Origin of the sequence: Streptomyces sp. NPDC053431 (assembly GCF_044544925.1) — a bacterium.
Taxonomy (GTDB): Bacteria; Actinomycetota; Actinomycetes; order Streptomycetales; family Streptomycetaceae; genus Streptomyces.
On sequence record NZ_JBITXX010000007.1, the window covers coordinates 139,444 to 252,709 of the forward strand.

Genomic DNA, 113,266 nt, shown 5'->3' on the forward strand with positions numbered 1-113,266 from the left:
CTGCGGGCGAAGAAGCAGCGCTCGGGGGGCTTGTGTTAGACCCCCCGGACGCTGTAGCCCCCGGACGCGCCGGGGCCGCGGGCCCCACGAGGTGGGCGCCCCGCGGCCCGTACGGCGACGTGCGCCGGTCAGCCCTCGCCGGTGAGGTCGATCGTCTTCGTGCGCTCGGCCACCGTCTTGCCGCGCAGCGCGTCGCGCATCACGAAGGCCACGTCGTCGGCCGACACCTGGTGCTTGCTGCCGTCCGCCTTGGTGATCATGATGCCGTCGAAGACGCCGTCGAGGAGCTCCTCGATCGCCTGCTTGTTGTAGACCTCGACCAGCCGGCCGTCGACGGCCTTCATGGAGAGGATCTTCGGCAGGGACTTCGCCGGGCCGAAGTCGATGGACTTCCCGCCGGCCTTGATCTTGATCTTCCCGGACATCGCCGGCCGCGCGAACTCCTCCATGGCCCGGTCCAGCTCCGCCTTGGTGATGGTCGGCTGGCGGGTGGTGACGGGGAGTTCGACCGTGTTCGGGCGGCCCGTCTCGACCTGGGCGCGGTACGCGTCCTTGACGGCGATCATCGAGCGCTGGACGTCCAGGCCCTTGCCCGGCTTGCCCTCGACCGCGGTGACCTTGCCCGGCGAGAAGACGATCGTCCCCTCGCTCGCCGAGCCGGAGCTGCCGGCCAGATCGGTGAGGGCGACGCCCAGCTTCTCCTCGTCGATCGGGAAGACCGGCTGGGCGACCCGCTCACCGCCGAAGAGGGAGCCGATGACGCTCACCGGGTTGTAGTCGCTGCCGGCCGCCGCCCGGACGGTCTCCTGCGCGTCCAGCGCGAGGCCCGCCTTCTCGGGGGCCAGCTCGGCCTTCTTGCCGCCGATGTCGAGCTGGAGCGGCGCGTGGGCACGCTTGCCGAGCGTCCCCTCCAGCTTGGCTACGGCCTCCTCCTTCGTACCGCCGCCGATGTCCACGCCGAGGACGGTGGTCCCCTTCGGCACGTCGGAGTGGTTGAGGAGCAGTCCGGCGCAGTAGGCGACACCGGCCAGGCCGATCACGCCGACGCCGGCCAGGACGAGCTTGGAACGCTGCTTCTTCGCGGGCTTGGCCGCGGGCGCCGGCCGCGGGGCCGGGGGCTCGTTCCGCTCGGGGATGCGCGGGGTCAGGTCCGGTCCGGCCGCCGGGACGACCGGGATGCCGCTGGTGAGCGTCGAGCCGGAGACGTGTCCCTGGTCGCCGCCGGCCGGGCCGGGGGCCGGGGTCTGGGGCGTGAGGACCGCGGTGTCGTCGGACAGGCGCGGCGTCTGCCGGCCGTGCTGCGGCAGCCCGTCGCGCCGGGCCCCGCCGCGCTGGTGGTCGGGGCCGACGACCGGGCTGCTGCCGGTGACCGGGCCGGTGGTCGGGCCGGCGGGGTGCAGGGCCGGGTCGACGACGGGCGTGCCGCCGGCCGGGGTGTGGCCGGGGCCGCTGTCGTAGAGGGGGTTGGCGGGGGCGCCCGGACCGGCGTAGCCGGGGAGACCGCCCGCGGGGGTGCCGGCGGGGCCGCCGTACACCGGGGTGCCGGCGGCCGGAGTGCCGCCGTCGTACATCGGGGTGCCGCCCGCGGGCGTGTGACCGGCGCCGCCGTACATCGGGGTGCCACCCGCGGGAGTCCCGCCGGGTCCCGCGTCGTACGTCGGGGTGCCGCCCGCCGGCGTGTGACCGGCGCCGCCGTACAGGGGGCCGCCACCGGCCGGAGTGCCGCCGAGGTCGTCGTAGGCCGGGGCGCCGCCGGCCGGGGACCCGCCGGTCAGCGGGGTGACGACCGGCATGCTCTGGGTGGTGCTGCCGACCGACGGCACGCCGTCGGACGCGGAGCCCGCGAAGCCGGAGCCGGGCGCGGCGGGAGCCGTGGGAGCGGCCGGGGCGGGGGCCGACGGGCCGGGGGCCGGGGCCGGGGCGGCCGCGGCGGGCTTCGGCGCGGACGGCTTGCGCGGAGCGAACCAGTCGCTGGTCTTCTCCTCCGCCTGCGGCGCGGCCTCGGGCGGGGCCACGGGCTCCGGCTGGGGCGCGGGCTCCGGCGCCTGCCGTACGGGCTCGGCGGCGGCCGGCGGCTCGGCCGCCGGGGCGGCGGCGTCCCGACCGGCGCCGGCGCCGCCCTGGGCGTCGCCGACCGGCTTGCGGACGACCACGGGCGGGATCGGCCGCGAGCCCGGGATGTTGATCCGGATACGGGTGGTCAGCGTGGTTTCGGTCTTGGGCTCCTCGGGCGGCGCGGAGGCCGCGGCCTCCTCCGCCGCCTCCTGGCCACCGCGGAGGCCGTACGGCGGGGTGCCCGAGGGGTACGCGGCCCCGCCGCGCGCCTGGGCGCCGGAGGACGAACTGTCAGTCTCTCGACCAGTTTCACGACTCAAAGCAGGATCTCCCGGTTGGCTCCGCCGCCCGCTCTTGCTGATGCTCGTGGTGATCCGGGCGGTCGGCGGCGCGCACCACCATACTGGCCGCCGCCGTTCCGTACCCGACCCGGCATGGATCCGCCACGGGCATTCCGGCCGAAGTCAGACAGCGGCCGGGTCAAGTCGGCGTGTTCACGGGGCCGGTCGGGAGAGCCGCGTCATCGTGGCGCACATCACAGCGACGGCCATGCCGCCGAGCAGGAACACCATCTCGCCGATCCCGCCGCCGAACAGGCCGTCGCCTTCCGGGCGTCCGAAGCTGAGCAGCACGATGGCGACGAGCCAGCCGGCGCCGGCCGCGGCGACGCCGAGCTGGTTGCCGGTGGCGCGCCGCCCGCCGTAGAAGACGGCGGCGGACCCGAGCAGGGCCAGGAGCAACCCGGCGGGGAACCACGCGGCTTGGACGAGCGAGCCGGCCACGCCGACGAGCGCCCCGAGGACCACGAGCACGGCATACCAGGCGTACCGGGCGCCGGGGGCGGGCTGTCCGGCGCCGTGCGTGGGGTGTTCGGCGCGTGCGGGCCGCGGGGGCCGCTGCTGCGCGGTCACTCGCCCGCCTCCTCTTCGGTGACGCCCGCGTCGGCGAGGCCCGCGTCGGCGAGGCCCGCGAACAGATCGGTCTCGCGTTCGCCGGTGGGCGCGCCGGACTCACCCTGGACCAGCTCGTAGTACTCGGTGGTGAAGAGGGGCTGGGCCAGGTTGTTGGAGAGGGCGAAGAAGGGGCCGTCGACGGCGACTTGGGTGACGTGGGCGGCCATGGCGGCGCTCTTGCGGGCCGCGTACGTCGGCCCGCCGGCGATCTCGGCGGTGATGCGCGCGTCGTCGACGACGCCGGGCACGTCGTCGATCGCGGCGTCGGCGGGGAAGACGGAGCCCTCGGCGGCCAGCCGCGCGAAGCCGGCCTCGGCGACCGGGCGTGGGACCCGGTTCCAGTAGATCTTGGCGATGGCGTGGGCCGGACCGAGCTCGGGCCGGTAGGCGGGGTCGGCGGCGAGCTCGGCGGCGCGCATGGCGACCCGGTGGGCCTGGATGTGGTCGGGGTGGCCGTAGCCGCCGTCGGGGTCGTAGGTGACGAGGACCTGCGGGCGGGTCTCGCGGATCACCTCGACGAGGTAGGGGGCGGCGGTGTCGACGTCGGTGTTCCAGAAGGCGTTGGCGCGCCGGTTCTGCTCGACGCCCATCATCCCGGAGTCGCGGAAGCGTCCGGGGCCGCCGAGGAAGCGGTGGTCGGTGACGCCCAGCTCCTTCATCGCGGCGGCGAGTTCGCCGACGCGGTGGTCGCCGAGCCGGTCCTCCCGGTCGGGCGCGAGGTGGGCGAGCTCGGGCGGGATGACCTCGCCCTCCTCGCCCAGGGTGCAGGTCACCAGGGTCACGAGGGCGCCCTCGGCCGCGTACCTGGCCATGGTGGCGCCGTTGTTGATCGACTCGTCGTCCGGGTGCGCGTGCACGAGGAGCAGACGACGGGCTGGGAGAACCGTCATGGCCCCACCCTACGAGGCGGGGCCGTGGAAAGACCGGCAGGTCAGAACTTCAGGCCGCCGATCATGCTCGCCACGTTCGTGGTGAACGTGCTGATCGACGGGGCGATGGACGAGCTCGCCAGGTAGAAGCCCAGGAGCGCGCAGACCGCCGCATGCCCAGCCTTGAGCCCGGATTTCCGGATCAGCAGGAAGACGACGATCGCCAGCAGCACCACCGCCGAAATCGAGAGTGCCACGGCGGTTCACCTCCACACTTCTTCGGTCGGACGTTCGGTTGGCATGTGCCTGGTGGATGCATACCCACCTAGCGCTACGGATCATAACTATCCGTGCCATCGCATCGATCGGTGTACGGGGGCATGAGGGGGCGCACGGACGCTAGTTTCGGTCACATGACTTCGCGACAAGAGCAGCCGTCTCCCCAAGAGCAGTCGTCTCCCGTCTCGTTCCCCCGTCAGTACGCCCGGACGCAGCGCTTCACCCTGGGCGCGCCGCGCGGCTTCACCGTCGCGCCGGACGGCGGGCGGGTGGTGTTCCTCCGCTCCGGTTCGGGGACGGACCGCTCGCACGGTTTGTGGGTGCTGGACCTGGAGGCCCGCGAGGGCGGTGCCGAGCGGCTCGCGGCCGATCCCGCGGCGCTGCTGGCGGGCGCCGCCGAGGAGTTGTCGCCGGAGGAGCGGGCCCGCCGGGAGCGCAGCCGGGAGGGCTCGGCCGGGATCGTGGGCTACGCGGTGGACGGGGCCGTGGAGTTGGCGGCCTTCGCGCTGTCGGGACGCCTCTTCACGGCGGAGCTGCGGGCGGGCACGACGCGCGAACTGCCGGTGCCGGGGCCCGTCGTCGACCCGCGGCCCTCGCCCGACGGGCGGCTCGTGGCCTACGCGGCGGGCGGGGCGCTGCGGGTGACCGGGGCGAACGGCTCCGGCGACCGGGCGCTCGCCGAGCCGGAGGCGGAGGGGGTCACGTACGGGCTCGCGGAGTTCGTGGCCTCGGAGGAGATGAGCCGCTCCCGGGGCTTCTGGTGGGCGCCGTCCTCGGACCGGCTCCTGGTCGAACGGGCGGACGCGCGGCCGGTGCGGCGCTGGTGGATCGCGGATCCGGCGCACCCGGACCGGGAGCCGCAGGCGGTGGCGTACCCGGCGGCGGGGACGCCCAACGCGGAGGTCGGCCTCTTCGTCGTGGACCTGTCCGGACGTCGCACGGAAGTGGTGTGGGACCGGGAGGCCTTCCCGTACCTGGCCAGGGTGCACTGGGCGGCCGGCGGTCCGCCGCTGCTCCTCGTCCAGGCGCGGGACCAGCGCACCCAGGCGTATCTGACGGTCGACCCGGAGTCGGGGGCCACCCGAACGGTGCGCGTGGACGAGGACCCGGTGTGGCTCGAGCTGTTCACCGGGGTGCCGGCGTGGACGCCGGACGGGCGGCTGGTCCGCGTCGAGGACCAGGCGGGCGAGGGCGGCGCGCGGGTGCTCGTGGTCGGGGACCGGGCGCTGACGGACGCGCGGCTGCAGGTGCGGGCGGTGCTGGACGTCGGTGCGGAAGATGTCCTGATCTCGGCGTCGGCCGGTGAGGCTGCCGAGGCCGGTGAGACGTCCGCGGTGGGCGAGATCCATGTGTACCGGGTCGGGTACGCGACCGCCGGCGAGCCCGTCGTGGAGCGGGTGTCCGACACCGCCGGCGTGCACGGGGCGGTGCGGTCGGGCGCGCTGACGGTGCTGTCCTCGGCCGGCACGGACACGCCGGGCAGCGTGACGCGGGTGCTGCGGGACGGGAAGCGGATCGCCGAGATCGCCTCGTACGCGCAGCGGCCGGTGCTCTCCGCCGGGGTGCGGCTGACCGAGGCGGGCGCATGGCGGATCCCGTGCGCCGTCCTGCTGCCCTCGGGCTGGACGGAGGGCGACGGGCCGCTGCCGGTCCTCATGGACCCGTACGGCGGTCCGCACGGGCAGCGGGTGCTCGCCGCGCACAACCCGCATCTGACGTCCCGGTGGTTCGCCGAGCAGGGCTTCGCGGTGGTCGTCGCCGACGGCCGGGGCATGCCGGGCCGCTCCCCCGCCTGGGAGAAGGCGATCAGCCGGGACCTCACGCTGTCCCTCGACGACCAGATCGAGGCGCTGCACGACCTGGCCGGGCGGTTCCCGCTGGACCTCGGGCGGGTGGCGATCCGCGGCTGGTCCTTCGGCGGCTACCTGGCCGCGCTCGCGGCGCTGCGCCGGCCCGACGTCTTCCACGCGGCCGTGGTGGGCGCGCCGGTGACGGACTGGCGGCTGTACGACACCCACTACACCGAGCGGTATCTCGGCCACCCGGACGAGGAGCCGGAGGTCTACGCGGCGAACTCGCTGCTGTCGGACGCCGGACTGACCGAGCCTCGGGAGCCGGCCCGGCCGATGATGGTCGTGCACGGTCTCGCCGACGACAACGTGGTGATGGCGCACACCCTGCGGCTCTCCTCCGCCCTGCTCGCGGCGGGCCGGCCGCACGAGGTGCTGCCGCTGTCGGGCGTCACGCACATGACGCCGCAGGAGCAGGTGGCGGAGAACCTGCTGCTGCTCCAGGTCGACTTCCTGCGCCGCTCGCTGGGGCTCGGCCGGTAGGGCAGGTCCGGCCCGGCCCGCTCCCCGGCCGGGCCGGGGTCTCACCAGCCGGGCGGGCGGCGGGTGGGCGGGGCCGGAGGCAGGGCGGCGGCGGGGCGGTACGGGAGGCGCCGCGGGCGTCCCGGCCGCCCGAGCAGCGCCATCACGACAAGGCCGGCGAGCAGCGCGTAGCCGGCCGTCAGGTCGTAGGCGACGGAGTAGAGGTCGTGTTCCGGTACGAAGGTGTGCCAGTTCGCCCGCAGGGCCGCCGCCACCCCGCTCGCCCCGACGCCGGCGAGCAGCAGCCCGGCGAGCAGGCCGAGCGGCCGGGCGTGGGCCGCACGGGCGAAGGCGCTGCCGGCGGCGGCGAGGAGCAGCAGGACGAGGACGGCGTTCAGCCAGCCGGGCGGCACGGCGAGGGCGGGGAGGAGCAGGGAGCGCCCGCCGGTGAAGCGGCTGACGGTGTAGTCGGCGGGCAGCAGCGTCGCCCAGCGCAGCTCCCAGGCGGCCCAGGCCGACCCGGCGAGTCCGCAGAGGATCCCGACGGTGACGGCGGGTCCGGTGCGGGGCCGGTCCGGTCCTTCGGCCGCTCCGCCCTCGTCGCGGCGGCCGGCGACGGCGGTGACGACGAGCGCGCCGGCGAGGGCGAGGCTCAGGAGGGTGGTGACCAGCTCCTCGACGCCGGAGGCCCAGAGTCCGGGGAGCCGCAGCGCGAGGGTGGCGAGGCCGGTGACGGCGAGCGCGGAGCCGGCGAGGGAGGAGCGCAGGGCGGTGAGGGCCGTGACGGCGTAGGCGACGAGCAGCAGCGGGTCGACGAGCGAGGTGGCGGCGGCCGCGTGCGGCCGGAAGCCGTGGTCCCCGGCCCAGTACCAGAGCAGTTCGGCGCTCGGCCCGAAGACCGCGAGGTCGCGCAGCAGCCAGACGACGATGACGAGCGCGAGCGCGGCGCACAGGGCGGCGCCGGTGAGACGTGCCGTTCGTGTCACAGTCACGGGGCCGATACTCACGGTCGCCGTCGGCCGAAACAAGCGGTTCCGCATATGCGGACGGCGTGTGCGTCAAGTCGGGCGGCGGGGGGCCGGTCGGAGCGACATGGCGCGCCCCGACCGGCCCGACGGCACCCGCACGGCCGTACGCTGTGCAGCTTGCCGCGTCCGTATATCGGATCCGATTCGGCGAAGTTGCCTGCGCGTTAAGGCGCTTCGAACCCGGGATCGGACCCGGGCGCGGTGCCGGGCTCGGATCCGGGGGTGGGCCCGGGGGCGGGGCCGGGCGCGGACCCGGGAGGCGGTCCAGCGGTGCCGGGCGGCGGTCCAGCGGTGCCGGGGGGCGGTCCAGGGGTGCCGGGGGGCGGTCCCGGGGTGGTGCCGGGCGTCGGCCCAGGAGTGGATCCAGGATCCGATTCGCTCTCCGGCGGCACCACCTGCTTCTCCTCCGCGAAGTGGCAGGCCGAGTCGTGCCTCGCCGGGGAGTCGGTGAGCCGGAAGGCGGCGGGGACGGCGAGCAGCGGCACCTCCAGGGCGCAGCGCTCCTGGGCCTTCCAGCAGCGCGTGCGGAAGCGGCAGCCGGAGGGGATGTTGGCCGGCGAGGGCACGTCGCCGGAGAGGATGATCCGCTCGCGGTGCTCGCGCGCCTCCGGGTCCGGCACGGGGACGGCCGAGAGCAGCGCCTGGGTGTAGGGGTGGGTGGGGTGGTCGTAGATCTCGGCGTCGGTGCCGATCTCCACGATCCGGCCGAGGTACATGACGCCGACCCGGTCGGAGATGTGCCGGACGATGGACAGGTCGTGCGCGATGAAGACGTACGACAGGCTGAACTCGTCCTGGAGGCGTTCCAGCAGGTTGACCACCTGGGCCTGCACGGAGACGTCGAGCGCCGAGACCGGCTCGTCGGCGACGATGATCTCGGGCCGCAGGGCGAGTCCGCGCGCGATGCCGATGCGCTGGCGCTGGCCGCCGGAGAACTGGTGCGGATAGCGGTTCACGTACTCGGGGTTGAGGCCGACGACGTCGAGCAGGTCCTGCACCTTGCGCCGCCGGTCGCCCTTGGGCGCGACCTCGGGGTGGATCTCGTACGGCTCGCCGATGATGTCGCCGACGGTCATGCGCGGGTTGAGCGAGGTGTACGGGTCCTGGAAGACCATCTGGATGTTGCGGCGGACCGCCCTGAGCGCCCGGGGCGAGAGCGTGGTGATGTCGTCGCCCTTGTAGGAGATGGAGCCGGACGTCGGCCGCTCCAGATTGACCAGCATCTTCGCCACGGTCGACTTGCCGCAGCCGGACTCGCCGACGATGCCGAGGGTCTCGCCCGCGGCGAGGTCGAAGTCGACGCCGTCCACCGCCTTGACCGCGCCGACCTGCTTCTTGAAGAGGATGCCCTGGGTCAGCGGATAGTGCTTGACCAGGTCGCGGACCTGGAGAATCGCCTCAGCCATGGAGGCACTCCTTCCAGTAGTGGCAGGCGCTGGTGCGCGGTACGGGCGATTCGGTGACGTCGTACAGCGGCGGCACGTCGACCCGGCAGCGCTCCCGGGCGAGCGGGCAGCGCGGGTTGAAGGAGCAGCCGGAGGGGATGGCCAGGAGGTTGGGCGGCAGGCCCTTGATGGCGTAGAGCTCCTGGCCCTTCTGGTCGAGGCGCGGGATGGACTCGAGCAGACCACGGGTGTACGGGTGGGCGGGCGCCTTGTAGATCTCGTGCACCGGGGCCTGTTCGACGATCTTGCCCGCGTACATCACGGCGATCTTGTCGGCGACGTCGGCGACCACGCCGAGGTCGTGGGTGATGAGGATGAGGCCCATGTTGAGCTCGCGCTGGAGCTCGGCGAGCAGGTCCATCACCTGGGCCTGGACGGTGACGTCGAGGGCGGTGGTGGGCTCGTCGGCGATGATCAGCTCGGGTTCGAGGGCGAGCGCCATCGCGATCATGATGCGCTGGCGCATGCCGCCGGAGAACTGGTGCGGGTACTGGCCGACGCGTTCCTTGGCGGCGGGGATGCGGACCCGGTCCATCAGCTCGACGGCCTGGGCCTTGGCGTCCTTCCGGGACATGCCCCGGTGCACCTGGAACATCTCGCCGAGCTGGTCGCCGACGCTGATGACGGGGTTGAGGGAGGACAGCGCGTCCTGGAAGATCATCGCCATCTTGGCGCCGCGGATCTTCCGCCGCTCCTCCTCCTTGAGGGTGAGCAGGTCCTGGCCCTGGAAGAGGATCTCGCCGCCGGTGATCTTCCCGGGCGGGATGTCGAGGATGCCCATCACGGCCTGGGCGGTGACGGACTTGCCGGAGCCGGACTCGCCGAGCACGGCCAGGGTCTCCCCCGCGTCGACGGAGTAGTTGACGCCGTTGACCGCCTTGGCCACGCCGTCGCGGGTGTGGAACTCCACGTGCAGGTCGCGCACTTCGAGCAGCATGGTCGGCTACCTCAGCTTGGGGTCGAGGGCGTCGCGCACCGCGTCGCCGAGCATGATGAAGGCGAGCACCGTGATCGCGAGCGCGCCGGCCGGCCAGAGCAGCATGTGCGGGGCGTTGCGGATGTACTGCGAGGCCGAGGAGATGTCGATGCCCCAGGACACGGTCGGCGGCTTCAGACCCACGCCGAGGTACGAGAGGGTCGCCTCCAGGGCGATGTACGTGCCGAGCGCGATGGTCGCGACGACGATCACCGGGGCGATCGCGTTGGGCGCGATGTGCCGCAGCAGCATCCGGGGGTTGGAGGCGCCGAGCGCCCGGGCCGCCTGGACGTAGTCGTTCTGCTTGGCGGTGATGACCGAGCCGCGGGCGATGCGGGAGATCTGCGGCCAGCCCAGCAGCACCATGAAGCCGATGACGGGCCAGACGGTGGAGCTGGTCACCACGGACAGCAGCACCAGGCCGCCGAGGACGACGGGGATGGCGAAGAAGACGTCGGTGAGCCGGGACAGGACACCGTCCCAGGCGCCGCCGAAGAAGCCGGCGAGCCCGCCGAGGACGCCGCCGAGGATCGCGACGCCGAGGGTGGCGAGGACGCCGACGGTGACGGAGGTCCGGGCGCCGTAGACGACCCGGGTGTAGACGTCGCAGCCCTGGCCGTTGAAGCCGAAGGGGTGACCGGGCTGCGAGCCCTCCTGGGCCTTGGACAGATCGCAGTCGAGGGGGTCTCCGGAGGCGATCAGCGAGGGCCAGATGGAGATCACGACCAGGAAGAGGATGACGAGCCCGGCGATGATGAAGACGGGGTTGCGGCGCAGGTCGTGCCAGGCGTCGGACCACAGGGACCGCGGCTTCCTGTCGGCGCCGGTGCCCTCGGGGCCGCCGGGGGTCTTCTCGAGGGTCTCGCCCTCGGCCATGGCGAGGTCGACCCCGCCGCCGGCGCCGGTCGGGGCGATGGCGCGGCCCTCGTCGTACGACTCGAGCGGTTCGGGCTCAGGCATAGCGAATCCTCGGGTCAAGGACGGCGTACAGGAGGTCGACGAGCAGGTTGGCCAGCAGGAACACCAGGACGAGGACGGTGACGAAGCCGACGACGGTCTGGGTGTTCTGGCGGACGATGCCCTGGTAGAGCTGGTAGCCGACGCCGTGGATGTTGAAGATCCGTTCGGTGACGATGGCGCCGCCCATGAGCGCGCCGATGTCGGCGCCGATGAAGGTCACCACGGGGATGAGGCTGTTGCGCAGCAGGTGCCGGACGACCACCCTGCGGCGCGGCAGGCCCTTGGCGACGGCCGTGCGGACGTAGTCGGCGCGCTTGTTCTCGGCGATGGAGGTGCGGGTGAGCCGGGTGACGTACGCGAGCGAGACGGACGCGAGGACGAGACCGGGGACGATCAGTTCGTTGAACGGCGCCTCCGGCGAGACGGCCGGTTTGATCCAGCCCCATTCGACGCCGAGGAGCAGCTGGAGCAGCAGGCCGGTGACGAAGGTCGGGACGGAGAGGACGACCAGGGTCAGCAGCAGCACCGAGGTGTCGAGGGGGTGGCCGCGCTTGAGGCCGGTGACGACGCCGAGGGTGATGCCGATGACGATCTCGAAGAGGATGGCGACGATGGTGAGCCGGATGGTGACGGGGAAGGCGCTGGCCATCAGCTCGGTGACGGGCTGGCCGTTGAAGGCGGTGCCGAAGTCGCCGGTGAAGACGTTGCCCATGTAGGTCAGGTATTGCTGCCAGACGGGCTTGTCGAGGCCGAACTCCTTCTCCAGCTGGGCGGCGGTGGCGGGATCGCAGGCGCGGTCGCCGCACAGGCCGGCGATGGGGTCGCCCATCACGTTCACCATCAGGAAGATCAGCAGCGTGGCACCGACGAAGACCGGGATCATCTGCAGCAGCCGCCGGATCACATAGCGACCCATGGAAGCCTCCAGGGAGGGTGGGGGAAACCGGGCTGGGCGGGGGGAGCGAAAGCCGCACGGCCCGGCGCGGGGGTCCGCGGGCCGGGCCGTACGCCGCCGACCGGTGCGGCCTGCTAAGGCGTCACTTGACCTTGATCTGGTCGTAGACGGGGACGCTGAACGGGTTGAGGAGCACGTTCTCGACCCGGTCCGAGTAGCCGGCGCTGCCGTTCTGGTACCAGAGCGGGATGGCGCCCATGTCGTCCTTGAGGACGCCCTCGGCCTGCTGGAAGATCCCGACGGCCTTCGTCGTGTCGGTCTCGGCGTTGGCCTGGTTGACCAGCTTGTCGAACTCGGGGTTCGAGTACTTGCCGTCGTTGCTCGGGGCGTTGGTGTAGTACAGCGGCTGGAGGAAGTTCTGGATGAGCGGGTAGTCCATCTGCCAGCCGGCCCGGAAGGGGCCCTTCATCTTCTGGGTGCTGACCTGGCTGCGGAAGTCGGCGAAGGTGCCGATCGGGTTGCCGACGCAGGCCTTGTTGTTGCCGAGCGCGCTGTTGATGGAGTTGCAGACGGCGTCCACCCACTCCTTGTGGGAGCCGGTGTCGGCGTTGTACGAGATCGTCATCGTGCCGCCGGGGATGCCGCCGCCCTCGGCCACCAGCTTCTTGGCCTCGGTGGGGTTGTACTCGCAGGCGGTGCCGCAGAGCTCCTTGTAGCCGCCGTCCGCGCCGAGGACCGGCGACGTCCAGTCCTTCGCGGGCGTGCGGGTCTTCTGGAAGATCGTCTGGGTGATCTGGTCACGGTTGATCGCCATGGACAGGCCCGTACGGAGCTTCTCCTGCCCGGGCTTGTTCCAGGCGGGGTCGTAGAACGGGAAGGAGAGCGTCTGGATGATGCCGGCGGGCGTGTTGATGTAGCGGTCGCCGAGGTCGGCGGAGACGTTCTTCAGCTGCGCGGCGGGCACGTCGTCGACGAGGTCGAGGTTGCCGGCCGTGAGGTCGGTGTAGGCGGTGTTGTTGTCGGTGTAGACCTTGAGGGTGATGCCGCCGTTCTGCGCCTTGTCCGGGCCCGGGTAGCCGTCCCACTTCTTGAGGACCATCTGCGAGCCCTTGGCGTAGGAGTCGACGGTGTAGGGCCCGTTGCCGATCGGCTTGCTCAGCCAGGCGGCGTGGTCGGAGTAGAACGCCTGGGGCAGCGGGGCGAAGGCCGCGTAGCCGAGAGTGTCGGGGAAGGTCGAGAACTTCTGCGTCAGCTTGACGGTGAAGGTCTGCCCGCCGGTGACCTTGAGCCCGGACATGGTCGTGGCCTTCGGGGCGCCCTGCTCCGGGTGCACCTGGTCGTAGCCCTCGATGTAGCCGAAGAAGGAGGCGCCCTTCTGGTTGTTCTTCAGGTTCGCGCCGTAGTTCCAGGCGTCGACGAAGGACTTGGCGGTGACCTTCTCGCCGTTGGAGAAGGTCCAGCCGTCCTTGACGGTGATGGTGAAGTTGATCGAGTCGGTGGTGTCGATCTTCTCGGCGAGCATGTTCTTGGCCTCGCCGGTCTTCGGGTCGTACTGCTTGAGCCCGCGGAAGATCATGGAGAGGACCTTGCCGCCCTGCACCTCGTTGGTGTTGGCCGGCTCCAGCGGGTTCTGCGGGTCGCCCCACGAGGAGGTCACGACGCCGTCCGCGCCTCCGCCGCCGCTGTCGCCGCCACCTCCGCAGGCGGTCGCCGCGAGGGCGACGGCGGTGGCCAGAGCGGCCCACCTGGCGTGCGTGGCTCCGCGCATGAAGTGCCTCCCGAATGTCCTCAGTGTGACTTAGGCCCCAATATCACCCGATATTGACGGGAGTGCACTTCTGCGGCGTCCGGATGAACCGCCCCGGCGCACGGCGGGAACGCCAAGGGCCCCCGGCACCCTCACGGGGTGCCGGGGGCCCTGGGGCTCCGGCCGGGATCAGACGGCGAGCACCGTCTTCTCCTCGGCGAAGTGGCACGCGGACTCGTGCGCGGCCGGGGTGTCCTGACCCTGGAAGCGCTCCGGGACCGCGAGCACCGGGATCTCGGTGGCGCAGATGTCCTGGGCCTTCCAGCAGCGGGTGCGGAAGCGGCAGCCCGACGGCGGGTTGGCCGGCGAGGGCACGTCACCGGTGAGGATGATCCGCTCGCGGTGCGCGCGGGCCTCCGGGTCCGGCACCGGCACCGCGGAGAGCAGCGCCTGGGTGTACGGGTGGGTCGGGTGGTCGTAGATCTGGGTGTCCGTACCGATCTCGGCCATCTTGCCCAGGTACATCACGCCGACGCGGTCCGAGATGTGCCGGACGATCGACAGGTCGTGCGCGATGAAGATGTAGGAGAGGTTGAACTCGTCCTGCAGCTTCTCCATCAGGTTGATGACCTGCGCCTGGACGGACACGTCCAGGGCGGAGACCGGCTCGTCGCAGATGATGATCTCCGGGTTGAGCGCGAGGCCGCGGGCGATGCCGATGCGCTGGCGCTGACCGCCGGAGAACTGGTGCGGGTAGCGGTTGATGTACTCGGGGTTCAGACCGACGACGTCGAGCAGCTCCTGCACCTTGCGGCGCCGGTCGCCCTTCGGGGCCACCTCGGGGTGGATGTCGAAGGGCTCGCCGATGATGTCGCCGACCGTCATGCGCGGGTTCAGCGAGGTGTACGGGTCCTGGAACACCATCTGGATGTTCCGGCGCACGGCCTTGAGGGCGCGGCCGGAGAGCCGGGTGATGTCCTGGCCCTTGTAGAAGACCTCGCCGGCGGTGGCCCGCTCCAGGTTCATCAGGAGCTTGGCGACCGTGGACTTGCCACAGCCGGACTCGCCCACGATGCCGAGGGTCTCGCCCTGGTAGAGGTCGAAGGAGACCCCGTCCACGGCCTTGACCGCGCCGACCTGCTTCTTGAAGAGGATGCCCTGGGTGAGCGGGAAGTGCTTCTTCAGGTCGCGGACCTGAAGGATGGGCTCACCGCGCCCGATCGGAGCCTCGATGGCGGCCACGGCCTCCGCCTCGGACACGCCCCCGGCCTCGTTCGTCTTGCTCAGCTCAGCCATGGATCGTCTCCTTCCAGAAGTGGCAGGCGCTCTTGCGGCCCGGCAGCTCGGCGCCGTTCTGCTCGGTGACCGACGTCAGGGCCGGGATCTCCGTACGGCAGATGTCGTCGGCCTTGGGGCAGCGCGGGTTGAAGGCGCAGCCGGTGGGCACGCGAAGCAGGTTGGGCGGCAGGCCCTTGATCGCGTAGAGCTCCTGGCCCTTCTGGTCCAGGCGCGGGATCGAGTCCAGCAGACCGCGGGTGTACGGGTGGGCCGGGCGCTTGTACAGCTCGTGCACCGGCGCCTGCTCCACGATGCGGCCGGCGTACATGACCGCGATCTTGTCCGCGACGTCGGCGACGACGCCGAGGTCGTGGGTGATCAGGATCAGGCCCATGTTGTATTCCTGCTGGAGCTCCGCGAGGAGGTCCATGACCTGGGCCTGGACGGTCACGTCGAGCGCCGTGGTGGGCTCGTCCGCGATGATCAGGTCCGGCTCCAGGGCCAGCGCCATGGCGATCATGATGCGCTGGCGCATACCGCCGGAGAACTGGTGGGGGTAGTCGGAGACCCGCGCCTTGGCGGCGGGGATCTTGACCTTGTCCATCAGCTCGATGGCCTTGGCCTTGGCGTCCTTCTTGGACAGGCCGTGGTGCACGCGGAACATCTCGCCGAGCTGGTAGCCGACGGAGAGGACCGGGTTCAGGGAGGACAGCGCGTCCTGGAAGATCATCGCGATCTTCCGGCCGCGGATCTTCCGGCGCTCCTCGTTGGACATCTTGAGCATGTCCTGGCCGCGGAAGAAGATCTCGCCCTGCGGGATCTTGCCGGGCGGCATGTCGAGGATGCCCATGATGGCCTGCGCGGTCACGGACTTGCCGGAGCCGGACTCGCCGAGCACGGCCAGCGTCTCACCGGCGTTGACCGAGTAGTTGACGCCGTTGACCGCCTTGGCCACACCGTCGCGGGTGTGGAACTCGACGTGCAGGTCGCGGACTTCGAGCAGCGGACCGGTGTGGTCGCCGTCGCGCGGCGCGGGGACCGTCGCGGTGTTGTCGATGATGGTCACTTACGCCCTCCTCAGCGCATCTTCGGGTCGAGGGCGTTGCGGACTGCTTCGCCGAGCATGATGAATGCCAGCACGGTGATGCTCAGCATGATCGAGGGCCACAGCAGGATGTGCGGGGCCACTCGGATCTGGTCGACGGCGGTCGAGATGTCGACGCCCCAGGAGACGGTCGGCGAGGCGAGACCCAGACCCAGGTAGGACAGGGTGGCCTCGGCCGAGATGTAGCCGCCGAGCGAGATGGTGGCGACGACGATCAGCGGGGCCATGGCGTTCGGCAGGATGTGCCGGAACAGGATCCGCGTGGTGCCGGCGCCGAGGGCCGTGGCGGCGTGGACGTAGTCGGCCTGCTTGACCGTGATGACGGCACCGCGCATCACGCGGGCCATCTGGGTCCAGCCGAGGAACGCCAGCGCGCCGACGACCACCCAGACGGTGCGGTCGGTGAAGGACTGGAGCACGACCATCGCGCCGAGCAGGAACGGGATGCCGAAGAAGATGTCGGTGATCCGGGAGAGCACCGCGTCGAGCACGCCGCCGAAGTAACCGGCGAGCATGCCGATGAGGCCACCGAAGATCGTGACGATCGCGGTGACGCAGACGCCGACGATGATCGAGGCACGGGTGCCGTGGATCAGGCGGGCGTACACGGAACGGCCCTGGCCGTCGTAACCGAGCCACTCGGGCGAGCCGATGTTGCCGAGCTCCGGCTTGCCGAGGAAGTGCTTCACCAGGTCACCGGCGGTCGGCGAGGCGCTGGTGAACAGGCTCGGAACGGCGGCGATGAGCACCAGGAAGACGATCATCACGGCGGAGACGAGGAAGTACGGGTTGCGGCGCAGGTCGGCCCAGGCGTCGCCCCAGAGGCTGCGGGCCTTCTCCTGCTTCGGCGCCGGCGCGGCCGCGTCGATCGACGGGGGAGCGATGGCGTCCTCGACGGCGTCGGCCGCGGTCTTGGTCACGTCAGGCATAACGGATCCTCGGGTCCAGGACCGCGTACAGCAGGTCGATGAGCAGGCTGGTGACGAGGTAGACGATCACCAGAATGGTGACGAGGCCGACCAGGGTGGTGCCCTCGCGACGGGAGATCGACTCGGCGATCAGGCCGCCGATGCCCTTGATGTTGAAGATCTTCTCGGTGACGACCGCACCACCCATGAGGGCGCCGATGTCGGTGCCGAGGAAGGTGATGACCGGGATCATCGAGTTGCGCATCAGGTGGACACCGATGATGCGGCGCTTCGGCAGACCCTTGGCGATGGCCGTGCGCATGTAGTCGGCGCGCAGGTTCTCCGCCATGGTGGTCCGGGTCAGTCGCGCCACGTAGGCGAGGGAGAGACCGCCGAGCACGATCGCCGGGGCGATGAGCTCGTCCCAGTTCTGGTCGGTCGAGACGTTCGGCGCGATCCAGCCCAGGTTGAACGCGAACTGCATCTTGATCAGGAAGCCGAGCACGAAGACCGGGATCGAGATGATCAGCAGCGTGAAGATCAGGATGGCGTTGTCGGCCAGACGGCCGGCGCGCAGACCGGCGATGATGCCGAGGCCGATGCCGAAGAGGAGCTCGAACGTGAAGGCCAGCAGGGCCAGTTGGAGCGTGACGGGGAACGCCTCGCCCAGCACCTCGGTGACCGGCCGCCCGTTGCGGATCTGGGTACCGAAGTCCAGGTGCAGGATCATGTCCCGCATGTAGACGAAGTACTGCTCCGGGAGCGACTTGTCGAGACCCAGCTCATGGCGCTTCGCGGCCAGGGTCGCAGGATCTGCCCCCTTGTCACCGAACATCGCCAGCACGGGGTCACCGGGCAGGCTGTGAACCATGAGGAAGATCAGCAGGGTTGTCCCGAGGAAGACCGGGATCATCTGGAGCAGTCGTCGTGCGACATAGCGCCCCATCATGCCTCCGTTGAGATGTGACGGCCGCAGCCGACGGGCCCTCCCTCGACGGTCTGCCCGGATCTGGGCATGACGATGTCGTGGAAGGGCCCCCCAGCCACTGCGTAAGGCGCCGCGGCGGGACTGACGATCCGTCAGCCCCGCTTCGGCGAGCGGACTACGCTTGGGTGATTACTTCTTGACCTCGACGCCGGTCAGGATCGGGTCACCGTCCTGGCCGTACGCCACGCCGGAAACCTTCTCCGAGAAGCCCGCGTTGACCTTGTAGTACCAGAGCGGGATCGACGGCATGTAGTTGACCAGGTCCTTCTCGATGGCCTGGTACGCCTTGACCGACTCGTCGAGCGTCTTGGCCGAGTCGGCGGCCGCGATCTTGGCGTCCAGCTCCTTGTTGGAGAAGTCGCCCTGGTTGCCGCCCGCACCCGTACGGAACAGGTCCGAGATGAAGTTGGCGTTCACCGGGTAGTCGAGCACCCAGCCGGAGCGGTACAGGGACTTGACCTGCTTCGTCTTACGAGCGGTCAGGTCGGCCTGGAAGTCCGGCTTGCCGTCACCGACACACTGGACACCGGTGGACTGCTGGATGGAGTTGCAGACAGCCTCCACCCACTCCTTGTGGCCACCGTCGGCGTTGTACTGGATGGAGATCTTGTTGCCGGGGACGCCGCCGCCGGCCTTGATGAGCTCCTTGGCCTTGGTCGGGTCGAACTTGGTGACCTCGACCGCGTTCGGCTGGTAGCCGAGCACGCCCTTGGCGACCCAGCCGGTCGCGGGCTCACGCGTGCCGTTCAGCACCGTCTTGGTGATGGTGGCACGGTCGATCGCCATGGACAGACCCTGGATGACCTTCGGGTCGATCTGCTTCGGCTTCTTCCACTGGTCGGCGTAGAAGGCGACGGCGATCGTCTGGATCGCGGAGTACGCCTGGTCGACGGCGCGGTCGCCGAGGTCCTGACGGTAGACCGGCAGGTCCTTCGGGGCGATCTGACGCAGGACGTCGACGTTGCCCGACTTCAGGTCCTCGTACGCGGCCTCGAGGGTGGTGTAGTTCTTGAAGACCACACCGCCGTTCTTCGCCTTGTTCGGGCCCTTGTAGCCGTCGAAGCGGGTGATCTCGATCTGCTTCTTGTGGTCCCAGCTCTTGAACTTGTAGGGACCGTTACCGACCGGCTTCTGGCCGCCGGCGACCGGGTCCTTGTAGAAGGACTCCGGGAGCGGGGCGAAGACGATGTAGGCGAGCTTGTGCGCGAAGTACGGAACCGCGGTGTTCAGCTCGATGGTGAAGGTGTTGTCGTCGACGATCTTCAGACCCTCGAGCTTGTCCGAGGTCGGCTTGGCGCCCTCGGCCTCGGGGTGGACCTTGTCGAAGCCCTTGATGTCGGCGAACCAGGACGCGAGGCCCTGGGCGTTCTTGACGTTGGCGTTCCAGTTCCACGCGTCCACGAAGGACTTGGACGTGACCGGCGTGCCGTCGTGGAAGGTCCAGCCCGGCTTGAGCTTGACGGTCCACGTCTTCGAGTCCGTCGTGGTGACCGACTCGGCGTTGATCATCTCCAGGGAGCCGTCGGCCTTGTAGTCGACCAGGGTCGAGAACAGACCGGCCATGACCGCGGAGCCGTTGGACTCCATCGTGTCACCGGTGAGCAGCGGCTTCTCCGGCTCGCCGAGCTCGATCGAGAAGATCCCGTTCGGGTCCACCTCGCCCTTCGCGTCGGAGCCGCTGCCGCCCTTACCCCCGCCACAGGCGGTCGCTGCCAGGGCGACAACGATCGCGCCCGCTACCCACTTGGCGCTCTTGGCACCGCGCATGGGGTTCCTCCTCATGAGTCCACTTGTCACTACAAGAGAGGCACTTCGAGTTCTGCCGACACCCCTGACGGCGTTGCACTCAAGTGCCCCGAGTGTGCTCGTGAGTCGGCACTCCCCACAGTGCGTGACCCATTGACCCGAGCTCAATGGAGCCAACTATTAAGTACGTCCGGGCTGTAAACCACACTTAAGTGGTCTCGTTTTGACAACATCGCCAGCCCCCCGAAGACCGAAATCCGGACAAAGCGAGCACAGACAGACAGCGACGAAACGGACCGTTAACACACGTTCCGGAGAGCGACGACCGATATCCGGACGGTCGGCCCGCTAAATGTGGTTGACGAAACGTTGACAACGGGGGCACCTTCGGGCCCCGCGGGAACGTCGAAAGGGCCCGGCCCCCCGCACAGTGTGCAGGGGGCCGGGCCCTTGATGTGAGCTTTCGCTCAAACCCCTCGGGGTCAGCCGTTCTTGGCGCGGGAGGCGGCGCGGGCGCGCTCGCGCTGGTCCAGGTTGACCTTGCGGATGCGGACGGCCTCCGGGGTCACCTCGACGCACTCGTCGTCGCGGCAGAACTCCAGGGACTGCTCCAGGGAGAGCTTGCGCGGCGGGACGATCGCCTCGAACGAGTCGGCCGACGAGGACCGCATGTTCGTGAGCTTCTTCTCCTTGGTGATGTTCACGTCCATGTCGTCGGAGCGGGAGTTCTCGCCGACGATCATGCCCTCGTACACCTCGGTGCCGGGGTCGGTGAACAGCACGCCGCGCTCCTGCAGGTTGGTCATCGCGAACGCGGTGACCGAGCCGGCGCGGTCGGCGACCAGGGAGCCGTTGTTACGGGTCTGCAGCGGACCGAACCAGGGCTCGTGGCCCTCGTGGATGGAGTGCGCGATGCCCGTACCGCGGGTCTGGGTCAGGAACTCCGTACGGAAGCCGATGAGGCCACGGGACGGAACGACGAACTCCATGCGGACCCAGCCGGAGCCGTGGTTCGACATGTTGTCCATGCGGCCCTTGCGGACACCCATGAGCTGGGTGACGGCGCCCATGTGCTCCTCGGGCACGTCGATCGTCATGCGCTCGACCGGCTCGTGGACCTTGCCGTCGACCTCCTTGGTGACGACCTGCGGCTTGCCGATGGTCAGCTCGAAGCCCTCACGGCGCATCTGCTCGACCAGGATGGCCAGCGCCAGCTCACCGCGGCCCTGCACCTCCCAGGCGTCCGGGCGCTCGGTGTCGAGGACGCGCAGCGAGACGTTACCGATCAGCTCGCGGTCCAGGCGGTCCTTCACCTGGCGGGCGGTGACCTTGCGGTCCTTGACCGCGGCCTTGGCGTCCGCGCCCTTGCCGGTGCCGCCACGGCCGACCAGCGGGGAGGTGTTGGTGCCGATGACCATGGAGATGGCCGGCTCGTCCACCGTGATCAGCGGCAGCGCGACCGGGTTCTCCGGGTCGGCCAGGGTCTCGCCGATCATGATCTCGGGGATGCCGGCGACGGCGCAGATGTCACCGGGGCCGGCGACCTCGGCCGGCTTGCGGGTGAGCGCCTCGGTCATCATCAGCTCGGTGATGCGGACGTTCTGGATCGAGCCGTCGCGCTTGATCCACGCGACCGTCTGGCCCTTGCGCAGCTCGCCCTGCTCGACGCGGAGCAGCGCGATGCGGCCGAGGAAGTTGTCGGCGTCGAGGTTGGTGACGTGGGCCTGGAGCGGCGCGTCCTCCTCGTACGTCGGGGCCGGGACGTGCTCCAGGATCGTGGAGAAGAACGGCTCCAGGTTGGTGCTGTCCGCCGGGACGGTGCCGTCCTCCGGCTTGGTCAGCGAGGCGATGCCGTCACGGCCGCAGGCGTAGACGATCGGGAACTCGATCTGGTCCTCGTCGGCGTCCAGGTCGAGGAAGAGGTCGTAGGTCTCGTTGACGACCTCGTCGATCCGGGAGTCCGGGCGGTCCGTCTTGTTGATGCAGAGGATGACGGGCTTGCGCTGCTGGAGGGCCTTGCGCAGCACGAAGCGGGTCTGCGGGAGCGGACCCTCGGAGGCGTCCACCAGGAGGACGACGGCGTCGACCATCGACAGACCGCGCTCGACCTCGCCACCGAAGTCGGCGTGGCCGGGGGTGTCGATGATGTTGATCGTGATCGGGGCCCCGCCGTCCTTGGGGTGGTACTTCACCGCCGTGTTCTTGGCGAGGATCGTGATGCCCTTCTCACGCTCCAGGTCGTTCGAGTCCATCATGCGGTCGTCGAGCTGCTGGTGGGCGGCGAAGGCACCGGCCTGCTTGAGCATGGCGTCGACGATGGTCGTCTTGCCGTGGTCGACGTGGGCGACGATGGCGACGTTACGGATGTCGTGGCGCGTGGGCATGGGTGGCTTGCGCTTCTCTCGGATCGTGGGAATCGGCGTCAGTTCCTCTTACGCCCGCCGGGCGGACGCGCCACGGCTATGTCCTATGGTACGGGGCTGCCGTGCAAGGGGCTTCCCCGGAGGGATCCGAGAGGGTCTACTGGGAGGTTTCAGGGTGTGGGGAAGATCATGCGACCGGGTCAAGGGGCCGACGTGATCCTGCCCGCCGGGGTCCCCGGCGGGCAAGGAACTTGAGCTGGTTCTGAGCTTGCGGCTTGGACTTTCGGCGGCTTTAGGGTATTGCGCTCACTTGCGGGTGTTGCTCTCCGCGCCCCGGGCGGACTCCGGCTTCTTGAAGCCGATGTCCTGGTAGCGCGGGGCGGCGAAGCCCCAGGCCCCCGCGTTCACGAGCTCGGGCCGGGCCGCCACCAGCTGGGGACGCTGGTAGAGCGGGATGGAGCCGGCCGCGGCCCAGATCCGGGCGTCGGCCTGGCGGACCAGGTCGCGGGCCTCCTCCTCGTCGAGGGTGGCGGCCGCCTGGTCGAAGAGCTGGTCGATGCGGTCGGTGCCGACCCGGGCGTAGTTCTGCTCCACCAGGAGCGAGCCGTCGGAGGCCGGCTCCGGCTTGGCGTAGATCGGCCGGGCGTCGGTCGCCGGGAAGGCGGTCGCGGGCCAGGAGTAGAGGGCCAGGTCGTAGTCGCCGGAGGCGATGTGGTCCTTGAAGAAGCTCTCGTCGGAGACCTTGGTGACCTCGGTGCGGATGCCGACGGCGTCGAGCATCCGCACGATCCGGTCGCCGACCGCGCGGAGCGACTCCGAGCCGGGGCCCGAGGGCAGGACGAAGCGGAGGCTGAGCGCCTTGCCGTCCTTGCCGAGGGCCTGCGCCGCGGCGGCGTCGGCGGCGGCCGGGGCCGCGGTGCCGCGCGGGGCGTAGGCGCCGGCCACGGGCTTGGCGGGGTGCGCCTGGAGCTGGGACCGCACCTCGGCCCCGGTGCCGCCGCCGGTGTCGAGGGCCGCGGCCTGGCGGAGCAGCGCCGCGCTCTGGAAGGCGGCCACGGGGGCGGGGGCGAGGACGTTGGTGCCGCTCTCGGGGCCGGCGGCGCCGATCAGCGGGCCGGTCGCCCGGCGCTCGCCGGGCTTGTCGTCGCCGACGATGTAGAGGCCCTCGTCGGAGGCCGTGTCGGGCTGCTTCTGGCCCGGCTTCTCGTCGGCTTTCTTCTCCGGCTTCGTCTCGGTCGTGCCGGTCTTCCCGGCGCCCTCCGCCGCCTTCGCCGCCTTCTCGGCGTCCGTGCCCGTTGCCTCGCTGCCCGCCTTCGTACCGGCGGCCGGCTTCTTCAGCGCCCCGCCCGGCACCCAGCCGGCGTCGGCGAGCAGCGCCCGCGCCTCCTTGGTGTCCTGGTCGCCGAGCGCGTCGCTGCTGTCGGCGTACGCGGCCTGTCCGGCGAGCGCGAGGTGGCTGCCCGGCGGCCTGGCCGGCAGCCCGAGCGGCTTGAGCACGGTCTCGGCCAGCTCCTGGCGGTCGATCGCACGGGCCACCGCCCGGCGCACCCGCTCGTCGGCGAGCGGACCGGACTCCCCGTTGAGGGAGAGCTGGGTGTAGGCGGGCTCCAGGGACTTGCGGACCACGAACCGGGCGAGGCCGTTCTGCTCGGTCGCGTACCGGGCGACGGCCAGCTGGTTCTTCTCCCGGGCGGCCCGTACCTCCTCGGCCTTCTCCTCGTCGGAGCCGTAGGCGAGCGCCCAGGACTTCAGCGCGGCGGCGGGGGTGACCCCGGCGCCGGGCCCGTGGGCGAGGGCCTGCCCGCCGCTCCGGCCGGTCCGGGCGTCGCGGGTCGCGAGGGCGATCCGCTCGGCGACGGCCCGGTCGATCTCGGCCAGGTCCAGCTTGCCGGCGGCGAGCGCGGCGGCCCGGTCGGCGCGGGGCACGGCGGTGAGGACGAGCGTGTCGAGCTTGGCGTTCTGGCCCCACCAGCGCGGGTTGCGGACGAGCGTGACGGTGCCCGCCTTGCGGTCGATCGTCTTCAGCAGGAACGGTCCTGCGGTGGCCTTGAGGGAGGCGCGGGCGCCGTCGTTGAAGGTGTTCGGCGAGCCCATCACCTCCTTCGGGTAGAGCGGGGTGAAGAGCGAGCGCCAGTCGGCGTACGGCTTGCCGAAGGTGACCCGCACCTCCAGGTCGTTCTTGCCGCGCTCGATCTTCTCGATCCGCTCGTAGCCGGCGTTGCGGGCGGTCCAGTAGGCGGTGTCCCGGCCGCTGAGCGCGCGCCACTGGGCGACGAAGTCCGCGGCGCCGATCTCGCGCCCGTCGCTCCACACTGCCTGCTGGTTGAGCTTGTAGAGCACGACCTGCTTCGGTTCGGTCTCGACGACCGCGGCGGATTCCAGGTAGTCGGGGTTGAGCCGGGGCCGGCCGCGCTCGTCGAGGGTGTGGAGGGCGGGCAGCACGGCGCCCGCGACGCGGGCGGTGGCGCCGTCGGCGTCGGCCTGGAAGGCGTTGAGGGTGGTGGGCAGCGCGTCGACCGCCCAGCGCAGGGTTCCTCCGTCGGCGACCTGGTCGCGTGCGGCCGGCGCGTTGTCCTGGGCGGCGGCGGGCGACTCCTCGCCGCCGTCGCCGGAGCTGCATCCGGCCAGGACGGCGAGGGCGAGGACCGCGCTGCCGAGGGTGGCGACGGAGCGGAGCGTGCGGGAGCGGGGGCTCCTGGAGCATGTCCTCCCGCGAGGGGCGCCGACCTGGGACATGACTTGTACCCCTTCGTCCAGTTTCATGCCATTTGGAGATGATCAGACCTATTGCTCATACACTGAAAAGGACGGAGCGGATCCGGTGACGGCGACACGGCGGCACGGCCGGCAAACCCCACTCGTGCGGCCCAATCGCCCGGACGCCGGGGCGCTCCGGACGAGTGGAATCACGTGCACACGGCTTCACAAGCGGGATGTGACGCGCGACACTCGCGTGTGACCCGCGCTCGCGGAAGTGAGGGCAACCATGTCCGATCAGGACGATCTCGCGGCCGTCAAGCGCCGCCTGCAAGACCTGGAACGCACGGTCGAAGAGCTGGAACGCCGCGTCGGGGCGGAGCGGAGCACGCCCAAGGTGCCCCGGGACGACCGCGCCGAGAGCATGGTGACGATCCCGGACGCCCCGTACGACTCCCAGAAGTGGACCGACATCGACGACGAGGGCCTGGGAGCACGCGACCGCCACGCGCCGTAGAGCCGAGGAGGCCCTGTTGGCCACAGGTACCCGACCCCCGACGAGGAACGGAACGGCGACGGGGGTGCGCTCCGCGGGGCGCGCCTCCCTCGCCGCTCGTCATCTGCGCACCGACCGCTGGTGGCTGGCGCCCGCCGTCACCGCCGCCGGACTGCTCGCCTTCGTCGCCTACTCGACCTGGCGGGCCTTCGCGAACGCCGACTACTACGCCGCCCCCTACGTCTCGCCGTTCTACTCGCCGTGCCTCGCGGAGAACTGCGTCCCCATGCACGGCGGCCCCAACTGGGCCCTGTTCGGCAGCTGGTGGGGCCTCTCCCCCGCCCTGCTCATCCTGGTCTTCCCGCTCGGCTTCCGGCTGACCTGCTACTACTACCGCAAGGCCTACTACCGGGGCTTCTGGGCCTCTCCCCCGGCCTGCGCGGTCGCCGAGCCCCACGCCGCCTACAGCGGGGAGACCCGCTTCCCGCTGATCCTGCAGAACGTCCACCGGTACTTCTTCTACCTGGCCCTCCCGGTCGCCGGCATCCTCACGTACGACACCGTCCTGACCTTCCGGGACGAGCACCACGCGTGGGGTCACATGGGGCTCGGGACGCTCGTCTTCCTCGTCAACATCGTGCTGATCTGGGCGTACACCCTGTCCTGCCACTCCTGCCGGCACATCGTCGGCGGCCGGCTGCGGCACTTCTCGAAGCATCCCGTCCGCTACCGGCTGTGGACCTGGGCGGGCCGGCTGAACAGCCGCCACATGCTGCTCGCCTGGGCCTCGCTGATCAGCGTCGCCGCCTGCGACCTCTACGTGTACCTCCTCGCCACCGGTGCCTTCGACGACCCGAGGTTCTTCTGACATGACTCCTGTGGAGCGGCAGCAGTGGGACGTGATCGTGGTCGGCGCCGGTGGCGCCGGGCTGCGGGCGGCGATCGAGGCGCGGCAGCGGGGCGCCCGTACGGCCGTCATCTGCAAGTCCCTGTTCGGCAAGGCGCACACCGTGATGGCGGAGGGCGGCATCGCCGCCTCCATGGCCAACGCCAATCCGCACGACACCTGGCAGACCCACTTCCGCGACACCATGCGCGGCGGCAAGTTCCTCAACCAGTGGCGGATGGCCGAACTGCACGCCCAGGAGGCCCCCGACCGGGTGTGGGAGCTGGAGACCTGGGGCGCGCTCTTCGACCGCACGCCCGACGGGCGCATCTCCCAGCGCAACTTCGGCGGCCACGAGTACCCACGGCTCGCGCACGTCGGCGACCGGACCGGCCTGGAGCTGATCCGCACCCTCCAGCAGAAGATCGTCTCCCTCCAGCAGGACGACTTCCGCGGGACCGGTGACTACGAGAGCGGACTGAAGGTCTTCCAGGAGTGCACGGTCACCCGCGTCCTCAAGGACGCCCTCGGGCGCGTCGCCGGGGTCTTCTGCTACGAGCGCGAGTCCGGCCGCTTCTTCGTCCTCCAGGCCCCCGCGGTCGTCCTCGCGACCGGCGGTATCGGCAAGTCCTTCAAGGTCACGTCCAACTCCTGGGAGTACACCGGCGACGGACACGCGCTCGCGCTGCTCGCGGGGGCACCGCTGGTGAACATGGAGTTCGTGCAGTTCCATCCGACCGGCATGGTCTGGCCTCCGTCGGTGAAGGGGATCCTCGTCACCGAGTCGGTGCGCGGCGACGGCGGGGTGCTGCGGAACTCCGAGGGCAAGCGGTTCATGTTCGACTACGTCCCCGAGGTCTTCAAGGAGAAGTACGCGCAGTCGGAGGAGGAGGGCGACCGCTGGTACGAGGACCCGGACAACAACCGCCGCCCGCCCGAGCTGCTGCCGCGCGACGAGGTGGCCCGGGCGATCAACGCGGAGGTCAAGGCGGGCCGCGGCTCCCCGCACGGCGGGGTCTTCCTCGACGTGTCGACCCGGATGCCGGCCGAGGTGATCCGGCGCCGGCTGCCGTCGATGTACCACCAGTTCAAGGAGCTCGCGGACGTCGACATCACGGCCGAGGCCATGGAGGTCGGCCCGACCTGCCACTATGTGATGGGCGGCGTCGCCGTCGACTCCGAGTCGGCCGCGACCCTCGGCGTTCCCGGCCTCTTCGCGGCCGGCGAGGTCGCGGGCGGCATGCACGGCTCGAACCGGCTCGGCGGGAACTCGCTCTCCGACCTCCTCGTGTTCGGACGGCGGGCCGGTCTGCACGCCGCCGCCTACGCGGCCTACGCGGCCGAGTCGGGCCGGGCCGAGGCCGACGAGCAGGCGGTGGCGGCCGCCCGGGCGGAGGCGCTGGCCCCGTTCGACGGCGACGGGGAGAACCCGTACACGCTCCACCAGGAGCTCCAGCAGACGATGAACGACCTCGTCGGGATCATCCGGCGGGAGAGCGAGATGGCCGAGGCGCTGGACCGGATCGCCGCGCTGCGCGAGCGCGCGCGGCGGGTCGCCGTCGAGGGCCACCGGCAGTTCAACCCCGGCTGGCACCTCGCGCTCGACCTGCGCAACATGCTGCTGGTCAGCGAGTGCGTGGCGCGGGCGGCCCTGGAGCGCACGGAGTCCCGGGGCGGCCACACCCGCGAGGACCATCCGTCCATGGACCGCGCCTGGCGCCCGGTGAACCTGCGCTGCCGGGCGGCCGACGGGGGCGGGGTGGACCTGGAGCGGGTACGCACCGAGCCGATCAGGGCCGATCTGCTCGCCCTCTTCGAGAAGGAGGAGCTGGCGAAGTACCTCGCCGAGGAGGAGCTGGACGCATGAGCACGTACGACGCGAGGTTCCGGATCTGGCGGGGCGACGCCGACGGCGGCGGACTCACCGACTACACGGTCGAGGTGCACGACGGCGAGGTGGTGCTCGACATCGTGCACCGCCTCCAGGCCACCCAGGCGCCCGACCTGGCCGTGCGCTGGAACTGCAAGGCCGGAAAGTGCGGCTCCTGCTCGGCCGAGATCAACGGGCGGCCGCGGCTGTTGTGCATGACCCGGATGTCGGTGTTCGGACGCGACGAGACGATCACGGTGACGCCGATGCGGGCCTTCCCGGTGATCCGCGACCTGGTCACGGACGTGTCCTTCAACTACGCGAAGGCGCGGGAGATCCCGGCCTTCGTGCCGCCCGCCGGTCTCGCCCCCGGCGAGTACCGGATGAAGCAGGAGGACGTCGACCGCTCGCAGGAGTTCCGGAAGTGCATCGAGTGCTTCCTGTGCCAGAACACCTGCCATGTGGTGCGCGACCACGAGGAGAACAAGGCCGTCTTCGCCGGTCCGCGCTTCCTCATGCGGATCGCCGAGCTCGACATGCACCCGCTCGACGCGGCGGAGGAGACCGGCCTCGACCGCCGTGCCACCGCGCAGGAGGAGCACGGCCTGGGCTACTGCAACATCACCAAGTGCTGCACCGAGGTGTGCCCGGAGGACATCCGGATCACGGACAACGCCCTGATCCCCATGAAGGAACGGGTCGTGGACCGGAAGTACGACCCGGTGGTGTGGCTGGGCCGGACGATCCGACGCCGGAGGGGCTGAGGCGCGTACGGGGTTGAGGCACGTACAGCTGAGGCACGTACAGGCTGAGGCACGTACGGGGCCGAGGCACGTACGGGGCCCGCGGGCCGGTCGGGACTTTCCGGGCCGGCCCTGGTGCGCCCGCGGGCCGGTCGGGACGTTCCTGACCCGCCCTAGTTCGCCCGCGGGCCGGTCGGCCGGTCGTGCCAGCCCTCCCGGTACGCCTGCCAGTCGCCGTCCCGCGCCGCGAAGTCCACGTACAGCGCCAGGCCGAAGCGCTCGCGGTCCGGGTCGGTGCGCCCGAGCCCGAGGCGGGCGCCGCGGACCGCGGCCTCGACGGTCTCGGCCGACTCGTGGTGCCCGAGGTCGTCCTCGTGGAAGAAGGGCAGGCCCATGAGCAGGTCCGTCCCCTCGGGCGTCACCTCCAGGGCCAGGCTGGTCTGCTGGGCGACGTAGCCGCCGTACATGCCCTCCAGCGGCATCCAGGTGTCGTACGACATGACCGCGATCTGGTCGACCCGCCGGGCGACCTGGCCGAAGAACTCCTGCGACCACCACTTCTCGCTGCCGGACAGCGCGCCGAGGACGGTGTGCGCCGCCGGCAGCGGGTCTATCTGGTGCGCGGCGACCGAGAGCGGCGCCTTGCGGGCCCGGGTCAGCGCGCCGAGATCGTCGAGCAGCGAGAGATAGTGGCGGTCGTCGGAGTGCAGCGGCTCCAGGTCGAAGTGGACGCCCTCGAAGCCGGCGTCGAGGACCTGCCGGGCCGAGGCCACCACGGCGGCCCGGGAGCGTGCGTCCTCCAGCCGCAGCCCGTCCGGGCCCTCGGTGGCGAGGATGTCGCCCAGCCACGCGTGCACCCGGATGCCCGGCATCGTGCGGTGGACGGCGTCGACGAGCCAACGTGCCCGCGGATGGCGGGCGGCGGGCAGGGTGCCGTCGTGTTCGAGGGGTCCGGCGTGGACGTACAGGTCACGGATGCCCGTGCCCTTGATCCGCTCCGCGAAGGCGGCGACGTCGGCCTCCTTCTTCCGGCCGTCGACCCAGGCGTGGCCGAGCCAGATGGCGTCCTTGCCGCGGGTCCGTGTCCCCTCGCGGAGCTCGCCCGTGTAGTTGAGGCGCAGCGCCGTGCCCGCGGCCAGCACCGGCACGACGAGCGCGAGGACGAGTCCGAGGACGCACCAGCGCCCCCGTCGCCACACGCTCTTCCACCGTCCGTTCACCCGGGCCCCCCGAGAATCGTCGTGTCACCGCTACCACCGTAGCGATGGCTACCGACAGTGACGCACGCCTGTGGAGAACGGTTTCCGCACGTCCGGCCCGGCCCGGTCGCGGCCCCACAAGCCCGGACATAACCTCCTTTTTGTGACACGAACAGCCACCCGAGCCCTGCTCTCGGTGCTGGTGGCGGCGTGGTGGCTGGCCGTGCCCGCCGTTCCCGGCGCCCGCGCCGACGACCCCGTCGTCCTGTCCCGGGACGGGCAGGTCACCGACCGGGTGGACGCTCTCGGCGACCGGCGCCCCGCGGTGGTCCGGGCCCTCGACGCGCTCTACGACGCCCGCCGCGTGCAGCTCTTCGTCGTGTACGTACGGGACTTCTCCGGCCACCCCGCCCAGGGCTGGGCCGACGCCACCGCCGAGCGCAACGGACTCGGTCGCGACGACGTGCTGCTCGCCGTCGCCACCCACGACCGCCGGTACGGCTACTCCGCCGACCCCGGCTCCCGGCTCACCCAGGCCCAGCTCGACGACGTCGCCCGGAACGCGATCGAACCGGCCCTCCGGCAGAACGACTGGGCGGGCGCGGCCGTCGGCGCCGCCGACGGCTACGCGGCCGTCCTCGCCGGCCGGCCCGTACCCGCCCCCGCGATCACCCCCGGCCCCGCCGACCCCGGCGGGAGCGCGGCCGGCGACTCCACCTCCGCGGCCGACCTGATCCTGCCGGTGGTCCTGGTCGGCGGCGCCGGCGCGATCGCCGCGTACGCGTACACCAAGCGCCGCCGCAGGACCGCCACCCGCACCACACCGGGCGGCGGGGGCTGGGGCTCCGCCGCCGGCGGCAGCGGCTGGGGCACGCCGAAGGGGTCGCCGCCACCGGACCTCGCCGAACTCGACGGGCGGGCCCGACAGGCGCTCGTCGCGACCGACGACGCCGTCCGTACCAGCAAGGAAGAACTGGGCTTCGCGACCGCCCAGTTCGGCGAGGAGGCGGTCACCCGGTTCACCGAGGCCGTGCGGTTCGCGGAGGACGAGCTCACCGCCGCCTTCCGGCTGCGGCAGCAGCTCGACGACGCCGTTCCCGAGGACGACGCGACCCGGCGGTCCCTGCTCGCCGAGATCGTCGAGCGCTGTGCCGACGTCAACGCCCGTCTCGACGCCGAGGCCGAGGACTTCGACCGGCTGCGCGCCCTGGAGCGCAACGCGCCCGAGGCCCTGGAGGCCGTCGAGGCGGCCTTCCGCGAGCAGACCGGCCGGGTGGCCACGGCGGAGGCCACTCTGACGGCGATGCGCGAGCGGTACGCCGAGTCCGCGGCGGCACCGGTCTCCGGCGACGTGGAACAGGCCAAGGACCGGCTGGTGTTCGCGACCACCACCGTCAACGAGGCGCGGCAGCTCCTGGACGGGGGCGACAACGGCGGCGCCGCCGTGCGGATCCGGGCCGCCGAGGGCGCCGTCGACCAGGCGGCCCGGCTGGCCGAGGCCGTGGACCGGCGGGCCCAGGAGCTCGCCGAGGCGGTGGGGAAGCTGTCGGGGGCGCTCACCGAGACCGAGGCGGACCTGGCCGATGCCCGCGGGCTGCTCGAAGGCACCTCGGAGGGGGTGTCGACGGCGGACCTGCGGGGCCGGATCGGCCGGGCCGCGTCGGTGCTCGCCGACGTCCGCGGCGCGGTCGACTCCGGCCGCTACGACCCGATCGACGCGCTGCGCCGGCTCGAGGAGGCGGACACGGCGCTCGACGAGGCCCTGGAGGGCGCGCGGGAGCGCGAGTCGGGCAGCCTGCGCGCCCGCACGCTCCTGGACCAGGCGGCGCTGACGGCCCGTTCGGCGATCGGCGCGGCCGGCGACTTCGTCACGACGCACCGCGGAGCCGTCGGCGCGGAGGCCCGCACCCGCCTGGCCGAGGCCCGGCGGCGGCTGGACCGGGCGGGCCGGCTGGCCGACGCCGACCCGCACGCGGCGCTGGCCGAGGCGCGGCAGGCCGACGCGCTCGCCCGGCGGGCTCAGGAGCTCGCCGAGCAGGACGTGCGGTCGTACGGGAACCCGAACGGCCTGGGCGGTGTAACAGGGGTGGGAGGTGCCGGCGGTGGCGGGCTCGGAGGGGCCGTGCTCGGCGGCATCATCCTCGGCGGACTGTTCGGAGGGGGACGTGGTGGGGGTGGACACGGTGGGGGTCGTGGCGGGGGTTTCGGGGGCGGCGGCTTCGGCGGCGGCCCCGGCAGCTTCGGCGGCGGGGGCACCCGCGGCCGCTTGGGCGGCGGCGGGCGTTTCTGACGCCGTCCTGTCGCTCGTCACCCGAGTCGTACGTCGTGTACGTCGCGCACGCAAGGAGACCGACCATGAGCAAGCAGACCGTCCTCGGGCGGGTCGCCCAGCTGGCGAAGGCCAACGTCCACGCGCTCCTCGACCAGGCGGAGGATCCGCAGAAGATGCTGGACCAGCTGATCCGCGACTACGCGAGCAACATCACGGAGGCGGAGGAGGCGGTCGCGGCGACCCTCGGCCATCTGCGCCTGATGGAGCAGGACCACCGGGAGGACGTGGCGGCGGCGAAGGAGTGGGGCGAGAAGGCCCTGGCCGCGAGCCGCAGGGCGGACACCTTGCGGGCCGGCGGGCAGACGGCGGAGGCGGACCGCTTCGACAACCTGGCGAAGGTCGCCCTCGGCCGCCAGCTCCAGTCGGAGAAGGAGGCGCGGACGGCGGAGCCGACGATCGCCGCGCAGACGGAGGTGGTCGCGCGGCTCAGGTCGGGCCTGGACCAGATGAAGGGCAAGCTGGGCGAGCTCCGGGCCAAGCGGGACGAGCTGGTCGCGCGGGCCAGGTCGGCGCACGCGCAGAACACGATGCTGGACGCGGTGAAGAGCGTCGACGTCCTGGACCCGACGAGCGAGCTGAGCCGCTTCGAGGACAAGGTGCGCCGGGAGGAGGCGAGGGCGCTGGGCAGGCAGGAGCTGGCCGCCTCCTCGCTGGACGCCCAGTTCGAGCAGTTGGACGCGCTCGGCGACCAGGCGGAGATCGAGGCTCGGCTGGCCGCGCTCAAGGCGTAGGCGGTGTCCGGCCGCTCAGGGCCGGACAGGCCCTGGGAGCGGCCGGCGGGACGGTGGCGGTCCGGTCCGGGCTGCGTACGGTCCGGTCCGGGCTGCGTACGGTCCGGTCCGGGCTGCGTCCGGTCCGGTCCAGGCTGCGTCCGGTCCGGTCCAGGGGCTCAGAACATGCTGAGCAGCTGGTCGACGGTCGGTTCGGTGAAGCCGTCGCCGTCCGGCAGCGGCAGCTCGAACCAGACGGTCTTGCCGCGCGGGGTGCGGCGCGAGCCCCAGGCGGCGCTGAGCAGCCCGACCAGCTGCAGTCCGCGCCCGCCCTCGTCGGTGTCCTTGGCCCGGCGGCGGCGGGGCTGGACGAGGCCCGCGTCCCACACCTCGCAGACCAGGGTGCGGTCGCGCAGCAGCCGCAGCCGGATCTCCCCCTCGCCGTAGCGCAGGGCGTTGGTGACCAGTTCGCTGACGAGCAGCTCGACGGTGTCGATCAGGGGCTCCAGCTCCCAGGCGGTGAGCTGGGCGCGGGCCAGTTCGCGGGCGCGGCCGACCGAGCGGGGCTCCCTGGGGAGCCGCCAGTCGCCCACGGCCTCGCTGGGCAGGCCCTGGATGCGGGCCATGAGCAGGGCGATGTCGTCCTCGCCGTGCCGGGTGTCGAGGGTGGTCAGGACGTGGTCGCAGACGTCCTCGAGGGGCCGGCCGTGGTTGGCGAGGGCGCTGCGGAAGGCGCTCAGTCCCTCGTCGAGGGCGTGGTCGCGGGATTCGACGAGCCCGTCGGTGTAGAGGGCGAGCAGGGCCCCCTCGGGCAGCTCGACCTCGACCTCCTCGAAGGGCTCACCGCCGACGCCGAGCGGCATCCCCGGGGGCACGTCGAGGAGCAGGGCCTCCTCGCCGGGTTCGACGAGCACCGGCGGCAGATGGCCCGCGTTGGCGAAGGTGCAGCGCCGGGTGACGGGGTCGTAGACGGCGTAGACGCAGGTGGCCAGATAGACCTCGGAGAGCTCGGGTCCGCGGGCCTTGTGGGCGCGGGCGGACTGCTGGGCGCCGGCCGGCGTGCCGAGGCCGCGGGCGATCTCGTCGAGGTGGGAGAGGACCTCGGCCGGTTCGAGGTCCAGCTGGGCGAGGGTGCGCACGGCGGTGCGCAGTTCGCCCATGGCGACGGCGGCGCGCAGGCCGCGGCCCATGACGTCGCCGATGACCAGCGCGGTGCGGTGGCCCGGGAGTTCGATGACGTCGAACCAGTCGCCGCCGACCTCGGAGCCGACGGTGCCGGGGAGGTAGCGACAGGCGATGTCGAGTCCGGCCGCCTCGGGGTCGCCGGGGGGCAGCAGGCTGCGCTGGAGGATGAGGGCCCGCTCGTGCTCGCGCCGGTAGAGGCGGGCGTTGTCGATGCAGACGGCGGCGCGCGCGGCGAGTTCGACGGCGAGGGCGCGGTCGCGTTCGCCGAAGGACTCGCTCCCCTTGGCCCGGGAGAACTGGACGAGGCCGACGACGGTGTCGTGGGCGACCATCGGGACCACGAGGGTGGACTGCACGAGGCTGCCCTCCGCGCCGGGCACGGTGCGGACGCGGCCGGTGCGCAGGGCTCCGGCGCAGGGCGAGTTGAACGGGTAGCGGTGCACGGAGCCGACCTCGATGGGGCCGGTGTCGCAGCACACCTCGCCGTCCGCCCCGGGGGTCCGGGCTGCCGTGTCGTCCTCGCTGGGGCGCGGCTTCCCGATCCGTACGGGGGTGTCGGAGACGGCGCTGGCGACGGCGACCCGGCGCAGTTCGGCGCTGCCCGCCCCGTAGCCGACGTCGTGGGAGCTGCCCCAGCGGCCGGGCGGGGCCTCGTCGCCGGTCAGCAGCCCCTGGTAGAGGTCGACGGCGGCGAGGTCGCAGAAACCGGGGACGGCGACGTCGAGGAGTTCCCGGGCGGTGGCCTCCAGGTCGAGGGAGTTGCCGATGCGCGCCCCGGCCTCGTTCAGCAGGGCGAGGTTGCGGCGGGCGCTGGCGGCCTCGCGGGCGGCGTTCTGCCGGCGGGTGACGTCGATGCCGAGGCCGGCGACGCCGATGGGGCGGCCGGAACCGCTGTGCACCCGGTAGAGGTTGACCGACCAGTGGCGCCGGTCGGTGGAGCCGGGCGCGGCGCCGACGATCTGGAGGTCCGCGACGGACTCTCCGGTCTCCAGGACCGTGCGGAGCGCGGCGGTCATCCGCTCGGCCTCGGGCCGGGCCAGGTAGTCGTACACGGTCCGGCCGCGGTGGTCGTCGGCGTTGCCGCCGAAGACGGTGGCGAAGCGGCGGTTGGCCCGCTTCACGGTGAGGTCGGTGCCGAAGAGCAGAAAGCCGAACGGGGATTGGCCGAAAATGGCCTGCGAGGCGGCGAGGTCGGTCTCGATCCGGCGCAGCGCCCGCACGTCGACGACGATGCACAGGGCCGCCTTCTCCCCGCGCCCGGTCTCGCTGGGCATGACGTACATCTCGGCGATGCCGTGGGGGCGGTCCTCGCCCGGCATCCGGAAGGGGACCAGGCCGGTCCATTCCCTGCCGTCGAGGATCTCCTTGACCCTGCGGTGTCCGCGCTCGCGCAGCTCGGCCGGCATGAAGGCCTCGACCGGGTCCTTGCCCATGGCCTCCTCGGCGGTCACCCCGAAGAGCTCCACGGCCCGCCTGCTCCATTGGTCGACGAGCCCGTCGGGACCTATCGAGAAGGAGGCGACCCGGATGTAGTCATAGATCGACCCGGGCGGGCTGCTCTGCCACACGACACCGCTCGCCGTCTCAGGTATCTCGCTCACGCGACCGTCCCCTCCAGCTCACCGCACCGGACCGGCCATGACCGAAGTATTCAGCACCACGGCCCCCGTCGGCACGACGTTCACGATCACAGGGTGGTCTCGTTCGTTTCCGGCCGAGTCCCGCTGATCGTCGTCCCACCCTCTTTACTCACCAGGCAGGGCCAGCTCGAACCACACGGTTTTCCCGGTGCGCCCGGCCCGGGTGCCCCAGCGGCGGGCGGAACAGGCCACGAGCTGCAGCCCTCGGCCCCCCTCGTCGTCCGGTCCCGCGGGGCGTTCGGTGGGCTCATCCGGAAGCGGATCGGAGACCTCCACGAGGAGGGCGGGGCCGTGTCCGGGCCCGGTACCGTCGGGCCGGCGGCGGACCAGGCGGACGCCGATGGGCCCGGAGGCGTACCGCAGCGAGTTGGTCACCAACTCGCTGACCAGCAGAACGGTCACATCTCCGATCACCGCGTCGAGCTGCCAGGCCCTCAAGGTGTCCCGCACCGCGTGACGAGCCGTGCGCACGGCGTCGGCCTCCGCCGGAAAATGCCATTCGGCGCAGTCGCCTTCGGTGTCGATCACGAGGCCCACGTCCTATTTCGGGGGGTTAATCAGGACATACCCGATATTCGGAGTGGGATATCGCGCGGGGCGCGCCCGTGGGCGCACGGTGGCACGAACGGCGTAGGGGGTCAGCCGCGTGCGCCGTCCGCCGGTGCGGCGGAGGTGTCCGGGGCGGCGGGCAGCAGTCGGCCGGCCTCGGCGACGGCGGGGCGGTCCTGGTCGAGCCAGTCGACGGAGTCCAGCTCGTGGCGGGCGAGCCAGCGCAGCTCGTCGTGGTCCTCCAGCGGCCGCGGCTCACCGGAGGCCAGACGGGCGGCCCACACCCGCAGGACGTAGCCGGGCTTGAGCGGCCATTCGCCGGGGATGCGCGGGCCGACCTCGGTCTCGATGCCGAGCTCCTCGCGCAGCTCGCGCACCAGGGCCTCTTCGGGACTCTCCCCGGGCTCCAGCTTGCCGCCGGGCAGCTCCCAGCGGCCGGCGAGCTCGACGGGGGCGCTGCGGCGGGCGGCGAGCAGCCGCCCCTGGTGGCAGAGGGCCCCGGCGACGACCACGACAGGGTCGGGCGTCCCGGGGTCCGTTCGGCGATCGGTCATGGTGCGGAGCGTAACCCGGGCGGCGAAGGCGGCCGCCCGGGCAGCGGGCCGAGGGTCAGAGGGCGGGCTGCCCGATACGCTCGACCCAGTAGAGCTGCTTGTGTCCGCGGTCGTCGAGGCTGTCGGCGACCTTCTGGGCCTCGTCCTGGGTCGCGTACCGGCCGACCCGGTAGCGGTTGCCGTTGTCGTCCTGGCGTATGACCAGCCAGGCAAGGTCGGGACCGCTCTCGGTCATCGGGCTTCTCCCTCCGCCGGTCCGGCCGTGTCTAACGATCTCCTGGAAACCGCACTGCGCATATGCCCGAGCTTACGCCTGACCTTTACACAGCGGATACGGGTTTTCACAAAGAGATACGTATCTGGCCAGTAACAACCGGCGGAGGGCCCACGACCGCTTGCGGAACGGGGCGCGCGGGGCCGCTGCGACCGGCGGCGCCGCACCGGAGAAGGGCCGTCGGCGGGCACGACGAAGAAGGTCCCCGCGGACACTCCGCGGAGACCGAATCCGACACCCCGTCATGAAGCCGCCGAAACGCGCCTCAGCGCACGGGCAGGTGGTACGCGATCCTGTAGCGGTCGGCGGGGACGACGACGTCGGCGGTCTCGACGGCCAGGCCCGACGCGTAATAGGTCCGCGCGACGACCATCACCACATGGCCGGGCACGCCCCCGAGGGTCAGCAGCTCCTCCGCGAGGCCGGGGCGGGCGCCGACCTCCTCCACCACGTTGTCCACGACCACGTCGATCGCGGCCATCCGCTCCACCACGCCGCAGCCGCCCAGCGGGCCCTCCTCGGGCAGCATCACCGGGGTCCGGCCGGTGACCGCCAGCGGCTCCCAGGAGGTGGACAGCATCATGGGCTCACCGCCGTCCCGGAAGACGTACCGCGTGCGCATCACCCGCTCCCCCGGCTCGATGCCGAGCCGGGCGGCGACCTCCGGGCTCGCGGGCTCCTGCTCGCTGCTCGACTCCCAGGTGCCGCGCACCCCTTCGGCCGCCTGCTCCTGACGGAAGGGGTTGGCCCCGGACGAGGGCCGGTACCCCGAGCGGGCGATCGGGCGCGGCACGGGACGCTCGCGCACATAGGTCCCCGAACCCGAGCGCCCCTCGACCAGGCCCTCCGCCATGAGGACCTTGCGCGCCTCCAGTGCGACGGTGTCCGAGACCCCGTACTCCTCGCGGATGCGCGCCTGCGAGGGGAGCCGGGTGTGCGGGGGAAGCGAGCCGTTGGCGATCTTCTCCCGAAGATCGCTCGCCACACGCAGATAGGCGGGCTGCTCACCGAACGTCACTGGACACTCCCCTCAGCTTGACTGTGAGCTACAGCCTGACAACCGAGGGTGTGCACCCGCAAGCATGGGCCAGAGTTTCACCCGAAGTGATGACTCACCTTTACGTAAACCCTTCTCGCAGGTATAGCCACCGAACTCCCGTCGGAATCCTTGACGTTAATGGTCCAGACCAATACGTTCCTGTCCGCACCGCTCCCTTCCGGCACCCGCACAGGAACGAGCCCCATGCGTCGCAGAACCCTTTCCCGGCTGTCCGTCGCCGCCGTCTCCCTCGGCCTCCTCGCCGCCCTCGCGCCCTCCGCCGGCGCGGCCCCCGGCACCGCGCCCGCCCCCGACCGCGGCCACGAACGCGGCCACGACCGCGCCCCCGACCACGGCCACGCGGCGAAGCCGGCGTACAAGCGCGTCGGCTACTTCACCCAATGGGGCGTCTACGGAAGGAACTTCCAGGTCAAGGACCTGGACACGAGCGGCACCGCGGCCAAGCTGAGCCACGTCAACTACGCCTTCGGCAACATCGGCGCGGACGGCAGGTGCTTCACGGGCAACGTCCCGGGCGAGGCCGACGCCTGGGCCGACTACGTCCGCCCGCTCGACGCGGCCGGCTCCGTCGACGGCGTCGCCGACACCCCGGACCAGCCGCTCGCCGGCAACTTCAACCAGCTGCGCGAGCTCAAGGCCAAGCACCCGGGGCTGAAGGTGATGATCTCGCTGGGCGGTTGGAGCTGGTCCACCCACTTCTCGGACGCGGCCCGCACCCCCGCCTCGCGCAAGGCCCTCGTGGCCTCCTGCATCGACCTCTACATCAAGGGCAACCTGCCGGCCGACGGGGCCCGCGGCGGCGCGGGAGCCGCCGCGGGCCTCTTCGACGGCATCGACATCGACTGGGAGTGGCCCGGCTCCGCGGGTGACACGGACACCGTCTTCCGCCCCGAGGACAAGCAGAACTTCACCGCGCTCGTGCGGGAGTTCCGTACGCAGCTCGACGCGTACGCGCGGTCGCAGAAGAAGCACGGACGCTACGAGCTGTCGGCCTTCGTGCCGACCGCGCCCGCCAAGATCGACGCCGGCTTCGAGGTCCGGAAGATCATGCGGGACCTCGACTTCGTCAATCTCCAGGGCTACGACTTCCACGGCAGCTGGGAGTCCACCACCGCCCAGCAGTCCGCGCTCTTCGCCCCCGAGGGCGACTTCAGCGTCGACCAGACCGTGAACGACTGGCTCCGGCGCGGGGCGCCCGCCCGCAAGCTGGTGGTCGGCATGCCGTTCTACGGCCAGGGCTGGACCGGGGTCACCGGCGGCGGCGACGGCCTCGGCCGGCCCGCCACCGGCGCCGCGCCCGGCACCTGGGCGGCCGGCTCGGAGGACTACAAGGCCCTCAAGAAGCTCGCGGAGGAAGGGAGGTTCACCGTCCACCGCGACCGGAGCAACGGGCACGCCTGGCTCTTCGACGGTACGACCCTGTGGACGTACGACGACCCGAAGGTGCTGCGCGCCAAGTCGGCGTACGTACGGGGCCGGGGGCTCGGCGGCGCCATGTTCTGGTCGCTCGACGGGGACACCCCGGACGGCGAACTGATCACGGCGGTGAACGGCGTCCTGGGCAACCGCGGCTGAGCCCCCACAGGCGCCGCCAAGGACAGCCCTGGCCCGCCACGAGGGCCCACCGCAGGGGCCCACCGCAAGGGCCCACCGCAGGATCCCTTCAACCGACGCCTCACCAGGCGTCCGGACGCCCCTTCAGGCGTCGTCGGCGCCCCTCCAGGCGTCACCCGACGCCCTTCCAGGCGTCACCCGGACCGCGGGCCGAACCCGCCGCCGACGGTCCGGCCGGGTCGGCGGTCGGTCACGGGCCGCCGTTCCCGGCCCCGTCCCCCGGCCCGCAGCCGACGGGGCCGGGTCTCCTTCCGAGACCCGGCCCCGTCGGCCCCCGCTTCGTGCGGCGCGGGCGCGCCCGCTCAGTTCGCGATCAGACCTTCTCGCCGCTGTCCTCCAGCGTCTCGGTGAGCCCGAGCGCCGAGCGCGGCGCGCGCTCGAACTGCGTGGAGAGGGCGTCGTAGGCATCGTCGTACGCGTCCCAGAACGCTTCCGCGTCCTTCGCCGTCGCCAGCTTGTGCCAGGTCAGCGCGGCGGCGTCCAGCTTCGTCGCCAGCTCGCCGACCGGCTTCGCGGAGGCGCCGGACCAGGTGTGCCCGCGCAGGCCCGCGCTCGCCGTGGTGACCGTGTGGTGCACCTTCTGCGCCCAGGCCTTGTTGGCCGCCAGGTCCGCGTCCGCGTCCTCGTCGGGCTCCTCGACCAGGACGTCGTCGATCGGGTTCATGGTCTTGAGGTAGTGCAGCTGGTGGGCGTCGAGCGTGCTCGCGTCGCTGCGCAGGGAGCCGGTGGTCGGCGCCTTCTCGGTGGCGAAGGCGCAGGTCACCGTCCGGTCGCCGGCCCGCCAGCTCTGCTTGCTCGGCAGGTAGTAGTAGGTCACCGCCGACTCCGGGACGGCCCAGGTGTCCAGCGCGTACGCGCTGTTCATCGCGTCGCAGCGCTTCTCGGCGATGCGGTCGATCGCGTCCTCACCGGGCCACGACGAGAAACCGGTGACCTTGAAGCTGCCGGTCGCCTCACCCTCGTGCGGCTTGGTGCACGGGACCGTTTTGACGTCCGTGGTGTACGTCTCCAGCTTGCCGTCGACGCGGAAGCACTCGCCCTTGCGCAGCGAGAACGGCGAGTCGGAGGCGGCCGCCTCGTCGAAGCCCTTCTTGAAGTCCCGCCAGGCGTCGCCGAATCCGCCGCTCACGAGGCCGAGGACGATCATCAGGCAGGCGAGGGAGGAGAGGACGATGCCGGCGATGGCCAGCCCCTGGCCCTTCTGCTGCCGCTTCTTGATCTGGCGCAGGCCGATCAGGCCGAAGACGAGACCGAGGGGCGGCAGGCAGCACACGATGCCGGAGACGAGGGAGGCGACGGCCAGCCCGTTGGTGGTCGGCCGGGGCGCCCCGTAGGGGCCGGGCCCGCCCGGACCGCCGGGTCCGTAGGGGCCGTAGGGCCCGGGCGGCGGCGAGGTGTACGGCCCCGGGGAGACGTACGGGCCGGGGACGGCGCCGTACGGCCCACCGGCCGCGGGCGCCTGGCCCCCCGCAGGTGCCTGGCCCGCCGCGGGCGCCTGACCCCCCGCGGGCGCCTGGCCGGGCGCGGGCCAGCCTGCCGGCGGCGGCTGCGGGGGCTGCTGCGGGGCCGGAGAATCCTGAGGCGGCTGGGACGGGTCCACGAGTACGGTGCTCCTGTTGGGGCGGGAGAGATCAGGAATCGAACGGGCGCGCGCATCGTACGTGGTCCGTGGGTGGGGGCGATATGCGGGTCTCGACGGTTCGGGCGGTCCATCGGCTCGCGGCTCGCTGGGCCGGTGCCCTGCCGTGGGACGGCCGGGACACGGTGCTGTCCGCGACCGGTGTCTGGCCGCTGCTCGCCTTCCTCGCCGACGGCGCGGCGGGCCCGGCCCGTGGCGAGCTGGAGGACGCCCTCGGGCTGCCGGCCGACCGGGCGGCGGAGGCGGCGCGCGAACTGCTCGCCGGGATCACGGCGGTCCGCGGGGTCGCCTCGGCCGTCGGCCTGTGGGCCCGGCAAGGCCTGGAGCTGCGCGCCCCGTGGGTCGCGGGCCTCCCGGACGCGACGCTCGGCCGCTTCACCGGCGACGAGGCGGCCGACCGGAAGGCGCTGGACGCCTGGGCGGCCGAGCGCACCCAGGGCCTGATCCCGTCGATGCCGGTCACCGTGGACGAGGGGACGGAGCTGGTCCTCGCCTCGGCCCAGTCCGTACGCACGACATGGCTGCGCCCCTTCCGGGCGTACGAGACGGAGCCGGAGCGCGGCCCCTGGGCGGGCCGGACGATCTCCTACCTGTACCGGACCACGTCCCTGCTCGACCGGGTCGGCGTGGCCGAGACGGCGGCGGGGCCGCTCACGGTCCTCAAGGTCCTCGGCGACACGGGCGTCGACGTGCACCTGCTCCTCGGCGGCGAGGCGGCGGACGGCGGCACCGTGCTGCGGGCCGGTCTCGACGTCCTCGGGGGCGGGACCCCGGTCGTCACGGGCGACCGGCTGCCGCTCGGCGAGCCGGGCCCGGGCCTGTCCGTCGACACCGTGCCCAGCACCGGCCGCGACCCGTTGCTCACGGTGTCGACGCCGGCCTTCTCGCTCGCCGCCGAGCACGACCTCCTGGCGCACCGCGCGGTCTTCGGTCTGACGTCCGCGAGCGACACCGGCCGGGGGCACTTCCCCGGTGTCGCCGAGGAGCCGCTGGCGATCGGCCAGGCCCGGCAGTCGGCGACCGCCCGTTTCGACGCGGAGGGCTTCGCGGCCGCCTCGGTGACGGGCTTCGCCGCGGCGGCCGGGTGCCCTCCGGTCCGGTACCGGGTGCGCCGGGTCGGTCTCACCGTCGACCGTCCCTTCGGCTTCCTCGCCGTGCACCGCACCTCGCGGCTGGTGCTGACGGCGGGCTGGGTGGCTCAGCCGTGACGGAAGGGGCGGCCGCCGGACCGGCGACCGCCCCTCTCTTACGAACTCACGAGCTCACGTGCTGACGTGCTCACGTGCCCACGTGCTGACGTGCCCACGTGCTGACGTGCCCACGTGCTGACGTGCTGACGTACTGACTCCCGCGCCGGCGAGCACTCACGAGCTCGCCGCCTCCGGGGCGTCAGAACTGCAGCGCCCAGGAGTCGATCTTGCCGGTGTCCAAGGCGGCGTTGTCCGTGACGCGGAGCTTCCAGGTGCCGTTCGCGACCTCCGAGGAGGCGTTGACGGTGTACGTGGTGTTGATGTTGTCCGCGCTGCCGCCGGTGCCGAAGGCCTTCAGCGTGTACGCCGAGCCGTCGGGGGCGATCAGCTGGACCTGGAGGTCACCGATGTAGGTGTGGACGATGTTCACCGGCACCTGGAGCGCGGAGGGGGCGTTGCCCGAGACGCCGCTGACGGTGACCGGGGACTCGACGGTCGCGTTGTCGTTGATCGCGTAGTCCGCGGTGTTCTCGAAGCGCGGGCCGGTGGGCGGGGTGGTGCCGCCGCCCACGTACAGCAGACGGTTCGGGGAGCCGGTGCCCGGGCTGGTGACCACGTTCGGGGTGGCGGCGTTCACGAGGGCCGTGGAGACCTGCGACGGGGTCGCCGTCGGGTTGGCGGCCAGGTAGAGGGCGGCGGCGCCGGCGACGTGCGGGGTGGCCATCGACGTACCGGAGATGGTGTTGGTGGCCGAGTCGCTGGTGTTCCACGACGAGGTGATGGAGGAGCCCGGCGCGAACAGGTCGAGGCCGCTGCCGTAGTTGGAGTAGCTGGCCTTGGCGTCGCTGGACGTCGTCGCGCCGACCGTGATGGCCTCGGCGACGCGGGCGGGCGAGTGGTTGGCCGCGTTGTCGGTCTCGTTGCCGGCGGCGACCGCGTACGTGACGCCGGAGGCGATCGAGCGGCGGACGGCGTCGTCGAGGACGCTGTCGACGCCGCCGCCGAGGCTCATGTTGGCGACGGCCGGCTTCACGGCGTTCTGGGTCACCCAGTCGATGCCGGCGACGACCTGCTCGGTGGTGCCCGAGCCGGAGTTGTCGAGCACGCGGACGCCGACGATCTTCGCCTTCTTGGCCACGCCGTACGAGTTGCCCGCGACGGTGCCGGCGACGTGCGTGCCGTGGCCGTGGCCGTCCTGGGCGGTGTTGTCGTTGTCGATCGCGTCGTAGCCGTACGAGGCCCGGCCGCCGAAGTCGCTGTGGGTGATGCGGACGCCGGTGTCGATGATGTAGGCCGTGACGCCCTGGCCCGCGGTGTCGGGGTAGGTGTAGCTCTGGTTGAGCGGAAGGGCCTTCTGGTCGATCCGGTCGAGGCCCCAGGACGGCGGGGAGGGCTGCGTGCCGTCGATGTGGAAGACGCGGTTCTGGCTGACGGACTCGACGGCCGGGTCGGCGGCGAGCTTCTTGGCCTGCGCCTCGGAGACCTCGACGGAGTAGCCGTTGAGGGCCGCGGTGTACGTGCGCTTGATCTTGGCGCCGAACTTCGTCGCGACGGCCCGCCCCTGGGCGGTCTCCGCCTGGGCGGCGGACTCGCGCAGGGTGACGATGTAGCTGTTGGCGACGGTCCCCTCCGCGCCGGCGTTCAGGATGACGCCTTCGGCGGTGGTCCCGGCGGCGGTGGCCGGGAGGGCGGAGAGGGTGCCGAGCGCGAGGGACGCGACGGCTATGGCACCGGCCGCGGCGAGTCTGCGCCGCGAGTCACGCATCACGGACATGTGAGGGGTCCTCCTCATAGGTGGTGCGCTGCTGTGGGGGTCGTGGAGCTGTGGAGCGGATGGAGCTGTCGAACCGGCAACCTCGATCAAGTCAGGTACATGACAAGACGACAGGGGAAAGCCCCGCCGCCCGCCGTGTCCGACGCCATGTCCGGCCGCCGAGCGAAAGATTGACCGATCCATAGGAATCCCACAAGGGTTCCGGGCGGCACGTAACGCGCCCGCCACACGCCTGCCATGCTGGGGATCATGACCGCCTACGTGTGCCCCCGTTGCCGGACGCACGCCCCCGCGTCCGCCCTCACCTGGCGTTGTCCGAACTGCCGAGGCCCGTGGGACCTCGATTTCACCGCCGCGCCGGTGCCCCTCGCGTCCCTCCCGTCACGTGTGAATTCCTTGTGGCGGTACGCGGAGGCCCTGCCGCTCGCCACCGGAACGCCCCGGGTGACCCTCGGCGAGGGCCGGACGCCGCTGGTCCCGCTCACCGACACGGTTTCGGCCAAACTCGACTTCCTCATGCCGACGCTGTCCTTCAAGGACCGTGGCGCCGTCATGCTCGCCGAGCTGGCGGACCGCCTGCGGCCGCGCACCGTGATCGCCGACAGCGGCGGCAACGCGGGCACGGCGGTCGCCGCGTACTGCGCCCGGGCCGGGCTCGACTGCGCCGTGTACGTACCGGAGGGGACCTCCCCCAAGAAGCTGGAACAGATCCGCGCCCACGGCGCCCGGGCGGTGGTGGTGGCCGGCGACCGGGAGGCGACGGCGCGGACGGCGTACGAGGCGGCGGACGAGCCGGACGTGTTCTACGCCTCGCACGTGTACAACCCGCACTTCCTGCACGGCACGAAGACCTACACGTACGAACTGTGGGAGGACCTCGGCGGCCGGCTCCCGGACACCCTCGTCGTCCCCGTCGGCAACGGAACGCTGCTGCTCGGCGCGGCCCTCGCCGTCGAGGAGCTGTACGCCCACGGGCTCGTCGACCGCCGCCCCGCGCTCGTCGCCGTCCAGGCCGAGGCCGTCTCCCCGCTGGCCGCCGCCTTCCACGCGGGCGCGGACGAGCTGCCGGGCCCGGCGGAGCCGCGCCCCACCCTCGCCGAGGGCATCGCGATCACCAACCCGCCGCGCGCTGCGCAGATCCTGCGGGCGGTGCGCGCGAGCGGCGGCACCTTCCTCACCGTGACGGAGGACCAGATCCGCGCCGCCCAGGTGGACCTGGCACGGCGCGGTCTGTACGTGGAGCCCACGGGCGTGGCCTGCTGGGCGGCCGTACGCGCCACGCCCCGCCCCGGGACGACCGTGGTCCCGCTGTGCGGCGCGGGCGCGAAGACGGGCCTCGCGCCGACACCGGGCCCGTAGGCCCGGTGATCAGAACTCGTCGGCGCCGTTGCGGAGTTCCGGCGTCCAGTAGCCCGTCTTGGCGGCGGCCTCGTCGACGGCAAGACCACCGGCGGGAGCCTTGACGACGACGCTGCCCTCGGCGGGGTCGCCACCGGCGAAGAGGTTCACGTTGAACGAGGTGACGACCTTGTTGTCCTCGTGCGCTCCACCGAGCGCGATCCGGACGTTGGCGTACGCCGGGGCGCCCGGCTCCAGGACGACCGGCGCGGCCGGCTTGCTCTTGGCCACGGCGGGGACGTCCTTGGCGGTCTGGATCTCGCCGAAGGCGATCAGCGGGTAGCCGTCGAGCCGGCAGGCGCGGCCGGAGGTGTTGGTCGCGGTGAGCACGATGTGCTCGGTGGGCGTCTCGTCCACCTTGGCGGCGGTGATCTTCACGTCCTTGTAGGTGCAGGACGCGGCCCGCGACGAGCTCCCCGAACCCTTGGTGCCCTGGGAGTTCTTGGAGGCGTTGGTGGCGGAGCCGCCCCCGGAGCCGCTGCCGCCACCGGCGGCGGCGGTGTCCCCGGCCACCACGGCGGAGGTGGACGCCGAGGCGGAGGCGCTCGGCGCGGAGGCGCTCGAGGAGGTGGGCGCCGCACCCTCGTCCCGGGTCCCGTCGCTCCCGCCGCAGGCGGTGAGGCCCAGCGAGAGGACGGCGATGCCGGCGACGGCCAGGACGGTGTGCTTGCGGTTCGTACGCATGGTGATTCTCCCCCGTTACAAGGTCGGACGGCCCCGAACCCGGTGCCGCCTACACCTTCCCGCCCGCCCTTACCGTCCCGCTTGCGTACGGCTAACGCCCCGCTGTCGCCCGGCGAGGAAGTCGCGTACGGACGACCTCATCACCCTGCCGACGTCACCCGAACGCCCCTGCCGCGTTGCCCCGGGCCCACCCCGGCCGTCGCATGGAGGGTGGGGAAGAACGGTCACTCACCGGGGGCACCGGAAGGCAGGAAGGCCGCTATGTACGTGCGCACCATTTACGCGACGGGGGATCCGGCTCGGCTCGACGAGGTCGCCGAGGTGGTCCGGACCGAAGGGCGCGAGCTCCTCGCGGGGCAGCCGGGCTACCGGGGCATGGGGCTGTTCGTCGACCGCGAGGTCGGCAAACTCCTGGTGGGGTCGTGGTGGGACGACGAGGCGTCCCGCCAGGCCAGCGACGAGAACCTGCGCGAACGGCGGGCCGAGATGATGGCGCCCTTCGCGGTCACCGCGGCGGTCGACAACTGGGAGGCGGCCGTCGCCCGCCGCCGCGAGGACCTCGCCACCGGCGGGGGCTTCCGGCTGGTCCGGCTGGACGTCGCGCCCGGCGACATCGACCTGCTCGTGACGACCTTCCGGGAGACGGTACTGCCCAGGGTCGAGGCGATGCCCGGCTTCAAGGGCATCTCGCTGCTCGTCGACCGCGAGCACGGCCGGGCGGCCGTAGGCGCCCTCTACGCCGACCGCGCGGCCCTCGCGGCCTCCCGCGGCCCGGTCGCGGCGGTCCGCGGCGAGGCCACGGCGAGGGCCCGGGTCACCACCCGCAGCCTGGAGGAGTTCGACACCCTCATCGCCACGGCCGTACCGCACCTCTGACCGCTCTGGGCACTCAGGGCATTCGAAGGCGACGAAGGGCCGGCTCCTGGAGGAGCCGGCCCTTCCGGCGTTGTGTACACATGGGACACTCGGTACGCTTGAGCGCATGACGCAGCCACTGCCCATAGAGTCCATCCGCGATGTCCGGGCGCATCTCGCCGAGGTCGTGGAGCGAGCCGACCGGGACGACGTACCCACCGTCATCACTCGGCGCGGCAAGCAGGTCGCCGCCGTGGTGTCCATCGAGGTGCTGCGCAAATACCAGGAATGGGAAGAGCGCGAGATCAATCGGATCATCGACGAGCGCATGGCCAACCCGGCATCCGGCATCCCGATCGAGGACGTCATGAGGGAGACGCTGGCGCGCAGTGAGTGAGTACCGCACCGTCTTCCGGCCCGAGGCTCAGGCCGAACTCCGCAAGATCCCGCGCGACACGGCTCTCCGCATTCTGGCCAAGCTGACCGAGCTGGAGAAGGATCCGCTGGGGTTCAACACCACCGCCCTCGTCTCCCAGCCCGACCGTCGGCGCCTACGGGTAGGCGACTATCGCGTGATCTACACGCTCGACAACGGCGAGCTGGTGGTGTGGGTGGTACACGTCGGGCATCGCTCCACCGTCCACGACGTCTGAACGTCGCTGACTCCAGGTCGGGACATCCAGCACCGGTCCAGCACGGGATCGCCGAAGGGGGCGGGCTCTCAAGAGCCCGCCCCCCTCGACCTGCATGTTCACCACGTCAGCGACGTGGTGGTTCTTACATCCGCTCAGACGTTGAAGCGGAACGTCTGCCGGCTGACCCTGACCTGCGACGGAACCCCATTCAGGGCTCTGACCTGTGGTTTCCTCGTTGGCGTGCGTGAGCTCCCGACGGCCGTCTACTGGTGTCCTGCGAACTGGCTGCGACTGGCCGGGGGCTCCTAGGCGTCGAAATCCCTGGCCCACAGGCGGGGCCTGCAAGGAGACTGCGCAGGTGAGCGACTCCTACCCTTGTCCCTGCTGCGGGCACCGCGTGCTGGACGCGATGCACGGCTCGTACGAGATCTGCCCCGTCTGCTTCTGGGAGGACGACGGCTTCCAGTTCCGCTGGCCGACCACGCCCGGCGTCGCGAACAAGGTCTCCCTGATCGAGGCCCAGCGGAACCACCAGGACTTCGGCGCCTGCGACGAGCACGGCCGCCGGTACGTCCGCCCGCCGGCCGAGGACGAGCCGCTCGACCCCGCCTGGCGCCCCATCGACCTGACACGGGACTCCTTCGAGGACTGGGCAGCCGAAAACCGCGCCCCGTGGCCCGACGACCACTCGGTGCTCTGCTGGTGGCTGCCCACCTTCTGGCGCCGGGAGCACTCCGCGTCATGACCTCCCACATCAAGACACTCGTCCAGCAGCTCGACGGCAAGGCCGACGAGTCCTACGACGCCCGCGCGGAGCTGATCTGGATCGGCGCCGACGCCATACCCGCCGTCATCAACGGCCTGCCTTCCCTCGGCGGCTTCGGTCAGTTGACCGCCATCGAGGTCTTCGAGGAGGTGGGCGATCCCCGTTGCGGCCCCGCTCTCATCGGCCTGCTGGACAGCGACAACCCGACCGTCCGCGAATGGGCGGCCATCGCCCTGGCGAGCCTTGAGATCGACGGCGCCATCGAGCCCCTGCGCCCCGCCTATCTCGCCTGCCTGGAACGGGCGACCCCACCGGACTGGACCGAGCCCGTCGGCATCCGCTGGGCCCTGACCGAACTCGGCGCCCGCACCCCTGTCGTCCCACCACTCACCGCGCATCTACGTGCCACCGCTGCGGGCGACGCCCCCGGCTGGCCCTCGGCCCACTTCACCGAGATCATCAACGACCTCGCCGACCATGCCCAGGTGATCCTCTACTCCCAGTTCTGGCGCGTGGCCGCCGGCCGCACGTACGGCGTCCCCGGCACCGGCCTGGACTGGGAACTCGACTGGACCGCGCCCTGGGAGCACCTGGTCGAGGAGTCCCGCACCTGGTCCCTACTAGAAGCCTCCGAAGCCCCCACCGGCGACGACATCTTCGTCGCCCCCACCTGGATCGACCGCACCGACCTGCACCCGGAGAGGTGACCGATGCCGTCCCAGCACCCCTCGGTATTCGGCTACAGGCATGGGATCGAGCGCTACGTGACGAGGAAGGACTCAGACCGCCGTGCTAGCGCGGCCAAAGAAATGGGCGGGGAACAACGGAGACCGAAAGAGGCAACAGGCAACGCCGCCGAACCCCGATTCTCCGGGCGTGCGTCGTGCCAGACTCACTCTCGAATGCGAAACGAAACGATGCCGTCACCGCAGGTGTTCACCGTCGGGTTTCGTGTCGCTCGGTGGTCGTCGGAGGACGGCTCCCCGTGAGGGCGGACAGCTCTCGCGGGCACTGTTCAAGGGGAGGTTGACGATGAGCACGACTTTACGTTTCGGCCCGGAACTTCGCCGATTACGAGTGGAGGCGGGGCTGACTCTGACCGAGTTCTCCGTGGCGCTCAACTACGACAAGGGACACCTCAGCAAGGTCGAGCGCGGGGAGCGTTCCGCTTCACCCGAACTGGCCCGGCGGTGCGACGCCTTCCTCGGCGCGGACGGCGAGTTACAGCGCCTGGTCACCCGTCCCGAGACGGACGCGGACTCGGGCCCCGCAGAATCCCCCACCAGTCCGAGCCGCTGGCTCGTCGGACGCCGGGCGGTCCTCTCGGCAGGTACGGGAGCGCTGATCGACCTCGGACTGAAACTCGGCGGTGAGGCACTGTCCTCCACCGACGACCCTCTCCTGCCCTCCTTCCGTATGCAGTTCGACCAGCTTCGGAAGCTCGGCCAGTCCACCCCACCCAGGGTCCTGCTGCCCCTGCTGGAAACGCAGACTCGCATGCTCGCCGGGCTGGCTGCCGACGCCCGGTCCGTTTCTCGGGCCCACGCGCTCCTGCTCGCCTCGCGGTTTGCGGAGTTCACCGGTTGGATGGCTCAGGAGGCCGGGGACAGCGACGCGGCACTCGGCTGGACGGCCGAGGCCGCCGAACTGGCGCGCGCCGGGGGTGACCCGTACCTCGGTTCCTACGCACTGGTGCGACGCGCCCTGGTCACGATGTACGGCGGGGACGCCACTGGCACCGTCGCCCTGGCCCGCCGCGCCCAGAGCAGCGAACTCCCGCTGCGTATCCGGGGACTCGCGGCCCAACGCGAGGCCCAGGGGCACGCGCTAGTCGGCGACGAAGTCGACTGCCTCAGCAGTCTCGACAGGGCCCGGGAACTGCTCGCCAGCGACGACGCCCGAAACGGCGCCGAGCCCGTGATCGGCACCTCCCATGTGAGCGATCCGGTGGCGATGTCGACCGGCTGGTGCCTGCACGACCTCGGCCGCCCCAAGGTCGCCGCCGAGGTACTCGACCGGGAGTACCGCCGCCTCCCGCCGCACGCGCTGCGCACCCGCGCCCGGTACGGCTTCCGCCGGTCCTTGGCCCATGCCGCTTCCGGGGAGGTCGAGCACGCGTGCGCGATCGCCGGGGATCTCCTGGGAATGATGCCGGCCGTTCCGTCGGCGACGGTGAACAGCGACGTTCGGCGTCTCGCACGGGAACTCTCCCGGTTCCGGAGCAGCCGCGCCGTACGTGATTTGCAGCCCGCGCTGGCACGCGTACTTGCCCCTGCGCACGACTGACAGGTTTCACGACCGCCACAGACGTGAGCTGCCCGGCCCGCCGGACTACCACGGACCGGTCTCTCCGGCGCTCCGGATCCGAGGATCCCCGGCGGACCCTCTGATGACCGCTCGATACGTCGCATCGCCCTCCGACTTCTTCTGGCTGCCCGCGACCGGTGACGGACCAGGTGGCGCAACTCCATCCGCACGCCCACCGCGGATGCGCCATGCCGTCACGCGGGCGGGACGTCACTGCACGGGCGAACCGGAGCCCCGGTGCACCGCCCGTGCCCGTTGACCTCGTCTTCCCCTCACGAAGGGAACTTTCATGCCCGAAGTCTTCGTCAACTACCGCACAGGCGATGAGGAGACCGCAGCGACCATGATCGCTCGGGAACTCGCCCGCCGGTTCGGCGACGAGCGAATCTTCTTCGCCAGCAACTCGATCGAGCCCGGACGCCGTTTCCCGGTGGAACTGGTCAGGGCGGTGGAGGAGTGCGAGGCTCTCCTCGCCGTGATCGGTCCGCGCTGGGCGGAGGTGCGGGGCGCCGACGGCCGCCCCGCCTTCGAAGCCGAGCAGGACTGGACCCGTCGCGAGATCCAGACCGCGCTCGACCGCGGGGTCCTGGTGATCCCCGTGCTCGTCGGAAAGGCCACGAGGATCGACCGCACCGTCCTTCCGGACGTTCTGCTGGAGCTGGCGGACTGCCAGTACAGGCGGTTCGACCACCGCAACGCCGAATCGGACCTGACGGCGCTCGGCGACACTCTCGCCCGGCTCCTGCCGGAGCTGGGTGCGGTGGACCGGGACGCTCGTGCGGTGCGGGACCGGACACCGGCGAAGTCCCGCGACAAGCTGGAACGGGACACCGGACACACCAGGATGCGGACGCGTGACGTCAAGCGTGTGCGCGGCGGCATCGGGAATCTCAACGGAGACCTGTCCGGCACCTTCGTCAACGAGCCGCAGGGGCCTGTGAACACCGGTCGGGGTCATCAGTACAACGCACCTCACTTCGAGGGCGACAACACCGGGGTCCAGTTCACGGCGGGCGACAACAGCGCGACGGTCCACCAGCGCTTCGAGCGCGAGCACCGGCACTCGGACGACGGACGATGACCGAGCAGGACCGCGTCACCGTCAATGATCCGCGCGGCCCGGTGAACAACGGTGCGGGGCACCAGTACGTCTTCTACGGCGTCGGCGCGGACTGGATGATCCGGAAAGGGGTCGAGTCCCTCCGGATCACCCGCGAGGACCGGGTGCGTCTCGCCGATCGGTTCGTTCCACCGGTGGGCTACCGCGTTGCCGCCGACCATCTGGAGAAGCCCGGATCGGTGGTAATGCTGGAAGGGCCACCCGGCAGCGGCCGCCGCGCCGCAGCGATCATGCTGCTGCACGGGTTCGGAGAGGACCGGGGCGCCGCGGAGGAGGGGGTCCGCTTCGAGGAGCTTCCCATCAAAGGCAAGGACGAGAGTCCCCTGGCCCCCGGCATGGGGGACCGTTTCCTCCTCGACCTCTCCGGAATCGCCGATGAGGAGATGTACGACGAGGCCCAGCGCCGCCTGGCCGTGCGCCGATCACAGGTTCAGGAGGCGGGGGCCCACATGGTCGTCATCCTGCCGTCGGGCATGGAGCACGCCCACCCACCGGACCTGGAATCGCACATGGTGAGGCTTGGACGCCCCAGGGGCATCGCCGTCATCACCCGGTACCTCCGCATGGACCGGATGCTCTTCCGCCCTGCGGACCTGGGGAGCACCGACCTCCAGCACCTGTGCGACCGCTCCCCCATGCGGGAACTGGCGCGGCTCGCGGGGCTGGCGAAGGCCGCTCGCGACAGCGGCCGGTTCGGCGCCGACTTCACGGGATGGCTCGACCAGGCGATGCACGCGGTGACCGACCGTGCCGGCGAGGTGGGTCGACAGGTGGCCGCGGTCCGCACCGCGCCCGAGCGGGCCCTGCTGCTTGCGACGGCGATGTTCGAGGAGGCCCACGCCGACATCGTTTACGAGGCGTGGCACAGTCTGATGGAGACGGTGAAGCACGAAGAGGAGGCGACGACCGAGCTCGCTCGGACGGATTTCGGAGAGCGGCTGGCTGAGCTCGGGATCGAGCGGGATCCGGACGGACGCCTCCGCTTCGAACGGCTGGCCTACGCCGACGCGGTTCGGACGTACTTCTGGGCGAACTTCCCCGGGATACGCGACGACCTCAGGAACTGGATCGACAGCGCCGCTGGGCTGCGCGGTCTGACCACCAACGACCGGGTGAACATCGTCATCCGCTTCGGTGAGCGAGCCCTGGCCGTCGGGCGGCCCGACCACCTCTTCGACCTCGTGGAGCGCTGGGCGGACCGCGCGACCGGAACGGCGCCCTGCGACCTGCGAGCAGTAGCGGCCCTCGAACTCGGTCTCGGCCACGAGAGGTTCGGGGCATGGTTCCGCAAGCGGATGTACGAGTGCGTCTCGAGACCCGGCTCCTTGCCGGACGGTCTCGCCCGGGTCCTGACCACAGCTTGCGTCCAGAGCCTCAGCACGACTCACCCGGATCAGGCAGTGGTACGGCTGCACTACCTCGCAGTAGGAAAGGGGGAGGCGGCGCGCGAGGCCCGGGAAGCGCTTCTCGACCTCGTCGGCCGCGACCGTCGGCTCTACCGACTGTTGATCGACCGCTTGCGGGACCGGGCGGGTCGGGAGCCGCACGAGGCAGAGCCCCATCTCCAGCTGCTTACAGTGCTGTTGAGAAGCGACCGGGCGCCTGACCCGCCGGCGTGGCCGGACCTGTTCCTCGGCTGGGAGGCGGTGTTCTCCCAGCCGCCGACGGAGCTCTGGAACCCGTTGGTGAGCAGCTGGCTGAACACTGTGGCGGGCGACAGCACACGGAAGATGGCGCTGGACGTGATGGTTGAGGCGACGCGCGGCCGCGCAGCCGCCCTCCACCGCCTCTACACCATCACCTGCGGCTGGGCTGGGTCCGCGCGCCACCCGTCCCGGGCAGCGGTCGCTGCCCTTTTCTGGCAGTACATCGACCACGTGCAGTACGGCCGCACGGAGCGTGCGGACGCCGGACCACGGACCACGGAAGAGGCACGATGAGACACCGTCTTCCCCGCTTGTTGTTCGTCGCTCTCTGCGGCCTAGCACCGGCTCTGCTCGGAAACCTCCTGCACTGGTCGGCGTGGCTGTGGGGCTTCATGTCCATGGTGACGGCCTCAGGCTCCCTGCTGCTCGTGATGACGGTTCTCAGCAGTGGCCGGGCGTCGGCCGACCCGTCCGAGTCTGGGGAACCCGAGCCGCCCTCAGTGCCGGTGGAGCAGCCGTACCAGGAAACACGGGTGATCGACGCGGTGCTGCCGAGCGCGACGGACGGCTACGACTTCCTCTTCTCCGCCACCGTGTGGTGGAAGCCTGTTCCCGACCACGCCGGCCGATCCCACGACGCCTCCCCGGCCCTCGCCGCCGCCTCGGTCGTGAGCCGGGCCCGGGAGGTCGTCCGCCACGAGGAACCCGGCCGGGCGAGCTTCGCGCAGTATCTTCTGGACGGGGAGTTGGGCGTCCCGCTCCCGGACCGGAACCAACGGGTGAAAGCTCTGGCGGCCGATGTGACCCTGACCCTCGCTCCCGCCGACCGCGAGCGCCTGCGGAAGCTGAACGATCTTCGCAAGGACGAGGAGATCTGGGAGTACGAGCGCCAGCGCGAGCGCAACAAGCGGCGCTACCTCAGCAACGACGTGCTCAAGAGTGCGGGCAGCGCGGTGGTGTGGTGGCTGGCTCGCCACGAGGACGAGATCGAGAAGGCGGTCCACATGATCGGCCCGCTCGCCCAGATCGCCGCGGCGGCCAACGACGAGGAGGTGCCCGAGCTCTTCCGCCACCTGCTCGTTCCGCCCGTGGGAGCGCGGAGCGAGGCGACCGTCGGAGGACCGCCGTGGGACGAGAGTGGCCTCGGAGGGGAGATGCTCGGCCGCGAGGAGGAAGTGGGGGTCCCGGATCGGCTGCGTCTGTTGCTGACCGCTGCGGGCCTCAAGCCGGACATGGACGGGTACACGGTGTTCGTACACCGTGTGATGCGATTCCTCAAGGCGGAGGGGCTGGACCAGGCCTCCGACGAGATCAGGCGGGCTTTTGGCCTGGCCCCCCACGAGGGGCCAGAGGGCGACCCTTCTGGCGAGGGGGACACCACGGCACCCTGGCCGCCCGGCTCCCCAACCCACGAAGGCCCGCCTTTCGCCGACACGCCTGCGCACCCGGATGCCGACCGGGGCGCGGACACGTTCACGCCCTGGACGGCGGAGAGCAGGGCAAACGACAGGAACAGAGCCCACTGGGAGACGGGCGAAGACGACCTGACGTCTCCACACCTGTGGGCCCCCTCCCACCGCCCGCACCGGCCCGCCGAACCCCGCACGCGAGACGAGGAGGGGAACTGATCCGATAGAGGGTCGGCGGCCATGATGCTGAACATCTACACCCGCCTGTGGCGCAGCGGCGTAGCCGCTCCCCCGCGTGCGGACAGCAAAGGCCGCCCAACCCGCTCCGCGCAGGTCAGACGGCCCTTCGCCGGACGTGTCACACGTTGAAGCGGAACTCCACCACGTCCCCGTCCTGCATCACGTACTCCTTGCCCTCCATGCGGGCCTTGCCCTTGGCGCGGGCGTCCGCGACCGAGCCCGTTTCGACGAGGTCGGCGAAGGAGATGACCTCGGCCTTGATGAAGCCCTTCTGGAAATCGGTGTGGATCACACCGGCCGCCTCGGGGGCCGTGGCGCCCTTCTTGATGGTCCAGGCGCGGGACTCCTTGGGGCCGGCCGTCAGGTAGGTCTGGAGGCCGAGGGTGTCGAAGCCGACGCGGGCGAGGGTCGCGAGGCCGGGCTCCTCGGCGCCGACGGACTGGAGGAGCTCCATGGCGTCCTCCTCGTCGAGCTCGGCGAGGTCGGCCTCCAGCTTGGCGTTGAGGAAGATCGCCTCGGCCGGGGCGACCAGGGCGCGCTGCTCGTCCTTGAAGGCGTCGTCCGTCAGCTCGTCCTCGTCCACGTTGAAGACGTAGAGGAACGGCTTGGTGGTGAGCAGGTGGAGGTCGTGGAGGAGCTCCGCCTTCTCCGAGCCCTGGACGATGCCCTGCGAGAAGAGGGTGTCGCCCTTCTCCAGGATCGCCTGGGCGGCCTCGACGGCGGCGACCTTGGGCGCCACGTCCTTCTTGATCCGGGACTCCTTCTGGAGCCGCGGCAGGACCTTCTCGATGGTCTGGAGGTCGGCGAGGATCAGCTCGGTGTTGATCGTCTCGATGTCGTCCTTGGGCGAGACCTTGCCGTCGACGTGCACGACGTTCTCGTCCTTGAAGGCACGGATGACCTGGCAGATCGCGTCCGACTCGCGGATGTTCGCCAGGAACTTGTTGCCGAGGCCCTCGCCCTCGCTCGCGCCGCGGACGATGCCGGCGATGTCGACGAAGTCGACCGTGGCCGGGAGGATGCGCTGCGAACCGAAGATCTCCGCCAGCTTGGTGAGGCGGGCGTCCGGGACGCCGACGACGCCGACGTTGGGCTCGATCGTGGCGAACGGGTAGTTGGCCGCCAGCACGTCGTTCTTGGTCAGGGCGTTGAACAGGGTCGACTTGCCGACGTTCGGCAGGCCGACGATTCCGATCGTGAGCGACACGGTGGCGACTTCCCTAGGAGGAGTGGAGGTGGGGCGATCCCCCAGTTTACGGGGGCACCCGACCGGCCCCGACCGGTCGAAGACACCCCTCTTCCCGCCAAGGTCACCCAAAGGGCGTGTCCCGCACCGGGTTCCCGGCCGGTTCCGACCTACGTTGGTGGTGTGGAGCAGCACAGGACACGCAAGCCGCAGCCCCGCCGTCCCGCCGCGGGCCGGCCGCAGGCCCCTCTGACGCCGCCCGGCGCCCTGGTGGAGGGCGCCGCGGTCTACCGCGTCGCCGCCCGGCCGCGCCCGGGCCGGCCCCGCGTCGAGCGCCCCGCGCCGCCCGTGGTGGTGGCGCTGCGCAGGCTGCCCAATCCCCGGCTGACCGGGCTGGGCGCCGGGCTGTTCGCCTCGGCCGTCATGCTGGCGATCGGCTTCCTCGACTGGCTGCTGTTCGACGGCTCCCCGGTGGTCTTCGGGCTGCTCTTCCTGCCGGTCAGCGCCCTGACCGCGCTCTGGGTGCGGACCGCCGACCTGGTCACGGCGCCCATCTCCGTGCCGATCGCCTTCGCCGTGGGCGTCTTCCCGATCTCCGGCGGTACGGGCGGGGTGGGCGGTCAGGCCATGGCCCTCGTCACCGCCCTCGCCGTCCACGCCGGCTGGCTGTACGGCGGCACCCTCGTCGCCGGTCTCATCGCCAGCGTCCGGAAGGTGCGCGACATGGGGCGGCGCCAGCGGGCCGCCGCCGGCGTCTCCGAGACGCCCGTACGGCCGGTCCGCCGCCCCGCCCCCGAACGCGGATAGCGCCGCCGGCTACCTCACCGCGCCGGTCCCGGCGGCGAGCCCGCGGCGGCCCTCGCCGCCATCGCAGCCCCCACGATCCCGGCGTTGTTCTGCAGCTGCGCCGGCACGATCTCGGCGCTGATGCCCTCGAGCAGCGGCAGGAACCTGTCCGCCTTGCGGCTGACGCCCCCGCCGATGATGAACAGCTCCGGCGAGAACAGCATCTCGACGTGCGCCAGGTACTTGCGCAGCCGCCGGGTCGCCCAGTGCTCCCAGCTCAGCCCCTCGTCCTCGCGCGCCTTCGACGAGGCGCGCTTCTCGGCGTCGTGGCCCTTGAGCTCCAGGTGCCCGAGCTCGGTGTTGGGCAGGAGCGTGCCGTCGACGAAGACGGCCGAGCCGATGCCGGTGCCGAGGGTCAGCAGGATGACCGTTCCCTTCCTGCCCTTGCCCGCGCCGAAGGACATCTCCGCGATGCCCGCCGCGTCGGCGTCGTTCAGGACGGTCACCGGCAGTCCGCCGAGCCGGTCGCCGAGCAGCCGGCCCGCGTCGACGCCGATCCAGCCCTTGTCGACGTTGGCCGCCGTGCGGATGGTGGAGCCGGTCACGACCCCGGGGAAGGTGACGCCGACCGGCCCCGTCCAGCCGAAGTGCTCCACGACCTCGACGACGCACCCCGCGACGTCGTCGGGCGTCGCGGGGTGCGGGGTGAGTACCTTGTGTCGCGGTTCGGCCAGGTCGCCACGGACCAGGTCCACGGGCGCGCCTTTGATGCCCGAGCCGCCGATGTCCACTCCGAAGACGTTCATGGAATCCACGTTACGGGCTGAGGCGCTTCGTCACTCCCCGTACGGCGGGTGGCGTCGCGCCGCGGCCGAGGGCCGGCGTCACTCCTTGCCGAGGGCCTCCGCCACCGCGCGGAGGTCCTTGTTGCGGAGCTCCTTCGGCAGCGAGAAGGTCAGCGACTCGTCGGCCGTCTTGACCAGCTCCACGTCGACGTAGCCGCGCTCGGACAGCCACTCCAGGACCTCCTGGACGAGCACGTCCGGGACCGAGGCGCCGGAGGAGAGGCCGACGCTGGTGACGCCCTCCAGCCAGCTCTCGTCGATCTCGCTGGCGAAGTCGACGAGGTACGCGGCGGGGGCGCCGGCCTGCTTGGCGACGTCGACCATGCGCTGCGAGTTCGAGGAGTTCTTGGAGCCGACGACGATGACCAGCTCGGCCTGCGTGGCGAGCTCCTTGATCGCGGTCTGGCGGTTCTGCGTGGCGTAGCAGATGTCGTCCGACGGCGGGGAGATCAGCTGCGGGAACTTCTCCTTGAGCGCGTCCACCGTCTCCATGGTCTCGTCGACCGAGAGCGTGGTCTGGGAGAGCCAGACGACCTTGGACGGGTCGCGGACCTCGACCTTGGCGACGTCCTCGGGGCCGTCGACGAGCTGGATGTGGTCGGGGGCCTCGCCGGAGGTGCCGATGACCTCCTCGTGGCCCTCGTGGCCGATGAGGAGGATGTCGAAGTCCTCGTTGGCGAAGCGCACGGCCTCCTTGTGGACCTTGGTGACCAGCGGGCACGTCGCGTCGATCGTCGCGAGCCGGCCCTGGCGGGCCTCCTCGTGGACGGTCGGGGCGACGCCGTGCGCGGAGAACATCACGATGTTGCCCGGCGGCACCTCGGTGGCCTGGTCGACGAAGATCGCGCCCTTCCGCTCCAGGGTCTGCACGACGTACTTGTTGTGCACGATCTCGTGGCGGACGTAGATGGGGGCCCCGTACTGCTCCAGGGCCTTCTCCACGGCGATCACGGCACGGTCCACGCCCGCGCAGTAGCCGCGGGGAGCGGCGAGCAGGACACGCTTCGGGCTGTTCGCGGGCGTTGCAGTCATGGTCACCATCGTAAGGCCGCGTCGGTGGGCGGTTTCGTCACCGTCGTGGCCGAGACTGACGCCATGGCTGAGGATGCGCGGGCGGCGGAGGCGGACCACGAGGGGCTGCGACGGAATCTCGGCTTCCGGGACCTGGTCGTCTACGGCCTCCTGTTCATCGCCCCCATGGCACCGGTCGGCGTGTACGGCACGCTCGACGCCAAGTCGCACGGCGCGGTCGCACTCGTGTACGTCGTGGCGACGGTGGCCATGGCGTTCACCGCGTTCAGCTACGCGCAGATGGTGCGGGTCGCCCCGCGGGCCGGCTCCGTGTTCACGTACGCGCGCACGGCGCTCGGCGAGGGGCCCGGGTTCGTCGCCGGCTGGATGGCGATGCTCGACTACCTCCTGATCCCGGCCGTCGCGTACCTCTTCGCGGGCATCGCCATGGAGGCGCTGGTCCCCGAGGTGCACCGGTGGGTGTGGACGGGGATCGCCGTGGTGGTCACGACGCTGCTCAACCTGTGGGGCGTGCGGGCCGCGGCCCGGGTCGGTTTCGCCGTGCTCGCCATGGAGATCGTGGTCCTGCTCGTCTTCGTGGTGTCCGCGATCGTGGTGCTCGTACGGGACGGGGCGCAGCGCGACTGGTGGTCGCCGCTCGCGGGGGACGCCGGGTTCTCAACGGCCGCGATCGTCGGTGCGGTGTCCGTGGCGGTCCTGTCGTTCCTGGGCTTCGACGCGATCGCCTCGTTCGCGGAGGAGGTGACGGGCGGCTCCGGGAAGGTGGCCCGCGCGCTGCTGTTCTGCCTGGCGCTCGCGGGCGTCCTGTTCGTCGCGCAGACCTGGCTGGTGGCGCTGCTGGAGCCGGTCTCGTCGACGGAGCTGGCGGCGGACCCGGCGCTGCAGGGCTCCGCCTTCTACGACGCGGTCGAGGGCGCCGTCGGCACCTGGCTGCACGACCTGGTGGCCGTCTCGAAGGCGATCGGCGCGGCCTTCGCGGCCCTCGCCGGGCAGGCGGCGGGCGGGCGGCTGCTGTTCGCCATGGGCCGCGAGCACCGCCTCCCGCACCTGCTGGCCCGGACGGACTCGGGGGTGCCCCGGGTGGCGCTGCTCGTGTCGGCGACGGTCACGATGATCGCGGCGGTGTGGGCGGCCCGCAGCGACAACGGCCTCGACCACCTGGTGTCGGTGGTCGACATCGGCGCCCTGACGGCCTTCGTGCTGCTGCACGCGAGCGTGGTGGCCTGGTTCGTGGTGCGCCGCATGGCGGGGCCGCCGCACTGGCTGCGCCACGCGGTGGCGCCGGTGCTCGGCGCGGCCATCCTGATCGCGGTGATCGTGGAGGCCTCCCCCTCGGCCCAGGTGGTGGGCGTGATCTGGCTGGGCATCGGCCTGGTGGTCCTCGCGGTGCAGGGGGCCCGGCGTCCGGAGGCGTGACGGGGCCGCGCACGGCACGCTTCCGCTGTCCGAGCGGGCCGTTACGCTCGGCGCATGGGTCTGAACACGTCAGCCGAAGCGCCGCTGCCGGTCGGTGAGGTCTCCCGGCTCATCGGCGGCTGGATCGACCGGCTCGGGGCGGTGTGGGTCGAGGGGCAGATCACGCAGTTGTCGCGGCGGCCGGGGGCCGGGGTGGTGTTCCTGACGCTGCGGGACCCCTCGTACGACATCTCGATCAACGTCACCTGCTACCGCCAGGTCTTCGACGCCGTCGCCGACGTCGTGTCCGAGGGCGCGCGGGTGGTCGTCCACGCGAAGCCGGAGTGGTACGCGCCGCGCGGGCAGCTGTCGCTGCGGGCGGCGGAGATCCGGCCGGTCGGCATCGGCGAGCTGCTGGCCCGCCTGGAGATGCTGAAGAAGTCGCTGGCCGCCGAGGGTCTCTTCGCGCTCGACCGGAAGCGGCCGCTGCCGTTCCTGCCGCAGCTGATCGGCCTGGTCTGCGGGCGGGCCTCCGCGGCCGAGCGGGACGTCCTGGAGAACGCGCGCCGGCGCTGGCCCGCCGTCCGCTTCGAGGTGCGGAACGTGGCCGTGCAGGGCGTGCGGGCGGTGCCGCAGGTGATCCAGGCGGTGAAGGAGCTGGACGCGCACGAGGACGTGGACGTGATCGTCGTGGCCCGGGGCGGCGGCAGCGTCGAGGACCTGCTGCCGTTCTCGGACGAGCAGCTGATCCGGGCCGTCGCCGACTGCCGTACGCCGGTGGTGTCGGCGATCGGCCACGAGCCGGACTCCCCGCTGCTGGACCTGGTCGCGGATCTGCGGGCGTCGACGCCGACGGACGCCGCCAAGAAGGTGGTCCCGGACGTCGGCGAGGAGCTGGAGCGGGTGCGCGGCCTGCGGGACCGGGCGCTGCGCTGCGTGCGAGGGCTGATCGAGCGCGAGGAGCGGGGTCTGGCGCACGCGCTGGCCCGTCCGGTGATGGAGCACCCGCAGCGGATGGTCGAGGTGCGCGAGGACGAGCTGGACGCGCTGCTGGCCCGCAGCCGTCGGACCCTCGGGCATCTGCTCGACCGGGCGGACTCGGAGCTGTCGCACACCCGGGCGCGGGTCCGGGCGCTGTCGCCCGCGGCCACGATGGAGCGGGGGTACGCGGTGCTCCAGCGGGCGGACGGCGCGGTGGTGCGGGACCCGGCGGAGGTCGCGGTCGACGAGGAGCTGCGGGCCCGGGTGGCGGCGGGCGAGTTCACGGTGCGCCGCGCGGCCGACCCGGCCTGAGCGGCGCGCATCTTCCGCGGGCCGCGCGGAAAGCCGGTCGAGGACGCCGGTCCGGACGAGACGTTCCGGCACACATCCCTGAACACATTCCAAGGAGAGACGCATGGCCACGGGTACGGAGCAGGGCGCGCTCGGCTACGAGCAGGCGCGCGACGAGCTGATCGAGGTCGTCCGGCGCCTTGAGGCGGGCGGTACGACGCTGGAGGAGTCGCTGGCGCTGTGGGAGCGCGGCGAGGAGCTGGCCAAGGTGTGCCGGCACTGGCTCGAAGGGGCGCGGGCCCGCCTGGACGCCTCCCTGGCGGCCGAGCGCGCCGACGAGGGGGCGGCCGGGGACGACGAGTGACCGGGTCGACGAGCGACCGGGTCGACGAGCGACGGGGACGGCGACTGACCGGGGGCGACGAGGGGCCCAGGAGGACGAACTCCCGGGCCGGCCGGGCTCGCGTACACTGAATCCTGTGAACCGGATCACTATCCGGTTTGGATAGTTGAAACTTCACCTACTCCGGGCGTACTGTCGTGACATCGCTCGATCCCCCCGACGAGCGACCCCCGCAGTCCGGAAGGTACGCAGCATGTCTCTCGCCCTTGACCCCGCCGCCCAGGACCTCCTCTTCCGTGAGGCCCGCACGGCCAACACGTTCACCGACGAGCCGGTGACCGACGAGCAGGTCCAGGCGATCTACGACCTGGTCAAGTACGGCCCGACCGCCTTCAACCAGACCCCGCTGCGCATCACGCTGGTCCGCTCCCCCGAGGCCCGCGAGCGCCTCGTCGCGCACATGGCCGAGGGCAACCAGGCCAAGACCAAGGCCGCCCCGCTGGTCGCGATCCTCTCCGCGGACAACGAGTTCCACGAGGAGCTGCCGGCCCTGCTCCCGCACTTCCCGCAGGCCAAGGACATGTTCTTCGCCGAGCGCCCGGTCCGCGAGCAGTCCGCCCTGCTGAACGCCGCCCTCCAGGCCGCGTACTTCATCGTCGGCGTCCGCGCCGCCGGCCTGGCCGCCGGCCCGATGACGGGCATGGACTTCGCCGGCCTCCAGAAGGAGTTCCTGGACGACGACCACACCCCGCTGATGGTCGTCAACATCGGCAAGCCGGGCGACGACGCCTGGTTCCCGCGCTCCCCCCGACTGGCCTACGACGAGGTCGTCACCACCGTCTGATGACGTGAGCGCAGCGGAAAGGGCCCCTGGTGCATCGCACCAGGGGCCCTTTCCCGTCTCCGCGGACCGGGCGCCGTCAGGCCTTCTTCGCGGACCGGGCGCCGTCAGGCCTTCTTGGCGGACGGGCGCGGTCAGGCCTTCTTCGCCTGCAGAGCGCCCGCCATCTGGGCGAGCCGCTCGAACGAGGCCGTGCCGGCCACCACGGTCGTCGCACCGCCCTCGGTGCGCACCAGGGCGTCGTACCTGGGGCCCTCCCAGCGCTGCCAGACCTGACCGCCGACGGTCTCGGTCTTGCCCGAGTTCTTGGCCTGCAGGGTGACCTTGGGGACGTACTTCGCGGGGTCCTCCGTGGACTGGTTGACCGCCACGTACTGGGCGTCCGGGTCCAGGAAGCCGAGGCGCCAGGCGTCGTGGTCCTCGCGCCTGTACGAGACGACCGTCGCCTTCCAGTCCGCGCCGAGGCCCTCGGGGGCCGCCACCGGGTAGGGCGCCGCCCGCTGCGCCGTCGCCAGCTCCACCCGGTAGTCCTTGGCCTCGACCGGGGTCGCCTTCTCGTCGTGCGGGACGAAGTAATACATCACGCCCGCGGCGACCATGATCACCGCGAGGGACTGGAACATCCCGCGTACCGTCTGCCTGCCTCGCATACCTGCCACGCCCCCCATGGTCGCATCATGGTGTTGTGCTCATACGTGGGCCCCTCTGCTCAATTTGTCGACCTGACGATAGAGTCACAGCACCCTCTCGTTTTCCGGCCGTCGCCGTCCGTCGCCGCATAGAAAGGTGCGCTCCGATGACCGAGCACCACCACCTGCCGCCCGAGCTGGAGGTCTCCCCCGAGGCCCCCGACCGCAACCTCGCCCTCGAGCTGGTCCGCGTGACCGAGGCCGCCGCGATGGCCGCGGGCCGCTGGGTCGGCCGCGGCGACAAGATCGGCGCGGACGGCGCGGCGGTGAACGCCATGCGCACCCTGATCTCCACCGTCTCGATGAACGGCGTCGTCGTCATCGGCGAGGGCGAGAAGGACGAGGCGCCGATGCTCTTCAACGGGGAGCGGGTCGGCGACGGCACCGGTGCCGAGGTCGACATCGCCGTCGACCCGATCGACGGCACCACCCTCAACGCCAAGGGCATGCCGAACGCGATCGCCGTCCTCGCCGCCACCGACCGCGGCGCCATGTTCGACCCGTCCGCGGTCTTCTACATGGACAAGCTGGTCACCGGCCCCGAGGCCGCCGACTTCGTCGACATCAACGCGCCCGTCTCGGTCAACATCCGCCGGGTCGCCAAGGCCAAGGGCATGACGGCCGAGGACGTCACCGTGGTCATCCTGGACCGCCCCCGCCACGAGGGCATCGTCAAGGAGATCCGCGAGACCGGCGCCCGCATCAAGTTCATCTCCGACGGCGACGTGGCCGGCTCCATCATGGCCGCCCGCGAGGGCACCGGCGTCGACCTGCTCATGGGCATCGGCGGCACGCCCGAGGGCATCATCTCGGCCTGCGCCATAAAGTGCCTGGGCGGTGTGATCCAGGGCAAGCTGTGGCCGAAGGACGAGGCCGAGCGCCAGAAGGCCCTCGACGCCGGTCACGACCTCGACCGCGTGCTCACCACCAACGACCTGGTCGGCGGCGACAACGTCTTCTTCGTCGCCACCGGCATCACCGACGGCGAGCTGCTGCGCGGCGTGCGCTACCGCTCCGAGACGGCGACGACGCAGTCCCTGGTCATGCGCTCGAAGTCCGGCACGATCCGGCAGATCGACTCCACCCACCGGCTGTCGAAGCTGCGCGCGTACAGCGCGATCGACTTCGACCGCGCGAAGTAGCCGCGGACGTCACGACGGGTACGAAGAGGGGCGCCCCCATGTGCGGTGGGGGCGCCCCTTCCCGTACGGGCGGCGGAGGACCCGTCAGCCGGCCTTGGCGATCCGCTCGGCCGCGGCGGCCTTGCGGAGCTCGACGTCGCGACGGCGGCGCCGGGCGAGGACGACCCGGCGCTCGGCGGCGGTGAGCCCGCCCCACACCCCGTACGGCTCGGGCTGGAGCAGCGCGTGCTCCCGGCACTCGACCATCACGGGGCAGCGGGCGCAGACCCGCTTGGCGGCCTCCTCGCGGGCCAGCCGGGCCGCGGTGGGCTCCTTGGAGGGGGCGAAGAAGAGCCCCGCCTCGTCCCTCCGGCACACCGCCTCCGTGTGCCAGGGGCCGGCCTCGTCCTCCCGAGCGGGGATGCGCTGGGGCGGCACGGCGGCGGCGACCCGAAGGGGCTGATGCGGCGGCGTGTGCAGCACGGTCTACTCCTGACGACGGCTTCCGCGGGCGAGCGAGCGACGATGCCCCAGCCCTACCCGCTGTGCGCGCGCCTATGCACTGCGTGCCGCGGTGTTCCGCGCTCCGGACACCGGACGGCGAATTCCGGTCAACGCGCGGAGCGGAACGCGGGCGTCACTGGCCGAGAGGCTTACGGAACTTGTCCTGAACCCGGTTCTGCAGGTCCGTGATCCACTTGCCGCGCCGGGGCTTGGCCTCCACGTTGCCGAAGACCGCGAAGCCGTTGACGACGACGACCGGGGCCTGCGGGTCGGCGCCCTCCAGCGTCACCACCTCGAAGTTGCCGAGGACGCCCGCGCCGCTGCCGCGCAGCGTGATGTTCTCCGGTACGCGGATCTCGACGTTGCCGAAGATCGACGTCGCGTTGATGGTGGTGAGCCGCTGGGCGAAGATCGCCTCGGTCAGGTCGATCTCGACGCTGCCGAAGAGCGAGAACGCGTTGGTCCTGCGGGCCACCCGCCAGCGTCCCTTGCGGGTCGACGCCGAGAACACCGCGACCAGGTTGTCGGCGGGGCCCTCGGCGTCCTGATCGCCGTGGACCGGGGCCGGCGCGGGCCGGGGGCGGGCGCCGCCGGCCGGCAGGTCCCGCACGATCGGCTCGAGTTCGCCGACCGTCTTCGCCTGGTAGACCGCGTCGATCCGCTGCGCGTGCTCCTCGGCGTCGAGCCGCCCCTCGGCCAGGGCGTCCGCGAGGATGTCCGCGACCCGGTCCCGGTCCGCGTCCGAGGCCCGCAGCGAGCCCGCGGGATCGGCGTAGCCGGGCGCGGGGGCGGGCGGCTGCTGAGGCTGCTTTTCGAGGTCCACGACCTCAGCGTAGCGAAACGCGATAGATCGCGACCAGGGGGAACACCGTGTCGGTGGACGACGCCCGGCGCCGCACCGGAAACACGCCGTTCCGGCGCGGTCCCCGCGTCCAGTGAGCCTTACCTCACAGAAGCGCCGGCGCCCCCGCGTCTTACGCTGGAGGGCGCGCCGCCAACGGAGGCGGCGCTGCTGTCGCCGAGTGAGGAATGGCTGCCCCGATGCCAGAGTTTGCGTACTCCGATCTGCTCCCCCTGGGAGAGGACACCACGCCCTATCGCCTGGTGACCTCCGAAGGCGTCTCCACCTTCGAGGCCGACGGCCGTACGTTCCTCAAGGTCGAGCCGGAGGCGCTGCGCAAGCTGGCCGCCGAGGCGATCCACGACATCCAGCACTACCTGCGCCCGGCGCACCTGGCCCAGCTGCGGAAGATCATCGACGACCCGGAGGCGTCGAGCAACGACAAGTTCGTCGCGCTCGACCTCCTGAAGAACGCGAACATCGCCGCCGCGGGCGTCCTGCCCATGTGCCAGGACACCGGCACCGCGATCGTCATGGGCAAGCGCGGCCAGAACGTGCTCACCTCCGGCCGTGACGAGGAGGCCCTGTCCAAGGGCATCTACGACGCCTACACCAAGCTCAACCTGCGCTACTCGCAGATGGCCCCGGTGACCATGTGGGAGGAGAAGAACACCGGCTCGAACCTGCCCGCGCAGATCGAGCTGTACGCGACCGACGGCGGCTCGTACAAGTTCCTCTTCATGGCCAAGGGCGGCGGCTCCGCCAACAAGTCGTTCCTCTACCAGGAGACCAAGGCGGTCCTGAACGAGGCCTCCATGATGAAGTTCCTGGAGGAGAAGATCCGCTCGCTCGGCACGGCGGCCTGCCCGCCGTACCACCTGGCGATCGTCGTCGGCGGCACCAGCGCCGAGTTCGCGCTCAAGACCGCCAAGTACGCCTCCGCGCACTACCTGGACGAGCTGCCCACCGAGGGCTCCGCCGAGACCGGCCACGGCTTCCGCGACAAGGAGCTGGAGGAGAAGGTCTTCGAGCTCACCCAGAAGATCGGCATCGGCGCGCAGTTCGGCGGCAAGTACTTCTGCCACGACGTGCGCGTGGTCCGCCTCCCCCGGCACGGTGCCTCGCTGCCCGTCGCGATCGCCGTGTCCTGCTCGGCCGACCGCCAGGCCGTCGCGAAGATCACCGCCGAGGGCGTCTTCCTGGAGCAGCTGGAGACCGACCCGGCGCGCTTCCTGCCGGAGACCACGGACGAGCAGCTCGACGAGTCGGGCGACGTCGTGCGGATCGACCTCAACCAGCCCATGGACGAGATCCTGGCCGAGCTCACCAAGTACCCGGTCAAGACCCGCCTCTCGCTGACCGGCCCGCTGGTCGTGGCGCGCGACATCGCGCACGCCAAGATCAAGGAGCGCCTGGACGCCGGCGAGGAGATGCCGCAGTACCTGAAGGACCACCCGGTCTACTACGCGGGCCCGGCCAAGACCCCCGAGGGTTACGCCTCCGGCTCCTTCGGCCCGACCACGGCCGGCCGCATGGACAGCTACGTCGAGCAGTTCCAGGCCGCGGGCGGCTCGAAGGTCATGCTGGCCAAGGGCAACCGCTCGAAGCAGGTCACGGAAGCGTGCGGCACGCACGGCGGCTTCTACCTGGGCTCGATCGGCGGCCCGGCGGCGCGCCTCGCGCAGGACTGCATCAAGAAGGTCGAGGTCGTCGAGTACGAGGAGCTCGGCATGGAGGCGGTCTGGAAGATCGAGGTCGAGGACTTCCCGGCGTTCGTCGTGGTGGACGACAAGGGCAACGACTTCTTCCAGAACCCGGCCCCCGAGCCGACGTTCACCCACATCCCGGTGCGCGGCCCCGGTCTCTGAGGCCCACCTGGCGACAGGCCCCCGGCACGTGCCGGGGGCCTGTCGTCGTTCCACGGGTGTTGCATGATCGTCACGACGTCCGGGTGATGGGGGGAACACCGATGGGTGACGCGAATCTGAGCGGGCGGGAGCGGGAACGGGGCTTCCTGGCCGAGCTGCTGGCGCGGGCCGCCGACTGCCGGGGCGGGGCCGTGGTGCTGCGGGGCGAGGCCGGGTCGGGCAAGACGGCGCTGCTCGAACACGTCGCGGAACGGGCGGACGGGGTCACGCTGCTGCGCTGCTCCGGGGTCGAGTCGGAGGCGGCGCTGCCGTACGCCGGTCTGCAGGTGCTGCTGTCCGGCACGCTGGAACGGGCCCGCGGCCTGCCGGAGCGTCAGCTGCGGGCCCTGCGCGGGGTGATCGAGCTGGACGGGGCGCCGGGCGGCGACCCGTTCCTGATGGGTGCGGCCACCCTGGGCCTGCTCGGGGAGCTGGCCGAGGAGCGGCCGGTGGTGGTCCTGGTCGACGACGCGCACTGGCTGGACCTGGAGACCGTGGACGCGCTGCTGTTCGCGGCCCGCCGGCTCGGTGTGGGGCGGGTGGCCATGGTCTTCGCCGCGCGCGAGGGCTCGGCGGCCTTCGACGGCGCCCCGGGCCTGCCGGTGCTGGATCTCGGGCCGTTGACCGACGAGGAGGGCGCGGCTCTGCTCGCCGGGCGCGCGCCCGATCTGGACGCGGCCGTGAGCAGCCGGATCCGCGGACTGGCGCAGGGCAATCCGCTGGCGCTGGTGGAGTTGGCCGGGGCGCTGACGGCGGCACAGCGGGACGGGAGCGAGCCGCTGGACGCGCGGGAGATCGCGGTGCTGCCGGCCTCCTGGCGGGTGCGGCGGATCTTCGACCAGCGGATCCGGGCGCTGCCGGCGCCGACCCGCCGGCTGCTCACCGTCGCCGCGGCCGACGACACGGGGGACGTGGCGCTGGTGGTGGCGGCGGGGGAACGGACGGGCGCGGAGGCCGGGGACCTCGGGCCGGCGGAGGCGGCGGATCTGGTGCGGGTGTCCGGGCGGCGGCTCGTCTTCCGGCATCCGCTGGTGCGGGCAGCGGCGTACCAGGGGGCGGTGCTGGCCGAGCGGACGGCCGCGCACCGGGCGCTGGCCGAAGCGGCGCCCGCGGGCGGGGACATGGGCCGCCGGGCCTGGCACCTGGCGGCGGCGACCGTCGGCTACGACGAGGAGGTGGCGGCCGAACTGGAGCGCAGCGCCGAGTTGTTCCGCTCGCGCGGCGGGCGGGCGGCGGTCGCCGCGGCCTATCGGCGGGCGGCGCGGCTGACGGAGGACCCGGAGGCCCGCTCGCTGCGGCTGGCCGCCGCGGCGGCGGCCGCGGCCGAGGCCGGGCAGGTGGAGCTCGCGGGCACGCTCGCCGACGAGGCGGGACCGGTGCGCAGTCCGCAGGCCGTGGCCCGGCTGGCGAGCGTGCGGGCGGCACTGGAGCACAGCCGGGGCCGCGCGGAGTCGGCGCGGCTGCTGCTCGTCGAGGCGACCCGTGAGGTGACGGCGCACCGGCCGGCCACGGGTGCGTGGCTGCTGTTCGAGGCGGCCGCGATGGCGTGGGACGCGCCGGACCCGGTCGCGGCGGCGCGGGACACCCGGGCGCGGCTCGCCGGTCTGGACTTCGGCGACTGTCCCGTGCACCGGGGCGCGAGCGGGGTGCTCGACACGCTGGCGGGTGACGCGGTGGGCGGGGCGGCGGCGATCCGGGAGTTCGCCGGCTACGTCGTACGGACCCGGCACGAGCGCATTCTGGCCGATCAGGTGCGGCTGCACGGCTGGGACATGCTGCTCGGCGAGTACCGCACGGTGCACGACGAGGCCGTGGCGCTGGAGCAGGAGTGCCGGGCCGAGGGGGCCGTCGGGGTGCTGCCGCGGGTGCTGCTGCGGCTGGCGCGGCTCCGGCTGTTCCTGGGCCGGCACCGGGACGCGTACACGACGGCGGTCGAGGGTCTGGAGATCGCCCGTGACACCGGTCAGCGCCATCTCGCCTCGATGCTGACCGGCGTCCTGTCCGCGCTCGCCGCGCTGGACGGTGACGAGGCGGGCGTGGCGGAGCCGTGCGGCGCGGCCGAGCAACCCGGCCGGGCCGGCGGAGAGCTCTGCTCCGGTGTCGCGCCGCATCCGCTGTGGGTGACGCGGTCACGGGGCCTGCTGGAACTCGGGCTCGGCCGTTACGAGGCCGCGCTGCAGCAGTTCGCGGTGCTGACCGCCGGGCCGTTCCGGCATCTGATGGTCTCCGTGCACAGCCTGCCCGACCAGGTGGAGGCGGCCGTGCGGCTCGGCCGGGCCGCCGACGTGGGCGCGCAGGCCGAGTGGTTCGCGCGGTGGGCGCGGGCCACCGGGACGCCGTGGGCCGCGGCCGTGGAGCTGCGCTGCCGCGCCCTGCTCGCCTGTGACGGGGCGGCGGAGGAGTGGTACGCGCGGGCGCTCGCCGCGCACGAGCAGGACGGCCGCCCGTTCGAGGAGGCGCGGACCCGGCTGCTGTACGGGGAGTGGCTGCGCCGGGCGAAGCGCCGGGGCGCCGCCCGGGAGGCGCTGACCGTGGCGCTGGACGCGTTCGAGCGGACGCAGGCGCGGGCGTGGGCGGACCGCGCCCGGACCGAGCTGCGGGCGCTGGGGGCCGCCCCGGCCCCGTCGGCGGGCGGGCCGGATCTCGCGGGCCGGCTGACGGCGCAGGAGCTGCGGGTGGTCCGGCTGGCGGCGACGGGCCTGAGCAACCGGGACATCGGGGCCCGGCTGTTCCTCAGCCCCCGGACGGTCGGCTACCACCTGTCCAACGCCTACCCGAAGCTCGGCGTGACCTCGCGGGCCGCGCTCGGGGCGCTGGACCTGGGCTGAGGCGCAAGGAGGCCCCGGGGCCCGGGGACCGAGGTGCCCGTACGGGCCTCCGCGCGGCCCTGCCCGTACGTGGCGAGCAGCGCCTGAGCCTCGATCGCCGGGCCCGGGCAGCCGGCCGAGCCCGTGGGCGACCGGGTTCGGACCGGGTCCCGGTGGGCGACCGGGTCGCGGACCCGGTACGGCATCCAGGTCATCTGACGGATCCGCGCCGGCCGGCCGCGTTCGTACGGTTCTTCTCGTTCGACGAGCGACCGGCGGACGGCCGGAGGGGAGAGGGCATGAGGGTTCTGGTGCTGGGCGCGACCGGCTACATAGGTTCCGCGGTGGTGGCGCGGCTGACGCTGGAGGGCCACGACGTGGTCCCGCTGGTGAAGGACGCGGCCGCGTGGGATCCCGGCCTGCCGGTCCGGGTGGGTGATCTGACGGATCCGGAGTCGCTGCGCGCGGCCGTCACGGACGACGTGGACGCGGTGGTGAACCTGGCGACGCCGACCGGTGACGAGGCCGTGGACGCGGCCGCGCTCGACGCGCTGCTCGCGCCGCTGCGCGGCACCGGCCGGGCGTTCGTCTACACGAGCGGCGTCTGGGTGCTGGGCGCCACCGAGGACACGCCGGTGGACGAGTACGCGGCGACCGACCCGATCGCCATCGTCGGCTACCGGCCGCGGATCGAGGAGCGGGTGCTGGCCGCGGCCTGGGAGAACGTCCGCGCGGTCGTGGTGCGCCCCGGCATCGTGTACGGCCGCGAGGGCGGCATCCCGGGGATGATGACCGGCTGGGCCAAGGAGCACGGCACGGGCCGGTACGTGGGCTCGGCGGCGACCCGCTGGCCGATGGTGCACGTGGACGACCTGGCCGAGCTGTACGCCCTGGTGCTGGCCCAGGCCGAGGCGGGCTCGGTGCTGCACGGCGTGGCGCACGAGGCCGTGCCGGTCGCAGCGGTCGCGGCAGCGGCGGACCTCGCCGCCGGCGGCACCGGACGGGCCGAGCCGTGGCCCGTGGAGGGGGCCGCGGAGGCGCTCGGGGCCCCGTTCGCGGAGGCGCTCGCGCTGCACCAGGTGGTGTCCGGGCGGCGTGCCGTCGAGGTGCTCGGCTGGCGCCCGAGCCGCCCGTACGTCCTCACCGAGCTCGCCGGGGGCACCCGTGGCTGACTCCGGCATCCCGACGCCCCCGATCTGCCGCACCTGCGGCACCCAGTACGCCGAGCCGCGCCCGGACTGTCCCGTCTGTCTCGACGAGCGGCAGTACGTGGGCCGGGACGGCCAGCGGTGGACGACCCTGGAGGAGCTGCGCGAGGAAGGGCAGACCGGCCGCTTCGAGGAGGAGGGGCCCGACGTGCTCGGCGTCGGCTGCACGCCGGGCTTCGCGATCGGGCAGCGTGCGCTGCTGCTGCGCACCTCCGCCGGGAACGTGCTGTGGGACTGCGTGCCGTACCTGGACGACGCGATGGTGCGAGCGGTCGAGGAGCTCGGCGGCATCGACCACATCGCGATCAGCCATCCGCACTTCTACTCGACGATGGTGGAGTGGGCGCACGCCTTCGACGCGCCCGTCCATCTGCACGAGGCCGACCGGCGGTGGGTCGGCCGGCCCGATCCTGCGCTGAAGTTCTGGAGCGGCCGCACGCACCGGCTGAGCGACGAGCTGACCCTGATCAACCCGGGCATCCACTTCCCCGGCAGCGCCGTGCTCCACTGGAGCGCGGGCCAGGGCGCGCTGTTCACCGGCGACGTGGTCAACGTCTGCCCGGACGCGCGCTGGGTGACCGTCATGTACAGCTACGCGAACCACATTCCCGAGCGTCCGCAGGCCGTCCGCGCCGCCGCGGACCTGCTGGGCGGCTACCGCTTCGAGCGCATCTACGGCGCCTGGTGGAACCGGGTGGTGACCTCGGGGGGCAACGAGGTCCTGGCCCGCTCCGTCGAACGCTATCTGCGTTTCGAGGAGGGGCTCGTCGGCTGACCGACGGCCCCCGGCCGCGAGGCCCACGGCCGGGGGCCTCGCGGCCACAGCCGAACCGTCGTCCGAGCCACGGCCCGCCCGTGACCCGGTCCCACGGCCGGCCCCGTCGCCCGGGCCACGGCCGGCCCGTCCGCCCGCGACAACGGCCCGCCCCTCCGGCGTGCCACGACCCGCCCCCGGCCTTTCCCGGCCGGGGGCGGCCTCGTTCGGCCGAGGCCGACGCCGGCGCCCTCCCCGCGGCGGCTTCGTCGATCTCCGCTCAGATTTTCGCTACCGACTGGTAGCCCTCTGGTCCCCTACTGGCCAGTATGGGGCGCGAGCATGTCAACCACTGAGCCGGTAGACCACTCGGGAGCCCCCCATGCCCTCCGCCAAGGCCCACGCCACCGCCGCCGCCACCCTCGGCCTGACCGCCCTGCTCGTGGTCGGTACCGCGCCGGCCGCCTCCGCGGCCGATCCGGACACCCACCTCACCTCGACCGCCGCGATCAAGCACGTCGACTACACCACCTGGCGTCACGACGTGGCCGCCGTGGTCGCGCAGGCCCGCCCGTACATCGAGGAGCGCGCCGAGGACGCCGACGGCGAGAAGCAGGCGATCGTCCTCGACATCGACAACTCCTCGCTGGAGACCGACTTCCATCCGTTCTGGGAGCTGCCGACCCCGGCCATCCCCGAGGTGCGCGCCCTGGTCGCCGACGCGCACGCGCGCGGGGTGGCCGTCTTCTTCGTGACGGCCCGTCCGGGCATCATCCAGTCCCTGACGGACTGGAACCTGAAGCGGGCCGGCTACCCCGTGGACGGTCTCTACGTGCGGTCGCTGCCCGACCTGTTCGCCGAGGTGAGCGCGTACAAGACCGCCAAGCGCGCGGAGATCGAGGCCAAGGGCTACACGATCGTCGCGAACATCGGCAACAACACCACCGACCTGGTCGGCGGCCACGCCGAGCGCACCTTCAAGCTGCCGGACTACGACGGCAAGTTGTCGTGACGGAGGAGCTCCGCACGGTCAGCGCGTGGTGATGTGGAAGTCCATGCGCTCGAAGTCCCCGTCGGGGGTCACGCGGATGTAGCCGTGCGCGTTCTTGAAGTCGCCCGAGCCGCCGGTCACGGCGACGTCGAAGGCGGCCGGCTGCTGGTTCGTGGCGTCGAACGTCGTCAGGGCCTGGGCGGTCAGCTGGCCGCCGGGTCCGCCGTTCAGGACGAAGGTGCCGATGCAGTTCGCGTCGGACTGGTCGCCGGACGTGCGCACCACCGCGCAGATCGCGCCGTCCCGGCCGACCTTGGCGCCGCCCTTGGTCTTGTACAGGTCGTCGGCGAACGTGAAGGTGTCGCCCACCTTGGGCGCCGGACCGCTCTCGCTCGCTCCGGGGGCGGGAACCTCCTTGGCGTAGAGCGTGAACTCGAAGCCGTCGCCCTCGTCGTGGGCGGTGGCCGGGGCGGCGGTGGCGAGGGCCGCGGCCGCGACCGTACAGGCGCCGAGCGCACCGATCCTCCTGAAGCTGCGGATCATGTCGTGCCTCCTGCCGGGATGGCGGATCTCCCCCGAGGCCCGCTCATCATTGTCCGACGGGCGGCCGGAGGGCGCACCCGGGTGCCGGGCGCCGCGCCCGGGCCAGGGATGATGGGCCCATGCCAGAGAGAGCACCCATACGTACGGCGGCCCCCGTCGCCCTGCTGGCGGCGGGACTGCTGCTGACCGGCTGCGGCACCCAGGCGGACTCCCCCGCGGCGAAGCCGGCGGCCGTCGCGCCGACGAGCGCCGCCCCGGCGCCCGCGGCCGAACCGGGGCTGACGAAGCCCGCCGCCGCGGCCGGTTCGCTGGGCGGCGCCGGGACGGCCTGCGTCCTGCCCGTCGCGTTCTCGCTCGCGAAGGACTGGAAGCCGAAGGCGATCGAGACCCCGGAGGACCCGGAGTTCGCCGCGCTCACCCGCCAGGGGCCGGCCTTCGCCCACTGCGAGGTGGACGCCAAGCCCGCCGGGAACATCGGCTTCCTGCGGGTGTGGACCGTCCCGAAGGACAAGGGGCCGGCGCGGGCCGCGCTGGAGGCCTTCGTCAAGGCGGAGAAGAAAAGCTCGGGCGTCCTCTACAAGAAGACGCGGGCCGGTGCGCTGCCGGCCGTCGAGGTCGTCTACACCGTGCGCAGCGAGGCCCTCGACGAGAAGAAGCAGGAGCGGGCGTTCGCGGTCGACACCCCCAAGGGGCCGGTCATCGTGCACCTCGGCGGACTCGACAGCGAGGAGCACCGGGCGATGCTCCCGGCGTACGAGCTGGCGAAGCGGAGCCTGACGGTGCGCTGAGCCGCGCCGGCCACCGCCCGCCGCCGTGCGCGTGCCCGTGGCCCCCGTCCCGCACCGGACGGGGGCCACGGTGTCGTGCGGCCCTCTTCGAGAGGGTCAGGCGCCGAACCGCTGGTTCGCCGAGCCGTTGCAGCTCTGCAGCCGGATCGCCTCCCTGGCGGCGCCCTGGGTCAGGCACAGTCCGGTGGCCGCGGCCGGCCGGAGGGTGTCGCCGTCACGGACGAACTTCTGGTTGGCGGCGCCGCTGCAGTTCCAGACGATGAGCGCCTTGCCGGGCTGGTAGGCCGCGCCGGGGACGTCCAGGCAGCGGTCCTGGGTGAGTTGGGTGTGCAGGGTCCTGCGGGCCGCGTCGTACCACCAGCCCTGGTTGCGGCCGCCGTGGCAGTCCCAGCCGAGGACGGCGGTGCCGTTGGCGGACTCGGACGCGTCGACGTCGAGGCAGTTGCCGGTGGCCGCGTTCTTCAGCGGCCGGTACGCGTCGTCCCAGGCGAGCGGGAAGAGCGTGGGCGTGCCCGAGGAGTCGACGTCCGCGCAGGCCGCCTCGCGGACGCCCGCGCCGTAGACCTGGGTGAGGCAGGACGCGAAGGCGCCGTGCCCCTTGTAGTTGGGGTGGAAGGACTGGCGGACGGAGTTCTCGTCCGGGGTGCCGGGCTTGGAGAGGTCGATGAAGAGGCCCCGCGCCCAGGTGTCCTCCATGCAGACCTCGTGGCCGTGGAAGAGCCGCGAGTTGTCGAGGAAGACGGCGCCGGTGTCGGCGGCCGCCTTGCGCATCCCGCGCTCGAAGGTGGGGACGGCGGTGTTGCGGCCCCACTTGGTGTCGGAGTCGTAGCCGAGGCCGCCGCAGGAGAGCTTGCCGGGGAAGTTCGGGTTGTCGGGGAAGTCGGGGCCGATCGGGCTCGGGTAGCCCATGACCACGAGCTTGTAGTCGCCGTCGGCGTACCCGGCGTCGCGCATGACGGTCCTGAGGTCGCGGACGGTCTGCTCGACCTTGGGCACGAGCGCGTCGACGCGGGCCTGCCAGCCGGGTGCGTACTTCGGCTCGCAGGGGCCCTGGAGGAGCAGGTAGCGCTGGACGCAGTCGGTCATGACGGGACCGAACTGGAGGTCGTCGTTGGCGCCGGCGACCAGGACCACCATCTTGATGCGGGTGTTGCGCGCCTTGATCGCCAGGTTGTCGCTCTGGACCAGCTCGTCGGCGTACTGCTTCGAGCCGCCGATCCGGATGTTGCCGGTGTACGCGCCGGAGCAGGACACGTTGAACGTGAGGTCCGCGGGGATCCCGGTGCGGTGGATGGCGGCGTCGGGCGAGCGGTGGCACCAGTTGGAGGGTCCGTTGGTGGGCGCCTCGTAGGTGCCCACGCCCTCGCCCGAGATCTCGCTGTCGCCGAGGGAGATGAGCCCGGTCTTGCGCTGGGCAAGCGGGCGCTCCTCGGGGCTGCCGTAGATCCGGGTGGCCTCCGCGGCCCGGATCGCCTCCAGCTCGGGGGAGAGCGGTACGGAGGTGATTCCGGCCGTGGTGGCCGTGTCGGCCGCTCCGGCGGGGGCGGCGGCCGTCATGCTGCCGAGGGCCGCCGCCGCCGCGGCGAGGGCGGCGACCGGCCAGCGGAGTCTGTACCTGGTGCGCGTCATTGCGCCTCCTGGAAGTGGGGTTACCCACGGTTTTTACTGGCCGGTAAACGACTTGGGAATACATCGAACAAGACAACTGCTCATCTTTTTCGGAGGGTTCGGGGGTCGCCCCCCCGAAAGACACGGCCAGGAGGATGACGAACCATGAGCAACGAAGAGCACTACCGCGTCGAGCACGACTCCATGGGCGAGGTCCGGGTGCCCTCGCACGCCAAGTGGCGCGCCCAGACCCAGCGGGCGGTGCAGAACTTCCCGATCTCCGGACAGCGCCTGGAGCGGGCCCACATCGAGGCCCTGGCCCGGATCAAGGCGGCCGCGGCCAAGGTCAACGCGGAGCTCGGGGTGCTCGACCGGGACGTGGCCGGGGCGATCCAGGAGGCGGCGGCGGAGGTCGCCGAGGGGCGCTGGGACGAGCACTTCCCGGTCGACGTCTTCCAGACCGGTTCGGGCACGTCATCCAACATGAACACCAACGAGGTGCTGGCCACCCTGGCGACCGAGCGGCTCGGCCGGGACGTCCACCCCAACGACCACGTGAACGCCTCCCAGTCGTCCAACGACGTCTTCCCCTCCTCGATCCACATCGCGGCCACCGCCGCCGTCACCCACGACCTGGTCCCGGCGCTCGAGCATCTGGCCGCCTCGCTGGAGCGGAAATCAGCCGAATTCGCGAGCGTCGTCAAGTCGGGCCGTACGCATCTGATGGACGCCACCCCGGTCACCCTCGGCCAGGAGTTCGGCGGCTACGCGGCCCAGGTCCGGTACGGGGTAGAGCGGCTGAGGGCCTCGCTCCCCCGGCTCGCCGAACTCCCCCTCGGCGGCACGGCGGTGGGCACCGGCATCAACACGCCGCCCGGCTTCTCGGCGGCCGTCATCGCCGAGGTCGCCCGCGCCACCGGGCTGCCGCTCACCGAGGCCCGCGACCACTTCGAGGCCCAGGGCGCCCGCGACGGACTCGTCGAGACCTCCGGGCAGCTCAGGACCGTCGCGGTGTCGCTCACGAAGATCGCCAACGATCTGCGCTGGATGTCCAGCGGCCCGCGCACCGGCCTCGCCGAGATCAATCTCCCCGACCTCCAGCCGGGCTCGTCGATCATGCCGGGCAAGGTCAACCCGGTCGTCCCCGAGGCGGTCCTGATGGTCGCCGCCCAGGTGACCGGAAACGACACCACGGTCGCGGTGGCCGGCGCGGCCGGGAACTTCGAGCTCAACGTGATGCTCCCGGTGATGGCCAAGAACCTGCTGGAATCCGTACGGCTCCTGGCCAACGCCGCCCGGCTGCTGGCCGACCGCACCGTCGACGGGATCACCGCCAACGTCGAGCGGGCCCGCGAGTACGCCGAGTCCTCGCCGTCCGTCGTCACGCCCCTGAACAAGTACATCGGCTACGAGGAGGCCGCCAAGGTCGCCAAGAAGTCGCTGGCCGAGCGCAGGACCATCCGCGAGGTGGTCCTCGAGTCCGGTTACGTGGAGCGGGGCGACCTCACCCTGGAACAGCTCGACGAGGCCCTGGACGTCCTGCGCATGACCCGCCCCTGACCGCCACTGACTCATCCGTGACCTTCGCCGCAGCGGTGCCGGGGGCCCACCCTAAGATCTGCGCATGACAGGATCCGGCCGCCCTCGACACTGGGCGCCGGGGGAGCACATCCTCTGGCGCTACCGCGACAACGGCACCGGCGACGTGCACATCTGCCGCCCGGTGACCGTGGTCCAGGACACCCCTGAGCTGCTCGCGGTCTGGATGGCCCCCGGCACCGAGTGCGTCAAGCCGGTCCTGGCCGACGGCACGCCCGTCCACGAGGAGCCGCTGGCCACCCGGTACACGGCGCCCCGCACCACCACCCGCGCCACGTGGCACGGCACCGGGGTGCTCAAGCTGGCCACCCCCGGCGACCCGTGGTCGGTCTGGCTGTTCTGGGAGCGGGGCTGGCGCTTCCGCAGCTGGTACGTGAACCTGGAGGAGCCCCGGACCCGCTGGGCCGGCGGCATCGACTCCGAGGACCACTTCCTCGACATCTCCGTCTACCCGGACCGCAGCTGGCTGTGGCGGGACGAGGACGAGTTCGCCCAGGCCCAGCGGGCCGGCCTGATGGACGGCGCGCAGGCGTCCCGGGTCAAGGAGGCGGGCCGGGCGGCCGTCGAGGTGATCCGGTCCTGGGGAGCGCCGTTCTCGGACGGCTGGGAGAACTGGCGGCCCGACCCCGCCTGGCCGGTTCCGGAACTGCCCTCCGACTGGGATCGCACTCCGGCGCACACGGCACCATGAGACCCTTGATGCGCCCCGGGGGTGGAAACGTAGGATCGTCCTCCGCAAGCACTCGACCGATCGGACGGGACGTCAGACACCGGGCACGGCACAGAACCTGACCGCTAGTCATCCGCTAGTCATCCATGATTGCTTCATGAGGGGGAGAGCAGTGCCTGACCTGTGCGCGGCCGCGTCGGCCCCCTCCTCCACATCGACCTCGTGCCGGTGGTTTAGCCCCGCCGAAGGCGCGGCATCGGCGAGAAGAGCGCGTGCAACGCACCACCGGCCCGGATGGACGGAATCCCAGGCGTGACGGAGCATCCCACCTCCCACGAAGGCCGCAAGGCGATGGCCGACCGGCCGCAGGAACGCACTCGCCCCCGCCAGGAGACGGCGGCGACGGCGACCGCGGCCGCCGTCGCGGTGCCTCCACCCGGCGGCGGCGGTCAGAGCGGTGCCGACGGCGCCGCGGCGCGGCGCGAGGGCGACCGACTGCGGTTCGTGGGCGCCGCGACCCGGCGGATCGCGCGCGGCCTCGACCTCGACGAGATCGTGCTCGGCCTGTGCCGGGCGACCGTGCCGACCTTCTCCGACGCGATCCTGGTCTATCTGCGCGACCCGCTGCCGGTGGGCGACGAGCGTCCCGCGGAGCCCTTCGTGCTGCGCCTGCGCCGTACGGACCGGCTGCGCTTAACGGACGGCGAGGGCGAGGAGCTGGTCCTCGTCCCGGATCCCGACCCGACGCCCGCGGCGGAGCTGTGCGAGGTCCGCTCGGGCAGCGCGCTGGCCGAGGTGCTGCGCGGGGTGCGGCCGGTGCCGGGCGACTCCGCCGCCGCCCGGGCCGCGCTGCCGGAGCTGCTCGGTCCGGAGCACCCGGTGCCCGGCGGGCAGCGGGCCATACTCGCGCCGCTGCGGGGGCGGCGCCGGGTGATCGGCGCGGCGGTGTTCCTGCGCCGCCCGGAGCGGGCCGGCTTCGAGCCCAACGACCTGCTGGTCGCCGCCCAGTTGGCCACCCACACGGCCCTGGGCATCGACAAGGCGGTGCTGTACGGGCGCGAGGCGTACATCGCGGACGAGCTGCAGCGCACGATGCTGCCGGACTCGCTGCCGCAGCCGACCGGCGTGCGGCTCGCCTCGCGCTACCTGCCCGCGGCCGAGACGGCCCGGGTCGGCGGCGACTGGTACGACGCGATCCCGCTGCCCGGCAGCCGCGTCGCGCTGGTCGTCGGCGACGTGATGGGCCACTCCATGACCTCGGCGGCGATCATGGGCCAGCTGCGCACCACCGCGCAGACCCTGGCCGGGCTCGACCTGCCGCCGCAGGAGGTGCTGCACCACCTGGACGAGCAGGCCCAGCGGCTCGGCGAGAACCGCATGGCCACCTGCATGTACGCGGTGTACGACCCGGTCTCGCACCGGATCACCATCGCCAACGCGGGCCATCCGCCGCCGATACTGCTGCACCTGGGCGGCCGGGCGGAGGTGCTCCGGGTGCCGCCGGGCGCGCCGATCGGCGTGGGCGGGGTGGACTTCGAGGCGGTGGAGCTGGACGCGCCGGCCGGCGCCACGCTGCTGCTCTACACGGACGGTCTGGTGGAGTCCCGGCTGCGGGACGTGTGGACCGGGATCGAGCAGCTGCGGGAGCGGCTCGCGGCGACGGCCCAGCTCACCGGCCCCGACCACTCGCCTCCGCTGGAGGCGCTGTGCGACGACGTCCTCGACATGCTGGGCCCGGGCGACCGGGACGACGACATCGCGCTGCTCGCGGCCCGCTTCGACGGGATCGCGCCGAGCGACGTGGCGTACTGGTTCCTGGAGCCGGAGGACGCGGCTCCGGGCCGGGCCCGGCGGCTGGCCCGCCGGGCGCTCGCGCGCTGGGACCTGGAGGAGCTCACGGACTCCGTGGAGCTGCTGATCAGCGAGGTCGTGACCAACGCGGTGCGGTACGCGGAGCGGCCGGTGACGCTGCGGCTGCTGCGGACGGACGTGCTGCGCTGCGAGGTCGGCGACGACTCGCCGCAGCTGCCCCGGCAGCGGCGGGCGCGGGACACCGACGAGAGCGGCCGTGGGCTGTTCCTGGTGAACCGGCTGGCCCGGCGCTGGGGGGCGACCCGGCTCTCGGGCGGCAAGGTGGTGTGGTTCGAGCTGGCCACGCGCTGAGCCTCGGCGGACGCGTACGACGACGGCCGGGCCCCTCGGAGGGGCCCGGCCGTCGTCGTGTGTCAGTCGGCGAGGCGGCCGTCGACGATGCCGTCCGGCGGCGGCTGGATCGTCGGGTCGCTCGTCCGCGTCCGCGTGGGCGTCGGCTCCGGCGGGGTGGTGCCGGTCGGCGTGGGCGGCTGGGTCGGCGTGGTGGCCGTGGAGGTCGGCGGCCGCGGCGGGGTGGTGGCCTGGCCGGAGGCCGTCGGCGTGGGCGTCGGAGAGCCGGTGGTCTGGGTCGGCGCCGGGGCGGTGTCGCCGCCGGAGGTGCCGTCGGTCTCCAGGTCGAAGGTGGCGTCCGAGCCGCCGCCGAGCGCCTTGGTGGTGTACGCGCCCCAGATCTGCGCCGGGGTCTTGCCGCCGTTGGCGCGGCCCGGGTTGATGGTGTCGGTGAGCGTCACCTGGTTGCCCTTCGCGTCCTCGCCGAACAGGCCGACGGCGGTGACGAGTTCGGGGGTGTAGCCGACGAACCAGGCCGAGCGGTTGTTCTCGGAGGTGCCGGTCTTGCCGGCCGCCTGGTAGTCACCGGCGGCGCGGAAGCCGGAGCCGCTCTGGACGACGCCCTGCATGGCCTTGGTGGTGGTGTCGGCGGCCGTGCGGCTGATGACCCGCTCGCCGATGGACTTCACCGCCTCGACCGTGCGGTCCTTGTGCACGGCGGACTTCACGAGGGTCGGGGTGACCTTGTTGCCGTGGTTGTCGAGGGTGGCGTAGGCGCCGGCCATGTCCAGGGTCGAGGCGCCCATGACGCCGAGCGACATCGCCGGGGTCGTGCCGAAGTCCTTGCCGTCCTTCATGCCGAGGGCGAGGGCGGTCTGCTTGGCCTTCGCGGGGCCGACGTCCACGATCATCTGGGCGTAGGCCGAGTTGATGGAGCTGTTGGTGGCCTTCTGGACGGTGACGGGGCCGTAGTTCTGGTCGTCCTCGTTCTCCGGCGCGAAGCGGATGTCGCTGCCGACCACCGGGCGCCGGCTGGTGCCGTCGTAGATCGTGCCGAGGCCGATCCGTCGTCCGTCCTGGGTCTCGGCGCCGTTGTCGAGGGCCGAGGCGAGCACGATCGGCTTGAACGTGGAGGCGGGCTGGTAGTCGCGCCGGGTGGCGTTGTTCGTCCAGTGCTCCGTGGCGCCGATGCCGCCGTACATGGCGACGACCGCGCCCGTCTTCGGGTCGACGGAGGTGGCGCCGGCCTGGACGGTGGCCTGCTTCTTGTCGCCCTTGCGGTCGAGCTTGTCCTCGAGCTGCTCGTCGACCGCCTTGACGAGGGCCTTCTGCTTCTTCTCGTCGATGTTGAGGGTGATCGTCCAGCCGCCGGCCTTCAGGTCCTCCTCGCTGACGCCCTGCCGCATGAGCTCCTGGTTGGCGGCCTCGACGATGTAGCCGCTCTGGCCGCTGAGGCCCTTGGGGGCCTTGGGCTTCTGCGGGACGGGGAACTTCAGGCCGGCCCGCTGTCCGGCGTCCAGCCAGCCCTCCTCGACCATGTTGTCGAGGACGTAGTTCCAGCGCTCCTCGACGAGCTTGCGGCCCTCGGGGCCGGCGAAGGTCCAGTCGTACTGGCTGGGGGCCTGGAGCACGGAGGCGAGGTAGGCGCCCTGGGCGACGGTGAGCTTGGTGGCGTCGACGCCGTAGAAGGCCTGGGCGGCGGCCTGGATGCCGTAGGCGTTGCGGCCGTAGTAGCTGGTGTTGATGTAGCCGGCGAGGATCTCCGACTTGCTCATGCGCTGGTCCACCTTGATGGCGATGACCATTTCCTTGAGCTTGCGGGTCGCCGTCTGGTCCTGGCTCAGGTAGTAGTTCTTGACGTACTGCTGGGTGATCGTCGAACCACCCTGCTTGCCCTTGCCGGTGAGGGTGTTCCAGGCGGCACGGGCGGTGCCCATGACGTCGACGCCGTTGTCCTTGTAGAAGGTCTTGTTCTCGGCGGCGACGAAGGCCCGCTGGACGTCCATGGGGACCTTCTCCAGGCCCACGATCTCGCGGTTGATCTTGCCCGTACGGGCCATGACCTTGCCGTTGGCGTACTTGTAGACGTTGCTCTGCAGCGTCGCGTCCGCGTTGGCCGACGGCACCGGGACCATCAGGTAGAGCGCGTAGAAGGCGCCCATCATGAGCAGGCAGCCCACGAAGAACGTGCCCAGGAGTTTCTTCCAGGTGAAGAGGCGGCGTATGCGCCCGCCCTTTCTCGCCTGGCTCTTACCCGTACGGCCCATGTCCTCGATCGCTCCGCTCGTCGTCGAATCAGCTCAGCAAGCTAACACCGGCCATCGCGACAAAGGGCGATCCATCCGGCTTTTCCGGGCGTGAGAATGAGCACCCACCCCCGACGGAACCGACGCTCCACAGGCCGGGATGGTTGTGTGCCGCCGGTCACAGACTTCGCGTTCGAGGGGTGCCGTCCGGTCGCCAGGGGAGTGCCACCAGGGCTATACATTGTGCGTATACACCGCGTGTACAGTGACGGACATGTCCATCGGTCACACCCTTCTCGGACTCCTGGAGTCCGGCCCGCGCCACGGCTACGACCTCAAGCGCGCCTTCGACGAGCGCTTCGGCCACGACCGGCCCCTGCACTACGGGCAGGTCTACTCCACGATGTCCCGGCTCCTGAAGAACGGCCTCGTCGAGGTCGACGCCGTCGAGGCCGGCGGCGGCCCCGAGCGCAAGCGGTACGCCATCACCGAGGCCGGCGTCACCGACGTCGAGCAGTGGCTCGCCACGCCCGAGAAGCCGGAGCCGTACCTCCAGTCCACGCTCTACACCAAGGTCGTCCTCGCCCTCCTCACCGGCCGCGGCGCCGCCGAACTCCTCGACGTCCAGCGCGCCGAGCACCTGCGCCTGATGCGCGAGCTCACCCGGCGCAAGAAGGACGGCGACCTCGCCGACCAGCTCATCTGCGACCACGCGCTCTTCCACCTGGAGGCCGACCTGCGCTGGCTGGAGCTGACCGCCGCCCGCCTCGACCGGCTCGCCGAGGAGATCCGCCGATGACCACCGCCCCCCTGCTCGGCGCGAGCGGGATCCACAAGGCCTACGGTCCGACCCCCGCCCTCGCCGGAGCCGACTTCAGCCTGCGCGCCGGCGAGGTCGTCGCCGTGATGGGCCCCTCCGGCTCCGGCAAGTCGACCCTGCTGCACTGCCTCGCCGGCATCGTCCGCCCGGACGCCGGCACTCTCCACTACGACGGGCGCGAGCTCACCGCCATGACCGACGGGCAGCGCAGCGCCCTGCGCCGCACCGACTTCGGCTTCGTCTTCCAGTTCGGCCGGCTCGTGCCCGAACTGACCTGCGTCGAGAACGTCGCCCTGCCGCTCCGCCTCAACGGCGAGCGCCGCAGGCCCGCCGAGGCCCGCGCCCGGGAGTGGCTCGCCCGCCTGGAGGTCGAGGACATGGCCGGCAAGCGCCCCGGCGAGATCTCCGGCGGCCAGGGCCAGCGGGTCGCGGTCGCCCGCGCGCTCGTCACCGCACCCCGGGTGATCTTCGCCGACGAGCCCACCGGCGCGCTCGACTCGCTCAACGGCGAACGCGTGATGCAGCTCCTCACCGACGCCTCCCGGGACACCGGCGCCGCCGTCGTCCTGGTCACCCACGAGGCCCGGGTCGCGGCCTACTCCGACCGCGAGGTCGTGGTCCGCGACGGCAGGGTGCGCGACACGGAGTGGGCCATATGAGGATGCGGACCTGGGCCCGCGACCTGGCCCTCGGCGCGCGCTTCGCCGTCACCGGCGGCCGCGGCGGCCGGCTGCGCACCGCCCTGACCGCGACCGGCATCGGCCTGGGCGTGGCCCTGCTGCTCGTCGCCGCGTCCATGCCGAACATGCTGTTCCAGCGGGAGGTGCGCGAGTCGGCCCGCGCGGTCGACGCGAGCGAGCTGGTGGAGCGGCCCGGCCCGGACACCTTTCGCTACGCCGACCAGTCCACCCTCTACCGCGGCGACACCGTCACCGGGCTGCTGCTCCAGCCCGAGGGGGACCGCCCCGCGGTCCCCCCGGGAGCGACGAAGGTGCCCGCGCCCGGCGAGATGCTGGTCTCCCCCGCCCTCCGCGAGCTGCTCGCCGCCCCCGAGGGCGAGCTCCTGCGCGCACGCCTCCCGTACAAGGTCACCGGCACCCTCGGCGACGCGGCACTGATCGGCCCGGCCGAACTGCGCTACGTCGCCGGCACCGACGTCCTCACGGCGTACGGCTACGAGGGCCGCGGCAGGCGCTACGGCTGGTCGGTGCCCGAGGAGCCCATGAACGCGTTCCTGCTGCTGCTCGTCGTCATCGCCTGTGTCGTGCTGCTGCTGCCGGTGCTCGTGTTCATCGCGACCGCCGTCCGCTTCGGCGGCGAGCAGCGCGACCAGCGGCTCGCCGCGCTGCGCCTGGTCGGCGCGGACACCGCCACCACCCGGCGGATCGCGGCCGGCGAGTCCCTCGCGGGAGCGCTGCTCGGACTCGCCGTGGGCGCCGGGTTCTTCGCCCTCGCCGGACGGCTGGCCGGCTCGGTGCGGATCTGGGACGTCAACGCCTTCCCGGCCGACGTCACCCCGGTGCCGTGGCTCGCCGCGGTGATCGTCGCGGCCGTTCCCGTGGCCGCCGTCGTGGTCAGCCTCCTCGCCCTGCGGGCGGTGGCGATCGAACCGCTCGGCGTGGTCAGGACCGCCACGCCGAAGCCGCGCCGGCTCGCCTGGCGGCTGGTCCTCGTACTGGCCGGCGCGGCCCTGCTCGTACCGACCGTGGGAAAGGTGCGGATCGAGGAGACCTCGATCGACAGCTTCGGCATCGCGCTCGGCTCGACCGTCGCCCTCGTCGGACTCACCACCCTGCTGCCGTGGCTGGTCGAGGCGCTGGTCCGGCGGCTCCGCGGCGGCCCCGTGGCCTGGCAGCTCGCCACCCGCAGGCTCCAGCTGAGCAGCGGGACCGCCGCCCGTACGGTCAGCGGCATCGTCGTCGCGGCGGCAGGGGCGATCGCCCTGCTGATGCTGTTCCAGGCGATGCAGAACGACTTCATGCGGCCCACCACCATGGACACCGCCCGCGCCCAGCTGGAGACCGAGGTGGCCGCCAAGGGCGCCGACGACGCCCGCCGGGCGATCGAGGCGCTGTCGCGGACGAAGGGCGTCGAGTCGGTCGTCGGCACCGTCGAGTCCCACGTGTGGCGCCCAGGCCCACTACGGAAGGGCGAGGACTTCGCCCCGATCACCTCGATCGCGGTCGGCGACTGCGCCTCCCTGAAGGAGTTCGCCCGCCTGCCCTCCTGCACGGACGGCGACGTCTTCGTCGTCCTCGCCCACGGCACACAGGGACCGGACGACGCCTGGGTCGCCGAGACCGCCAAGCCGGGCGCCGAGATCGCCCTGCGCGACCCGCAGCAGCACAAGGGCGCGGTGCCGACCTGGCGCATCCCGGCCACGGCCCGCACGGTGGACGCGCGCCTCGACCCCCTGGGGCGCGTGCAGTTCGGCGTGATGGCCACCCCGAAGGCCATCGACGCCACCCGGCTCGACGCCCCCGAGGCCGGGGCCATGATCCGGATCGACCCGACGGTGAAGGACGCCCCGGAGTACGTACGGAACACGGTAGCCGCCCTCGACCCGCTGACCCGCGTGCGGACCCTCCAGGACGTCGAGCGCGACGCCCAGTTCAGCAGCGTGCGCACCGGCATCCTGATCGGCGCCACCCTCACCATGCTGCTCGTCGCCGTCTCGCTGCTGGTCAACACCCTGGAGCAACTGCGCGAACGCAGACGACTGCTGTCCTCCCTGGTCGCCTTCGGCACCCGCCGCGCCACCCTCGGCTGGTCGGTGCTGTGGCAGACGGCGATTCCGATCGTGCTCGGCCTCGCCCTGTCGGTGGCGGGCGGGCTCGCGCTGGGCCTGGTGCTGCTGCGGATGATCGGCAAGCAGGTCGAGGACTGGTGGGTCTTCCTGCCCGTCACCGGCGTCGGCGCGGCCCTGATCGCGCTCGTCACCGTGCTGAGCCTGCCGCTGCTCTGGCGGCTCATGCGGGCCGACGGGCTCAGGACGGAGTGACGTCCGCCCGGACGATCCGTACCGGAAGCCGCTTCATGGCGTCCCGGAGCGAGCCCGCCAGTTCCTCGAACTCGGACTGGCGGGCCGCTCCGGTCCGCATCGCGAGCGCGATCCGCCGGGACGGCGCCGGATCGGCGAAGTCACCGGTGAACAGGGCGGCGTTACGGGCGGTCTCGACCTTCACCGCGGTGCGCGGCAGCAGCGTCACGCCGAGCCCGCCGGCCACCAGCTGCACCAGCGTCGACAGGCCCGCCGCCGTCGTGGTGACCGGCGCCCCGCCGGTGCGCCCGGCCTCCCGGCAGATGTCGAGGGCCTGGTCACGCAGACAGTGCCCCTCGTCCAGGAGCAGCAGCTTCAGCTCGCGGAGCGCCTCGCGCGGGATGTCGGCCCGCCCGGCCAGCGGATGCCCCTCGGGTGTCACGAGGACGAAGTCCTCGTCGAAGAGGGGCAGTTCGGTCACCCCCGGGACGCCGAGCGGGACGGCGAGCAGCAGCAGGTCGAGCCGCCCGGCGGCGAGCCCTTCGAGCAGCGACGAGGTCTGCTCCTCGTGCACCTGGAGGTCGAGCTCGGGATAGCGGGTGTGGACCAGCCGCAGCACGCTCGGCAGCAGGTAGGGCGCGACCGTCGGGATCACCCCGAGCCGGAGCACCCCGGTGAAGGGTGCCTGCGCCGCTTCCGCCTCCTCCATCAGCTCGCCCACCGCGTCGAGCACGGCGTGCGCGCGCACCGCGAGCCGCTCCCCCGCGGGCGAGAGCAGCACCTTGCGCGTCGTACGCTCGAGGAGTTGGACACCGAGTGCCTCCTCCAGGGCCGACACCGCACCCGAGAGCGCCGGCTGGCTCATCCCTATGGCCGCCGCCGCATCCCGGAAATGCAGATGCTCCGCGACCGCCGCGAACGCTCTGAGCTGGGAAAGACTGGGCTGCTTCACACGCCGCACCGGAACCACTGATAACCACCTTCGATCAACACGACCGAGTTTGCCCAGAAAAGTCCTACGAGGGCAATTGACCCCCTCCACCGCCCCAGGAGGGCGAGGATTCTCCGCCTGCGCGAAACCTCCGAGATGGAGGCCGCCCGCTTCGGACGGGTTCCTGCTTCCTCCCCACCAAGGGTGGGGGTTGCGCCCACCGCCCGGCTCACCGCCAGGCCTTACACGGGCTCCACAGGCGTGAACCGCCGCCGTCACCGGCGACGGGCCCCCGGTCCGGGGGTGGATGGTGCCGTCTTTGAAGCCGCGAGGAGACGACGACCCTCGTGACGGATCACCTTCCCCGCATTCCAGTCCCGATCATGCCGGACTCCACACCCTGGGCAGGTCCAGGCCCGCACCCACAGCGGCTTGGGGCCGTCTTGACGCCCACAGGACGAGCAGATCCGTGTGCTGGGAAACCGGCCGCCAACCTGTACAAATGAGCGTCCGCGCCGCCTCGCCTTGTACTCCAGAAACCCTACGAACTGGGCCCAGCCCGCGTCGTACACGCTCCTGGCCAGCCGAGTGCGCGCCATCCCCCGCACGTTCAGGGTCTCGCAGTAGACGGCTTGATTCTCGCGCGTCAGCCTGTGGGACCACTGATGCTGGAAATTGCGGCGGGCGTCCGCCACGGCTGCGTGAGCACGAGCAGCCTTGACCCGGGCTTTCTCCCGGTTCTTCGAACCCTTCTCCTTCCGCGACAGCTCCCGCTGCCGCTTCGCTAGCTTCTTCTCCGCCCTGCGCAAAAACCTCGGGTTGGCGATGTGCGAACCGTCGGCCAGCACGGCGAACCGAGTGAGACCGAGATCGATGCCCTGATCACCGCCGACCGGCGGCAGCAGGTCCGCGGCCGGATCGGTCTCTACCACGAAGGACACCCAATACCGGCCGGACCGATCCCTGATGAGCGTCACCGACGATGGCGTCGACGGCAGATCGCGACTCCACTTGATTCGCACCTCCCCGATCTTCGGCAGCCGCAGCTTGCCGTCATCGAGCACCCGGAACCGGTCCGACACAGTGAACCGCGCCGACTGCCGCGCATCCTTCCGACTCTTGAGCGTGGGCGGACCCACCCGTGGACCGGACCGCCTGCCGGTCTTGGAGTCCTCGTGCGCCTTCCACGCCCGGTCCAGATCCCGCAGGGCCTGCTGCAGCACGCCGACCGGAGCATCCGCAAGGAACGCCCGCGACGGATTCCGCTTCGCCTCGGTGATCAGCAGCCGGCCCAGCTCGCCAGCCTTCGGGATGCTCCAGTAGGGCCCCTCGGCAAACCGCGCCCTCGGACTGCCTAGCAGGCTGTTCGCTCGCTTGCGCGGCGCCACGATCGCGAGGGCGTCGTTCCAGACCACACGCTTGCAGCCGAAGACACGGGCAGCGCGGATGCGCTGCTCGGGCGTAGGCCAGGCGCGGAACTGGTAGCGGAGTTGCATACGGTGACCATAGGACCAGTGGCCGCAGGCGCGTACAGATCGACCGAAGTCGCCTGAAACTGTCCCACTCCGCCCACCTCACCTGCAGTCTTGTGCACATCACTGCGATAATCGAACAGTCAGATCCGGATATTGATAACCCGCACGGATCAGTGTGACCCGATTGATCGATTTCACTGTCCGATATTCGACGTGAAAGCCTTCATGCGTCCAACCCCTCATTCGCATGGAGAAACACTGTGCTCACTGTCGGTGACAAGTTCCCCACCTACGACCTGACCGCCTGCGTGTCGCTGGAGAGCGGCAAGGAGTTCGCGCAGATCGACCACAAGACCCACGAGGGGCAGTGGCGTGTGGTGTTCTTCTGGCCGAAGGACTTCACCTTCGTCTGCCCGACCGAGATCGCCGCGTTCGGCAAGCTGAACGACGAGTTCGCCGACCGCGACGCCCAGATCCTCGGCGTCTCCGGCGACTCCGAGTTCGTCCACCACGCCTGGCGCAAGGACCACGCCGACCTGCGTGACCTGCCCTTCCCGATGCTCGCCGACTCGAAGCACGAGCTCATGCGCGACTGCGGCGTCGAGGGCGCGGACGGCTTCGCCCAGCGCGCCGTGTTCGTCGTGGACCCGAACAACGAGATCCAGTTCGTCATGGTGACCGCCGGCTCCGTCGGCCGTAACCCCAAGGAGGTCCTGCGGGTCCTGGACGCCCTGCAGACCGACGAGCTGTGCCCCTGCAACTGGAACAAGGGCGAGGACACCCTCGACGCCGCCGCCCTGCTGGCCGGTGAGTGAGCATGGCGCTCGATGAGCTGAAGGCCGCCGTACCGGACTTCGCCAAGGACCTGAAGCTGAACCTCGGTTCGGTGATCGGCAACAGCGAGCTTCCGCAGCAGCAGCTGTGGGGCACGGTGCTGGCCTGCGCCATCGCCTCGCGTTCGCCGAAGGTGCTGAAGGAGCTGGAGCCGGAGGCCCAGGCGAACCTGAAGCCCGAGGCGTACCAGGCCGCCAAGTCGGCCGCCGCGATCATGGCGATGAACAACGTCTTCTACCGGACCCGGCACCTGTTGTCGGACCCGGAGTACGGGACGATGCGCGCCGGTCTGCGGATGAACGTCATCGGCAACCCGGGCGTCGAGAAGGTCGACTTCGAGCTGTGGTCGCTGGCCGTGTCCGCGATCAACGGCTGCGGCCAGTGCCTGGACTCGCACGAGCAGGTCCTGCGCAAGGCCGGCGTCGACCGCGAGACGATCCAGGAGGCCGTGAAGATCGCCGCGGTCATCCAGGCGGTCGGCGTCACGCTGGACGCGGAGGCCGTGCTGGCCGAGTAGGCCGGTCCGTACGACGTGCGTGCGACGAAGGGCCCCGGGGTTCACCGACCCCGGGGCCCTTCCGTCGTTCTCCGCTCACTTCGTCCTGAGGGCCGTCATCAGCTGCCGCATGTCCTCGACGAGGTAGGTGCGCAGCGCGGCCGGGTCGAGCCTGCGCGGCACGCCCTTCGGGTTGCCGTTCTCGTCGTACTCGACGGCGGCGGAGAGCCGGAGCCGGATCTCCGCCTGCCCGTCCAGGACGTCCAGGACCATGGCGTCGTCGCTGTCGTTGAGGTAGGCGGTGTCGCCCAGCCCGTCGATCCGGTCTCCGCCGCCCACCAGCGGGTCGTGCATGAGGGCCTCGAACTCGGGCCGCGGGTCGGTGACCCGGTGCAGTGCGTAGGTGACCTCGATGTCGTACGGCACCGGCTTGGCGTCGAGCGTCACCAGGCAGTTGACCCGGTAGAGGCCCGGCTCGTCCAGGCCCAGGGGGTTGGTGGCCTCCTCCCGGCGCCCGAGGGCGGCCGAGAGGCCCTCGAAGGTGGCCGCCCGGCAGGGGTCGACCGCACGGTAGCCGCGCAGGTCGGGACCTGTCGGCCGGTCCTGCCGGTGGTACGCGTAGAGTCCGCCGGCCCAGACCGCCGAGGCGAGGACCGCGCCGCCCAGCGCCCACACCCAGGGGCCGCGGCGCCGCGGCGTTCTCGGGGCGGGACCGGGTACGGGGGGCGGCGGGGACAGCGGGGCGACGGGGTCGGGGAATCCGCCGCCGTCGACGAGCTCGGGCTCGGAGATCACGCGCGGCCTCCGGGCACCCGGTCTGCCGAGCCGGGCGCCGGGGTCGGCGCCACCTGGTGGGCGGTCGCGCCCCGGGGCTCGGGGGCGGCCCGCAGGGCCTGTTCGGTGCTGTACGCGCGGAGGTAGCCGACCGCCGTGTTGGCGACGGCGACCAGCGGGACGGCGACGACGGCGCCGCCGATGCCGGCGGTGAGGCCGCCGGCCGCGACCGCCAGGACCACGGCGAGGGGGTGCACCCGCACGGCCCGCCCGAGGATGAACGGCTGCAGGACGTGGCCCTCGATCTGCTGCACGGCGAGCACGACCACGAGCACCATGAGGGCGGTGAAGACCCCGTTGGTGACGAGCGCGACGACGCACGCGAGGGCGCCGGAGACGACGGCGCCGACGAGCGGGATGAACGCGAAGAGGAAGATGAACACGGCGAGCGGCACGGCCATCGGCACCTCGAGGAACCACAGGCCGAGGCCGATGAAGACGGCGTCGATCAGGGCGACGAGCACCGTGCCCCGGACGTACGCGGTCAGGGTCCGCCAGGCCCGCGGGCCGGCGCCCGCGACGCCGGGCCGCGCCTGGGCGGGCACCAGCTTGAGCGTCCACTCCCAGACCTTCTTCCCGTCGTAGAGCAGGAAGAGGGTGGAGAACATGGCGAGCAGGATGCCGGTCATCGCCTCCACGACCACGGTCACGCCCTGGAGTCCGGCGGAGGTGATCTGTTCGGCGTTGGTGCCGATGGTGTCGCTGAGGTTCTTGGCGATGTCGTTGATCTGCTGCTCGGTGACGTGGAACGGGCTGTCGAGCAGCCAGCGCTTGAGCTCCTCGATGCCGTCCTTGACGCGGTCGGACAGGTTGTCGACGTTGTCCATCACCTGCCAGACCACGAACCAGCCGACCAGCCCCATGATCACGAAGCCGGAGACGGCGGTGACGGCGGTGGCGAGCCCGCGGGGCAGGCCCTTGCGGCGCAGCAGGGCCACGGTGGGCTGGAGCAGCGCGGTGATGAGAAGGGCGGCGACGAAGGCGAGGACGACCAGCTGCACGGAGCTGATCACCTTCATCAGCACCCAGACGGTGCCCGCGAGGACGAGTAGCCGCCAGCCGGCCTCGGCGGCGACCCGCATTCCCCAGGGGATGGCGGCCACGGGATCGGGGCGGGCGGCCACGGCCGGCGCGTAGGCGGGCGGGGCGGGGACGGAGGCGGCCGGGGCTTCGGCGGCGGGGGGCGCGGCGGACGGGGCCCGGTCGGGGCCGGGGCCCGGGGCGGCGGCCGCGTCCTCGGCAGGCTCGGCGGCGGGGGCGGCAGCGGGTGCGGCGGCGGGGGCGGGGGCCGGGCCGGCCTCGACGGCCGGGACGAGCACGGGGGCGGTGCCGGGCACCGTTTCGGGGACGGCGTACGGTCCGCCGATGGCGGTGGCGCGCTCGGTCTCCGCCCGTCGTTCGTCAAGGCGTTCGCCCATGCGGCTCAGGCCGTCGCCCATGCGGCGCAGCCATCCTGGCAGTCTCGACATGCTCTTCCCTCTCCCCCCTCGGCCTCCTGAACCTACACCCGTATGCGGGCGAAGCCCCTCACCGAAGGACGGTGAGGGGCTTCGCCGGGTTGAGCGGGGGCCGGTACGGATACCGGGCGCCGTCTCCTAGTACCAGTGGTTCGCCTGCCAGAACGACCAGGCGCCGCAGGGGCTGCCGTAGCGGCCGTTCATGTAGCTGAGGCCCCACTTGATCTGGGTGGCCGGGTTCGTCCGCCAGTCCGCGCCGGCCGAGGACATCTTCGAACCGGGGAGGGCCTGGACGAGACCGTACGCGCCCGAGGAGGCGTTGGTCGCGGTGTAGTCCCAGCCGGACTCGTGGTTCACGATGTTGCTGAAGCACTGGAACTGGTCGCCCGGGATCATCTGGCGGGCGATCGCCTTGACGTCCGAGATGCTGTACGAGCTCTGGGCGGAGAAGCTCGACGCGTCGCGCAGGGCGGACCGGCTGGCGCGCTCGGCCTCGGCCTCCTTGCGCTCCTTCTCCGCCTTGTCGGCCGCGGTCTTCTTGGCCTCGGCGTCCTTGGCGGCCTGGATGCGGGCGGCTTCCTCGGCGGACTTGCGCGCGAGGGAGTCGGCGGCGGCAGCCTGGGCGTCGGCCTGCTCCGCGAGGGTGGAGACCTGTACCTGGGCCTGCTCGCCCGCGGGGATGTCCGCGAGCAGCGTGGTGTCGGCCGCGGTGGCCTCGAAGTTGTCGTCCGCGGCCTGGGCGGCGTTGCCCGAGGCGACACCGACGACGGCGCCGACAGTGGTGACCGCAGTGGCCGAAGCCACCGCGAATCCCCGGACCGAGATCCGGCTCACACGGTTTCCTTCCAGCATCGCCCGCACAGGTGACCAAGCGGGCGAAATCGTGCCCCTGACGCTGGTCTTCGACTACTGGGTCACAGAAGACACGGGCCCGTGGTGCTGTGGGCGGCATACGGCGAACGGCTGTTGAGTTGTGTGGTGCTACACCCCTGAGGGTGCACGTGTGCCGTATGCGGGGCCTGACGGAAGCAAGACTTTGCCGGACGGCGACACCGCAAGGCAATTCCATGCTGCGTGTGAAAGCTCACACCGGGCCGGACGTACGGGATTTGGTCGATAAGGCGGACAGCACGACGCCGCCCGGCTAAGCTCTCGCGCTTTGCCGGGCGGCGCCAACTGCGGTGCGAATCACCTCATTCGGGACAGATCACATCTGACCGTCCTCCAGCATCTCGGTCACGAGCGCCGCGATCTGCGAACGCTCGGAGCGGGTGAGCGTGACGTGCGCGAAGAGCGGATGCCCCTTCAGCTTCTCGACCACGGCGACGACTCCGTCGTACCGGCCCACCCTCAGGTTGTCGCGCTGGGCGACGTCATGGGTCAGCACCACGCGGGAATTCGCCCCGATCCGGGACAGAACGGTCAGCAGCACGTTCCGCTCGAGGGACTGGGCCTCGTCCACGATGACGAAGGCGTCGTGCAGCGAGCGGCCCCGGATGTGGGTGAGCGGCAGGACCTCCAGCATGCCGCGGCCGAGCACCTCCTCGATCACCTCGCGGCCGGCCACCGCCGAGAGCGTGTCGAAGACCGCCTGCGCCCAGGGGCTCATCTTCTCGGCCTCGGTGCCCGGCAGATAGCCGAGCTCCTGCCCGCCCACCGCGTACAGCGGACGGAAGACCATCACCTTCTGGTGCTGACGGCGCTCCAGGACCGCCTCCAGGCCCGCGCAGAGGGCGAGCGCCGACTTGCCGGTGCCGGCCCGGCCGCCCATGGAGACGATGCCGACGTCCGGGTCGAGCAGCAGGTCGAGCGCGATCCGCTGCTCGGCGCTGCGGCCGCGGATGCCGAAGGCCTCCCGGTCGCCGCGCACCAGGCGCACATTGCCCTCGGCCGTGATCCGGCCCAGCGCCTTGCCGCGCTCGGACTGCAGCACGAGACCGGTGTGCACCGGCAGCTCGGCCGCCTCCGGCACGTACAGCGTCTCCTGGTCGTAGAGCAGGTCCACCTGGTCGGCGGACAGCGCGACGTCGGACATTCCGGTCCAGCCGGAGTCCGTGATGGCGAGCTCCGCCCGGTACTCCTCCGCGAGGAGACCGACCGAGGACGCCTTGATGCGCAGCGGCAGGTCCTTGGAGACGACGGTGACGTCGTACCCCTCCGCCTGCAGGTTGCGCGCGACCGCGAGGATGCGGGAGTCGTTGTCCCCGAGCCGGTAGCCGGCCGGGAGGACCCCGGGGTCCGAGTGGTTGAGCTCGACACGCAGGGTGCCGCCCAGGTCCCCGATGGGGAGCGGGGCGTCGAGGCGTCCGTAGCGGACCCGGAAGTCGTCGAGCAGGCGCAGGGCCTGCCGGGCGAAGTAACCGAGTTCGGGGTGGTGCCTCTTGGCCTCCAGCTCGGTCACCACGACGATGGGAAGCACGACTTCGTGCTCCTCGAAGCGGGACATCGCGCTGGGGTCGGCCAGCAGGACGCTGGTGTCGAGAACATAGGTGCGCCTGTCGGACAAGCGGCGCTTAGTGCTGGTCACCACGGAAGGACAGACCCCCTTCGAGGACCCCACTGAGGTCGGGGTTGCGACGTACCCGCTCCGGCGGAGGGGCCGCTGGCGGAAAGGCCGCCGGCGGAGCCGGTGTCGCGGCGGGATGGGACCGGGCTCAGGCCACGATGCGCGGGCCGAGCTCCGGCCCTCCGCTTCGTCCGTACATGTCCTGCACGGTCTTCCTGGTGCAAAGGGCCTCCCGGGTGGCGGTCTCCGTGCCGCTCACTTCACCTGGGATATGCCCTCGAACACACGCCGTCATGCCATGGCATATGACGGCGTGTTCATGAACAGGGGGTGACGGAAGGTGCCGATGCCGCCGAAAGGGGCGCCGGAGGTGTCAGTTGCCGAAGCGGCGGTGCCGGGCCGCGTAGTCACGCAGCGCCCGCAGGAAGTCGACCTTGCGGAAGGCCGGCCAGTGCACCTCGCAGAAGTAGTACTCCGAGTGCGCGCTCTGCCACAGCATGAAACCGGAAAGGCGCTGCTCACCGCTGGTGCGGATGACCAGGTCGGGGTCGGGCTGGCCGCGGGTGTAGAGGTGCTCCGCGATGTGGTCGATGTCGACGATCTCCGCCAGCTCCTCGAAGCTGGTGCCGCGCTCCGCGTGCTCCAGGAGCAGCGAGCGGACCGCGTCGGCGATCTCCTGCCGGCCGCCGTAACCCACGGCGACGTTCACGAGTATGCCCGTGTTGTCCAGGGTGGCCTGCTCGGCCTCCTTGAGGACGGACTGGGTGCGCGCCGGCAGCAGGTCCAGGGTGCCCACGTGGTGCACCCGCCAGCGGCCGTCGGCGGCGAGCGCCCGCACCGCGTCCTCGATGATCCCGAGCAGCGGGAGGAGCTGCTCCTCGGGGCGGTTCAGGTTGTCGGTGGAGAGCATCCAGAGCGTGACGACCTCGACGTCGGTCTCGGCACACCAGCCGAGCAGCTCCTGGATCTTGTCCGCGCCGGCCTTGTGGCCCTGCTCGGGGGTGCCGCCGGAGGCCTTGGCCCAGCGCCGGTTGCCGTCGAGGATGACGCCGATGTGCTTGGGCACCTGGGCGTGGTCCAGTCGGCCTTCCACCCGGCGTGCGTAGAGCCCGTACACCAGGTCGCGCAGGTTCACTGTTCTTTACCCCTCCATGCAGTGTCGGCCCCCGAAGCCGCCACATTACTGCGGACGGGTAACCGGCTCCCAGCCCGGGACTGTCACAAGTCCGTGATAAGCAGAGATACGTGACTGATTCCCCCCTGTACCGCGCCGCCGCGGACCGCTACGACGCCATGGAGTACCGGCGTACCGGCCGCAGCGGGCTCAAGCTCCCCGCGATCTCGCTGGGCCTGTGGCACAACTTCGGCGACGACCGCGCCCTCGAATCCCAGCGCGCGATCCTGCGCCGCGCCTTCGACCTGGGCGTGACGCACTTCGACCTGGCGAACAACTACGGCCCGCCGCCGGGCTCCGCCGAGCTGAACTTCGGCAAGCTGTTCGCCCAGGACCTCGCGCCGTACCGGGACGAGCTGATCGTCTCCACCAAGGCCGGGTATCTGATGCACCCGGGGCCGTACGGCGAGTGGGGCTCCCGCAAGTACCTGATGTCGTCGCTCGACGCCTCGCTGAAGCGGATGGGCCTCGACTACGTCGACATCTTCTACTCGCACCGCTTCGACCCGCACACCCCGCTGGAGGAGACGATGGGGGCGCTCGCCTCCGCCGTCCAGCAGGGCAAGGCGCTGTACGTGGGCGTCTCCTCGTACACGAGCGAGCAGACCGCCGAGGCCGCGGGGATCCTCAAGGAGATGGGCGTCCCGGCCCTGATCCACCAGCCGTCGTACTCGATGATCAACCGGTGGACGGAGGAGGACAACCTCCTCGACACGCTGGAGGCGGCCGGCATGGGCTGCATCGCCTTCGTGCCGCTGGCCCAGGGCCTGCTCACCAACAAGTACCTGAAGGGCATCCCGGAGGGCTCCCGGGCCACCCAGGGCAAGTCCCTCGACCCCGGTCTGCTCTCCGACGAGGTGCTGCGGCGCCTGCGCGGCCTCGCGGACATCGCCGAGCGGCGCGGGCAGTCCCTCGCCCAGCTCGCCCTGCGCTGGGTGCTGCGCGACGAGCGCATGACCTCGGCCCTGATCGGCGCGTCGAGCGTCGCGCAGCTGGAGGAGAACGTGGCGGCGCTCGCCGCGGCTCCGCTGACCGAGGATGAGCTGAAGGAGATCGACTCCTTCGCCGTCGACACCGAGGGCACCAACATCTGGGCCGGCCGGGGCTGACCCGCCACGCGGCGCCGGGGCCGCGCCGGACGGGCCCGGAGCGGAAGCCGGTGGACCGGGCGCGCCCTGAGCCGGGAAGAGCCGGACCGGGCCCGGAACAGGGAAGCCGTGAACCGGGCGCGCCCGGGGCCGGGAAGCCGGTGAGATCGGCCCGCCGTGAGCGGGCAAAGAAAACGGGCCGGTCCGTGGGGGGGATACGGACCGGCCCGAGGGGGGGTTTCCACCATAACCCTTCATTAGTCGTCCTGGGTGCCACGCGCGCCGAAGAGTCGCCCTCGGATCCGTCGGAGGCCAAGCGGCACAAGGGCTGTAGGGCCCCGTGGCGGGTTTGCGCCCGGGCGTGGCGGCGGAATCGGTACCTCCCACGGGGGACCCCTCCGTCAGGTCACCCGGTTGACGCCGAAGCGGACGGATCCTGACCTACACGACCTCTACGGTCACTTCATGACGACCTCCCCACCCCCGCACGTCACCTGGGCGCGGGCCGACGCCCGCCGGATCCGCCGGCAGTTCCTCGACGCGCCCGCGGACACCCCGCCGGAGGCGGTGGCCGCCGCGATGCTCGGCGCGCACGCCCAGGTCCTGTCGGCCGCCGAGCTGTCGGTGGCGCTCCGCAGGACGGAGGGCACGCGGGCCGACGTCCGCGCCGCGCTCCGGCGGGACCGCACGCTGGTCAAGACGTACGGACCGCGCGGCACCGTCCATCTGCTGCCGGCCGCCGACCTGCCGATGTGGACGGGCGCGCTGTCCGCGATCCCGGGCGGGGGCGACCGCCGGCCGCCGCACGTACGGATGACGGCCGGGCAGACGGACGAGGTCCTGGCGGCGATCGCGGACGCGCTGACGGACACCGAGCTCACCGTGGACGAGCTGACGGACGCGATCGTGGCACGCACCGGCCCGTGGGCGGGCGACCGGGTGATGGACGCCTTCCAGGACAAGTGGCCCCGGTGGCGCCAGATCACGCACGTGGCCGCGCACCGCGGGGTGCTGGCCTTCGGCCGCGACCGGGGCCGGAAGGTCACGTACACGAACCCGGGGGTACGCCCCTCGGCGGGGCCGCGGGCGCTCGGCGAGCTGGTGGAGCGCAATCTGCGCGCGTACGGCCCGGCCACCCCGGCCCACTTCGCGAAGTGGCTGGCGGCGCCGCCCGGCTGGGCGACGGAGCTGTTCGCCTCACTGGCCGGCGCCGGGCGGGTCGAGGAGGTGTCCTTCGACGGGGCGCCGGCCTGGGTCGCCGCCGGCGACACGGACTTCCCGGACGAGCGGCCCCCGCGCGGGGTGCGGCTGCTGCCCTACTTCGACGCCTTCGCCATCGCCTCCCAGCCGCGCGCCCGTCTCTTCCCGGGCCCGGCGTACGAGCGGGCCCTGGCGGGCGGGCAGGCCGGGAACTTCCCGGTGCTGCTCGTCGACGGCGAGGTGGCGGGCGTCTGGCACCAGCGCCGTTCGGGGAAGCGGATCGCGGTGACGGTCGAACCGCTCCGTCCCCTGTCCCCGGCCCGGCTCCGGGACCTGGAGGCACAGGCCGAGCGGGTGGCGACGATCCTGGAGGGCCGGGCCGAACTGACGGTGGGGACGGTGACGGTAGGAGCGCACGCGTGACGGATCAGCGGGGGGCGCGGTGCAGCAGGGTGACCCCGTCACGGCGCGCGACCACCGTGTAGCCGTACTTCTCGACGGCCGCCTTCAGCTCCGCCTGCTGCTGCTCCGGCGGGTAGGGCCAGTGGCCCGGCCGGTACGGCCAGGACTCGGGGGCCTGGGAGTCGTGCACGATCCACTCGGCGGTGGGCCGCGGCAGGCCGGTGTGCTGCTGCTCGTAGAGCCGGCCTTCGACCGGGAAGGTCGGGAAGACGACGACGGTGCAGCGTGAAGTCAGCTGGGGGGCGAGCCGGTTGGAGGCGGCGACGGTCACGCCGTCGGGGATCCTCGCGAGCAGCGCGCGGGCGGCCTCCAGGTGCGGGGTGGTGTGCCAGGTGGCCCGCTGGGCGAGCTGCGCCAGCGGGAAGGAGGGGATGAGGACGGCCGTGACGGCGAGGACGGTGGCGAGGGCGGCACGCACGTTGCGGGGGTTGGTCTCGCGGCCGAGGACGTCGACGAGCCCGGCGAGGACGACCGGCATGAGGATCGCGCTGTAGTGGAAGGCCGTCCCCCAGTGGAAGCCGTTCTCGGAGGCCATCCGCCAGGCCAGGGTGGGCAGCGCGATCAGGATGAGCGGGGAGCGCAGGGCGAGCAGCGCGGACGGGGCGAGGACGAGGACCAGGGTCGTCGCCTTGATGTCGGGGCGGAACAGGTCGAGCGGGGCGTGCGCGAGCGCGCCGAGCAGGGAGCCGTGGGCGACGGCGAGCTGGCCGCCGTGGGCGTAGCCGCCGGTGGGGCCGAGGGCGGGGATCAGGACCTTGATCTCCAGGAAGGAGCCCAGGAGGCCGGCGGCGAGGGTGGCGAGACCGAGGGTGCGGGCCCGCCGGTCCGCACGCCCTTCGCCGTCCTTGCGTCCCTTGAGGGCGATGTACGCGCCGACGGCGGCGAGGGTGAGCCCCAGGTCCTCCTTGACGAGGAGGAGCGGCGCGGCCCAGGCGACGGCGGCCCGCCAGCGGCGCCGGCCGAGCGCTTCGAGCGAGAAGGAGAGCAGGGGGACGGCGAGGGCGACCTCGTGGAAGTCGAAGGCGGCGGCGGAGGCGATGCCCCAGCTCAGCCCGTATCCGACGGCGACGACGTGCGCGCCGCGCGGGCCGACGTCCCGCTGGGCCCAGCGGACCAGCGGGACGGCGCCCAGCGCGAGGAGGGCGGACTGGGCGACGAGCAGGCTGAGCGGGGAGGGCCAGAGCCGGTAGAGGGGGGCGAGGGTGGCGAGCAGCGGGTGGAAGTGGTCGCCGAGGAGGTTGAAGTCCACGCCGCGCAGCGGGGCGACGGGGGCACGGAGCTCGGCGTAGGCGCGGACGGCCTGTTCGAAGATGCCGAGGTCGTATCCGGTGGTGCGCAGGAGGAGGTGGCGGCGCACGGCGACGGTGGCGTACAGCAGGCAGAGGGCGGCCGCCCAGGCCCAGGGGACGAGGGCGGGGCGCCGGTACCAGGGGGTGGCGGGCGGTTCGGGGAGCGCCGCCTCCCGTCGCATTGGTGACGCTTTCTCATCGATTGTCCGCATATGGCCTGATGCTAGGGCGCCCGTTCAGGGGAGGGCGGTGAACGCGCCGAGCAGCAGCCCCAGGAGAGCACCGACGATCATGAAGGGGCCGAAGGGGATCGCGGTGCCGCGCCGCGCGCGGCGGGTGAGCAGCAGCCCGAGCCCGTACAGCGCGCCGAGCAGGAACCCGGCGAACGCCCCCAGGAAGAGCACGCCCCAGCCGTACCAGCCGAGGGCCGCGCCCAGCGGGACGGCGAGCTTCACGTCGCCGAAGCCCATCCCGTTCGGGTGGAGGAGGAACAGGACCAGATACCCGCCGCCGAGCGCGGCCGCCCCGAGAAGGGAGTGGATCCAGGATCCCGCCGCGTACGGCAGGGCCGCGGCGACCGCGAGCAGCAGCGGCAGCACGGCGGCGAGCGGCAGGGTCAGCCGGTCGGGCAGCCGGTGCACCCGGACGTCGACGCAGGCGAGCAGGGTGCCGAAGGGCGCGGCCAGCAGCCAGACGAGCAGTTCGGGACGCGGGCCGCCGGTGGCCGCCGCGAGCGCGGCGCAGGCGAGCGCCGTGAGCAGCGGCGCGGCCGACGGCACGGAACTGGTGGCACAGCCGGCACGTCCCGGCCCGCCCAGCCACCCCCGGGCGGGACCCGCGAACGGATGGCCCGCCGGACAGGCGGCCCGCCACGGCTCGTCCGGGGCGACGGACAGCCGGTACGCGGCGCGGGGCACGAGCAGCCCGGCCGCCGCACCCCACAGGGCGGCGGCGGTGACGAGAACCAGCGACAGGGCGTCCACGGCCCGACCCTAGGGCTACCGTCTCCCCCATGGGGAGGACTTGGCGTGACGGATCGGGCCTGCTGGCGACCCCGGGCGGGGCGGTGCCGCTGGAGATCGCGGCCTCCTACCGGGCCCGGCGACGGGGACTGCTCGGCCGGGACGGGATCGAGGGCGCCCTGCTCATCACCCCGACGAACAGCGTCCACACCTTCGGGATGCGCTTCACCATCGACGTCGCCTACCTCGACCGCTCGTGGACCGTCCTCGACGTGGTCACCATGCGGCCGGGGCGGCTCGGGATGATCCGGCCGCGCGGCCGGCACGTCCTGGAGGCGGCGGGCGGTGCGATGGCCGGGTGGGGGCTGCGGCGGGGCGTGTCCGTCACGGTGGACCCGAACCGAGCAGGGTGAAGGCCCCGTAGCAGGCGGACCCGAGCGCGAGGGCGGCGAGCACCGGCACGGCGGTACGGGTACGGAGCCGGGCCAGCGCCACCGCCGGCGGCAGCAGCAGCCCGAAGGCGGGCATCATCAGGCGCGGCCGGGAGCCGAAGTACGCGGCGCCGACGAGCGAGATCACGACCACGGCCACCGTGTACACGAGCAGCGGGAGCGGCTGCCCCTGCCGCACGCAGAGGACGACCAGCCCGCCGAGCAGTCCGAGCGCGGCGCACAGCCCGAGCGCGGCTGGCCAGGGCAGTCCGGCGATGAAGCGGGCGAGGGCGACGCCGCCGTCGATGGAGTTGCCCCAGGCGGCCTGGACGTCGAAGTAGGCGGTGGCGCTGCCCTGGCGGAGGCCGACGTAGACGATGTACGCGAGCCAGCCGAGCGGCGCGAGGAGCGCGCCGGCGACGACGGACGCGCGCGCCCCGCGCTCGCGGACGACGGTGACGAGGGCCGTCACACCGAGGGCGGCGATCAGCGCGGCGGCGGTCGGCCGGGTCAGCCCGGCCAGCGCGCACAGGGCGCCGGCCACGAGCCAGCGCCCGCGCAGCACGGCGAGGAGCGACCAGGCGGCGAGCGCCGTGAACAGGGTCTCCGTGTACGCCATCGACTGCACGAACGCGGTCGGGTACACCCCCCACAGGACCGCGAGCAGCACGCCGGCCCGCGGCCGTCCCGTCACGTGCGCGCCCACGGCGTAGATCCCCCAGGCGGCGGCGAGCGAGGCGGTCCAGGAGACGACGAGCCCGGCGGTCGCGGCGTCGACCGGCAGGACGGTGGACAGGGCGCGTTCGAGGGCGGGGAAGAGCGGGAAGAAGGCCAGGTCCGCGTGGACGGCGCCGTCGGGCAGGGTGACCGCGTAGCCGTAGCCGTGCTCGGCGATCCGGGTGTACCAGACCGCGTCCCAGCGCCCCATGAGCCGGTGCGGCCCGTCCTTGCCGGTGGCCGCCGCGGCGACGGCGAGCACGACGAGCCCGAGGACACGGGTGGCGGCGTAGCCGCCGAGGGCGGCCCGGTGCGGGGCGACCCGGGTGGAGACGGCTACCGGCGGGGCGAGGGCGGTGCGGGACATGCGCTCGATTATCAGCCGCCCGGTCGAATGCGCAGGAACCTGGCCGCCAGGACCGGACCCAGCTGCCCCACGATCTCGTGGCCCGGCTCGTGCGGGTCGGGCAGGTCGCCGAGGAAGGAGGTGACGATCACCTCGTCGATGCCGAGCTCGCCCCGGCGGCTCTGCTCCTCCAGGAAGTCGAGGGTGCCGCGCCAGTCGATCCCGTTCCCCTCCTCCCCCAGGAACGAGCCGACGGTCCCCTGGACGACGTTCCAGAAGAAGACGTGCGGCAGGACACCGCCTTGGTTGAAGACGTGGGTGTCGTACGCGTCACGGAACGCGGGGACACGGGCGACGAGATCGCTGACCAGCTGCACGCTGCTCGGGGTCGTGGTCGTCATGGGCAGCCCACTTCGGAAGCACTCTGCACTTTTGCCTTTTGGGGAGGCCTGAAGACCAGGATGCGCCTGCGGAAGTGCCCCGTCGCGTCGCTTTTGCGCTTTCCTGACGACGTCTTATGCCGGGTTTTCCACAGGGGATGCGAAGTGTCCCCCATCCGTGGATCGTTGCGCGTATGTACGAGTTGATGAGACTCGCCAGGGGCGGGGTGCTGCTCACGGTGTGGGCACTCGCCGCCGGCTGGCCGCGCGGGCGGCTGGGCCGGCGGCTGCACGGGGACGGCTGGCAGTGGATCTGCCGGGGCGCGTGGGCGGTCCCGGGAAAGGAGGTGGACTGGCGGGTGCGGGCCAGGGCGGTCCAGCTGCTGCGTCCGGACCTGGTGTGCAGCCACGGCACGGCGGCGGCACTGCACCGCATCGAACTGCCGGCGGGGTACGCGGCGGGCGCGGCCGGGGACGGAGCGGGGGCCGGCGACGTCCTGGAGTTCACCTCACACGCGGCGGGCGCGGCCCTGAGGCCCCGCCGACCACACGGGGACCAGCCCCTTCATGGCCGGATACAGGCGCGCGTGCGGGTCCGCACGACGTCCCGCCTGACCGACCGGGACTGTTCGCTGCGGCACGGCCTGCGGGTGACGACCCCGGCGCGGACGGTCGGCGACCTGATACGGGCGGCAGGCAGCCGGGAGGCCGCCGTGATCGTCGCGGACTCGGCGCTCTCGCACCGCTTCGTCGGCGGCCTGCGCCGCGCCCCGCTCGTCCGGCCCGAGGACCTGGCCGCCGAACTCGCCACGCCCCGCCGCGTGGGCGGCCCGGCGGCCCGCCGCTGGCTGCCGCTCGCCGCACCGGGCTCCGGCTCGCCCGCCGAGACGGTCGCCCGGCTGCGGATGCGGGACGCGGGCCTGCACCCGGAGGTCCAGCCGACCCTGCGCACGCTCGCGGGCCGCGCCCTGCACCCCGACTTCTACTTCCGCGCCGCCGGAGTGGTCGTCGAGATCGAGGGCTTCGCCTACCACGGCCCCCGCGCGGCCCACGAGCGCGACGTCCACCGCTTCAACGAGCTCCAGAACTGCCCGGGCGTCCGCCGCGTCCTGCGGTTCACGGCCCGTGAGGTCTTCACCCGCCCGGACCGCATGACGGCCACGATCCGGGCGACCCTGGCGAACTGCTCCGCTCCGGACCGGGCGGCCCGTCAGGCCCCGCGGGCGTGACGTCCCCGGGGGCGGTTCCGGGCACGGGACCGGCCCTGCCGGAAGGGGAGCAGGGGCCAGACGGCGAGGGAGGCGACGAGGGCGGTGCCGGTGGAGATGCCGGCGATGCCGACGGCACGGAGGATGGGGTCCGGGTCGGGGGCGGGGGCGGCGGAGCCGCCGGAGGGAAAGCCGGAGGTGCCACGGGAAGCGCGACCGGAAGCGGCATCGGACTCGGGATCGGAAGCGGCGTCCGACCAGGGCCGGGAAGCGGGACCGGGGGCGTCTTCCTGCCCTCGGGCGGCGGTCGCGGACGACGAGGGGAGGGCGAGATCGAGCGCCACGGGAACGGCCGCGGGGGCCCGCCGGTCGAGGCTGACCTGGAGGTAGTAGCTCCCCGCGAAGCGCATCGCGCTGACGGCGTCGGTGGCGCCCTCGGTGCGGTTGGCGTACGCGGCGGGGGCGGTGGCGAGGAGGAGGGTGACCGGGTCGCCGGTGTACAGGCCCTTGCGCTCGTCGACGGCGCCGCGCGCCGGGTTGTAGAGGGCGAGCCGCAGTCCGTCCGGGAGCGCCGAACGCCCGGGCGGGGCGGTCGCGTTGCCGAACCGCGCGCGGGCGAAGAGCTGCTGTCCCCAGGCGACGGGCACCCGGTAGAAGCGGCTCTCCCCCGGCCGCAGCTCGTCCCGCCAGGTCCCGGCCCCGGCGAGCGGCGCGGCATCGTTGAAGCCGGTGCCGCCGCGGGCCGCGCGGCCCCGGCCGGAGGCGTCGTCGCCGAAGCCGGGCGGAGGTTCGGTGCTCCAGGCGGTGGGGGCGGGCGGTGGGGCGTCGTCGCCGGATCCGGGCGCGGGCTCCACGACGTAACCGAGCTCCAGGTTCCAGCGCCAGGCCTCCCGCCGGCCGTCGCCGCCGTCCCGGCCGACCCCCTCGACGACGAAGTCGTACTCCCCCGGCTCCTGGCAGTCCCGGCCCGGTTCGACGCGGCGGCTCACGTAGTCGGCGACGGGGCGGGCGGTGTCGCCGTAGAGGCGCACGTCGGTGCGGATGCCGCACGGCAGGCCGGAGGCGCTGCGCAGCGACAGCGAGACGCCGTCCACGACGTCGACGGCGGTACCGGGCGCGGGAGCGAGGACGGCGGAGAGGAAGACGTTCGAGGAGCCGTCGAGGCGCACGCGGTAGGAGCGGGTCTCCCCGCGCGCGATGCTGTCGGTGTACGTACCGGGGCCGGGCAGCACCGAGCCCGTGCGGACGGGCCGGGCGTCGGGGGCGTTGCGGTACCCCGACGGGAGGGGTGGCGCGGCGGGGAGGGCGGGCGTGCCCAGTAACCCGAGGACGAGCGCGGCGATGGCGACCCTGCGCATCCCCCCGCTACCCGCCGGAGGTGCGGGGGAAGGAGACCTCGACGCGGCGGTTCTTCTTCCGGCCCTCCTCGGTGGAGTTGTCCGCGATCGGGTAGTCCTCGCTGTATCCGCGGATGTCGAAGGTGGTGCCCGGGTTCAGGTTCTTGGCCAGCTCCTGCTGGACGGCGCCCGCCCGCTCCTTCGACAGCTTCAGACCGTGCTCGTACGTCCCCAGGTCGTCGGTGAACCCGAACACGCGGACGCGGCTGGACCCCTGCTTGTTGATCTCCACGGCGATGGCGGCGATGCGGGCGGTGGCGGCGGGGCTCAGCTTGGCGCTGTCCTTGGGGAACAGCACCTCGGCCTGCAGCGCGAACGTCACGTCGACGTTGGTGTCCTCGCGCCGCTGCTCGCCGCCCTCCTCCTCGACGATCTGCTTGATGTCGAGCACCTTGGCGGGGGCGAGGGTGGCGCCGTCGGGGAGCATCAGCGCGGGCGAGGTGGCGTCGATGGCGGGCGGCGGCGAACCGCTGGACGTGGAACCGGGCGGATCGTCGGCCCGCGCGGTCCCCCCGGACAGCAACACGAGGCCGGCGGCGAGAGCGGCGAGGCGGCGGGGTGTCGTCGTCATGGCTGCGCCCTCAGGAGAGCTTGATGGTGGCGGGTGTAAAAGTGGGGAGTTGGAGCGAGACCTCGGCCGTCGTGGGAGGTGGGGCGGGGAACTGCATGAAGACGGGGGTCTCCGCCCCGGAGTCGAGGCTGGACAGCCTGGTGGTGGTCAGGGGGCGCCCGTCGGTGTCGCGGAGGACGTAGTAGCGCTTCTTGCCGACGGAGTCGAGGAGCGTTGCGCCGCCAAGGGAGTTGCCGTGCTTGATGATCTCGGTCTCGTCGCCACTGAGGTGGGAGGAGATGACGGCGACATCACCGGACGTGTTCTTCAGTACGCCGCTGACAGTGATGAACCCTCCGGCGTCGCGCTTGGCCGAGTGCACCGTCAGCTCAAGCCCTTCCTGCCCCTTGAGGACGGCCAGAACTTCGGTGGACTCGGTCGAGGGGGACGACTTCTCGTCCTGACTGCCTGCCTTCGGCCCAGCTGAGCTCGCGGCCGGCTGCTCCTTCTTCGGCTGCTCTTCGCTGCCGCACCCCGTCACGATGAGAGCCAGTCCAGCCGCAAGGGCCACGGCAGCCCCTCTGCGGGCCTTCCTCGCGTACCGAACGTCCATGAATCAAGGTCCTTCGTTCGTCAGTCGGCAAGTCGAACAGTGAAGAGGTCCGCGGCGCCGGGCAGCCGCGGGTGATCCGGGTCGATGACCCACTCGACGCCACCGCACACGAGGCCCGTGATTGGTTCCGGCTCCGGACTCGGGGTGGGCGTCGGCTCCGGCGTCGTCGAGCCGGTGGGCGTGGGCATGGTGGGTGCCGGCGGGGGCGTCGGCTCCGGCATGTCGAAGGAGCAGCGAGGCTCCAGGACTGCCGTAGCGGACGCGACGGCGTTCTGCTTGTCGGCACCAGGGACGCCGACCGCGTCGAGAGTACGGATTTCTACCCGAAATCCCTTCTCGCCGGCCCGAAGCGGGGTACAGCCGCCTTCCGGCACCTCGGCCCGGTTCCTCTCCGCGAAGAGTTCCGCCTGCCGGCAGGCAGGATCGGTCAGATACCCGTCACCGTTCAGATAGGCGTCCCACTCGGCCGGGTCGAGGATCACATCGAGCCAGCCGTCGCGCAGTTGTTCCCTGGCGTCCTGAGCCGCGGCGAGCGCGGCGGCGTCGGCCGCCGTCTGTCCGCCGTTGCGCGTGACGGCCGCCTGTGCCACGGCGAAATACACGAACGCGAGGAACAGCAATCCGGCCATCACCGTGATGTACACCGGAAAGGCCTGGCCAGCATCGTTCCGCCGGTCAACTGTCAGGGATGAGAACCGGAACCACCACCGGTCAGGCTGGTGATCTTCCGACTGATCGCGTCCTTGATGTCCTGCCCGATGCTCGTCCCCGAGATAGCCACCACGATCGCCACCACCACCACGATGATCCCCAGGTACTCGACCGCCGTCTGCCCCCGGTCCCTGGTGTTCCTTCTCGTGGGCCAACTTCCCGCGTGCACCCTGGCCTTGGTCAGGGCCTTCAGCAGCGCGTCGTTCATCGTGTTCCCCTCCGAGTCCGGCGACTCGGGCAGGGTACGCCCGGAAGGGCGGGTGTTCACAGGGTCCGTAGGCCCAATCACGGTGTGTAGTCGGCGTCATGAGGCGGTCCTCGTGCCGAGCCAGGAGGCGATGGCTTCGCCGCGGGTGGTGCTGTGGAGTTTGGCGAAGATGCGGTTGATGTGGTTCTTGACGGTCTTCTCGGTGATGGAGCAGGTGGCGGCGATCTGCTGATTGGTCATGCCGGACGCGATCAGGTCCATCACCTCCACCTCCCTGGCACTCAGTCCGAACCGTTGCACCTGCGAAGCTGGATTTCTGAAGCGCAGTATATTGGAGACAGTTGAAGCTCCGCCAGCATGTGCAGTCGCACGCACCGCCCGCAGCAGCTCCGCCTCGTCGAACTCTCCGTGGACGAGGTGTCCGGCCGCGCCCGTGGCCCGCACGGGGGTGTGGGTGAGGAGCAGGACCGGGGCCGTCCGGCTCAGGTGGCGTACGGCGGAGGGGTCCGCGTCGAGGACGTAGAGGTCGGGGGCGGGCCGGCCGGACCCGGCCGGCGCCCTGGCCGGGCGGGGCGCGGTCGACACCGCCGCCACGTCCCCGTGCCCCGCGAGCAGCGCCACCAGGCCCGCCCGTATCACCGGGTTCTCCGCCACCACCACGACTCTCAGCATGCGCCGCGCCCTCATTCGCCCGTGATCGAGCCGAAGTCGGTGCCCGTGCCGAGGAACAGGCCCGCGCCCAGCAGGACCATCGTGGCCGGGACCATCAGGGTCGTGATGACCATCGTGGCCTTCGGGACCGCCTTCGCGGCCTTGCGGCGGGCGTTCTGGGCGTCCGTGCGGCGCATGTCGTTGGCGATCTGGATCAGCGTGTCGACGATCGGCGCGCCCAGCTCCTCGCCCTGCTGGAGCGCGGTGACGAACTGGGCGACCTGCTCGGAGTCGTTCCGCCGGCGCAGTTCGTCGAAGGCCTCGCGGCGGCTGACGCCCATGTCCATCTGGCGCAGCGTGATGCGCAGTTCGTCGGCCCACGGCCCCTCGTACTTGTCGGCCACGCGCTCCAGGGCCTGGCGGAAGCCGAGCCCTGCCGAGACGACGACGGCCAGGACGTCGAGGAAGTCGGGCAGGGTGCGCTCGATCTGGTCCTTGCGGATGCGGACCGCCGACCAGATGCCGACCTCCGTCCAGAACACGCCGAAGGCGAACAGCAGCACCGCCACCAGGATCGATCCCCGGCTCAGCATCAGCAGGCCGCCGAAGCCGCCCAGGAAGCCGTAGACGGCCCGCCGCGCCCCGTACCGGTCGATGGTGAGGCCGCCGGGGTTCCCGGCGAGGTCGATCCGGCGGCGAACCGCGTTGACCCGCTTGGGGCCCATCAGGCGCAGCACGGCCGGCGACCAGCGCATGCCGAGACGGTCGACGACGGAGTCGACGGCGCCGGTCCGGGTGGCGCCGACCTCCAGGGCGAGCTGGAGGTCGTCGGGCAGCCGGGCGTCGGCGCGGTAGAGGCGGATGCCGTAGCAGACGCCGGCGACGGCGAGGGCGGCGAGCAGGGCGAGGAGGAGATCCACGGTCCGGGTCCTTACACGTCGATCTTCGCGAGCCGGCGGATCACCATGAAGCCCACGCCGTACAGGCCGAAGGCCAGCACCACGGCCAGTTGCCCCAGGCCCGAGCCGGTCATCCGGTCCAGGGCGCCGGGCTGCATGTTGTCGATGAGCAGCAGTGAGCCGACGCCGATGACCGGGACCGCGTACGCCGTCATGCTCACCTGCGACAGCTGCGTACGGACCTCGCGCCGGGTCTCCTTGCGTTCCTCCAGCGTCTCGGTGAGGTTGCGCAGGGAGGAGACGACCGTGCCGCCGGCCCGGTTGGCGAGGACCAGGGTGGTGACGAGGACGACGAGTTCGCGGGACGGGAGACGTTCGGCGAGTTCGCCGAGGGCGTCGTCGACGGAGGTGCCGACGGCGAGCTGCTGGGCGACCTTCTCCAGTTCGTCGCCGGCCGGGGCCTCCAGTTCGTCGGCGGCGAGTGACAGCGCCATGCGCAGTGCGAGGCCGGCCTGGGTGGCGTTGGCGAGGATGCGGGAGAGTTCGGGGAGCTGGTTGATGAACTTCTCGATGCGCTTCTGGCGCTGCCAGTTGAGGAAGCCCATGGCGACCCACACGCCGAGGAAGCCGCAGATCGGTCCGAAGAACGGCGACAGCAGGGCCTGCCCGGCGATCCACAGCACGGCCACGGTGACCGCCATGGAGACGACGAACTCGCCGGGCGTGAGGTCGAGTCCGGTCGCGGAGATCCTGAGTTCGAGCCTGCGGCCGAACCGCGTGCGCCGGACCCGCCGGTCGATGCCCCGGAAGGGGCGCCCGCGCCGGCCCGCGCCCTCGCCCGCCTCGCCCGCGGTCTGCGAGAGGCGGGCGATCAGCGCGGCCCGCTGCGCGGACCCGCTCGCGTAGAGTTGGATGCCGAGGACGGCCAGGACGCCGGCGATCAGCGCCACGCCCACGGTCAGCAGTGTCGGGTTCATGTCCTGCCTCCCCCTACTTCGCTTCCCGGGTGGCGAGGTGCGCGTCGGTCGCGGCCACGCCGAAGGCCTGCGGGACGGGCTGGCCCGCCATGTAGAGCCGTTCGGCGACCCGGCGCGGCAGCGGGTGGTACGCGAACTCGCCGTACACCCGCCCGTCGGCGGTCAGCGGCCGGGCGTTGAAGCGGCACACGGTGGCGAGCAGGTAGCGCTCGCGGCCGTTGGAGGCGAGGATCGCGATCTCGGTGACCCGGCGGGTGCCGTCGGGGTGCCGGGTGAGCTGGACCAGGACGTCGACGGCGCTGTTGATCTGGTCGCGGAGCGCCTCGAAGGGGACCTTGACCTCCGACATGGAGGCGAGGGTCTGCAGGCGCATGAGGGCGTCCTCGGCGGAGTTGGCGTGGACCGTGGCGAGAGAGCCGTCGTGGCCGGTGGACATGGCCTGGAGCATGTCGAGGGTCTCGCCGCCGCGGACCTCGCCGACGACGATGCGGTCGGGGCGCATGCGCAGGGAGTTGCGGACGAGGTCGCGGATGGTGACCTGGCCGCGACCCTCGATGTTCGGCGGCCGGGCCTCCAGGCGGATGACGTGGGACTGCTGGAGCTGGAGTTCGGCGGAGTCCTCGATGGTGATGATCCGCTCGCCCTCGGGGATGAGGCCGGACAGGGCGTTGAGGAGGGTCGTCTTCCCGGTGCCGGTGGCGCCGGACACGATGACGTTGAACTTGGCCTGCACGAGCCCGGACAGCAGGAGCAGCATCTGCTCGTCGATCGAGCCGAGGCCGACCATCTCGTGCAGGGTGTACGCGCGGGGGAAGCGGCGGATGGTGAGGGTGGCCCCGGTGAGCGAGAGCGGCGGGATGATGACGTTGACGCGTTCGCCCGACGGGAGCCGGGCGTCGACCATCGGGTTCGACTCGTCGACGCGCCGGTTGACGGTGGAGACGATCCGCTCGATGGTCTGCATGAGCTGCTCGTGCGAGGCGAACCGCAGCGGCAGCAGCTCCACCCGGCCGGCCCGTTCGATGTAGATCTGGTCGGGGCCGTTGACCATGATCTCGGTGATGGAGGCGTCTTCGAGGAGCGGTTCGAGCACGCCGAGGCCGAGCGCCTCGTCGACCACCCGGCGGATCAGCTGGGCGCGTTCGGCGGTGGAGAGGACCGGTCCCTCGCGGCTGATGATGTGGCCGAGGACGCGCTCCAGGCGGGCCCGCCGTTCGGCGGCGGCGAGCGCCGACATCTCGGTGAGGTCGATCTCCTCCAGGAGCTTGGCGCGGAAGGACGCGACGAGGTGCCCGTCCTCCCGTCCGCCTCCGGTGCGGTTCTCCTCGGGTGTGTGGATGCGGGACCGCAGGCTCATCGCCGGTCCTCCTCGGGCGCGGGATCGGGGACGGGCATGGTGGCGGTCCTCTTCACGTCGTCGAAGGTCCAGAAGGGGATGAGGGAGGGGATCGGCACGGTGACGGTGGCCGTGCCGTCGCCTTCCTCGACGCGGCTGCGGCGGGCGATCCAGTCGCTCATCGCCGCCTTCCCCGCCGCCTCGGGGCCGGGTACGGAGTCGGGGTCGTCCACGCTCGCCGCCCGTGCCGCCGCCCGCGCTCCCGTGCCGGCCTGCTGGGCCGCGTAGCCGATGATGCCGAGCTGGACGCCGACGAGGCCGATCAGCAGGAGCAGCGGCAGGAAGCCCAGGTACTCGACGGCGACCTGGCCGCGGTCCTTCGGGGTGCGGCGTCTCATCGGTCCTCCCCCTCCCATACGGCCGCGGCCTCGCCGTCCACCGTGAAGGGGAAGCTGACGACCCCCGGGAACAGCACGGGCACGCGGATGCTCACCCTGGCCCGTGCCATGCCGTCCACGCGCCGGCAGTCCGGGGTGGCGCCCGACGCCCACGCCCCGTCCAGGTTCCGCAGCGCCGCCTCCCGGCAACTGTCGCCGACGGCGTACGCCCGCGCGGCCTCGTCCGCCGCGTTCCCGGCGAGGGTGTACGTGTAGCCGATCAGGACGCACTGCCACAGCAGCACCAGGGTGAGCAGGATCAGCGGCAGCATGCCGACGAACTCGACCGCCACCTGCCCCCGTTCGTCCCGCCACGGCCCGCGCACGGCTAGCGCCCCGCCCCGCGTCGCCGCAGCCCGAGGGCGCCCCGGTCCCCGCCGCGTACGAGTTCCCTGCCCGG

The 113,266-nt window shown here is 72.0% G+C and carries 101 protein-coding genes (1 of these 101 cut by a window edge); 43 read left to right on the top strand and 58 right to left on the bottom strand.

Features of this window, described 5'->3' with window-relative positions; genetic code table 11:
* Positions 1 to 128: 128 nt before the first annotated feature.
* The 4 genes from ACIGXE_RS18975 to ACIGXE_RS18990 all read right to left on the bottom strand — a co-directional run bounded on the left by ACIGXE_RS18975 (position 129) and on the right by ACIGXE_RS18990 (position 4,134).
* Positions 129 to 2,375 carry a hypothetical protein gene (locus ACIGXE_RS18975; protein ID WP_399748760.1) on the bottom strand — a complete coding sequence of 749 codons (2,247 nt, stop codon included), beginning with the start codon at positions 2,373 to 2,375 and terminating at the stop codon, positions 129 to 131.
* Positions 2,376 to 2,549: 174 nt separating this feature from the next.
* Positions 2,550 to 2,966, bottom strand: a complete 417-nt coding sequence (locus ACIGXE_RS18980; protein ID WP_399748762.1) for a DUF6113 family protein — start codon at positions 2,964 to 2,966, stop codon at positions 2,550 to 2,552.
* A complete protein-coding gene (gene mshB / locus ACIGXE_RS18985) occupies positions 2,963 to 3,898 on the bottom strand; it encodes an N-acetyl-1-D-myo-inositol-2-amino-2-deoxy-alpha-D-glucopyranoside deacetylase (RefSeq protein WP_399748764.1) in 936 nt (311 codons plus the stop codon). The genes ACIGXE_RS18980 and mshB overlap by 4 nt, the downstream gene beginning before the upstream one ends.
* A 41-nt stretch (positions 3,899 to 3,939) precedes the next feature.
* Positions 3,940 to 4,134 carry a hypothetical protein gene (locus ACIGXE_RS18990; protein WP_376632082.1) on the bottom strand — a complete coding sequence of 65 codons (195 nt, stop codon included), beginning with the start codon at positions 4,132 to 4,134 and terminating at the stop codon, positions 3,940 to 3,942.
* 156 nt (positions 4,135 to 4,290) lie between these two features.
* Between ACIGXE_RS18990 and ACIGXE_RS18995 the strand changes: the two genes are divergently transcribed.
* Complete coding sequence (locus tag ACIGXE_RS18995) at positions 4,291 to 6,489, top strand: alpha/beta fold hydrolase (protein WP_399748766.1); 2,199 nt, start codon at positions 4,291 to 4,293, stop codon at positions 6,487 to 6,489.
* 41 nt (positions 6,490 to 6,530) lie between these two features.
* On the opposite strand, the gene ACIGXE_RS19000 is transcribed toward ACIGXE_RS18995, so the two are convergent.
* The 13 genes from ACIGXE_RS19000 to ACIGXE_RS19060 all read right to left on the bottom strand — a co-directional run bounded on the left by ACIGXE_RS19000 (position 6,531) and on the right by ACIGXE_RS19060 (position 24,643).
* A complete protein-coding gene (locus ACIGXE_RS19000; RefSeq protein ID WP_399748768.1) occupies positions 6,531 to 7,460 on the bottom strand; it encodes a hypothetical protein in 930 nt (309 codons plus the stop codon).
* A gap of 200 nt (positions 7,461 to 7,660) precedes the next feature.
* Positions 7,661 to 8,902: an ABC transporter ATP-binding protein gene (locus tag ACIGXE_RS19005; RefSeq protein ID WP_399748770.1), complete on the bottom strand. Its 1,242-nt coding sequence runs from the start codon at positions 8,900 to 8,902 to the stop codon at positions 7,661 to 7,663.
* The gene (locus ACIGXE_RS19010) at positions 8,895 to 9,878 is read right to left on the bottom strand and encodes an ABC transporter ATP-binding protein (RefSeq protein WP_399748772.1); all 984 of its coding nucleotides are present in this window, start codon (positions 9,876 to 9,878) and stop codon (positions 8,895 to 8,897) included. Before ACIGXE_RS19010 ends, ACIGXE_RS19005 begins: the two co-directional genes overlap by 8 nt.
* A gap of 6 nt (positions 9,879 to 9,884) precedes the next feature.
* Positions 9,885 to 10,877 (bottom strand): ABC transporter permease, encoded by a 993-nt coding sequence (locus ACIGXE_RS19015; protein ID WP_399748774.1) that lies wholly within the window; start codon positions 10,875 to 10,877, stop codon positions 9,885 to 9,887.
* A complete protein-coding gene (locus ACIGXE_RS19020) occupies positions 10,870 to 11,793 on the bottom strand; it encodes an ABC transporter permease (RefSeq protein WP_399748776.1) in 924 nt (307 codons plus the stop codon). Before ACIGXE_RS19020 ends, ACIGXE_RS19015 begins: the two co-directional genes overlap by 8 nt.
* A gap of 121 nt (positions 11,794 to 11,914) precedes the next feature.
* The gene (locus ACIGXE_RS19025; protein WP_399748778.1) at positions 11,915 to 13,540 is read right to left on the bottom strand and encodes an ABC transporter substrate-binding protein; all 1,626 of its coding nucleotides are present in this window, start codon (positions 13,538 to 13,540) and stop codon (positions 11,915 to 11,917) included.
* A gap of 168 nt (positions 13,541 to 13,708) precedes the next feature.
* On the bottom strand, positions 13,709 to 14,815 hold the full coding sequence (locus tag ACIGXE_RS19030; RefSeq protein WP_399748780.1) for an ABC transporter ATP-binding protein: 1,107 nt from the start codon (positions 14,813 to 14,815) through the stop codon (positions 13,709 to 13,711).
* Positions 14,808 to 15,863 carry an ABC transporter ATP-binding protein gene (locus ACIGXE_RS19035; RefSeq protein WP_399748782.1) on the bottom strand — a complete coding sequence of 352 codons (1,056 nt, stop codon included), beginning with the start codon at positions 15,861 to 15,863 and terminating at the stop codon, positions 14,808 to 14,810. The genes ACIGXE_RS19030 and ACIGXE_RS19035 overlap by 8 nt, the downstream gene beginning before the upstream one ends.
* An 11-nt stretch (positions 15,864 to 15,874) precedes the next feature.
* The gene (locus ACIGXE_RS19040) at positions 15,875 to 16,831 is read right to left on the bottom strand and encodes an ABC transporter permease (RefSeq protein ID WP_399748784.1); all 957 of its coding nucleotides are present in this window, start codon (positions 16,829 to 16,831) and stop codon (positions 15,875 to 15,877) included.
* On the bottom strand, positions 16,824 to 17,756 hold the full coding sequence (locus tag ACIGXE_RS19045; protein ID WP_399749092.1) for an ABC transporter permease: 933 nt from the start codon (positions 17,754 to 17,756) through the stop codon (positions 16,824 to 16,826). Before ACIGXE_RS19045 ends, ACIGXE_RS19040 begins: the two co-directional genes overlap by 8 nt.
* 171 nt (positions 17,757 to 17,927) lie before the next feature.
* Positions 17,928 to 19,565 carry an ABC transporter substrate-binding protein gene (locus ACIGXE_RS19050; RefSeq protein ID WP_399748786.1) on the bottom strand — a complete coding sequence of 546 codons (1,638 nt, stop codon included), beginning with the start codon at positions 19,563 to 19,565 and terminating at the stop codon, positions 17,928 to 17,930.
* A gap of 461 nt (positions 19,566 to 20,026) precedes the next feature.
* Positions 20,027 to 21,928: a translational GTPase TypA gene (gene typA, locus ACIGXE_RS19055; RefSeq protein WP_399748788.1), complete on the bottom strand. Its 1,902-nt coding sequence runs from the start codon at positions 21,926 to 21,928 to the stop codon at positions 20,027 to 20,029.
* Between the two features lie 285 nt (positions 21,929 to 22,213).
* Positions 22,214 to 24,643 carry an ABC transporter family substrate-binding protein gene (locus ACIGXE_RS19060; protein ID WP_399748790.1) on the bottom strand — a complete coding sequence of 810 codons (2,430 nt, stop codon included), beginning with the start codon at positions 24,641 to 24,643 and terminating at the stop codon, positions 22,214 to 22,216.
* A 250-nt stretch (positions 24,644 to 24,893) separates the two neighbouring features.
* Between ACIGXE_RS19060 and ACIGXE_RS19065 the strand changes: the two genes are divergently transcribed.
* Genes ACIGXE_RS19065 through ACIGXE_RS19080 form a run of 4 tightly spaced genes read left to right on the top strand, consistent with a single transcriptional unit; the run spans position 24,894 to position 28,620 of the window.
* Complete coding sequence (locus ACIGXE_RS19065) at positions 24,894 to 25,121, top strand: hypothetical protein (RefSeq protein ID WP_399748792.1); 228 nt, start codon at positions 24,894 to 24,896, stop codon at positions 25,119 to 25,121.
* 16 nt (positions 25,122 to 25,137) lie between these two features.
* Positions 25,138 to 25,968, top strand: a complete 831-nt coding sequence (locus tag ACIGXE_RS19070) for a hypothetical protein (RefSeq protein WP_399748794.1) — start codon at positions 25,138 to 25,140, stop codon at positions 25,966 to 25,968.
* 1 nt (position 25,969) lies between these two features.
* Positions 25,970 to 27,853, top strand: coding sequence for a fumarate reductase/succinate dehydrogenase flavoprotein subunit (locus ACIGXE_RS19075; RefSeq protein ID WP_399748796.1), 1,884 nt, complete (start codon positions 25,970 to 25,972; stop codon positions 27,851 to 27,853).
* A complete protein-coding gene (locus ACIGXE_RS19080) occupies positions 27,850 to 28,620 on the top strand; it encodes a succinate dehydrogenase/fumarate reductase iron-sulfur subunit (RefSeq protein ID WP_399748797.1) in 771 nt (256 codons plus the stop codon). The genes ACIGXE_RS19075 and ACIGXE_RS19080 overlap by 4 nt, the downstream gene beginning before the upstream one ends.
* A gap of 152 nt (positions 28,621 to 28,772) precedes the next feature.
* Here the strand turns inward: ACIGXE_RS19080 and ACIGXE_RS19085 are convergent, their stop codons facing one another.
* The gene (locus tag ACIGXE_RS19085) at positions 28,773 to 29,798 is read right to left on the bottom strand and encodes a hypothetical protein (protein ID WP_399748799.1); all 1,026 of its coding nucleotides are present in this window, start codon (positions 29,796 to 29,798) and stop codon (positions 28,773 to 28,775) included.
* Positions 29,799 to 29,961: 163 nt separating this feature from the next.
* Between ACIGXE_RS19085 and ACIGXE_RS19090 the strand changes: the two genes are divergently transcribed.
* Positions 29,962 to 32,088, top strand: a complete 2,127-nt coding sequence (locus tag ACIGXE_RS19090) for a TPM domain-containing protein (RefSeq protein WP_399748801.1) — start codon at positions 29,962 to 29,964, stop codon at positions 32,086 to 32,088.
* 65 nt (positions 32,089 to 32,153) lie between these two features.
* Positions 32,154 to 32,861 (top strand): PspA/IM30 family protein, encoded by a 708-nt coding sequence (locus tag ACIGXE_RS19095; RefSeq protein ID WP_399748803.1) that lies wholly within the window; start codon positions 32,154 to 32,156, stop codon positions 32,859 to 32,861.
* Between the two features lie 158 nt (positions 32,862 to 33,019).
* Here ACIGXE_RS19095 and ACIGXE_RS19100 read toward each other — a convergent pair whose 3' ends face one another.
* The 5 genes from ACIGXE_RS19100 to ACIGXE_RS19120 form a co-directional block, all read right to left on the bottom strand.
* Positions 33,020 to 35,626: a SpoIIE family protein phosphatase gene (locus ACIGXE_RS19100; protein ID WP_399748804.1), complete on the bottom strand. Its 2,607-nt coding sequence runs from the start codon at positions 35,624 to 35,626 to the stop codon at positions 33,020 to 33,022.
* A 144-nt stretch (positions 35,627 to 35,770) separates the two neighbouring features.
* A complete protein-coding gene (locus tag ACIGXE_RS19105; protein WP_399748806.1) occupies positions 35,771 to 36,193 on the bottom strand; it encodes an ATP-binding protein in 423 nt (140 codons plus the stop codon).
* A 110-nt stretch (positions 36,194 to 36,303) separates the two neighbouring features.
* Entirely contained in the window at positions 36,304 to 36,768 is a 465-nt protein-coding gene (locus ACIGXE_RS19110) for a (deoxy)nucleoside triphosphate pyrophosphohydrolase (protein WP_399748808.1), read from the bottom strand.
* A 55-nt stretch (positions 36,769 to 36,823) separates the two neighbouring features.
* Positions 36,824 to 37,003: an SPOR domain-containing protein gene (locus tag ACIGXE_RS19115; RefSeq protein ID WP_399748810.1), complete on the bottom strand. Its 180-nt coding sequence runs from the start codon at positions 37,001 to 37,003 to the stop codon at positions 36,824 to 36,826.
* Between the two features lie 304 nt (positions 37,004 to 37,307).
* Positions 37,308 to 38,060, bottom strand: coding sequence for a GntR family transcriptional regulator (locus tag ACIGXE_RS19120; protein WP_399748812.1), 753 nt, complete (start codon positions 38,058 to 38,060; stop codon positions 37,308 to 37,310).
* 225 nt (positions 38,061 to 38,285) lie between these two features.
* Here ACIGXE_RS19120 and ACIGXE_RS19125 point away from each other — a divergent pair, with 225 nt between their 5' ends.
* On the top strand, positions 38,286 to 39,677 hold the full coding sequence (locus tag ACIGXE_RS19125; protein WP_399748814.1) for a glycoside hydrolase family 18 protein: 1,392 nt from the start codon (positions 38,286 to 38,288) through the stop codon (positions 39,675 to 39,677).
* Positions 39,678 to 40,029: 352 nt separating this feature from the next.
* Here ACIGXE_RS19125 and ACIGXE_RS19130 read toward each other — a convergent pair whose 3' ends face one another.
* Entirely contained in the window at positions 40,030 to 41,316 is a 1,287-nt protein-coding gene (locus tag ACIGXE_RS19130; RefSeq protein ID WP_399748815.1) for a DUF4190 domain-containing protein, read from the bottom strand.
* A gap of 83 nt (positions 41,317 to 41,399) precedes the next feature.
* Here ACIGXE_RS19130 and ACIGXE_RS19135 point away from each other — a divergent pair, with 83 nt between their 5' ends.
* Positions 41,400 to 42,563, top strand: coding sequence for a serpin family protein (locus tag ACIGXE_RS19135; RefSeq protein ID WP_399748817.1), 1,164 nt, complete (start codon positions 41,400 to 41,402; stop codon positions 42,561 to 42,563).
* A gap of 181 nt (positions 42,564 to 42,744) precedes the next feature.
* Here ACIGXE_RS19135 and ACIGXE_RS19140 read toward each other — a convergent pair whose 3' ends face one another.
* A complete protein-coding gene (locus tag ACIGXE_RS19140; protein WP_399748819.1) occupies positions 42,745 to 44,319 on the bottom strand; it encodes a S8 family peptidase in 1,575 nt (524 codons plus the stop codon).
* 237 nt (positions 44,320 to 44,556) lie between these two features.
* Here ACIGXE_RS19140 and ACIGXE_RS19145 point away from each other — a divergent pair, with 237 nt between their 5' ends.
* A complete protein-coding gene (locus ACIGXE_RS19145; RefSeq protein WP_399748821.1) occupies positions 44,557 to 45,678 on the top strand; it encodes a threonine synthase in 1,122 nt (373 codons plus the stop codon).
* 9 nt (positions 45,679 to 45,687) lie between these two features.
* On the opposite strand, the gene ACIGXE_RS19150 is transcribed toward ACIGXE_RS19145, so the two are convergent.
* Complete coding sequence (locus ACIGXE_RS19150; protein ID WP_399748823.1) at positions 45,688 to 46,401, bottom strand: DUF4232 domain-containing protein; 714 nt, start codon at positions 46,399 to 46,401, stop codon at positions 45,688 to 45,690.
* A 261-nt stretch (positions 46,402 to 46,662) separates the two neighbouring features.
* On the opposite strand from ACIGXE_RS19150, the gene ACIGXE_RS19155 reads away from it, so the two are divergent.
* From ACIGXE_RS19155 to ACIGXE_RS19195, 9 genes are all read left to right on the top strand, one after another.
* Entirely contained in the window at positions 46,663 to 47,277 is a 615-nt protein-coding gene (locus ACIGXE_RS19155) for an antibiotic biosynthesis monooxygenase (RefSeq protein ID WP_399748825.1), read from the top strand.
* 106 nt (positions 47,278 to 47,383) lie between these two features.
* Positions 47,384 to 47,653: a type II toxin-antitoxin system Phd/YefM family antitoxin gene (locus tag ACIGXE_RS19160; protein WP_399748827.1), complete on the top strand. Its 270-nt coding sequence runs from the start codon at positions 47,384 to 47,386 to the stop codon at positions 47,651 to 47,653.
* Positions 47,646 to 47,909, top strand: coding sequence for a type II toxin-antitoxin system RelE/ParE family toxin (locus ACIGXE_RS19165; RefSeq protein ID WP_399748829.1), 264 nt, complete (start codon positions 47,646 to 47,648; stop codon positions 47,907 to 47,909). Before ACIGXE_RS19160 ends, ACIGXE_RS19165 begins: the two co-directional genes overlap by 8 nt.
* 340 nt (positions 47,910 to 48,249) lie before the next feature.
* Positions 48,250 to 48,636, top strand: coding sequence for a CPCC family cysteine-rich protein (locus ACIGXE_RS19170; RefSeq protein WP_399748831.1), 387 nt, complete (start codon positions 48,250 to 48,252; stop codon positions 48,634 to 48,636).
* Entirely contained in the window at positions 48,633 to 49,364 is a 732-nt protein-coding gene (locus tag ACIGXE_RS19175) for a HEAT repeat domain-containing protein (protein ID WP_399748833.1), read from the top strand. The genes ACIGXE_RS19170 and ACIGXE_RS19175 overlap by 4 nt, the downstream gene beginning before the upstream one ends.
* 325 nt (positions 49,365 to 49,689) lie before the next feature.
* Positions 49,690 to 50,943 carry a helix-turn-helix domain-containing protein gene (locus ACIGXE_RS19180; RefSeq protein WP_399749094.1) on the top strand — a complete coding sequence of 418 codons (1,254 nt, stop codon included), beginning with the start codon at positions 49,690 to 49,692 and terminating at the stop codon, positions 50,941 to 50,943.
* Positions 50,944 to 51,253: 310 nt separating this feature from the next.
* Positions 51,254 to 52,045: a toll/interleukin-1 receptor domain-containing protein gene (locus tag ACIGXE_RS19185; RefSeq protein WP_399748835.1), complete on the top strand. Its 792-nt coding sequence runs from the start codon at positions 51,254 to 51,256 to the stop codon at positions 52,043 to 52,045.
* The gene (locus tag ACIGXE_RS19190; protein ID WP_399748837.1) at positions 52,042 to 54,024 is read left to right on the top strand and encodes a hypothetical protein; all 1,983 of its coding nucleotides are present in this window, start codon (positions 52,042 to 52,044) and stop codon (positions 54,022 to 54,024) included. Before ACIGXE_RS19185 ends, ACIGXE_RS19190 begins: the two co-directional genes overlap by 4 nt.
* Positions 54,021 to 55,358 (top strand): hypothetical protein, encoded by a 1,338-nt coding sequence (locus tag ACIGXE_RS19195; RefSeq protein ID WP_399748839.1) that lies wholly within the window; start codon positions 54,021 to 54,023, stop codon positions 55,356 to 55,358. Before ACIGXE_RS19190 ends, ACIGXE_RS19195 begins: the two co-directional genes overlap by 4 nt.
* Before the next feature lie 139 nt (positions 55,359 to 55,497).
* Here ACIGXE_RS19195 and ychF read toward each other — a convergent pair whose 3' ends face one another.
* On the bottom strand, positions 55,498 to 56,586 hold the full coding sequence (ychF, locus tag ACIGXE_RS19200) for a redox-regulated ATPase YchF (RefSeq protein ID WP_399748841.1): 1,089 nt from the start codon (positions 56,584 to 56,586) through the stop codon (positions 55,498 to 55,500).
* Positions 56,587 to 56,748: 162 nt separating this feature from the next.
* Between ychF and ACIGXE_RS19205 the strand changes: the two genes are divergently transcribed.
* The gene (locus ACIGXE_RS19205) at positions 56,749 to 57,372 is read left to right on the top strand and encodes a DUF6542 domain-containing protein (protein ID WP_399748843.1); all 624 of its coding nucleotides are present in this window, start codon (positions 56,749 to 56,751) and stop codon (positions 57,370 to 57,372) included.
* Between the two features lie 14 nt (positions 57,373 to 57,386).
* Here the strand turns inward: ACIGXE_RS19205 and ppgK are convergent, their stop codons facing one another.
* Positions 57,387 to 58,157 (bottom strand): polyphosphate--glucose phosphotransferase, encoded by a 771-nt coding sequence (gene ppgK, locus ACIGXE_RS19210; protein WP_399748845.1) that lies wholly within the window; start codon positions 58,155 to 58,157, stop codon positions 57,387 to 57,389.
* 78 nt (positions 58,158 to 58,235) lie between these two features.
* Positions 58,236 to 59,228, bottom strand: a complete 993-nt coding sequence (locus ACIGXE_RS19215; protein WP_399748847.1) for a 4-hydroxy-3-methylbut-2-enyl diphosphate reductase — start codon at positions 59,226 to 59,228, stop codon at positions 58,236 to 58,238.
* 63 nt (positions 59,229 to 59,291) lie between these two features.
* Here ACIGXE_RS19215 and ACIGXE_RS19220 point away from each other — a divergent pair, with 63 nt between their 5' ends.
* The 4 genes from ACIGXE_RS19220 (at position 59,292) to ACIGXE_RS19235 (ending at position 63,082) form a co-directional block, all read left to right on the top strand.
* Positions 59,292 to 60,644: an APC family permease gene (locus ACIGXE_RS19220; protein WP_399748849.1), complete on the top strand. Its 1,353-nt coding sequence runs from the start codon at positions 59,292 to 59,294 to the stop codon at positions 60,642 to 60,644.
* Between the two features lie 54 nt (positions 60,645 to 60,698).
* Complete coding sequence (gene xseA, locus ACIGXE_RS19225; RefSeq protein WP_399748851.1) at positions 60,699 to 61,916, top strand: exodeoxyribonuclease VII large subunit; 1,218 nt, start codon at positions 60,699 to 60,701, stop codon at positions 61,914 to 61,916.
* A gap of 103 nt (positions 61,917 to 62,019) precedes the next feature.
* Complete coding sequence (locus tag ACIGXE_RS19230) at positions 62,020 to 62,259, top strand: exodeoxyribonuclease VII small subunit (protein ID WP_399748853.1); 240 nt, start codon at positions 62,020 to 62,022, stop codon at positions 62,257 to 62,259.
* Positions 62,260 to 62,491: 232 nt separating this feature from the next.
* Positions 62,492 to 63,082 (top strand): malonic semialdehyde reductase, encoded by a 591-nt coding sequence (locus ACIGXE_RS19235; protein ID WP_399748855.1) that lies wholly within the window; start codon positions 62,492 to 62,494, stop codon positions 63,080 to 63,082.
* Positions 63,083 to 63,213: 131 nt separating this feature from the next.
* Here the strand turns inward: ACIGXE_RS19235 and ACIGXE_RS19240 are convergent, their stop codons facing one another.
* On the bottom strand, positions 63,214 to 63,747 hold the full coding sequence (locus tag ACIGXE_RS19240) for a DUF4245 domain-containing protein (RefSeq protein WP_399748857.1): 534 nt from the start codon (positions 63,745 to 63,747) through the stop codon (positions 63,214 to 63,216).
* Between the two features lie 128 nt (positions 63,748 to 63,875).
* Between ACIGXE_RS19240 and glpX the strand changes: the two genes are divergently transcribed.
* The gene (gene glpX, locus ACIGXE_RS19245; protein WP_399748859.1) at positions 63,876 to 64,910 is read left to right on the top strand and encodes a class II fructose-bisphosphatase; all 1,035 of its coding nucleotides are present in this window, start codon (positions 63,876 to 63,878) and stop codon (positions 64,908 to 64,910) included.
* A gap of 84 nt (positions 64,911 to 64,994) precedes the next feature.
* Here the strand turns inward: glpX and ACIGXE_RS19250 are convergent, their stop codons facing one another.
* Positions 64,995 to 65,369 carry a WhiB family transcriptional regulator gene (locus tag ACIGXE_RS19250; protein ID WP_399749096.1) on the bottom strand — a complete coding sequence of 125 codons (375 nt, stop codon included), beginning with the start codon at positions 65,367 to 65,369 and terminating at the stop codon, positions 64,995 to 64,997.
* Between the two features lie 157 nt (positions 65,370 to 65,526).
* Entirely contained in the window at positions 65,527 to 66,216 is a 690-nt protein-coding gene (locus ACIGXE_RS19255; RefSeq protein WP_399748861.1) for a DUF1707 domain-containing protein, read from the bottom strand.
* Positions 66,217 to 66,434: 218 nt separating this feature from the next.
* Here ACIGXE_RS19255 and ACIGXE_RS19260 point away from each other — a divergent pair, with 218 nt between their 5' ends.
* The 5 genes from ACIGXE_RS19260 (at position 66,435) to ACIGXE_RS19280 (ending at position 73,922) form a co-directional block, all read left to right on the top strand.
* Positions 66,435 to 68,102, top strand: a complete 1,668-nt coding sequence (locus ACIGXE_RS19260) for a fumarate hydratase (protein ID WP_399748863.1) — start codon at positions 66,435 to 66,437, stop codon at positions 68,100 to 68,102.
* 101 nt (positions 68,103 to 68,203) lie between these two features.
* Complete coding sequence (locus tag ACIGXE_RS19265; protein WP_399748864.1) at positions 68,204 to 70,969, top strand: AAA family ATPase; 2,766 nt, start codon at positions 68,204 to 68,206, stop codon at positions 70,967 to 70,969.
* A gap of 278 nt (positions 70,970 to 71,247) precedes the next feature.
* The gene (locus ACIGXE_RS19270) at positions 71,248 to 72,120 is read left to right on the top strand and encodes an NAD-dependent epimerase/dehydratase family protein (RefSeq protein ID WP_399748866.1); all 873 of its coding nucleotides are present in this window, start codon (positions 71,248 to 71,250) and stop codon (positions 72,118 to 72,120) included.
* The gene (locus ACIGXE_RS19275; protein ID WP_399748868.1) at positions 72,113 to 72,931 is read left to right on the top strand and encodes an MBL fold metallo-hydrolase; all 819 of its coding nucleotides are present in this window, start codon (positions 72,113 to 72,115) and stop codon (positions 72,929 to 72,931) included. The genes ACIGXE_RS19270 and ACIGXE_RS19275 overlap by 8 nt, the downstream gene beginning before the upstream one ends.
* A 361-nt stretch (positions 72,932 to 73,292) precedes the next feature.
* On the top strand, positions 73,293 to 73,922 hold the full coding sequence (locus ACIGXE_RS19280) for an HAD family acid phosphatase (RefSeq protein WP_399748870.1): 630 nt from the start codon (positions 73,293 to 73,295) through the stop codon (positions 73,920 to 73,922).
* An 18-nt stretch (positions 73,923 to 73,940) separates the two neighbouring features.
* Here the strand turns inward: ACIGXE_RS19280 and ACIGXE_RS19285 are convergent, their stop codons facing one another.
* Positions 73,941 to 74,444: a hypothetical protein gene (locus tag ACIGXE_RS19285; RefSeq protein ID WP_399748872.1), complete on the bottom strand. Its 504-nt coding sequence runs from the start codon at positions 74,442 to 74,444 to the stop codon at positions 73,941 to 73,943.
* 119 nt (positions 74,445 to 74,563) lie between these two features.
* On the opposite strand from ACIGXE_RS19285, the gene ACIGXE_RS19290 reads away from it, so the two are divergent.
* Complete coding sequence (locus ACIGXE_RS19290) at positions 74,564 to 75,232, top strand: lipoprotein (protein WP_399748874.1); 669 nt, start codon at positions 74,564 to 74,566, stop codon at positions 75,230 to 75,232.
* Positions 75,233 to 75,328: 96 nt separating this feature from the next.
* Here the strand turns inward: ACIGXE_RS19290 and ACIGXE_RS19295 are convergent, their stop codons facing one another.
* Positions 75,329 to 76,861, bottom strand: a complete 1,533-nt coding sequence (locus ACIGXE_RS19295) for a ricin-type beta-trefoil lectin domain protein (protein WP_399748875.1) — start codon at positions 76,859 to 76,861, stop codon at positions 75,329 to 75,331.
* A 144-nt stretch (positions 76,862 to 77,005) separates the two neighbouring features.
* Between ACIGXE_RS19295 and ACIGXE_RS19300 the strand changes: the two genes are divergently transcribed.
* The 3 genes from ACIGXE_RS19300 (at position 77,006) to ACIGXE_RS19310 (ending at position 81,272) form a co-directional block, all read left to right on the top strand.
* Complete coding sequence (locus tag ACIGXE_RS19300; RefSeq protein WP_399748876.1) at positions 77,006 to 78,400, top strand: class II fumarate hydratase; 1,395 nt, start codon at positions 77,006 to 77,008, stop codon at positions 78,398 to 78,400.
* Positions 78,401 to 78,464: 64 nt separating this feature from the next.
* Positions 78,465 to 79,130 (top strand): DUF402 domain-containing protein, encoded by a 666-nt coding sequence (locus ACIGXE_RS19305; protein WP_399748878.1) that lies wholly within the window; start codon positions 78,465 to 78,467, stop codon positions 79,128 to 79,130.
* 291 nt (positions 79,131 to 79,421) lie between these two features.
* On the top strand, positions 79,422 to 81,272 hold the full coding sequence (locus ACIGXE_RS19310) for a SpoIIE family protein phosphatase (protein ID WP_399748880.1): 1,851 nt from the start codon (positions 79,422 to 79,424) through the stop codon (positions 81,270 to 81,272).
* Between the two features lie 62 nt (positions 81,273 to 81,334).
* Here ACIGXE_RS19310 and ACIGXE_RS19315 read toward each other — a convergent pair whose 3' ends face one another.
* Entirely contained in the window at positions 81,335 to 83,518 is a 2,184-nt protein-coding gene (locus ACIGXE_RS19315) for a transglycosylase domain-containing protein (RefSeq protein WP_399748882.1), read from the bottom strand.
* Between the two features lie 253 nt (positions 83,519 to 83,771).
* On the opposite strand from ACIGXE_RS19315, the gene ACIGXE_RS19320 reads away from it, so the two are divergent.
* Genes ACIGXE_RS19320 through ACIGXE_RS19330 form a run of 3 tightly spaced genes read left to right on the top strand, consistent with a single transcriptional unit; the run spans position 83,772 to position 87,318 of the window.
* A complete protein-coding gene (locus ACIGXE_RS19320) occupies positions 83,772 to 84,296 on the top strand; it encodes a PadR family transcriptional regulator (RefSeq protein WP_399748884.1) in 525 nt (174 codons plus the stop codon).
* On the top strand, positions 84,293 to 84,976 hold the full coding sequence (locus ACIGXE_RS19325) for an ABC transporter ATP-binding protein (RefSeq protein ID WP_399748886.1): 684 nt from the start codon (positions 84,293 to 84,295) through the stop codon (positions 84,974 to 84,976). The genes ACIGXE_RS19320 and ACIGXE_RS19325 overlap by 4 nt, the downstream gene beginning before the upstream one ends.
* Positions 84,973 to 87,318, top strand: coding sequence for an FtsX-like permease family protein (locus tag ACIGXE_RS19330; protein ID WP_399748888.1), 2,346 nt, complete (start codon positions 84,973 to 84,975; stop codon positions 87,316 to 87,318). Before ACIGXE_RS19325 ends, ACIGXE_RS19330 begins: the two co-directional genes overlap by 4 nt.
* Here the strand turns inward: ACIGXE_RS19330 and ACIGXE_RS19335 are convergent.
* Positions 87,305 to 88,249: a hydrogen peroxide-inducible genes activator gene (locus tag ACIGXE_RS19335; protein WP_399748890.1), complete on the bottom strand. Its 945-nt coding sequence runs from the start codon at positions 88,247 to 88,249 to the stop codon at positions 87,305 to 87,307. The two genes, ACIGXE_RS19330 and ACIGXE_RS19335, sit on opposite strands and share 14 nt — an antisense overlap.
* Positions 88,250 to 88,503: 254 nt before the next feature.
* Positions 88,504 to 89,724 (bottom strand): RNA-guided endonuclease InsQ/TnpB family protein, encoded by a 1,221-nt coding sequence (locus tag ACIGXE_RS19340; protein WP_399748892.1) that lies wholly within the window; start codon positions 89,722 to 89,724, stop codon positions 88,504 to 88,506.
* A 239-nt stretch (positions 89,725 to 89,963) separates the two neighbouring features.
* Between ACIGXE_RS19340 and ACIGXE_RS19345 the strand changes: the two genes are divergently transcribed.
* Positions 89,964 to 90,518, top strand: coding sequence for a peroxiredoxin (locus tag ACIGXE_RS19345; RefSeq protein ID WP_399748894.1), 555 nt, complete (start codon positions 89,964 to 89,966; stop codon positions 90,516 to 90,518).
* A 2-nt stretch (positions 90,519 to 90,520) separates the two neighbouring features.
* Complete coding sequence (locus ACIGXE_RS19350) at positions 90,521 to 91,054, top strand: alkyl hydroperoxide reductase (protein ID WP_386865860.1); 534 nt, start codon at positions 90,521 to 90,523, stop codon at positions 91,052 to 91,054.
* A 75-nt stretch (positions 91,055 to 91,129) separates the two neighbouring features.
* On the opposite strand, the gene ACIGXE_RS19355 is transcribed toward ACIGXE_RS19350, so the two are convergent.
* The 5 genes from ACIGXE_RS19355 to ACIGXE_RS19375 all read right to left on the bottom strand — a co-directional run bounded on the left by ACIGXE_RS19355 (position 91,130) and on the right by ACIGXE_RS19375 (position 96,965).
* Complete coding sequence (locus ACIGXE_RS19355) at positions 91,130 to 91,828, bottom strand: hypothetical protein (RefSeq protein ID WP_399748896.1); 699 nt, start codon at positions 91,826 to 91,828, stop codon at positions 91,130 to 91,132.
* On the bottom strand, positions 91,825 to 93,336 hold the full coding sequence (locus tag ACIGXE_RS19360) for an AI-2E family transporter (RefSeq protein ID WP_399748898.1): 1,512 nt from the start codon (positions 93,334 to 93,336) through the stop codon (positions 91,825 to 91,827). Before ACIGXE_RS19360 ends, ACIGXE_RS19355 begins: the two co-directional genes overlap by 4 nt.
* 126 nt (positions 93,337 to 93,462) lie before the next feature.
* Positions 93,463 to 94,158, bottom strand: coding sequence for a transglycosylase SLT domain-containing protein (locus ACIGXE_RS19365; protein ID WP_399748900.1), 696 nt, complete (start codon positions 94,156 to 94,158; stop codon positions 93,463 to 93,465).
* A 373-nt stretch (positions 94,159 to 94,531) separates the two neighbouring features.
* On the bottom strand, positions 94,532 to 95,854 hold the full coding sequence (locus tag ACIGXE_RS19370) for a PhoH family protein (protein WP_399748902.1): 1,323 nt from the start codon (positions 95,852 to 95,854) through the stop codon (positions 94,532 to 94,534).
* 349 nt (positions 95,855 to 96,203) lie between these two features.
* Positions 96,204 to 96,965, bottom strand: a complete 762-nt coding sequence (locus ACIGXE_RS19375; protein WP_365347781.1) for an isoprenyl transferase — start codon at positions 96,963 to 96,965, stop codon at positions 96,204 to 96,206.
* 110 nt (positions 96,966 to 97,075) lie between these two features.
* Here ACIGXE_RS19375 and mgrA point away from each other — a divergent pair, with 110 nt between their 5' ends.
* Entirely contained in the window at positions 97,076 to 98,113 is a 1,038-nt protein-coding gene (gene mgrA / locus ACIGXE_RS19380) for an L-glyceraldehyde 3-phosphate reductase (RefSeq protein ID WP_399748904.1), read from the top strand.
* A gap of 444 nt (positions 98,114 to 98,557) precedes the next feature.
* Positions 98,558 to 99,715 carry a winged helix DNA-binding domain-containing protein gene (locus ACIGXE_RS19385; protein ID WP_399748906.1) on the top strand — a complete coding sequence of 386 codons (1,158 nt, stop codon included), beginning with the start codon at positions 98,558 to 98,560 and terminating at the stop codon, positions 99,713 to 99,715.
* Between the two features lie 4 nt (positions 99,716 to 99,719).
* On the opposite strand, the gene ACIGXE_RS19390 is transcribed toward ACIGXE_RS19385, so the two are convergent.
* Positions 99,720 to 101,225, bottom strand: coding sequence for a DUF2079 domain-containing protein (locus tag ACIGXE_RS19390; RefSeq protein ID WP_399748908.1), 1,506 nt, complete (start codon positions 101,223 to 101,225; stop codon positions 99,720 to 99,722).
* 54 nt (positions 101,226 to 101,279) lie between these two features.
* A complete protein-coding gene (locus ACIGXE_RS19395; protein ID WP_399749099.1) occupies positions 101,280 to 102,017 on the bottom strand; it encodes a prepilin peptidase in 738 nt (245 codons plus the stop codon).
* A gap of 38 nt (positions 102,018 to 102,055) precedes the next feature.
* On the opposite strand from ACIGXE_RS19395, the gene ACIGXE_RS19400 reads away from it, so the two are divergent.
* On the top strand, positions 102,056 to 102,418 hold the full coding sequence (locus ACIGXE_RS19400; protein ID WP_399748910.1) for a DUF192 domain-containing protein: 363 nt from the start codon (positions 102,056 to 102,058) through the stop codon (positions 102,416 to 102,418).
* Here the strand turns inward: ACIGXE_RS19400 and ACIGXE_RS19405 are convergent.
* The gene (locus tag ACIGXE_RS19405; RefSeq protein ID WP_399748912.1) at positions 102,390 to 103,520 is read right to left on the bottom strand and encodes a hypothetical protein; all 1,131 of its coding nucleotides are present in this window, start codon (positions 103,518 to 103,520) and stop codon (positions 102,390 to 102,392) included. The two genes, ACIGXE_RS19400 and ACIGXE_RS19405, sit on opposite strands and share 29 nt — an antisense overlap.
* Positions 103,521 to 103,531: 11 nt before the next feature.
* Positions 103,532 to 103,900: a hypothetical protein gene (locus tag ACIGXE_RS19410; protein WP_399748913.1), complete on the bottom strand. Its 369-nt coding sequence runs from the start codon at positions 103,898 to 103,900 to the stop codon at positions 103,532 to 103,534.
* A gap of 185 nt (positions 103,901 to 104,085) precedes the next feature.
* Here ACIGXE_RS19410 and ACIGXE_RS19415 point away from each other — a divergent pair, with 185 nt between their 5' ends.
* Positions 104,086 to 105,108 carry an endonuclease domain-containing protein gene (locus ACIGXE_RS19415; RefSeq protein WP_399748915.1) on the top strand — a complete coding sequence of 341 codons (1,023 nt, stop codon included), beginning with the start codon at positions 104,086 to 104,088 and terminating at the stop codon, positions 105,106 to 105,108.
* On the opposite strand, the gene ACIGXE_RS19420 is transcribed toward ACIGXE_RS19415, so the two are convergent.
* The 12 genes from ACIGXE_RS19420 to ACIGXE_RS19475 form a co-directional block, all read right to left on the bottom strand.
* Positions 105,090 to 106,445, bottom strand: a complete 1,356-nt coding sequence (locus ACIGXE_RS19420) for a hypothetical protein (protein ID WP_399748917.1) — start codon at positions 106,443 to 106,445, stop codon at positions 105,090 to 105,092. The two genes, ACIGXE_RS19415 and ACIGXE_RS19420, sit on opposite strands and share 19 nt — an antisense overlap.
* A 7-nt stretch (positions 106,446 to 106,452) precedes the next feature.
* Positions 106,453 to 107,055, bottom strand: coding sequence for an OmpA family protein (locus ACIGXE_RS19425; RefSeq protein ID WP_399748918.1), 603 nt, complete (start codon positions 107,053 to 107,055; stop codon positions 106,453 to 106,455).
* Positions 107,056 to 107,065: 10 nt separating this feature from the next.
* A complete protein-coding gene (locus ACIGXE_RS19430) occupies positions 107,066 to 107,605 on the bottom strand; it encodes a hypothetical protein (protein WP_399748919.1) in 540 nt (179 codons plus the stop codon).
* Between the two features lie 62 nt (positions 107,606 to 107,667).
* Positions 107,668 to 108,291 carry a hypothetical protein gene (locus tag ACIGXE_RS19435; RefSeq protein WP_399748920.1) on the bottom strand — a complete coding sequence of 208 codons (624 nt, stop codon included), beginning with the start codon at positions 108,289 to 108,291 and terminating at the stop codon, positions 107,668 to 107,670.
* Between the two features lie 38 nt (positions 108,292 to 108,329).
* Positions 108,330 to 108,566, bottom strand: a complete 237-nt coding sequence (locus ACIGXE_RS19440; protein ID WP_399748922.1) for a Flp family type IVb pilin — start codon at positions 108,564 to 108,566, stop codon at positions 108,330 to 108,332.
* Between the two features lie 96 nt (positions 108,567 to 108,662).
* Positions 108,663 to 109,238 (bottom strand): response regulator transcription factor, encoded by a 576-nt coding sequence (locus ACIGXE_RS19445; RefSeq protein ID WP_399748924.1) that lies wholly within the window; start codon positions 109,236 to 109,238, stop codon positions 108,663 to 108,665.
* Between the two features lie 11 nt (positions 109,239 to 109,249).
* Positions 109,250 to 110,137 carry a DUF5936 domain-containing protein gene (locus ACIGXE_RS19450; RefSeq protein WP_399748926.1) on the bottom strand — a complete coding sequence of 296 codons (888 nt, stop codon included), beginning with the start codon at positions 110,135 to 110,137 and terminating at the stop codon, positions 109,250 to 109,252.
* Positions 110,138 to 110,148: 11 nt separating this feature from the next.
* Entirely contained in the window at positions 110,149 to 111,093 is a 945-nt protein-coding gene (locus tag ACIGXE_RS19455) for a type II secretion system F family protein (RefSeq protein ID WP_399748928.1), read from the bottom strand.
* Positions 111,094 to 111,106: 13 nt separating this feature from the next.
* Positions 111,107 to 112,450: a CpaF family protein gene (locus ACIGXE_RS19460; RefSeq protein WP_399748930.1), complete on the bottom strand. Its 1,344-nt coding sequence runs from the start codon at positions 112,448 to 112,450 to the stop codon at positions 111,107 to 111,109.
* Positions 112,447 to 112,827 carry a TadE/TadG family type IV pilus assembly protein gene (locus ACIGXE_RS19465; RefSeq protein WP_399748931.1) on the bottom strand — a complete coding sequence of 127 codons (381 nt, stop codon included), beginning with the start codon at positions 112,825 to 112,827 and terminating at the stop codon, positions 112,447 to 112,449. The genes ACIGXE_RS19460 and ACIGXE_RS19465 overlap by 4 nt, the downstream gene beginning before the upstream one ends.
* Positions 112,824 to 113,192, bottom strand: a complete 369-nt coding sequence (locus ACIGXE_RS19470) for a TadE/TadG family type IV pilus assembly protein (protein WP_399748933.1) — start codon at positions 113,190 to 113,192, stop codon at positions 112,824 to 112,826. Before ACIGXE_RS19470 ends, ACIGXE_RS19465 begins: the two co-directional genes overlap by 4 nt.
* A gap of 2 nt (positions 113,193 to 113,194) precedes the next feature.
* On the bottom strand, positions 113,195 to 113,266 hold the end of the coding sequence (locus ACIGXE_RS19475) for a CpaE family protein (protein ID WP_399748935.1). 1,182 nt of this gene lie beyond the right edge of the window; 72 of the gene's 1,254 nt are visible here — the last part of the coding sequence; its start codon lies beyond the right edge, outside the window; the stop codon is at positions 113,195 to 113,197.

Coding starts and splice junctions, on each gene's coding strand:
- ACIGXE_RS19180 (WP_399749094.1), top strand. CDS start 49,690: ATGAGCACGACTTTACGTTTCGGCCCGGAACTTCGCCGATTACGAGTG.
- ACIGXE_RS19110 (WP_399748808.1), bottom strand. CDS start 36,768: ATGACCGATCGCCGAACGGACCCCGGGACGCCCGACCCTGTCGTGGTC.
- mshB (WP_399748764.1), bottom strand. CDS start 3,898: ATGACGGTTCTCCCAGCCCGTCGTCTGCTCCTCGTGCACGCGCACCCG.
- ACIGXE_RS19265 (WP_399748864.1), top strand. CDS start 68,204: ATGGGTGACGCGAATCTGAGCGGGCGGGAGCGGGAACGGGGCTTCCTG.
- ACIGXE_RS19325 (WP_399748886.1), top strand. CDS start 84,293: ATGACCACCGCCCCCCTGCTCGGCGCGAGCGGGATCCACAAGGCCTAC.
- ACIGXE_RS19445 (WP_399748924.1), bottom strand. CDS start 109,238: ATGCTGAGAGTCGTGGTGGTGGCGGAGAACCCGGTGATACGGGCGGGC.
- ACIGXE_RS19135 (WP_399748817.1), top strand. CDS start 41,400: ATGCGGGTCTCGACGGTTCGGGCGGTCCATCGGCTCGCGGCTCGCTGG.
- ACIGXE_RS19150 (WP_399748823.1), bottom strand. CDS start 46,401: ATGCGTACGAACCGCAAGCACACCGTCCTGGCCGTCGCCGGCATCGCC.
- ACIGXE_RS19320 (WP_399748884.1), top strand. CDS start 83,772: ATGTCCATCGGTCACACCCTTCTCGGACTCCTGGAGTCCGGCCCGCGC.
- ACIGXE_RS19185 (WP_399748835.1), top strand. CDS start 51,254: ATGCCCGAAGTCTTCGTCAACTACCGCACAGGCGATGAGGAGACCGCA.
- ACIGXE_RS19425 (WP_399748918.1), bottom strand. CDS start 107,055: ATGACGACGACACCCCGCCGCCTCGCCGCTCTCGCCGCCGGCCTCGTG.
- ACIGXE_RS19385 (WP_399748906.1), top strand. CDS start 98,558: ATGACGACCTCCCCACCCCCGCACGTCACCTGGGCGCGGGCCGACGCC.
- ACIGXE_RS19300 (WP_399748876.1), top strand. CDS start 77,006: ATGAGCAACGAAGAGCACTACCGCGTCGAGCACGACTCCATGGGCGAG.
- ACIGXE_RS19220 (WP_399748849.1), top strand. CDS start 59,292: ATGGCTGAGGATGCGCGGGCGGCGGAGGCGGACCACGAGGGGCTGCGA.
- ACIGXE_RS19390 (WP_399748908.1), bottom strand. CDS start 101,225: ATGCGACGGGAGGCGGCGCTCCCCGAACCGCCCGCCACCCCCTGGTAC.
- xseA (WP_399748851.1), top strand. CDS start 60,699: ATGGGTCTGAACACGTCAGCCGAAGCGCCGCTGCCGGTCGGTGAGGTC.
- ACIGXE_RS19155 (WP_399748825.1), top strand. CDS start 46,663: ATGTACGTGCGCACCATTTACGCGACGGGGGATCCGGCTCGGCTCGAC.
- ACIGXE_RS19400 (WP_399748910.1), top strand. CDS start 102,056: ATGGGGAGGACTTGGCGTGACGGATCGGGCCTGCTGGCGACCCCGGGC.
- ACIGXE_RS19005 (WP_399748770.1), bottom strand. CDS start 8,902: ATGGCTGAGGCGATTCTCCAGGTCCGCGACCTGGTCAAGCACTATCCG.
- ACIGXE_RS19010 (WP_399748772.1), bottom strand. CDS start 9,878: ATGCTGCTCGAAGTGCGCGACCTGCACGTGGAGTTCCACACCCGCGAC.
- ACIGXE_RS19045 (WP_399749092.1), bottom strand. CDS start 17,756: ATGGGGCGCTATGTCGCACGACGACTGCTCCAGATGATCCCGGTCTTC.
- ACIGXE_RS19015 (WP_399748774.1), bottom strand. CDS start 10,877: ATGCCTGAGCCCGAACCGCTCGAGTCGTACGACGAGGGCCGCGCCATC.
- ACIGXE_RS19095 (WP_399748803.1), top strand. CDS start 32,154: ATGAGCAAGCAGACCGTCCTCGGGCGGGTCGCCCAGCTGGCGAAGGCC.
- ACIGXE_RS19020 (WP_399748776.1), bottom strand. CDS start 11,793: ATGGGTCGCTATGTGATCCGGCGGCTGCTGCAGATGATCCCGGTCTTC.
- ACIGXE_RS19420 (WP_399748917.1), bottom strand. CDS start 106,445: ATGCGCAGGGTCGCCATCGCCGCGCTCGTCCTCGGGTTACTGGGCACG.
- glpX (WP_399748859.1), top strand. CDS start 63,876: ATGACCGAGCACCACCACCTGCCGCCCGAGCTGGAGGTCTCCCCCGAG.
- ACIGXE_RS19145 (WP_399748821.1), top strand. CDS start 44,557: ATGCTGGGGATCATGACCGCCTACGTGTGCCCCCGTTGCCGGACGCAC.
- ppgK (WP_399748845.1), bottom strand. CDS start 58,157: ATGAACGTCTTCGGAGTGGACATCGGCGGCTCGGGCATCAAAGGCGCG.
- ACIGXE_RS19190 (WP_399748837.1), top strand. CDS start 52,042: ATGACCGAGCAGGACCGCGTCACCGTCAATGATCCGCGCGGCCCGGTG.
- ACIGXE_RS19240 (WP_399748857.1), bottom strand. CDS start 63,747: ATGGGGGGCGTGGCAGGTATGCGAGGCAGGCAGACGGTACGCGGGATG.
- ACIGXE_RS19340 (WP_399748892.1), bottom strand. CDS start 89,724: ATGCAACTCCGCTACCAGTTCCGCGCCTGGCCTACGCCCGAGCAGCGC.
- ACIGXE_RS19140 (WP_399748819.1), bottom strand. CDS start 44,319: ATGTCCGTGATGCGTGACTCGCGGCGCAGACTCGCCGCGGCCGGTGCC.
- ACIGXE_RS19075 (WP_399748796.1), top strand. CDS start 25,970: ATGACTCCTGTGGAGCGGCAGCAGTGGGACGTGATCGTGGTCGGCGCC.
- ACIGXE_RS19410 (WP_399748913.1), bottom strand. CDS start 103,900: ATGACGACCACGACCCCGAGCAGCGTGCAGCTGGTCAGCGATCTCGTC.
- ACIGXE_RS19330 (WP_399748888.1), top strand. CDS start 84,973: ATGAGGATGCGGACCTGGGCCCGCGACCTGGCCCTCGGCGCGCGCTTC.
- ACIGXE_RS19175 (WP_399748833.1), top strand. CDS start 48,633: ATGACCTCCCACATCAAGACACTCGTCCAGCAGCTCGACGGCAAGGCC.
- ACIGXE_RS19360 (WP_399748898.1), bottom strand. CDS start 93,336: ATGTCGAGACTGCCAGGATGGCTGCGCCGCATGGGCGACGGCCTGAGC.
- ACIGXE_RS19025 (WP_399748778.1), bottom strand. CDS start 13,540: ATGCGCGGAGCCACGCACGCCAGGTGGGCCGCTCTGGCCACCGCCGTC.
- ACIGXE_RS19260 (WP_399748863.1), top strand. CDS start 66,435: ATGCCAGAGTTTGCGTACTCCGATCTGCTCCCCCTGGGAGAGGACACC.
- ACIGXE_RS19295 (WP_399748875.1), bottom strand. CDS start 76,861: ATGACGCGCACCAGGTACAGACTCCGCTGGCCGGTCGCCGCCCTCGCC.
- ACIGXE_RS19030 (WP_399748780.1), bottom strand. CDS start 14,815: ATGGCTGAGCTGAGCAAGACGAACGAGGCCGGGGGCGTGTCCGAGGCG.
- ACIGXE_RS19160 (WP_399748827.1), top strand. CDS start 47,384: ATGACGCAGCCACTGCCCATAGAGTCCATCCGCGATGTCCGGGCGCAT.
- ACIGXE_RS19305 (WP_399748878.1), top strand. CDS start 78,465: ATGACAGGATCCGGCCGCCCTCGACACTGGGCGCCGGGGGAGCACATC.
- ACIGXE_RS19215 (WP_399748847.1), bottom strand. CDS start 59,228: ATGACTGCAACGCCCGCGAACAGCCCGAAGCGTGTCCTGCTCGCCGCT.
- ACIGXE_RS19440 (WP_399748922.1), bottom strand. CDS start 108,566: ATGAACGACGCGCTGCTGAAGGCCCTGACCAAGGCCAGGGTGCACGCG.
- ACIGXE_RS19125 (WP_399748814.1), top strand. CDS start 38,286: ATGCGTCGCAGAACCCTTTCCCGGCTGTCCGTCGCCGCCGTCTCCCTC.
- ACIGXE_RS19280 (WP_399748870.1), top strand. CDS start 73,293: ATGCCCTCCGCCAAGGCCCACGCCACCGCCGCCGCCACCCTCGGCCTG.
- ACIGXE_RS19065 (WP_399748792.1), top strand. CDS start 24,894: ATGTCCGATCAGGACGATCTCGCGGCCGTCAAGCGCCGCCTGCAAGAC.
- ACIGXE_RS19235 (WP_399748855.1), top strand. CDS start 62,492: ATGTCTCTCGCCCTTGACCCCGCCGCCCAGGACCTCCTCTTCCGTGAG.
- ACIGXE_RS19460 (WP_399748930.1), bottom strand. CDS start 112,450: ATGAGCCTGCGGTCCCGCATCCACACACCCGAGGAGAACCGCACCGGA.
- ACIGXE_RS19465 (WP_399748931.1), bottom strand. CDS start 112,827: ATGAGACGCCGCACCCCGAAGGACCGCGGCCAGGTCGCCGTCGAGTAC.
- ACIGXE_RS19050 (WP_399748786.1), bottom strand. CDS start 19,565: ATGCGCGGTGCCAAGAGCGCCAAGTGGGTAGCGGGCGCGATCGTTGTC.
- ACIGXE_RS19455 (WP_399748928.1), bottom strand. CDS start 111,093: ATGAACCCGACACTGCTGACCGTGGGCGTGGCGCTGATCGCCGGCGTC.
- ACIGXE_RS19285 (WP_399748872.1), bottom strand. CDS start 74,444: ATGATCCGCAGCTTCAGGAGGATCGGTGCGCTCGGCGCCTGTACGGTC.
- ACIGXE_RS19230 (WP_399748853.1), top strand. CDS start 62,020: ATGGCCACGGGTACGGAGCAGGGCGCGCTCGGCTACGAGCAGGCGCGC.
- ACIGXE_RS19060 (WP_399748790.1), bottom strand. CDS start 24,643: ATGTCCCAGGTCGGCGCCCCTCGCGGGAGGACATGCTCCAGGAGCCCC.
- ACIGXE_RS19315 (WP_399748882.1), bottom strand. CDS start 83,518: ATGGGCCGTACGGGTAAGAGCCAGGCGAGAAAGGGCGGGCGCATACGC.
- ACIGXE_RS19040 (WP_399748784.1), bottom strand. CDS start 16,831: ATGCCTGACGTGACCAAGACCGCGGCCGACGCCGTCGAGGACGCCATC.
- ACIGXE_RS19350 (WP_386865860.1), top strand. CDS start 90,521: ATGGCGCTCGATGAGCTGAAGGCCGCCGTACCGGACTTCGCCAAGGAC.
- ACIGXE_RS19195 (WP_399748839.1), top strand. CDS start 54,021: ATGAGACACCGTCTTCCCCGCTTGTTGTTCGTCGCTCTCTGCGGCCTA.
- ACIGXE_RS19405 (WP_399748912.1), bottom strand. CDS start 103,520: ATGTCCCGCACCGCCCTCGCCCCGCCGGTAGCCGTCTCCACCCGGGTC.
- ACIGXE_RS19115 (WP_399748810.1), bottom strand. CDS start 37,003: ATGACCGAGAGCGGTCCCGACCTTGCCTGGCTGGTCATACGCCAGGAC.
- ACIGXE_RS19270 (WP_399748866.1), top strand. CDS start 71,248: ATGAGGGTTCTGGTGCTGGGCGCGACCGGCTACATAGGTTCCGCGGTG.
- ACIGXE_RS19290 (WP_399748874.1), top strand. CDS start 74,564: ATGCCAGAGAGAGCACCCATACGTACGGCGGCCCCCGTCGCCCTGCTG.
- ACIGXE_RS19415 (WP_399748915.1), top strand. CDS start 104,086: ATGAGACTCGCCAGGGGCGGGGTGCTGCTCACGGTGTGGGCACTCGCC.
- typA (WP_399748788.1), bottom strand. CDS start 21,928: ATGCCCACGCGCCACGACATCCGTAACGTCGCCATCGTCGCCCACGTC.
- ACIGXE_RS19080 (WP_399748797.1), top strand. CDS start 27,850: ATGAGCACGTACGACGCGAGGTTCCGGATCTGGCGGGGCGACGCCGAC.
- ACIGXE_RS18995 (WP_399748766.1), top strand. CDS start 4,291: ATGACTTCGCGACAAGAGCAGCCGTCTCCCCAAGAGCAGTCGTCTCCC.